At 68.5% G+C, this 115,343-nt stretch carries 91 protein-coding genes, 7 pseudogenes and 1 riboswitch (2 of these 99 only partly in view); of the genes and pseudogenes, 54 read left to right on the top strand and 44 right to left on the bottom strand.

From position 1 onward, the window contains the following. The 3 genes from M2437_RS02460 to M2437_RS02450 all read left to right on the top strand — a co-directional run. Positions 1 to 589: the end of a type I secretion system permease/ATPase gene (locus tag M2437_RS02460; protein WP_253389268.1), read on the top strand. Its footprint begins 1,175 nt before the window's first position; 589 of the gene's 1,764 nt are visible here — the last part of the coding sequence; its start codon lies off the left edge, out of view; the stop codon is at positions 587 to 589. Between the two features lie 9 nt (positions 590 to 598). Then, the gene (locus tag M2437_RS02455; RefSeq protein WP_253389267.1) at positions 599 to 1,975 is read left to right on the top strand and encodes an HlyD family type I secretion periplasmic adaptor subunit; all 1,377 of its coding nucleotides are present in this window, start codon (positions 599 to 601) and stop codon (positions 1,973 to 1,975) included. A 78-nt stretch (positions 1,976 to 2,053) separates the two neighbouring features. Beyond that, on the top strand, positions 2,054 to 6,274 hold the full coding sequence (locus M2437_RS02450; RefSeq protein ID WP_253389683.1) for a hypothetical protein: 4,221 nt from the start codon (positions 2,054 to 2,056) through the stop codon (positions 6,272 to 6,274). 138 nt (positions 6,275 to 6,412) lie between these two features. On the opposite strand, the gene M2437_RS02445 is transcribed toward M2437_RS02450, so the two are convergent. The 6 genes from M2437_RS02445 to M2437_RS02420 form a co-directional block, all read right to left on the bottom strand. Continuing rightward, a complete protein-coding gene (locus M2437_RS02445; protein WP_253389266.1) occupies positions 6,413 to 8,371 on the bottom strand; it encodes a glycosyltransferase family 2 protein in 1,959 nt (652 codons plus the stop codon). Continuing rightward, positions 8,368 to 9,543, bottom strand: coding sequence for a hypothetical protein (locus tag M2437_RS02440; RefSeq protein WP_253389265.1), 1,176 nt, complete (start codon positions 9,541 to 9,543; stop codon positions 8,368 to 8,370). The genes M2437_RS02445 and M2437_RS02440 overlap by 4 nt, the downstream gene beginning before the upstream one ends. 35 nt (positions 9,544 to 9,578) lie before the next feature. Continuing rightward, positions 9,579 to 11,333, bottom strand: coding sequence for an HlyD family secretion protein (locus M2437_RS02435; protein WP_253389264.1), 1,755 nt, complete (start codon positions 11,331 to 11,333; stop codon positions 9,579 to 9,581). A gap of 1,152 nt (positions 11,334 to 12,485) precedes the next feature. Next, complete coding sequence (locus tag M2437_RS02430; protein WP_238509093.1) at positions 12,486 to 13,286, bottom strand: ABC transporter ATP-binding protein; 801 nt, start codon at positions 13,284 to 13,286, stop codon at positions 12,486 to 12,488. Continuing rightward, positions 13,280 to 14,278 carry an ABC transporter permease gene (locus M2437_RS02425; RefSeq protein ID WP_253389263.1) on the bottom strand — a complete coding sequence of 333 codons (999 nt, stop codon included), beginning with the start codon at positions 14,276 to 14,278 and terminating at the stop codon, positions 13,280 to 13,282. The genes M2437_RS02430 and M2437_RS02425 overlap by 7 nt, the downstream gene beginning before the upstream one ends. Positions 14,279 to 14,287: 9 nt before the next feature. After that, on the bottom strand, positions 14,288 to 15,373 hold the full coding sequence (locus M2437_RS02420) for an ABC transporter substrate-binding protein (RefSeq protein ID WP_182569842.1): 1,086 nt from the start codon (positions 15,371 to 15,373) through the stop codon (positions 14,288 to 14,290). 538 nt (positions 15,374 to 15,911) lie between these two features. Between M2437_RS02420 and M2437_RS02415 the strand changes: the two are divergent. From M2437_RS02415 to M2437_RS02355, 13 genes and pseudogenes are all read left to right on the top strand, one after another. Further along, a pseudogene (locus M2437_RS02415) lies at positions 15,912 to 17,058 on the top strand (acyl-CoA dehydrogenase family protein). 18 nt (positions 17,059 to 17,076) lie between these two features. Beyond that, on the top strand, positions 17,077 to 18,174 hold the full coding sequence (locus M2437_RS02410; RefSeq protein ID WP_253389261.1) for an LLM class flavin-dependent oxidoreductase: 1,098 nt from the start codon (positions 17,077 to 17,079) through the stop codon (positions 18,172 to 18,174). After that, positions 18,174 to 19,115 carry an ABC transporter substrate-binding protein gene (locus M2437_RS02405; RefSeq protein ID WP_253389260.1) on the top strand — a complete coding sequence of 314 codons (942 nt, stop codon included), beginning with the start codon at positions 18,174 to 18,176 and terminating at the stop codon, positions 19,113 to 19,115. Before M2437_RS02410 ends, M2437_RS02405 begins: the two co-directional genes overlap by 1 nt. 26 nt (positions 19,116 to 19,141) lie before the next feature. Next, the gene (locus M2437_RS02400; protein ID WP_253389259.1) at positions 19,142 to 19,684 is read left to right on the top strand and encodes a cupin domain-containing protein; all 543 of its coding nucleotides are present in this window, start codon (positions 19,142 to 19,144) and stop codon (positions 19,682 to 19,684) included. Positions 19,685 to 19,795: 111 nt separating this feature from the next. Beyond that, positions 19,796 to 20,221 carry a PLP-dependent transferase gene (locus tag M2437_RS02395; protein ID WP_253389258.1) on the top strand — a complete coding sequence of 142 codons (426 nt, stop codon included), beginning with the start codon at positions 19,796 to 19,798 and terminating at the stop codon, positions 20,219 to 20,221. Between the two features lie 191 nt (positions 20,222 to 20,412). Further along, on the top strand, positions 20,413 to 20,616 hold the full coding sequence (locus M2437_RS02390; protein ID WP_003600621.1) for a hypothetical protein: 204 nt from the start codon (positions 20,413 to 20,415) through the stop codon (positions 20,614 to 20,616). An 85-nt stretch (positions 20,617 to 20,701) separates the two neighbouring features. Further along, positions 20,702 to 21,547, top strand: coding sequence for a serine O-acetyltransferase (cysE, locus tag M2437_RS02385; protein ID WP_003600623.1), 846 nt, complete (start codon positions 20,702 to 20,704; stop codon positions 21,545 to 21,547). 420 nt (positions 21,548 to 21,967) lie between these two features. Further along, positions 21,968 to 23,359: a family 2B encapsulin nanocompartment shell protein gene (locus M2437_RS02380; RefSeq protein ID WP_277570197.1), complete on the top strand. Its 1,392-nt coding sequence runs from the start codon at positions 21,968 to 21,970 to the stop codon at positions 23,357 to 23,359. Then, entirely contained in the window at positions 23,346 to 25,370 is a 2,025-nt protein-coding gene (locus tag M2437_RS02375; RefSeq protein ID WP_253389257.1) for a family 2A encapsulin nanocompartment cargo protein cysteine desulfurase, read from the top strand. The genes M2437_RS02380 and M2437_RS02375 overlap by 14 nt, the downstream gene beginning before the upstream one ends. Positions 25,371 to 25,906: 536 nt before the next feature. Then, positions 25,907 to 26,884: an NAD(P)/FAD-dependent oxidoreductase gene (locus tag M2437_RS02370; RefSeq protein ID WP_253389256.1), complete on the top strand. Its 978-nt coding sequence runs from the start codon at positions 25,907 to 25,909 to the stop codon at positions 26,882 to 26,884. A 218-nt stretch (positions 26,885 to 27,102) separates the two neighbouring features. Continuing rightward, a complete protein-coding gene (locus M2437_RS02365; RefSeq protein WP_003600628.1) occupies positions 27,103 to 27,972 on the top strand; it encodes an outer membrane protein in 870 nt (289 codons plus the stop codon). Positions 27,973 to 28,361: 389 nt separating this feature from the next. Continuing rightward, complete coding sequence (locus M2437_RS02360) at positions 28,362 to 28,613, top strand: cysteine rich repeat-containing protein (RefSeq protein ID WP_003600629.1); 252 nt, start codon at positions 28,362 to 28,364, stop codon at positions 28,611 to 28,613. A gap of 11 nt (positions 28,614 to 28,624) precedes the next feature. Next, positions 28,625 to 29,038, top strand: coding sequence for a DUF1236 domain-containing protein (locus M2437_RS02355; protein WP_253389255.1), 414 nt, complete (start codon positions 28,625 to 28,627; stop codon positions 29,036 to 29,038). Between the two features lie 269 nt (positions 29,039 to 29,307). On the opposite strand, the gene M2437_RS02350 is transcribed toward M2437_RS02355, so the two are convergent. Beyond that, complete coding sequence (locus M2437_RS02350) at positions 29,308 to 29,529, bottom strand: hypothetical protein (RefSeq protein WP_056117737.1); 222 nt, start codon at positions 29,527 to 29,529, stop codon at positions 29,308 to 29,310. Between the two features lie 850 nt (positions 29,530 to 30,379). Between M2437_RS02350 and M2437_RS02345 the strand changes: the two genes are divergently transcribed. Further along, positions 30,380 to 30,589: a cold-shock protein gene (locus M2437_RS02345; RefSeq protein ID WP_012252841.1), complete on the top strand. Its 210-nt coding sequence runs from the start codon at positions 30,380 to 30,382 to the stop codon at positions 30,587 to 30,589. Positions 30,590 to 30,796: 207 nt separating this feature from the next. Continuing rightward, positions 30,797 to 31,042 (top strand): hypothetical protein, encoded by a 246-nt coding sequence (locus M2437_RS02340; protein ID WP_012252842.1) that lies wholly within the window; start codon positions 30,797 to 30,799, stop codon positions 31,040 to 31,042. Positions 31,043 to 31,197: 155 nt separating this feature from the next. Here the strand turns inward: M2437_RS02340 and M2437_RS02335 are convergent, their stop codons facing one another. Further along, positions 31,198 to 31,530, bottom strand: a complete 333-nt coding sequence (locus M2437_RS02335) for a hypothetical protein (protein ID WP_253389254.1) — start codon at positions 31,528 to 31,530, stop codon at positions 31,198 to 31,200. Between the two features lie 354 nt (positions 31,531 to 31,884). Between M2437_RS02335 and M2437_RS02330 the strand changes: the two genes are divergently transcribed. Then, entirely contained in the window at positions 31,885 to 33,843 is a 1,959-nt protein-coding gene (locus tag M2437_RS02330) for an alpha/beta hydrolase domain-containing protein (protein ID WP_253389253.1), read from the top strand. 177 nt (positions 33,844 to 34,020) lie between these two features. On the opposite strand, the gene M2437_RS02325 is transcribed toward M2437_RS02330, so the two are convergent. The 3 genes from M2437_RS02325 to M2437_RS02315 all read right to left on the bottom strand — a co-directional run bounded on the left by M2437_RS02325 (position 34,021) and on the right by M2437_RS02315 (position 39,102). Then, a complete protein-coding gene (locus M2437_RS02325) occupies positions 34,021 to 34,752 on the bottom strand; it encodes a DUF4198 domain-containing protein (RefSeq protein WP_253389252.1) in 732 nt (243 codons plus the stop codon). A gap of 410 nt (positions 34,753 to 35,162) precedes the next feature. Then, entirely contained in the window at positions 35,163 to 38,159 is a 2,997-nt protein-coding gene (locus tag M2437_RS02320; protein WP_253389251.1) for a PAS domain-containing protein, read from the bottom strand. Positions 38,160 to 38,469: 310 nt separating this feature from the next. After that, on the bottom strand, positions 38,470 to 39,102 hold the full coding sequence (locus tag M2437_RS02315; protein ID WP_253389250.1) for a DUF1269 domain-containing protein: 633 nt from the start codon (positions 39,100 to 39,102) through the stop codon (positions 38,470 to 38,472). A gap of 504 nt (positions 39,103 to 39,606) precedes the next feature. Between M2437_RS02315 and M2437_RS02310 the strand changes: the two genes are divergently transcribed. The 9 genes from M2437_RS02310 (at position 39,607) to urtA (ending at position 49,742) form a co-directional block, all read left to right on the top strand. Next, a complete protein-coding gene (locus tag M2437_RS02310) occupies positions 39,607 to 41,574 on the top strand; it encodes an oleate hydratase (RefSeq protein WP_253389249.1) in 1,968 nt (655 codons plus the stop codon). A gap of 299 nt (positions 41,575 to 41,873) precedes the next feature. Continuing rightward, positions 41,874 to 42,917: a DUF2778 domain-containing protein gene (locus M2437_RS02305; RefSeq protein WP_253389248.1), complete on the top strand. Its 1,044-nt coding sequence runs from the start codon at positions 41,874 to 41,876 to the stop codon at positions 42,915 to 42,917. Between the two features lie 282 nt (positions 42,918 to 43,199). Continuing rightward, the gene (gene ureE / locus M2437_RS02300; RefSeq protein WP_253389247.1) at positions 43,200 to 43,664 is read left to right on the top strand and encodes an urease accessory protein UreE; all 465 of its coding nucleotides are present in this window, start codon (positions 43,200 to 43,202) and stop codon (positions 43,662 to 43,664) included. A gap of 4 nt (positions 43,665 to 43,668) precedes the next feature. After that, positions 43,669 to 44,349: an urease accessory protein UreF gene (locus tag M2437_RS02295; protein ID WP_253389246.1), complete on the top strand. Its 681-nt coding sequence runs from the start codon at positions 43,669 to 43,671 to the stop codon at positions 44,347 to 44,349. Positions 44,350 to 44,362: 13 nt separating this feature from the next. Then, positions 44,363 to 45,058: an urease subunit beta gene (locus tag M2437_RS02290; protein WP_253389245.1), complete on the top strand. Its 696-nt coding sequence runs from the start codon at positions 44,363 to 44,365 to the stop codon at positions 45,056 to 45,058. Positions 45,059 to 45,073: 15 nt separating this feature from the next. Further along, positions 45,074 to 46,786 carry an urease subunit alpha gene (gene ureC, locus M2437_RS02285; protein WP_253389244.1) on the top strand — a complete coding sequence of 571 codons (1,713 nt, stop codon included), beginning with the start codon at positions 45,074 to 45,076 and terminating at the stop codon, positions 46,784 to 46,786. Then, positions 46,783 to 47,427: an urease accessory protein UreG gene (ureG, locus tag M2437_RS02280; protein WP_015821830.1), complete on the top strand. Its 645-nt coding sequence runs from the start codon at positions 46,783 to 46,785 to the stop codon at positions 47,425 to 47,427. Before ureC ends, ureG begins: the two co-directional genes overlap by 4 nt. Further along, the gene (locus M2437_RS02275; RefSeq protein ID WP_253389243.1) at positions 47,427 to 48,311 is read left to right on the top strand and encodes an urease accessory protein UreD; all 885 of its coding nucleotides are present in this window, start codon (positions 47,427 to 47,429) and stop codon (positions 48,309 to 48,311) included. Before ureG ends, M2437_RS02275 begins: the two co-directional genes overlap by 1 nt. 189 nt (positions 48,312 to 48,500) lie before the next feature. Beyond that, the gene (urtA, locus tag M2437_RS02270; protein ID WP_003604328.1) at positions 48,501 to 49,742 is read left to right on the top strand and encodes an urea ABC transporter substrate-binding protein; all 1,242 of its coding nucleotides are present in this window, start codon (positions 48,501 to 48,503) and stop codon (positions 49,740 to 49,742) included. A 15-nt stretch (positions 49,743 to 49,757) separates the two neighbouring features. Here the strand turns inward: urtA and M2437_RS02265 are convergent, their stop codons facing one another. After that, a complete protein-coding gene (locus M2437_RS02265) occupies positions 49,758 to 50,954 on the bottom strand; it encodes an acetyltransferase domain-containing protein (protein WP_253389242.1) in 1,197 nt (398 codons plus the stop codon). Next, a complete protein-coding gene (locus M2437_RS02260; RefSeq protein WP_301293237.1) occupies positions 50,954 to 53,098 on the bottom strand; it encodes a TonB-dependent siderophore receptor in 2,145 nt (714 codons plus the stop codon). The genes M2437_RS02265 and M2437_RS02260 overlap by 1 nt, the downstream gene beginning before the upstream one ends. A 163-nt stretch (positions 53,099 to 53,261) precedes the next feature. Beyond that, positions 53,262 to 53,470, bottom strand: a riboswitch (cobalamin riboswitch). 434 nt (positions 53,471 to 53,904) lie between these two features. On the opposite strand from M2437_RS02260, the pseudogene M2437_RS02255 reads away from it, so the two are divergent. Next, positions 53,905 to 55,096, top strand: a pseudogene (locus tag M2437_RS02255) (DUF2778 domain-containing protein). Between the two features lie 123 nt (positions 55,097 to 55,219). Here M2437_RS02255 and M2437_RS02250 read toward each other — a convergent pair. Continuing rightward, positions 55,220 to 55,588, bottom strand: a complete 369-nt coding sequence (locus M2437_RS02250) for a YybH family protein (RefSeq protein ID WP_003602632.1) — start codon at positions 55,586 to 55,588, stop codon at positions 55,220 to 55,222. Between the two features lie 32 nt (positions 55,589 to 55,620). Further along, complete coding sequence (locus M2437_RS02245; RefSeq protein ID WP_003602635.1) at positions 55,621 to 56,064, bottom strand: OsmC family protein; 444 nt, start codon at positions 56,062 to 56,064, stop codon at positions 55,621 to 55,623. Between the two features lie 266 nt (positions 56,065 to 56,330). Here M2437_RS02245 and M2437_RS02240 point away from each other — a divergent pair, with 266 nt between their 5' ends. Beyond that, positions 56,331 to 56,780 carry a PAS domain-containing protein gene (locus M2437_RS02240; protein WP_015821836.1) on the top strand — a complete coding sequence of 150 codons (450 nt, stop codon included), beginning with the start codon at positions 56,331 to 56,333 and terminating at the stop codon, positions 56,778 to 56,780. Between the two features lie 100 nt (positions 56,781 to 56,880). Next, positions 56,881 to 58,132 (top strand): annotated as a pseudogene (frc, locus tag M2437_RS02235) (formyl-CoA transferase). Positions 58,133 to 58,458: 326 nt separating this feature from the next. On the opposite strand, the gene M2437_RS02230 reads toward frc (M2437_RS02235), so the two are convergent. The 6 genes from M2437_RS02230 to oxlT (M2437_RS02205) form a co-directional block, all read right to left on the bottom strand. Further along, positions 58,459 to 59,178 carry an alpha/beta hydrolase gene (locus tag M2437_RS02230; protein ID WP_253389239.1) on the bottom strand — a complete coding sequence of 240 codons (720 nt, stop codon included), beginning with the start codon at positions 59,176 to 59,178 and terminating at the stop codon, positions 58,459 to 58,461. A gap of 266 nt (positions 59,179 to 59,444) precedes the next feature. Further along, complete coding sequence (oxc, locus tag M2437_RS02225; RefSeq protein ID WP_003602643.1) at positions 59,445 to 61,196, bottom strand: oxalyl-CoA decarboxylase; 1,752 nt, start codon at positions 61,194 to 61,196, stop codon at positions 59,445 to 59,447. 470 nt (positions 61,197 to 61,666) lie between these two features. Beyond that, the gene (locus M2437_RS02220; RefSeq protein WP_499006433.1) at positions 61,667 to 61,951 is read right to left on the bottom strand and encodes a hypothetical protein; all 285 of its coding nucleotides are present in this window, start codon (positions 61,949 to 61,951) and stop codon (positions 61,667 to 61,669) included. Then, the gene (locus M2437_RS02215) at positions 61,948 to 64,014 is read right to left on the bottom strand and encodes a galactose oxidase early set domain-containing protein (protein WP_499006431.1); all 2,067 of its coding nucleotides are present in this window, start codon (positions 64,012 to 64,014) and stop codon (positions 61,948 to 61,950) included. Before M2437_RS02215 ends, M2437_RS02220 begins: the two co-directional genes overlap by 4 nt. Positions 64,015 to 64,312: 298 nt before the next feature. Continuing rightward, a complete protein-coding gene (gene oxlT / locus M2437_RS02210; protein WP_253389237.1) occupies positions 64,313 to 65,638 on the bottom strand; it encodes an oxalate/formate MFS antiporter in 1,326 nt (441 codons plus the stop codon). Positions 65,639 to 65,902: 264 nt separating this feature from the next. Next, positions 65,903 to 67,213: an oxalate/formate MFS antiporter gene (oxlT, locus tag M2437_RS02205; RefSeq protein ID WP_041357529.1), complete on the bottom strand. Its 1,311-nt coding sequence runs from the start codon at positions 67,211 to 67,213 to the stop codon at positions 65,903 to 65,905. 540 nt (positions 67,214 to 67,753) lie between these two features. On the opposite strand from oxlT (M2437_RS02205), the gene M2437_RS02200 reads away from it, so the two are divergent. From M2437_RS02200 to M2437_RS02185, 4 genes and pseudogenes are all read left to right on the top strand, one after another. Continuing rightward, a complete protein-coding gene (locus M2437_RS02200) occupies positions 67,754 to 68,194 on the top strand; it encodes a CBS domain-containing protein (protein ID WP_012252865.1) in 441 nt (146 codons plus the stop codon). Between the two features lie 166 nt (positions 68,195 to 68,360). Then, positions 68,361 to 68,642 (top strand): hypothetical protein, encoded by a 282-nt coding sequence (locus M2437_RS02195; protein WP_012752276.1) that lies wholly within the window; start codon positions 68,361 to 68,363, stop codon positions 68,640 to 68,642. Between the two features lie 22 nt (positions 68,643 to 68,664). Continuing rightward, positions 68,665 to 70,522: pseudogene (locus tag M2437_RS02190) on the top strand (DEAD/DEAH box helicase family protein). Positions 70,523 to 70,741: 219 nt separating this feature from the next. After that, on the top strand, positions 70,742 to 70,909 hold the full coding sequence (locus M2437_RS02185) for a hypothetical protein (RefSeq protein WP_253389235.1): 168 nt from the start codon (positions 70,742 to 70,744) through the stop codon (positions 70,907 to 70,909). Between the two features lie 348 nt (positions 70,910 to 71,257). Here the strand turns inward: M2437_RS02185 and frc (M2437_RS02180) are convergent, their stop codons facing one another. Then, positions 71,258 to 72,547: a formyl-CoA transferase gene (frc, locus tag M2437_RS02180; RefSeq protein WP_003606199.1), complete on the bottom strand. Its 1,290-nt coding sequence runs from the start codon at positions 72,545 to 72,547 to the stop codon at positions 71,258 to 71,260. Positions 72,548 to 72,967: 420 nt separating this feature from the next. Between frc (M2437_RS02180) and M2437_RS02175 the strand changes: the two genes are divergently transcribed. Then, complete coding sequence (locus tag M2437_RS02175; RefSeq protein ID WP_012752280.1) at positions 72,968 to 73,651, top strand: GntR family transcriptional regulator; 684 nt, start codon at positions 72,968 to 72,970, stop codon at positions 73,649 to 73,651. 129 nt (positions 73,652 to 73,780) lie between these two features. Here the strand turns inward: M2437_RS02175 and M2437_RS02170 are convergent, their stop codons facing one another. Then, positions 73,781 to 74,881 (bottom strand): CobW family GTP-binding protein, encoded by a 1,101-nt coding sequence (locus M2437_RS02170; protein ID WP_253389233.1) that lies wholly within the window; start codon positions 74,879 to 74,881, stop codon positions 73,781 to 73,783. A 130-nt stretch (positions 74,882 to 75,011) separates the two neighbouring features. Beyond that, positions 75,012 to 76,503: pseudogene (locus M2437_RS02165) on the bottom strand (D-alanyl-D-alanine carboxypeptidase family protein). Between the two features lie 271 nt (positions 76,504 to 76,774). Between M2437_RS02165 and queE the strand changes: the two are divergent. The 3 genes and pseudogenes from queE to M2437_RS02150 all read left to right on the top strand — a co-directional run bounded on the left by queE (position 76,775) and on the right by M2437_RS02150 (position 78,390). Beyond that, positions 76,775 to 77,413 (top strand): 7-carboxy-7-deazaguanine synthase, encoded by a 639-nt coding sequence (gene queE / locus M2437_RS02160; RefSeq protein ID WP_012752282.1) that lies wholly within the window; start codon positions 76,775 to 76,777, stop codon positions 77,411 to 77,413. Between the two features lie 163 nt (positions 77,414 to 77,576). After that, positions 77,577 to 78,013, top strand: a pseudogene (locus tag M2437_RS02155) (ABC transporter ATP-binding protein). A gap of 92 nt (positions 78,014 to 78,105) precedes the next feature. Beyond that, positions 78,106 to 78,390: a hypothetical protein gene (locus M2437_RS02150; protein ID WP_012252872.1), complete on the top strand. Its 285-nt coding sequence runs from the start codon at positions 78,106 to 78,108 to the stop codon at positions 78,388 to 78,390. A gap of 93 nt (positions 78,391 to 78,483) precedes the next feature. Here the strand turns inward: M2437_RS02150 and M2437_RS02145 are convergent, their stop codons facing one another. Further along, positions 78,484 to 79,473 carry an FAD-dependent monooxygenase gene (locus M2437_RS02145; protein WP_499006426.1) on the bottom strand — a complete coding sequence of 330 codons (990 nt, stop codon included), beginning with the start codon at positions 79,471 to 79,473 and terminating at the stop codon, positions 78,484 to 78,486. Positions 79,474 to 80,558: 1,085 nt separating this feature from the next. Between M2437_RS02145 and queD the strand changes: the two genes are divergently transcribed. The 4 genes from queD (at position 80,559) to M2437_RS02125 (ending at position 83,328) form a co-directional block, all read left to right on the top strand. Next, complete coding sequence (gene queD / locus M2437_RS02140) at positions 80,559 to 80,915, top strand: 6-carboxytetrahydropterin synthase QueD (RefSeq protein ID WP_003604191.1); 357 nt, start codon at positions 80,559 to 80,561, stop codon at positions 80,913 to 80,915. Positions 80,916 to 80,917: 2 nt separating this feature from the next. Further along, positions 80,918 to 81,649: a 7-cyano-7-deazaguanine synthase QueC gene (queC, locus tag M2437_RS02135; RefSeq protein ID WP_012252874.1), complete on the top strand. Its 732-nt coding sequence runs from the start codon at positions 80,918 to 80,920 to the stop codon at positions 81,647 to 81,649. Between the two features lie 10 nt (positions 81,650 to 81,659). After that, entirely contained in the window at positions 81,660 to 82,397 is a 738-nt protein-coding gene (locus M2437_RS02130; RefSeq protein ID WP_253389229.1) for a PIG-L deacetylase family protein, read from the top strand. Positions 82,398 to 82,476: 79 nt separating this feature from the next. Then, positions 82,477 to 83,328, top strand: coding sequence for a glycosyltransferase family 2 protein (locus tag M2437_RS02125; protein WP_253389228.1), 852 nt, complete (start codon positions 82,477 to 82,479; stop codon positions 83,326 to 83,328). 255 nt (positions 83,329 to 83,583) lie between these two features. On the opposite strand, the gene M2437_RS02120 is transcribed toward M2437_RS02125, so the two are convergent. Continuing rightward, on the bottom strand, positions 83,584 to 83,733 hold the full coding sequence (locus M2437_RS02120) for a hypothetical protein (protein ID WP_253389227.1): 150 nt from the start codon (positions 83,731 to 83,733) through the stop codon (positions 83,584 to 83,586). Between M2437_RS02120 and M2437_RS02115 the strand changes: the two genes are divergently transcribed. From M2437_RS02115 to M2437_RS02105, 3 genes are all read left to right on the top strand, one after another. Next, a complete protein-coding gene (locus M2437_RS02115; protein WP_003604187.1) occupies positions 83,723 to 83,905 on the top strand; it encodes a hypothetical protein in 183 nt (60 codons plus the stop codon). The two genes, M2437_RS02120 and M2437_RS02115, sit on opposite strands and share 11 nt — an antisense overlap. Continuing rightward, entirely contained in the window at positions 83,906 to 84,133 is a 228-nt protein-coding gene (locus M2437_RS02110) for a hypothetical protein (RefSeq protein ID WP_003604186.1), read from the top strand. A gap of 62 nt (positions 84,134 to 84,195) precedes the next feature. After that, positions 84,196 to 84,489, top strand: a complete 294-nt coding sequence (locus M2437_RS02105) for a hypothetical protein (protein ID WP_003604185.1) — start codon at positions 84,196 to 84,198, stop codon at positions 84,487 to 84,489. 149 nt (positions 84,490 to 84,638) lie between these two features. On the opposite strand, the gene M2437_RS02100 is transcribed toward M2437_RS02105, so the two are convergent. The 8 genes and pseudogenes from M2437_RS02100 to M2437_RS02065 all read right to left on the bottom strand — a co-directional run bounded on the left by M2437_RS02100 (position 84,639) and on the right by M2437_RS02065 (position 92,569). Then, a complete protein-coding gene (locus tag M2437_RS02100; protein ID WP_253389226.1) occupies positions 84,639 to 85,688 on the bottom strand; it encodes a glycosyltransferase family 28 protein in 1,050 nt (349 codons plus the stop codon). Positions 85,689 to 85,748: 60 nt separating this feature from the next. Continuing rightward, a pseudogene (locus tag M2437_RS02095) lies at positions 85,749 to 86,839 on the bottom strand (glycosyltransferase family 2 protein). A gap of 4 nt (positions 86,840 to 86,843) precedes the next feature. Continuing rightward, positions 86,844 to 87,938 (bottom strand): glycosyltransferase family 4 protein, encoded by a 1,095-nt coding sequence (locus tag M2437_RS02090; RefSeq protein ID WP_253389224.1) that lies wholly within the window; start codon positions 87,936 to 87,938, stop codon positions 86,844 to 86,846. A gap of 514 nt (positions 87,939 to 88,452) precedes the next feature. Beyond that, complete coding sequence (locus M2437_RS02085) at positions 88,453 to 88,776, bottom strand: HPr family phosphocarrier protein (protein ID WP_003606019.1); 324 nt, start codon at positions 88,774 to 88,776, stop codon at positions 88,453 to 88,455. A 149-nt stretch (positions 88,777 to 88,925) separates the two neighbouring features. Beyond that, a complete protein-coding gene (locus tag M2437_RS02080; RefSeq protein WP_003606016.1) occupies positions 88,926 to 89,327 on the bottom strand; it encodes a PTS sugar transporter subunit IIA in 402 nt (133 codons plus the stop codon). A gap of 125 nt (positions 89,328 to 89,452) precedes the next feature. After that, positions 89,453 to 89,980 (bottom strand): HPr kinase/phosphorylase, encoded by a 528-nt coding sequence (locus M2437_RS02075; RefSeq protein ID WP_253389223.1) that lies wholly within the window; start codon positions 89,978 to 89,980, stop codon positions 89,453 to 89,455. Further along, a complete protein-coding gene (locus M2437_RS02070; RefSeq protein ID WP_012252882.1) occupies positions 89,977 to 91,827 on the bottom strand; it encodes a sensor histidine kinase in 1,851 nt (616 codons plus the stop codon). Before M2437_RS02070 ends, M2437_RS02075 begins: the two co-directional genes overlap by 4 nt. 28 nt (positions 91,828 to 91,855) lie before the next feature. After that, a complete protein-coding gene (locus tag M2437_RS02065; protein ID WP_003606011.1) occupies positions 91,856 to 92,569 on the bottom strand; it encodes a response regulator transcription factor in 714 nt (237 codons plus the stop codon). Between the two features lie 398 nt (positions 92,570 to 92,967). On the opposite strand from M2437_RS02065, the gene M2437_RS02060 reads away from it, so the two are divergent. The 4 genes from M2437_RS02060 to M2437_RS02045 all read left to right on the top strand — a co-directional run bounded on the left by M2437_RS02060 (position 92,968) and on the right by M2437_RS02045 (position 100,597). After that, positions 92,968 to 93,783 (top strand): HugZ family pyridoxamine 5'-phosphate oxidase, encoded by an 816-nt coding sequence (locus M2437_RS02060; protein WP_076640573.1) that lies wholly within the window; start codon positions 92,968 to 92,970, stop codon positions 93,781 to 93,783. Positions 93,784 to 93,943: 160 nt separating this feature from the next. Then, positions 93,944 to 95,749: a translation elongation factor 4 gene (gene lepA / locus M2437_RS02055; protein ID WP_012752292.1), complete on the top strand. Its 1,806-nt coding sequence runs from the start codon at positions 93,944 to 93,946 to the stop codon at positions 95,747 to 95,749. A gap of 332 nt (positions 95,750 to 96,081) precedes the next feature. Then, positions 96,082 to 97,335 (top strand): efflux RND transporter periplasmic adaptor subunit, encoded by a 1,254-nt coding sequence (locus M2437_RS02050; protein WP_015821866.1) that lies wholly within the window; start codon positions 96,082 to 96,084, stop codon positions 97,333 to 97,335. Positions 97,336 to 97,426: 91 nt separating this feature from the next. After that, a complete protein-coding gene (locus M2437_RS02045) occupies positions 97,427 to 100,597 on the top strand; it encodes an efflux RND transporter permease subunit (RefSeq protein WP_253389222.1) in 3,171 nt (1,056 codons plus the stop codon). A gap of 135 nt (positions 100,598 to 100,732) precedes the next feature. On the opposite strand, the gene M2437_RS02040 is transcribed toward M2437_RS02045, so the two are convergent. From M2437_RS02040 to M2437_RS02020, 5 genes are all read right to left on the bottom strand, one after another. Further along, on the bottom strand, positions 100,733 to 100,870 hold the full coding sequence (locus M2437_RS02040) for a LacI family transcriptional regulator (protein WP_301292956.1): 138 nt from the start codon (positions 100,868 to 100,870) through the stop codon (positions 100,733 to 100,735). A 184-nt stretch (positions 100,871 to 101,054) separates the two neighbouring features. Further along, a complete protein-coding gene (locus M2437_RS02035) occupies positions 101,055 to 102,140 on the bottom strand; it encodes a hypothetical protein (RefSeq protein WP_253389221.1) in 1,086 nt (361 codons plus the stop codon). Between the two features lie 48 nt (positions 102,141 to 102,188). After that, on the bottom strand, positions 102,189 to 105,242 hold the full coding sequence (locus tag M2437_RS02030; RefSeq protein WP_253389220.1) for a penicillin-binding protein 1A: 3,054 nt from the start codon (positions 105,240 to 105,242) through the stop codon (positions 102,189 to 102,191). 217 nt (positions 105,243 to 105,459) lie between these two features. Beyond that, the gene (locus tag M2437_RS02025; protein ID WP_253389219.1) at positions 105,460 to 106,659 is read right to left on the bottom strand and encodes a flagellin N-terminal helical domain-containing protein; all 1,200 of its coding nucleotides are present in this window, start codon (positions 106,657 to 106,659) and stop codon (positions 105,460 to 105,462) included. Positions 106,660 to 106,842: 183 nt separating this feature from the next. After that, the gene (locus M2437_RS02020; protein WP_003600419.1) at positions 106,843 to 108,042 is read right to left on the bottom strand and encodes a flagellin N-terminal helical domain-containing protein; all 1,200 of its coding nucleotides are present in this window, start codon (positions 108,040 to 108,042) and stop codon (positions 106,843 to 106,845) included. Between the two features lie 203 nt (positions 108,043 to 108,245). Here M2437_RS02020 and M2437_RS02015 point away from each other — a divergent pair, with 203 nt between their 5' ends. Further along, on the top strand, positions 108,246 to 108,662 hold the full coding sequence (locus M2437_RS02015; RefSeq protein WP_003600422.1) for a flagellar biosynthesis repressor FlbT: 417 nt from the start codon (positions 108,246 to 108,248) through the stop codon (positions 108,660 to 108,662). Positions 108,663 to 108,760: 98 nt separating this feature from the next. Here M2437_RS02015 and M2437_RS02010 read toward each other — a convergent pair whose 3' ends face one another. After that, positions 108,761 to 108,976 carry a DUF3606 domain-containing protein gene (locus tag M2437_RS02010; protein ID WP_003600423.1) on the bottom strand — a complete coding sequence of 72 codons (216 nt, stop codon included), beginning with the start codon at positions 108,974 to 108,976 and terminating at the stop codon, positions 108,761 to 108,763. Between the two features lie 94 nt (positions 108,977 to 109,070). Then, positions 109,071 to 110,234: an acyltransferase family protein gene (locus M2437_RS02005; RefSeq protein WP_003600424.1), complete on the bottom strand. Its 1,164-nt coding sequence runs from the start codon at positions 110,232 to 110,234 to the stop codon at positions 109,071 to 109,073. A gap of 303 nt (positions 110,235 to 110,537) precedes the next feature. Between M2437_RS02005 and M2437_RS02000 the strand changes: the two genes are divergently transcribed. Continuing rightward, positions 110,538 to 111,923 (top strand): HD-GYP domain-containing protein, encoded by a 1,386-nt coding sequence (locus M2437_RS02000; protein ID WP_003600425.1) that lies wholly within the window; start codon positions 110,538 to 110,540, stop codon positions 111,921 to 111,923. 101 nt (positions 111,924 to 112,024) lie between these two features. Here the strand turns inward: M2437_RS02000 and M2437_RS01995 are convergent, their stop codons facing one another. Further along, on the bottom strand, positions 112,025 to 112,402 hold the full coding sequence (locus tag M2437_RS01995) for a restriction endonuclease (protein ID WP_003600426.1): 378 nt from the start codon (positions 112,400 to 112,402) through the stop codon (positions 112,025 to 112,027). 177 nt (positions 112,403 to 112,579) lie between these two features. Between M2437_RS01995 and M2437_RS01990 the strand changes: the two genes are divergently transcribed. After that, the gene (locus M2437_RS01990; RefSeq protein ID WP_003600427.1) at positions 112,580 to 113,008 is read left to right on the top strand and encodes a protein tyrosine phosphatase family protein; all 429 of its coding nucleotides are present in this window, start codon (positions 112,580 to 112,582) and stop codon (positions 113,006 to 113,008) included. Positions 113,009 to 113,126: 118 nt separating this feature from the next. On the opposite strand, the gene map is transcribed toward M2437_RS01990, so the two are convergent. After that, positions 113,127 to 113,879 carry a type I methionyl aminopeptidase gene (map, locus tag M2437_RS01985; protein ID WP_012752296.1) on the bottom strand — a complete coding sequence of 251 codons (753 nt, stop codon included), beginning with the start codon at positions 113,877 to 113,879 and terminating at the stop codon, positions 113,127 to 113,129. Positions 113,880 to 114,486: 607 nt separating this feature from the next. Between map and M2437_RS01980 the strand changes: the two genes are divergently transcribed. Continuing rightward, on the top strand, positions 114,487 to 115,146 hold the full coding sequence (locus M2437_RS01980) for an HdeD family acid-resistance protein (RefSeq protein WP_003600429.1): 660 nt from the start codon (positions 114,487 to 114,489) through the stop codon (positions 115,144 to 115,146). Positions 115,147 to 115,180: 34 nt separating this feature from the next. Here the strand turns inward: M2437_RS01980 and M2437_RS01975 are convergent, their stop codons facing one another. After that, on the bottom strand, positions 115,181 to 115,343 hold the end of the coding sequence (locus tag M2437_RS01975; RefSeq protein ID WP_015950169.1) for a transporter. 755 nt of this gene lie beyond the right edge of the window; the window shows 163 of its 918 coding nt (coding positions 756-918); its start codon lies off the right edge, out of view; it ends in the stop codon at positions 115,181 to 115,183.

The following is a 115,343-nucleotide window of genomic DNA, read 5'->3' as shown; positions in this document are numbered from 1 at the left end:
AGCCGACCTCCGGCACTGGGACCCGCAGGCGCTCGGCCGGCATCTGGGATACCTGCCGCAGGACGTTGAATTGTTCGACGGCACGGTGGCGCAGAACATCGCGCGCTTCGACACCCAGGACGACGCCGCCATCGTTGCGGTGGCGCAACGCGCGGGCTGCCACGACCTGATCCAGGCTCTGCCGGACGGCTACAACACCCGGATCGGATCGGGCGGGCACGGCCTCTCGGGCGGCCAGCGTCAGCGCATCGCCCTGGCGCGGGCGATGTACGGGGACCCGAGCTTGGTCGTCCTCGACGAGCCGAATGCCAGCCTCGACCAAGCCGGCGAGGCCGCGCTGATGCGGGCGGTGGCCGACCTTCGAGAGCGGGGGACGACGGTTGTGATCGTCACCCACAAGGTGAGCCTGCTGGCGGGAGCCGATCAGATCCTGATGCTGGAGGGCGGAACGCTCCGCGCTTCGGGCCCGGCCGATCAGATCCTCACCCAGGTTTCCGGGCCGCGCCCGGTTCCGGCGCTGGTCGCGACCGGCGGTCGCGCGATGCCCGAGAACGAGAGGCTGTCCGAAATCCAACGTAGCGCGGGCTGAGCCATGACAATGCCTCCTGCCCCGATCCCGATCACGTCGTCCGCCGCTTCCTCGTCGCCGCTGGGCCGCGGCGGAACGGGCACCGAGGACAGCGCCGTCCCGCTGATCGCGTGGCAGCGCTACGCGATCGCCGGCTATGCGCTCATCGCCGCGGCCTTCGGCGTAGCCGGGGCCTGGGCGGCCACCGTCCGCCTGGATCGCGCCGTCATCAGCACCGGCGTCATCGTCGCGGAAACCAGCCGCAAGGTCGTCCAGCACTTCGAGGGCGGCATGGTCCAAGCGGTGTTGGTGAAGGACGGGCAGACGGTTCGCTCCGGCGACGTCCTCCTGCGGATCGATCCCGTACAGTCCCAGGCGAGTGCGGACCTGTTCCGAAACCAGCTCGACGCCGCTCTCGTCCTGGAGGCGCGGCTGCGGGCGGAGCAGGCGCAGTCTGACGACCTGCAGCTGCCCGCCGACATCGCCGCGCGGCGCAACGAGCCCGCCCTCGCACGCATGATCGGCGATCAGGCGGGTCAGTTGGCCGAACGGAGGACGACGCTGAAGGGCCAGCTCGCCCTCATCGAGGCCAAAGTCACCCAGCTGAGGACGGAGATCTCCGGCCTTGCCGTCGAGAAGTCCTCGGTCGAGCAGCAGGTCGGCTTCATCCGACAGGAACTGGAGGGCCTGCGCAGCCTGCACGAGCGGAATCTGATCCCGCTGTCGCGCCTCCTCGTGATGGAGCGGGAGCGCACGCGACTGGAGGGTGTGATCGGGCGCTCCGTCGCGGAGAGAGCAAAAGCCGAGAACGCCATCAGCGAGGCCGGGCTGCAGGTCACCCAGTTGAAGCAGAAGCTTCAGGAGGCGGTCACCGGCCAGCTTCTCGAGACGCGGCAGAGGATCGGCGAACTTCGGGAAAAGCTCGTCGTCGCGCAGGACGTGTTCCGGCGGCACGAGATCCGCGCCTCCCACGACGGCGTCATCCAGGGTCTCAAGGTTTTCGCGATCGGGCAGGTCGTCCGCTCGGGCGAGCCGCTGATGGAGATCGTCCCGACGGCGGACAGGCTCGTGGTCAACGTGCAATTCTCGCCCAACGACCTCGAAGCCGTCCATGCCGGCATGCGGGCGGAGATCAAGTTTCCGACCTTTCAGGCCCGCCGGACGCCCGCCGTCTTCGGAACGCTCACGGTGGTGTCGCGGGACCGTCTGGTCGACGAGGGGTCGAAGCAGGCCTATTTCGCCGGCACCGTGGAGATCGACGAACACCAGCTTCCCGCCGAGGTCCGACATCGCCTTCTCGCGGGCTTGCCAGCCGAGGTGGTGGTCTCGGCCGGGGAGCGCACGGCCCTGGAATATCTGTTCGCACCCTTCTTCGACGCGATGGGACGCGCCTTCCATGAACGCTAGCGCCGCGCCCGGTCGCTCCGCCATGGGGTGCGGCGCTCTCCGCCAAGGGTCGCCACGAGCCGACACGGTGAGATGACGATGAGCACGGTCATTCCCTTCTTCCGTCCGGCATCGGCGCGGCAAGGCAACTGGTCGCAGCAGGAGCTGGCCGAGTTCTATCGCGTCGAGGCGGCTCTCCTCCGTGCCGGGTTCAGCATCGCGAGCGAGCACGGCCTCAGCGACGAGGGTGAGCCGTGGTTCGTCTTCTGCCAACCGGACGGCGACGCGATCATTCACTTCGCCAAAATCGACGGCAATTATCTCATCGCCTCGGACGCTCTGGATCGGCCCGTGCGCGGCACGGATTTCCGGACCCTGATCGACCAGATCGCCCGACTGCATCCGCACCTGCTCCCGATCCCGGCGACAGGGACGGGGACGACGCTCGTGGTTCATCCGGCCGCGCTGCTCGCGGCGCTGGTGGCGGCGGCAGCCTTGAGCCTGTCGTCAGAGGATGCCCATGCCGGTCCGCTCGTGGCGGGGGGCGAAGGCGTATCTCCGCCGCCGACCTCCCAGGGAGGCGAGCCCGCGCAGGGCCATCCGCAGCCGAAGGCCAATGGCGGGTCCGGTGATCGGGACACTGATCGCAAGCAGCTTGAGGCCATCATCCTCTCCGCGATGATCTTCGCAGCCGAGGCCATGGCGATCGATCACCGCGCCGTGAGCGCGGAGCTGGATCTCGACTTCGCGGACGGGGCGGGCAACGCCTCGATCTTAACCGCGCAGGGTGAAGCTGCGTCGGCGTCGGGCACCACGTTCGGCCCCGGCCGCGGGAGCGTGTCGGCTCAGCCCGCCGTTCTGACGGCGCAGGGCAGCGGCGCGAATCCCGATGCTCGTCCTCACCCCGCTTCCGACACGATTGCAGCGGCGAGCCGGGTCGATCCGGCTCCTGTGGCGCGGACCGAATCTCCGGCTGAAGCGCCGAAGTCACCAGCCTCGCAGAACCAGCCGCTGGCGCCGAAATTTGGCAGCGATGTCGCGCTGGCCAACACATCGGCCGAGGCGTCCGCCGCCAAATCCAGCGGCCAACAGGCATCGACGTCCGGTCGCAGCGAGAGTGCAGCGCCCGCATCGGACGAGCCGGGGTCGGCCTCAAGTGATCAGCACGCCGGTTCGGCCTCGGCCTCGATCACCGAGCCCGGCTCCCGCGCCCGTTCTGCACCTGCCGCATCGTCTGACTCGGCCGACGCCGGCAGCGGACCTGCCCGACCGGCCTGGGTCAACGCCGTGACCCAGACTGCAACGAACCGGGCACCGTCCCCCGAAGCCTCGCGTGATGCCGACGATCGGGGCGACGGCCGACCCGCAGAGGCTGCGCTCGGGAACAGTCCGAAGGTCGAACCGGCGGGGCATGCCAACGGTCACGTCGAGGGCATGGGCCGGGATCGAGAATCCCCGGCCAAGGCCGCCGAGACCCATCCGACCGGGGAGCAGGCCGCCCCCGGTCACAGCCAGCCCGAGGGCGCCGGTCGAGGCGCTCCGGCCGAGACGGCGACCGGGAATAGCCCGCAGGCCGAGCGTGGCGCCGAGAGTGACAGGCAAGCCACCAGCGTTGCGCCGGCCCAGAGCCCGCAGGTTGAACCCGCGACCGGGACCACGCCGCAGGCCGGGCAGGCCCGCCCCGATCAAAGTCCCATCGACAGCACCGGCCAGGACCGCGGCGCGCCGGCGATGGCGGCCGTCGGACACAGCCCGAACGCCGAGCCGGTTGGACCCGGTCAGGGCCAAGCCAGCGCCCAAAGCCAGGATCAGGGCGCGCCGGCTGCGGCCTCTCATGAAATGCGGGCCGAGCCAACGAGCCCCACGAACGGCCCGGTGAACACCGTCGGTCCGGACCGCGCTTCATCGCCTGAGGGGGCGAGCGGGAACAACCCGCAGACCGCGCCGGCCGGCGGGGGCAATGGCCAAGCCGGCGGCGTCGCTCGGCAGGAACCCGCGTCGGCTCAGGCCGAAGCTGCGAATAGCCCATCAGTCGAGGCGAGTAGCCGTGGCAACACCGGCGCCGTTGCTCAGGAGCGGGGCCCGCAGGCTGAGCCTGCGACGGGAAGTAATCCGCCGAGCGCGCAGACCGGCCGCGGCCAGGACCAATCCAGCGTTGTCGCTCGGCAAGACGCCGGGCCGGCTCAGGCCGAAGCTGCGAATAGCCCGCCGGTCGAGTCGAGTAGCCGTGGCAATGCCGGTGCCGTTGCTCAGGAGCGGGGCCCGCAGGCTGAGCCTGCGACGGGAAGTAATCCGCTAAGCGCGCAGACAGGCCGCGGCCAGGACCAATCAAGCGGCGTCGCTCGGGAAGACGCCGCGCCGGCTCAGGCTGAAGCTGCGAATAGCCCACCGGTCGAGGCGAGTAGCCGTGGTAGCGGCAACGCCGGTGCCGCTGCTCAGGAGCGGAGTCCGCAGGCTGAGCCTGCGACGGGAAGTACTCCGCCGAGCGCGCAGACCGATCGCGGCCATGACCAATCCAGCGCTGTCGCTCGGGAAGAAACCGTGCCGGCGCAGGCCGAGACGAGGAACAGCCCCCCGGTCGAGCAGACCGGCCGTGACAACGGCAACGCGAGCGCCGTTGCTCAGGACCGGGGCTCGCAGGCTGAGCCTGCGGTGGCACAGAACCCGCCGATCGGGCGGACCGGCCCGAATGAAGGCCATGCCGGCGTCTCTGGTCCGGGAAGCGCACGGGCCGAGGCCGTGACCGGCGATCCTCTCGCGGGCCAACAGGGTGGTCGCGCCAGCGGCCAGGAGAATGCCAACGATCAAGGTTCGCCGCGGCCGACCGAGGCGGCGTCGGGAAACGATCCGCAGATCGAGCCGACGGGCAGCAACAACGGCCAGGGTCAGGGTCATGGCAGCAACTCGAAGGCCGAGGTTGTCGCCCTCCATGAGCCGAGCTCAGACGCGCCGACCGCCGGCCACGGTCGGGCCCCGAGCGATGCCAGCGAGCGGGGATCGGCCGCACAGGCCGAGGCCGTTCTTCCCGCGACTGAGCAACAGGCCGATCGCGGCCAGAGTCAAAACTCGGTTCCGGCCGAGCGGAACGACCAGCAAGCGCCCGAAGCGCATGGTCCCGGCGCGACCGACACGGCTTCAAGTCACGGTAAGCCAGAAACTGCCGGCGAAACGCGATCCGACGCGGCACCGGCCCCGAAGGCTCATGCGCTGCTCGACCCCGATTCCGCTTCCCACGGATCGAAAACGCTCAGCGCGACCGAGTTACCGGGCGGCGCGCACGAGCCGACCGACGCAGCGGCTCCCGGGCCTGCAGCCAAGGCCGATCGGGCGCCCGCGGCGGATGGACCTGGTCAGGATCTGACATCGTCGTCCGCCGAACCCGCACGGGGTCATTCGATCGAGCATGGCTCCGATCAGGCCGCGAACGCGGCAGCCTCGGAACAGACGAACGGGGACGTGTTCGGCACGAAGGAGCACGGATCCACGCCGAGCGACGTCGCCGTGACGTTGCCATCGAACGTCCCTACCGGCGGCGCCGGGCCCCAGGCGAGGCCTGCGCAGGAAGAGTCGGCGCCGCACGGGCAAAGTGCCGATGCGGAGCTTGCCGTTCCCGCGTCGGCTGCCCACGATCCCGTCTTGCAGGATCGGGGAAGCGATCGGGCGGAGGCGGAAAACCCCCTCGGACACGGCGCTTCACCCGCGTCGGACGCTCAGATTGCGTCGCCGAAGGGTGAGCACGCCCAAGCCGATCCTGACGGGCCGCATGACGGCGCGGGACCCGTCGTCGTTCGCGCGATCCCAGTGGCGGACCCGCAGGCGACGGTTCACGGCGTGGACGAGAATGACCTGTCCGGCCCGTCCGGAGGTCCTGACCTGACGTCGCCGTCTGCACCGGTTTCGCAGGAGGCGATCGCACCGGCCCATTTCGATCAAGGACAGGTCGATGACGGCCTTTCGGTCAGCAGCCGCACCGACCGAGAGGCGCCCGGACAGGCGGCCCCTCCGGTCAAGGCCAACGAGCCGACCCAGCCGCCTGTACAGGTCGAAGCCGATCTGGCGGGCGGGCCTTTGCCAAACAGCCAATCCGGCTCCGCGGCGTCCCAGGGGGCGTCCGGCCAAGCGAAGCCGGGCCGGCCAAGCCCTCCGCCCGCGGTGATCGACGCGGACGGCAATCTCGTGTTCCACACGGACGCCCCTCAGGATCCGGCGCCATCGGCCCCTCCGCAGGGGCCGGACGAGGCGACGACCCATCACACGGTCGGCCTGATCGGGGTCACGGATCAGACGCATCCGGTGCACGACATGTATCACCACACCTAGAGCCGTATCCGGCCGGATCGCCTCAGGCCGGCGTCTCCGGATGCTTGTCGTGACGCGGGTTCTTGCGGACGCACCGGCCGACACTGGGTCGGAACGCGTCCGAGAGTATCCGCCGATGCGCTTCGCCCGCGACGCCGCTCAGCCGAGGCCCAGGCTCCGGCGGAGCAGGCCACCGACGGCCGGTGTGAACCGAGCGGCACGGGCGATGGTGTCGCGCGGGGTGGAGTAGAGGGCCACGACCAGAGCCCGGTACTGCTCCGGGGTCGGATCGAGTGAAAGCCCGGCGGAGTCCGCAACCGCGTCGATCGCACCGATGCCCGGAAGGTGCAGGATGAGCGGCGCACCCAGCGCGGAGACGGGCTCCCACGCCTCGGCAAGGGTCGCCCGGCCGGGCGAAAGGGTCGCGATGCGGCAGGCGTGGCTGGTCCCGCCGGCTTCGATCCGGGCGTCGGCGTCGTAGCGGAATGCGAGATCGACGCGCGGGTATTCGAAACAGACGAGGAAGCAGATGAAGGTCAGCACCATCGCCACTCCGGCCCAGACGAGGTTGAAGTAGTCGATATCCGAGATCTCGGCCGGAGCGGTCGGGGCGATGAAGGCCCAGACGATGCTGAAGGCCGAAAGCAGGGAGAGGCCGCCGAAGGCCGAAGCCATGCGCCAGCGGACGCGCATCTGGGAGCGATCACCACCCTTTTCCGTGACTTTGAACGGCCGGCCGAAGGGTCGGACGGCCGCTTGGATGAGCGTCATGGTGACGGCGAGCGCACTGATCGCGTGGGTCACCTCCATGAAGATCGGCAGCGTGCGCGAACGCGAAACCCAGCCGCTATAGGCCCATAGAGCGAAGAGCGGGGGCGCACCGTATCGCAGGAAGGACAGCACGTCGGCCTCGAAGGCCGGCAGCCCGGCGATCCAGTAGACCGCCGGGGCCAGCAGCATCAGCACGATGTAGGGTTTGCAGGCCCAGTTCAGCACGCCATGAAGGAAGTGGATCCGCTGGACCAGGGTATAGCCCGGCCCGCGAAGCGGCCCGTCGGCGAGCAACGCGATCTGAATCGTTCCGAGGCACCAGCGGGTACGCTGCGTGATGTATTCCGGGAGGCCCTCAGCCGAGAGGCCCATGCTCAGCCGCTCGTTCAGCCAGTGGGTCTCGTAGCCGCGGCGTGACATGCCGAGCGACAGATTGAGATCCTCGCAGATCGCGGCATCCGGGAAGCCACCGATCTCGCCGAGCCGGTCGCGGCGCACGATGAAGGAGGTGCCGACACAGAAGGCCGCGTTCCAGGCGTCCTTTGCCGGCTGGAACACGTCGAAGAAGATGCGCTGGTCATCGACCCAGCTGTCGGAGGCGGCGAGATTGTGCTGGATCGGATCGGCATTGAAGAAGAATTGCGGCGACTGCACCACGCCCGTCTTCGGATCATCGAACAGGCCGACCATGCGCTTGAGGATGTTCGGCTGCGGCGCGAAATCCGCATCCAGCACGAGAATCAGGGGGGCGTCGGTCCGCTCAGCGGTGTGACGCAGGGCGTTGTTGAGGTTGCCGGCCTTGGCCCCCTTGTTGTCCGGGCGCGTGATGTAGCGGGCGCCGACCTCCTCGCAGTAGTCGCGCAGCCAGTCGCGGCGGGTGTCGTCGCAGACCCAGACGGTCTTGGGTTCGTAATCGATGGCGAGCGATGGCAGGATCGACTTCTCCACAACCTCGCGCGGCTCGTTGTAGGTGCAGATGAAGATGTCGACGGCCGGCCATTCGCCACTCGCCTCGCGGCGCGCTTGGGCCGCGTCGGCCTCCCTTGACCGATCCTTGAAGCGCAGCAGGATGATCACCGAGAGCAGGGTATAGACCACCGCCACCATCTCGGCGGCAAAGAACAGGTAGGACCAGAAGGCACCGGCCTCGGGGGTCAGCGGCGGCAGCGTGTCGCTCCAGCGCCAGCGCGCGTAAGTGGCGATGAGCGCAGCCGTCAGCGCTCCGAACAGAAGGCGATCGAAGGCGCGCTCCGGCCGCAACAGGCCCGCGAGAGCGAAAAGTCCGAGCGCGATGCCGAACGAGAGCGCGAGCACGGAGGCCGCGTCGCCGGGCGAGGGAAACATCATTGGACGCGGCCTCCTGTGAAGGGATTGTGGCCCAAAGCCGCCAGCGCGGCCCAAGCCGTCGCGCCAAGATGCGGACGGCGGAAGTAGAAGAAGTCGTCCTGCGTGCTCGCCGGCCCGATTCGCAGACCGGTGGTCAGCCGTGCCTCGCGGCTTGCATAGAGCGAGCCCGAGGGGGCGCGCTGACCGGCAAGGGTCTGCAGGAGTTCCCCCGCCGTGGCCTCGTTCTGGACGGAGCGATAGGCGAGCGCCGCCTGTGCGGTTCCCTCGACCCAAAGGCCGTCGCGGTCGTCGTTGAAATCGAACCCGCCGGGCACGCCCAACCGTGTGGTCGCGCAGGACAGGGCGCGCCGCCAAGCCTCCGGTGGATCGACGACCCCGAGCAGCGGCCAGAGCTGCGTGTCGAGGGCCACGGCCTCGACACCGCGCATATGGCCATCGGTATCGGTTCCCATCCGGAAGCAGCCGGCCCGCTCGTCGAAGGCGGCGTCGAGGAATGTCCGCGCCGAGGCAGCCATGGCCCGGTCGTCGGGCTTGCCGAGCCGCATCCCGAGGGCAACGATGTCGAGGTTGTGCTCGGTGGAGGCCCAGCGCAGCGACGCTTGGTCGGGATCGTAGCCGTCGAGCCCTCCGGTGAAGCCGGGCCCGTTGTGGCGGGCCGTCCGCGCTCGGATCCAGGCCGCGAGACGGGTAGCCCCTTTCTCGAAACGCGGGTCCTGCGTCGCGTCGCGCAGATTGAGCAGTGCCAGCCCGACCCACGCGACGTTGCCGGTCGCCGTGCCGTCCTGATAGCGGTCCTCGGACCAGCGCTTGTTCGCGGCGTCCCACCAGCCCGGGAGGAGGACGGGACGCGCGCGCACCGGGCCGGCGCGATAGGCATTGCGGATGCGGCCATCCTCGAAGGTGCGGTCGCTCTCGATCGCCACGAGGAAGGCCTCGCCGATCTGACGGGCGCGCCGCAGGTCGCCGCAGGCCGTGAGCGCCGTGGCCGCCAGGGCGTTGTCGTAGGAGAAGGCGGTGCTGCGCAGCGGCGGCGGAACCTCCTTCTCGTCCGGCCCGGGCTCGTAGCTCGCGAGGAACACGGGGTCCCCATCGGGCGCCGTCCTCTCGACGGCGCCGGACAGGGCGCGGCACAGCTCCCGGCCGAGATCATCCGCCCAGGCAGGGGCCGACATTCCCAACGTGAGAGCGAGCGCGGCGGCGACCGCCCTCAGCTGCGTGCCTCCTGTGCGATGGAACCTGTCCGTTTCGGAGCCTCGCTTTGGAAAGAATTCGGCCGTGCCGGCGGGAGCGGCGGCATCGAAATGCGGCGCGCAGGGGCGATCTCGGCCGGCTGCTGCCCCGTGCTCGAGGGCTGGGTCGGGATCGGGGCCATGCGATCGGCCACAGGTTTCTCCCCGGCCTCCGTGGACGCGATGGTCGGCGCGTCTCTCTGGATAGCGGGCGCGATCGCCTCCGATTGCGTCTCGGAACGGCCCTCACCAACGGCTGAGCTCGCGCGAGGCGTTCCGGGTTCCGGCCGCACGGGGACGTCGTGGCCGGCCCGTGCCGGGCCCGCGACATCCGCCCCCGTGGAGACGACGTGTTTCAGGACGTCGCTTGCGGAGGAGACCATGGCCCGGGCGTGATCGGACACGGTTTGCACGACATCGGGTGCGGCGGCCGCGACCATCGTCACGAGCCCGCTCGCGCCGTCACCGAGATCGCGCCAGACGACGGAGTTCGACGGCACCCAGCCCGATTCCCGCGTGACCGTCACCCAGCGCCCGACGCCACAAGCCGACTCCACCAGGGTTTCGGACGCCGCACCGCTAGCCGGGAGCAGCTCGGGCCTGACCAGGACGTAGAGCTCGCGCCGCTCCGTCTGCGGGAACGGCACCGCGTAGGTCGCGTCGACAGTGTCGCTGGTCTTGGGCAGAATCTCGGTCACGATGCCTCGGCGAGGCCCGACGGATCCGCCCGAAATCGTGACCGCGCTTCCCACCTGCAGGTTCTGGCCCTGGCGGTAGGAGAAGATGGCGACGACGAAGCTGCGCTCGCAATCCACGACGGAGGCGAGGCTGTCGCCGGCTCCGACGTGCCGTCCGGTCGTGGCGTTGACGTTGTAGACGACGCCCTTGGCCGAAGCCTTGATTTCGGAGGTTGTCAACCTGTCGAGGCGCTGGTCCTCCCGCTTCAGCAGCGCCTGCTGATCGACCATCGCGGCCTTCAGCTCCTTCTCCTCGATTGCAAGGCGCTGCGTGTCGTAGGTGATGGAGAGCTGCTTCTCCGACAGGTCGGCGAGGCTGCGCAGTTCGTCGCCCAGGAACAGCCCACGAGCCAGTCCCTCGAGCTGAACCGTCTTCTGATTGAGCTTGGCCTCCGCCGCCTTCTTCTCCTGGATCGCGGCGTTGAAGGCTTGCGTCGTCGACTTCACCATATCGGGGCTCGCCACGTCGCGCGCGACCATGCCGACCTGACGCTCCATCAGCACCCGCTTCTCCTCGCCCGACGCGTTGGCCGAGGCGATTTTGGCTTTGAGCTCCTCGACCTGTGAGCGGAGGACCTGCATCATCTGTGCGGATTGATCCCGGATCGCCCGATCGATGGCCGCAAGATAGGCCTCGTTCGAGGTTCTCTTGTTCTCGGCGGCAAGCGCGCGCTCCCGCAGTTCGGAGACCCGCCCGGCTAGCTGGATCGCCGTGGCGCGATCCAGGCGGTCATTGGTGATCTGGGCCACCAGCGAACCGCGTTCGACCTTGTCCCCCGCGGTGACCGGGATCGCCCCGATATCGCCCGCGATCGGGGCCGTCAGCAGGGTGACCGGGGCGTTGACCACCGCGCGATCGGATTGGTCCGCCACGAGGGGCGGAAGCACCGAGGTGCCGATCAAGATCGCCAGAACCGAGGCAAGACCGACGCTCGACACGCGGACGAGCCGGCCATGGCGGTGCTCCGGCGCGGACGTGAGGGTAGGCTGGGACACGAGGCCAACTCCAGGCGCGTGGAATGGGTCGCTCTGCGGACGGCAACCATTCGGGTCATCGGCCGTGCGACGCCCTCTGAATTGCTGCGGCGCCGAAAGGGTTGCGAAAATTTTTCGTTAAATTCGAATTAAAAGCGACCATGTAAGAATATAGTCGGCGCTGGGCAGCGCCTGAGAGCGTACGCATAAGTCCAATTTACGGTTGCGGTGCACGCGATTCGCCGAATTGTGGCGCAAATGCAGTCATCTTTGTTCAAAATATTGTCATTCGAAGCGCGGGGTGCGTCGATTGTTTGCAGGCTGTCGCCGCTTCCGCGCGCTGCACCCTTGCCCCTCTGCCTGCATGGGTGTGCTTACGTGCATGCCGCCGCAATGCGTGGCGATACCTGCGGCGCCCAGTTCAGGTCCGCCGGCCAAGCTCCGAGCTACGAGTGCCTCACAACACTCCCGGTCTCCGACCGTTCTCGCTCTGGCGATGACAGCGCAGCGGGAGTTTCGTGAGAGGCACTAAGCCGAGTACGCCCCAAGTCGGCTCGCCCATCGTCCGTTGTCATTCGCACTGCACTCGGATCGGCATCAACTCGCGTGAACACCCGTAGCTTGCCCAGTCAAACGTTAGACGTCTCGGTCATGCCGGCCGCCGAATGTCATGCAAGGCAACGGCATGCAGTGTCGGGCGGCACCAAACTTCACGCGGGCGATTGGACCGTGACCACTGTACTAAGAGTAACCACGCAACCCTGAACGCTCCCGCCCTCATATATTCGAGACGCGGAATTCGTATCCTCTGTCCTCAGGCTTGAATACCTCAGCACAGACAAAAATCGCGGTGATCTTACACTCGCTGCGCTCGGCCTGTTCGGTGTGTCGTTCGCGATTCACGTTGTCGGCGGCAATGGATAGGAACCTCGAGCTTAACTCCCATCCCGACACTCCCCACGAACGCTTTCAGCGCGTCATCGAGGTCTGGATTTTGCTTTGATCCGCAACGGTAATGCCTGCTTCGCGCCAGCAGCAGACCTTTGGCACGCATATCACAACGGTCCGACATTGTTCGCTCAACCAACCGACGCCACCGGCTTCGGTTGGCGCAGTGGTTACGGATGAGCCGGTCGAACGGAGGATGAAAGCACGACCCCGAGCGGCCGCCGATCAGATCGATTGACCGAGGATGCCGAGGATTTTTCGGCGCAGACGCACCAATTCAGGATCGTCGCGGTGGCGCGGATAGGGACGCTCGACGAGGATGTCTGCGCGGATTGCGGCCGGGCGGTCGGAGAGCACGATGACACGCTCGGCCAGCACCAGCGCCTCCTCCACGTCGTGGGTGACGAGGAGCGCGGTGAAGCGCGTCTCCTGCCACAGCCGCAGGATCTCGGCCTGCAGGCTGAGGCGGGTCAGAGCGTCGAGCTTGCCGAGCGGTTCGTCGAGGAGGAGAAGGCGCGGCGCATTCACCAGGGCGCGGGCCAGCGCCGCGCGCTGGGCCATGCCGCCGGAGAGCTGGTGCGGGAAGACCTCGCTGAAGCCGTCGAGCCCGACCAGGCGCAGGGCCGCCTCGACCCGGGCCGCGCGCTCGCGCCTGGCGACACCGCGGGCCTCCAGCCCCAGCATCACGTTCCCCTGCACCGTGCGCCAGGGATAGAGCGTCGGGTCCTGGAACACGAGCAGGCGCGAGGGATCGGGGCCCGTGACCCCAGCCCCGTCGATCGAGATGCGGCCGGCGCCGGGCGGCTCCAGCCCGGCGACGAGACGCAGTAGGGTGGACTTGCCGCAGCCGGAGGGACCGAGCAGCGCCACGAAGCCGCCCGGCGCCACGTCGAGGGAGATGCGGTCGAGCACCGGAAGCGCGGCGCCGCGGATGTCGAAAGCGTGCGACACGGCCTCGACGGTGAGCCGCGATCCGACGGCCGCAAGGGGCGCCGGGGTGGAGCGTTCGAGCGGTCCGGCTACCATTGCACCAGCCCCTTCTGCCAGGAGAGCACCCGGTCGCGCAGGCGGAACAGCAGGGTGATAAGGCCGGAGCACATCAGCGCCATCACGATCAGCGCGGCGTACATGTTGGCGTAGGCGGCCCAGCCCTGAGCCCATTGCAGGTACCAGCCGAGGCCGGACTTCACGCCGAGCATCTCGGCGACCACCAGCACGGCGAAGGCGCCGCCGAGCCCCATGAACAGCCCGACGAAGACGTGCGGCAGCGCCGCCGGCACCGCGACCCGCAGCACGAGGAAGGCAGGCGAGGCCCCCAGCGTGCGCGCCACGTCGAAATAGGCCTTGTTGACCCCGGCGACCCCCGACCATGTCAGCACCGTGACCGGGAAACCGGTGGCGAGTGCGATTAGGAAGGTGCTGGCCGACCAGGATGAGGGAAACACGAAGAAGGCCATCGGCAGCCACGCGGTCGCCGGCAGCGGCCCGACGAAGCGCAAAATCGGATGCGCCCAGTAGCCTACGGCCTTCGACCAGCCGATCGCGACGCCGAGCACGAAGCCGAGACCGGCGCCGATCAGGTAGCCTCCGGCGAGCAGCTTTAGCGAGGCCAGGATGCTGCCGCCGAGCCTCGGCCAATCTTCCAGGAAGACTTCGAGGATCGCCTGCGGCGGCGGGAAGAAGGGCATCGGCAGGAGCGCGAACTTCGCCGTGATGAGCTCCCAGGCGGTGAGGGCCAGCGCCAGAAGGGTCAGCCAGGGCGTCCAATGCGCCAGGGAGGCTCCGGCCCGGCCGAGATGCGCCGACCGGGCGACCAGCGGCGGCAGGACGAGGCCGAAACCGAGGGCGCCGGCCGCGAAGGCGGCGGTGGTGGGGAAGTCGCCGTCCTCCGGCAGGGCGTAGGTCGCCCCCGCGAGCGCGAGCCATGCCGCGCCGAGGGCGAGCGCTCGCAGCGGCAGCCCCGGGGAGCGCCCATGGGCATCGGGCAAGGCGCCGGCGAATCCGGTGAGGCTGGTCATGAGCGCCCCTCAGCTCAACACGTCGGCATAGACGCGCTCGGCGAACTTAGCCGTGTCGGTGGTGCGCTTGAGGACGTTCACCTGTTTGAGCTCGTCGCCGTAGAGCACGAGCTGGCGTTTCAGGTCGGTGCCGACCGGGCGGTCGCCGTGGTGCTGGCTGCGCAGCATCGCGGCGAGATCCTCGACCGAACCCTTGCCGCCGTAGCCCGAGAAGATGCGTGCGGCGTCCTCCGGGTTCTCGTGGACGCGGTGACCGGCCTCCAGCACGGCGCGGGTGAGCGCGGCGGCGGCAGCGCGGTCGTTGCGGATCAGGCTGCCGCGCACGGCGACCACGCAGCAGGTGCGGTCGGCATACGCCCCCGAGAGGTTGGTCGCGACTTCCGTGAATTTCGGGTCCTTCAGCCAGATCCACGTGCGCGGATCGGAATCGGCCAGCGCCTGCGCCTCGCCCTTCTCGACCGCCAGGTTGAGAAGATCGGCCGGGTATTGCCGCCACTCGACACCGGTCTCCGGATCGATGCCGGCCTGCGCGAGCAGCAGGGCGAAGAAGTTCTTGGCCGGGCTCGCGTGATCGCTGATCGCGATCGTTTTGCCCTTCAGCGCCGCGACGTCGGTGATGCCGGCGGATTTCGCGCCGAGCAGCCGGAGGCAGCCGCCGTGCAGGCCGGCGGTGATCTTCACGTCGAAGCCCTGTTCCAGCGGCTTGAGCCAACGCAACGCCATGCCGATGCCGGCATCCGCCTTGCCCGTGGCGATGGCCTCCAACAGAGCCTCGGTCGAGCCGCCGAAATTCACGAACTCCACGTCGAGACCGTGGGCGGCGAAGATGCCGCGCTCCTTGGCCAGCGGCGCCGCGGCGGTGCAGATCGCGGTGGCGTTCCAGGCGAGCTTGATCGGCTTCAGGGGACCGGCGGGCCCCTCTGCGGCGGCGGGGCGGCAGATCGGGCCGGGATCGAACGGCACGGTCGGACCGGGGCCCCAAGCCCGCACGCCGCCCACCCCGAACCCAAGCGGGAGAGCCGCTGCGGCAGCGCCTGCGCGCAACAGGAACCGGCGCGACGGCAGGAGGCCGGGGCGCGAGGGCTCGTCGGTCATGGTCGTCTCCGCAGGGTCGCAAGGCGGGACGCACCGGAGAATCGCCCGGTCAACCGGGACGATGCGGCGCGTCGATATCGGGAACAGCTTCTCGGAAGGGGCTGGTTTATTCAGTTTTCAATTGCTTGGCAGTGAAGTCAATCGAAGCATCTTTCCAAAATACGTCATGTCCGGCGATAGACTTTCGCAGCTTTGACGTCCGCGAGAAGATTTTTCGCCCAGCGATCCGGGTTTAGGGTGATCAGCGCTGGATCATCGGGAAGCGGCGACAGGACGGTCCGTTCGCGGGCGAGCCCCTGCGGACACCGCCTCCGAAGCAGAGGTCCTACGCGTCGTCGACAGAGCAGAGCGCGATCTTCCGGTATTCGGAAGCGCGCGGGCAGAACCTCCTTCCAGAGGTCCCATTTTTGGAAACACGTTTCGTTGACCGCCCGCGCCTCCGCGCCGAGCATAGCGAGACCTTGCGAAAAGCCTCCCGCCAATCGCCACGGCACTCGGCTCAGCCTCTCCCCCCTCGCTCTTTCCTCATGCCCTATCGATGACCATGGCCGCCGCGTCTCTCGATACCGTCCGGCGTCTGGCCGAGAACTTTGCCGCGGAAGCCGGTGAGCGCGATCGCGCCGGCGCTTTTCCGCACGGGCCGATCGCATCCCTGCGCGAAGCAGGTCTGATCGGGCTCACCGTGCCGGAACGGCTCGATGGCGGCGGGGCCGGGCTGGCGCGGGCGGCACAGGTCGTCGGTACGCTCGGGGCCGGCGATCCGGCGGTCGCCTTGGTGCTGGCGATGACGCTGCTCCAGCACGGGCTGATCCACCGCGCCGGCACGCCCTGGCCGCGGGCGCTCTCGGACACGGTCGGGCGCGACGCGGTGACGAAGGGCGCCCTCATCAATGCGCTCAGGGTCGAGCCCGATCTCGGCACACCCGCCCGCGGTGGCCTGCCCGGCACGCTCGCCCGGCGCGACGGCGACGACTGGCGGGTATCGGGCCGAAAGATCTACTCCACCGGCGCGCCGGGCCTCGCCTGCGGCGTCGTCTTCGTGCGCACCGACGAGCCGGAGCCGCGGGTCGGCAACCTGCTGGTGCCGATGTCGTCCCCCGGGCATCCGCATCGAGGAGACCTGGGACCATCTCGGCCTGCGTGCCTCGGGCAGCCACGACGTGGTGTTCGAGGACGTGCGGGTGCCGGGCGGCCACGCGGTCGATCTGCGCCGCCCGGAGGAATGGCGCCGGCCCGATCCGCTGCAGCAGGCCTGGAGCTGCACCCTGCTCGCCGCCCTCTACGACGGGGTCGCGCAGGCGGCTCAGGCGTGGTTCCGGCACTTCCTGCACGAGCGCGTGCCCGGCAGCCTCGGGGCGCCGCTCGCCAGCCTGCCGCGCTTCCACGAGGCCTTGGGCGAGAACGAGCGGCTCCTCTCCGTCAACGCCCGGCTCGTGGCGAGCCTCGCCGCCGAGACCGATGCGGGCGCGCTGCCGGCCCCGCAGGAGGCGGGCTTCGTCAAGCTGACCGTGACCGAGAACGCGATCCAGGCGGTGCAGCGGGTGGCCGAGTTCTGCGGCAACGCCGCCCTCTCGCGAAAAGAGCCGCTGGAGCGGCACCTGCGCGACGTCCTGTGCGCGCGCATCCACTGGCCGCAGGGCGACGCGGTGCGGATTGCCGCCGGCCGCACCGCGCTCGGTGTCTGACAGTCGAGGAAGATCCGGATGAGCCTGCTGCCGCCCGAGACGACCGAGTTCATCGGCTTCGTCGCCCCGCACGAGGTCTCCGAGACGCGCGCGGCGCGCGGGCCAGCGATCGAGCCCGACTATCTGCGGCTCCTGGCCAAGGCGCACGAGCGGGGCGGGTTCGATCGGGTGCTGGTGGCAGCCTATTCCACCTCCCCCGATCCCCTGCTGATCGCCGCGGAGATCGCGGCCGCGACGCGGCGCATCGGGCTGATGATCGCCCATCGCACCGGCTTCACCGCGCCCACGATCGCGGCGCGCCAGTTCGCGACGCTCGACCAGCTCACCGGCGGACGCGTGGCGATCCACGCGATCAGCGGCGGCGACGACCGCGATCTCGCCCGCGACGGCGACCACCTCACCAAGGACGAGCGCTACGCCCGTACCGCCGAATTCCTCGACATCCTGCGTCTCTCTTGGACGTCGGACGCGCCCTTCGATTACGCGGGCCGCCATTACCGGATCGAGGCCGGATTCTCCGAGGTGAAGCCGGTCGGGGCGATCCCCGTCTATTTCGGCGGCGCCTCGCCGGCGGCTCTGGCGGTGGCCGGCCGCCACGCCGATACCTACGCCCTGTGGGGCGAGACCTACGCCCAGGTGCGCGAGCTGATCGGCAGGGTGCGGGCGGCGGCCGCCCCGCATGGACGCTCCCCGCGGTTCAGCCTCTCGCTGCGGCCGATCCTGGCGGAGACCGAGGAGCGGGCCTGGGCGCGGGCGGAGGCCATCCTTGCCGAGACCCGGCGGCTGCGGACCGCCCGCGGCCTCGCGTCTGCAGCGCCCCCGCAGAACGAGGGCTCGCGCCGGCTGCTTGCCGCGGCGGCCGAAGGCCAGCGCCTCGACAAGCGCCTCTACACCGCGATCGCCGCCGAGACCGGCGCCTCCGGCAACTCCACGGCGCTCGTCGGGGCGCCCGAGCAGGTCGCCGACGCGCTCCTCGACTATCACGACCTCGGCGTGCGCACCTTCCTGATCCGTGGCTTCGACCCGCTGGAGGACGCGATCCAGTACGGGCGCGAATTGCTACCGGCCTTCAAGGATCTGCTCGCCCGGCGCCGCGGCACGGCGGAGGCCGCATGATGGCCCGCTGGCTCGTCCTGATCGCCCTGGCGCTCGCCAGCCTCGCGCCCGCCCGCGCGGAGGAGGTCTTGCGCGTCGGCGACCAGCGCGGCAACGCCCGTGCCCTGATGGAGGCCACGGGCGTGCTCGACGGCCTCCCCTACCGGCTGGAATGGAGCGAGTTTCCGGCGGCCGCCCTGCTGCTGGAAGCGTTGAATGCCGGCGTCATCGACGCGGGCGGCGTGGGCGATGGCCCCTTTACCTTCGCGGCCGCCGCGGGGGTTCCGGTCAAGGCCTTTCTGGCCTTCCGCAACCGGCAGGACGGGCTCGCCATCCTCGTGCGGCCCGATTCCGCCATCCGCAGCGTGGCGGACCTCCAGGGCAAGCGGATCGCCACCAATCGCGGTTCGATCGGCCATCAGGTCGTCCTCGCCGCCCTCGAAGAAGCGGGGCTGCCCGCCGACAGCGTGCAGTTTCGCTTCCTGCCGCCGGCCGACGCCAAGTTGGCGCTGACCTCCGGCGCGGTCGATGCGTGGTCGACCTGGGAGCCCTACACTTCCGCGGCCGAACTCGCCGGCCTCGTGCGGGTGCTCCGCGATGGCAACGGCATCACCCCGGGCCTGAGCTACGCGGTGGCGAGCGACGCCGCGCTGAAATCCAAGCGCGCCCTGCTCGCCGACTACGCCGCCCGCCTCGCCAGGGCCCGAGCCCGGGCGCTGACCGATCCGGCGCCCTACGCTGCCGCATGGTCGCGGCTGATCGGCCTGCCCGAGGCGGTGCCGCTGCGCTGGTTCGGGCGCGCGCGCTATCGCACCGTGCCGATCGATGACACCGTGATCGCCGACGAGCAGCGCATCATCGACCTCTACGTGCGGGCCGGACTGATCCCGGCGGCGCGGGCCCCGCGCGCCGAGGCGATCCTCGATACCGGGTTTTCGGACGCGCTTGCCGCCGTGCGATGATCGCGGCGACGAAGGATTTTGTGAACATGCACGACCTCGGCGACGGCCACACCCATGACCATGAGCCTCACGACCATGAGCCTCACAATCATGACCACGACGAAGGCGCCGCCGCGCGCTGGAAGCACGACGGCGTGCGGGTGATCCCCGGCGACCGGCTCGATCCCAACACGGCGCAGACGCCCGGCATGTTCCGGCAGGCGGCGGTCAACGCCGCACGGGTCGGCGCCCAGAAAATCTGGGCCGGCACCGTGGCGATCGAGCCCGACGCCAAGACCGGCGTGCACCACCACGGCGCGCTGGAGAGCGTGATCTACATCGTCTCCGGCCAGGCCCGGATGCGCTGGGGCGAGCGCCTCGAATACGTGGCGGAAGCCGGGCCCGGCGACTTCATCTTCGTGCCGCCCTACGTGCCGCACCAGGAGATCAACGCCTCGACCGACGAGCCCCTGCACTGCGTGCTGGTGCGCTCCGACAACGAGGCGGTGGTGGTCAACCTGCCCGATGTCGAGGCGGCCGAGCGGCCCGAGACGGTCTACTGGGTCGATCCGATCCACAAGCACCCGTGAGGCAATCGGCCGAGCGTTCGGCCGGCCGTTGGCGCGAGCGGATGCGAAAACCTGTTTGCGCTCGAGGCCCTCGGCACCATCGACATCCGGGTCACCGGTCCCACCGCCGGCGTGCCGGAGCGGCGTCCTCGCCGCACTGAAGGGCGGTGCGGCCGCACGCGCCCCCGCCTCGGATCAGGCGGCCTCCGCGCTGAAGCGTCCAAGCTGTTCGACGGCGTCGCCAAACTCGGCGATGCCCGCAGCCGCGCGATCCAACCGGCTTCGACCAGCCACTCGCACCTGACGCCGGATGAGCCGCGCGCCGCCGACGTCACCGATGGCTCTGTGCGCCTCGCCGTCGGGCTGGCGAACATCGACGAGATCCGGACCGACCTCGATCGAGCGCTCGCTGCCGGTCGCAATGACGGTGTGTGGCGAAACCCAAGGCTCAACTGGAAGCGGAATCAGTTCGCAGGCGACGGCGGACCGCCGTCCCGTTCCGGGGGCGCGCGGCGAGAAGTGCGGAACAAGGCTTGCCAAACGGCGTTCTGTCGATAATTATCGAATTGAAACAATGACTTACCGAAAATAATGCTCTTGATCCGCCCTCCCGCGCAGCAAATCTTCTCCCGTATCCCGGCGCGGTTGGCAGGCTCTTCCTTCCCCTCCCGCGGCGCGCGATTTGAGAAGCGGCGTGCGGGCCGGTGGATCGGAAGCCGTGACGGGATTCCCGCTTCAAGGACACCATCATGCTGAGTGCGACGATGCTTCCCGGCGATCAGGTCGTGTTCGATCGGCTCGACCTCGCCGAAGCCCTCGGGATCTGGCGCCATGCGCGGGGCCGGGTGATCGGCATCCACGGTCAAGCCGGCCGCGCCACGATCGATGTCCAGTTCGACGGCCACGAGACCCTGCAGAGCTACCTGCCGGACCTGTTCCGGCGCATCCCGTGAAGCGATCGGACGACCCGACGATGCGTGCGCGCGATCACCGCTGCGGCCTCCGCCCGCTCCCCCCGTCCAATCCGGAGACCCGGTCGTGACCGCAGCCCTGGCGATCGTCCCGCCCCTGCGGGCGACGAGCCGCAGCATGGCGGAGGGGGATGTCTGGGCGGCGATGCGGAGCGAAGCCGAGGCGGCGCTGATCGAGGAGCCGCTCTATGCGGGCCTTATCCAGGCGACGGTGCTCGACCAGCGCAGCCTGTCGGAGGCTCTGGCCTACCGCCTCGCCCACCGGCTCGGCGACGGCGACCTGTCGCGGCTCACCATGCGCGATCTCTGCTTCTCCGCATTCGAGGCCGACCCGCATGCGGGGCTGCACGCCGTGCGCGATCTCATCGCCATCCGCGAGCGCGACCCGACCTGCCGGCGCTATCTCGATCCGTTCCTGTTCTACAAGGGTTTCGCCGCGCTCGAAGGCTACCGGGTGGCGCACTGGCTCTGGCATCAGGGCCGGGCGACGCTCGCCCTGCACGTGCAGAGCCGCATCTCCGAGGTGTTCGGCTGCGACATTCACCCGGCGGCGCGGATCGGCTCGGGGGTTTTCATCGATCACGCCACCGGCGTCGTCATCGGCGAGACCACGGTCGTGGCCGATGACGTCTCGATCCTCCAGTCGGTGACGCTCGGCGGCAACGGCAAGGAGAGTGGCGACCGGCATCCGAAGATCGCCCGCGGCGTGCTCCTCAGCGTCGGCGCCAAGGTGCTCGGCAACATCCGGGTCGGGGAAGGCGCCAAGGTCGCCGCCGCCGCGGTGGTGCTGCACGAGGTGCCCGCCCACACCACCGTCGCGGGCGTGCCGGCACGGGTCGTCTCCCGCCTGCGGAGCGACGAGGAGCCCGCCCAGACCATGGATCAGTCCTTCGGTTTCGGCGACGGGATCTGAGCCGGCTGCCAGAAAAATCTTTCCGCGACGAGTTGCTTCAAGACATTCTCCAAGAGAACATCTTGTAGAACATTTTTCCATTAAAAGGCAGATTTATAAAACGTTCAACTAATTAAGGCAGCTTCAGAAGATCCATCTCCTGCGGCGTCCACAAAAATTGGAAAATCATTCCGTTGACCGCCGGTTGCCGCCGCGCCTAGTACATCAATTGTCCCGGCCGAACGTCTCAATAGGCCCGGCTCGGGCAAGTTGCAATCAATAGAGCGATGGTGTTGGCAAGTTCAGTGCGGCGCCGGCGGGGCCTTTGTGCCTGCGCCGTGCCGGCGGCTGCCTGTCATCCGCACCCGATGTGCTGCCGGCGCCGGGCCCCCGCGTCCGCACCGGCCGAATTTCCGAAACACCGTAAGGAGACGACGACAGATGAGTGGACCGGGTCTGAGCGTGAGCGCATCCGCCGCGCGCAATCTAGCGACCGCGACCGTCACCTCGGTCCAAAACGTCGCCAACACCCCCCGCTTCCTCCTGCGCCTGCTGCCCTTCGTCGACGTCGCGGGCGGCGTCTACCGGGTCAACCGCCGCGCCGTGGTGCTGGCCAAGCCCGGCCGCATCGATCTCAGCCTTGAGGACAAGGGCCGCACGGTCCGTCCCGGCTCGCTGCGCGCCGTTCCGCTGTTCAGCCGCCTCGGCGATGCCGAACTGGCCACGCTCGCGGACAAGTTCACGCAGAGCCGGCACAAGGCCGGCGAGGTCATCGCCGAGGAGGGCTCGTCCGGCCGCAGCCTCGTGATCGTGGCCGACGGCACCGTCGAGCTGACCCTGTCGGGCCCCTACAAGGGCCGGCTGCGCCAGGGGCTTGCCACGCGCGGCGATTATTTCGGCGACGACGCCCTCGTCGGCGAGGCCGGCCCGGCGCCGGCGGTGAAGGCGCTCTCGGCGGTGACGCTGCTCACCCTCGACCGCGCCGCGATCGAGGACGAGGCCATCCGCTCGCGCATCGACCAGTACCAGGAGGAGCGTGACCGCCTGAAAGGGCACACCAACTCCTACGGCGAGCAGGGTATCGAACTCCTGGCGGTCCATGCCGGCGAGCCGCGCCTGCCGACCACCTTCGTCGATTACGAGATCGATCCGCGCGAGTATCACCTCTCCACGATCCAGACGATCCTCAACACCCACACCCGCGTCACCGATCTCTATTCCAACGAGATCGATCAGCTGCGCGAGCAGATCCGCCTCACGGTCGATGCCGTGAAGGAACGCGAGGAGTGGGAGCTGCTCAACAACTCGCAGTTCGGCCTGCTCGGCGAAGTCGCCGGCCGCCAGCGCATCCCGACCCGCTCAGGGCCGCCGACCCCGGACGATCTGGACGAGCTGCTGACCCTGGTCTGGAAGAAGCCCGCCTTCTTCGTGGCCCATCCGCGTGCCATCGCTGCCTTCGGCCGCGAGGCCACCCGCCGCGGCGTGCCGCCGGTCGTCGTCCACCTGTTCGGCGCGCCCTTCATCACCTGGCGCGGCGTGCCGCTGGTGCCGAGCGACAAGCTGCCGATCGACACCGATCCGGTGACGGGCGCCCAGACCACCTCGATCCTGCTGCTGCGTGTCGGCGAGGGCGAGCAGGGCGTGGTCGGCCTGCAGAAGTCGGGCGTGACCGGCGAGATCGAGCCCGGCCTGTCGGTGCGGTACATGGGCACCAACGACCACTCCATCGCCTCGCACCTCGTGACCCGCTACTTCTCGGCCGCCGTGTTGGTCGAGGACGCGATCGCCCGCCTCGATAACGTGCTGCTGGGAAACTACCATGACTACGCCTAACGCCCCCGCTCTCGGTCTTCCAACCGGCAACGCGGGCGATCTGGCGCATGCCGATCTCGTCGGGCGCCTCGCCCGCGAGATCACTGGCCAGGGACAGGCGGGAAGTGCACCGTTCCAGCCCCATCTGCCGCAGACGCCTCAAGTCCCCCAGGGGCTTGAGAGCCTTCCCACCGGTTCCGGGCAGCCCGCGCTGCCCGGCGCCAATCTGGGCACGCCCTCTCTGCCCTCGGGCGCGCTGCCGTCGGGCTTCCAGCCCGACCTGTCGGCGCAGGCCGCGCGCTCGTTCGGCGCACTGCCGGTCGGCCTGCCGGGCCTGACCGGTCCGTCCCACGCCAACCCGGTCGGCGCGACGCCCGCGCCGGCGAGCGCAAACCTGTTCGACGTGGCGGCGATCCCCTCGGTGCATCCGTTCACGAACCCGAACCGGCTGCCCGAATTCTTCGTGCCGAGCCTGCCCGACGTCGCCGCGGCGATCCCCGGTGGCCCCGACCTGCACCGGCAGATCGCAGCCGACCATCCCCGCGCTAACGGCTTCGCCCACGCCCTGGCACCCCATCTCGTGCCGCGCGATCCCCGCAAGCCCGGCGGCGGCGCCGCGCAGGAGCATTTCTCGCGCACCGGCCAGCTCCCGCATCCGAGCGTGCCCGCCCCCGACAACACGGGCGATTACTACTTCCTGAGCCCGGCCCCGCCGCCAGCGAGAGGCAAGAAGGCGGCCGCCCAGCCGCGGGTCGAGCCCTCGCGCCACGAGGGTCCCGCCCCGCGGGTGACCTCGCACGGATCGGTTCCAGCCGGCGCGCCGTTCGATGTCGAGCACGTTCGCAAGGACTTCCCGGCGCTGCACCAGAGCGTGAACGGGCACCGCCTCGTCTGGCTCGACAACGCGGCCACCACCCACAAGCCGCAGAGCGTGATCGACGCCACGAGCGAATTCTACGGCCGCCACAACTCGAACATCCACCGGGCCGCGCACACGCTCGCCGCCCGCTCCACGGACCTGTTCGAGGGCGGTCGCGAGAAGACGCGCCGCTTCCTCAACGCGCCGAGCAAGGACGACATCGTCTTTCTGCGCGGCACCACGGAAGCGATCAACCTCGTCGCCAACTCCTACGGCCGGGCCAATATCGGCCCGGGCGACGAGATCATCGTCTCGACCATCGAGCACCACGCCAACATCGTGCCCTGGCAACTCCTGGCACAGGCGACCGGCGCGACGATCCGGGTGATCCCGGTCAACGACCGCGGCGAGATCATCTTCGAGCAATATGCGGCTTTGCTCTCGGGCCGCACCAAGATCGTCTCGGTGACGCATGTCGCCAACGCGCTCGGCACCGTGAACCCGATCCGGGAGATCATCGCTCTGGCGCATGCCTACGGCGTGCCGGTGCTGGTCGATGCCGCGCAATCGACGCCGCACATCCCCATCGACGTGCAGGCGCTCGACGCCGATTTCCTGGTCTTCTCCGGCCACAAAGTGTTCGGGCCGACCGGCATCGGCGCCCTGTACGGGAAGCGGCACCTCTTGGAGGCGATGCCGCCGTGGCAGGGCGGCGGCCACATGATCGAGGACGTCACCTTCGCCAAGACCGTCTACAAGGGCGCACCGGAAAAGTTCGAGGCGGGCACGCCCGACATCGCCGGCGCGGTGGGTCTCGGTGCGGCGCTCGATTACCTGGAGAGCGTCGGCCTGCCGGCGATCGCAGCCTACGAGCACGACCTGCTCGAATACGCGCAGGAAGGCTTGGCTGATGTGAAGGGCCTGCGCCTGATCGGTACCGCGCTCAACAAGGCGAGCGTCATGTCCTTCACGGTCGATGGCCTCACCAACGAGGCCGTCGCCCACTACCTCGATTCCCTCGGGATCGCGGTGCGCTCGGGCCACCACTGCGCCCTGCCGGCGCTGCGCCGCTTCGGCGTCGATCAGTCGGTGCGCGCCTCGCTGGCCTTCTACAACACGCGGGAGGACGTCGACCTCTTCCTGCGCGGGCTGCACACCTTACCGCGGCACTGACCTACGCGCCCAAGGACATGCCGGCCCGCTGCAGCGGGCCGGACACCGTTCCGGGACGGGGCCGCTGGCTCCTCGACCGGCTCGGACCATTCGATGCCGTGTCGATCCCGATACCCGTCGTTCACGGGCGGTGGCCCCTCGATCGAACGACATTCGGGCACCCGACAACTCCATCGAATGATCCGAAGCTCTCGATCGAGACTATCCCAATTTCTTGGGCCGTCCGGGGCGGGTAAAGCTGGGCATGTCGCATCCGCCCATGCAAGGCATTCCCATGTCCGCCCTCGACGCCGCCCTCCCGTCCGACGCTCCTCAACCGGGCGGCAAGCCCCTGCGCATCGCCCGCTGGACGGCGCAGGCTCTGGTAGCCGCACCAAGGCCCCGATCCGTCCGCGGGCCTGACGGAGCCCGCTCGGCCGGCTTGGCCGCTCCAACAGGGTTACGCCTGCCGACGATCCGAAGCTTCGGCCGGTGGCGGAACCGATGAAGGCCGAAGGTGGTCTCGGCAAGGGTGGCCCTCATAAACGGATGAGCGAATGGCTCGGCTTCTGTCCGCTGATCTCTCAGAGCCGATCGACTGCCTGATTGTCGGCGGCGGCCCGGCCGGGCTGACAGCCGCACTCTACTTGGCCCGCTTCGAGCGCCGCTTCCTCGTGGTGGATGCGGGCGATTCCCGCGCGTCTTGGATACCCACCAGCCACAACATCCCGGTCTTCGCCGACGGCATCTCCGGACAGGAGATCCTCCGCCGTCAACGCGAGCACCTCGCTCGGTATGGATCCGAGGTCACACATGGCAGCGTCACGGCCCTGCGCAGGGTCGAGGGAGGCTTCGCGGCCAGCGTCGAGGAGGCGGGCGGCATCTCACGCGAAGTGCGGGCGCGCCGGGTGCTTCTCGCCACGGGCGCGGACGACGTGGAGCCCGACCTGCCGGACCTTCCTGATGCCGTCAGACGCGGCCTCGTGCGCTACTGCCCGATCTGCGATGGCTACGAAGCGAGAGGCAAGCGCATCGCGGTGATCGGCCATGGCGACAGGGGCCTGGGAGAGGCGGTGTTTGTGGCCCGCACCTACTCGCGCGACGTGACGCTTCTGACGCTGGGGCAAGGCATGCACCTCGACGCGGGCGAGCGCGAGCGCGTCGAGAAGCACGGCATCAAGGTCGTCCACGAGCCGGTGACAGGCCTCGATGTCGAGGATGCCCGGATCACTCGGCTATGCACGGCGAGCGGTGATGAACACCGGTTCGAAGTGCTCTACTCGGCTCTCGGATTGAAGCTTCGCTCCGAGCTCGCATTGGAACTGGGAGCCGAGCACGATGAAACGGGAGCTCTCCTGGTCGACGAGCACAACCGCACCACGGTACCGGGTCTCTACGCCGCCGGCGGAGTCGTGCGCGGTCTCGACCAAGTCGTGGTTGCGATGGGACATGGCGCGATGGCGGCCACTGACATTCACAACCGCTGCGAGCTGCCGACCGAGGAAGAAGTCGATGGAGCCGACAGCTCCGCCTGATCTCGACAGCGGGCGCGTCGCCCTCAGAGCATCGCGGCCGGCGCTGGCCAATGGCTCGTCGTTTGGGCCGAACCGAACCAAAGCGCCGACAGGGCGGTGACGCGAGGGATCGTCACGATCACGGCGATGTCATCGATGGGCTGTGGCTAATATATCATATGACCTGAGCTGGGCCGCTGCTAACAGGGCGCACGTTTAACAAACCCCTGGTTCAAACCTTGCGCAATTCCCTGATCCTTGCCGGCCTCACGGGCATTCTCCTGTCGGGCACGGCGCTCGCCGCCGACCTCCCGCGCCGCGCGGCTCCGCCGCCGGTGTTCCAGCCGGTGCCGGTGTTCACCTGGACGGGCTTCTACGCCGGTTTCAACGCCGGTTACGGCTTCGGCACCCAGGACGACCGCGTCCCGACCGTGATCGGCGTCGGCCCGGCCTCCCTGCTCGTGCCCCCGGGCACCACCGCCGTGGTCGCCTTCAGCAACCGCGAGTCCAACGAAGGCTTCGTCGGCGGCGGTCAGATCGGCTACAACTACCAGTTCACCCCGGGCTCCGGTGTCGTGATCGGTGTCGAGGCCGACGCCCAGTACGCCGATTTCGGCCGTGACCGGAACCGCTTCCTCTCGACCAGCCCGCTGGCCGCCCAGCAGGTGTTCAATCCGGGTGGTCTGTCCGGCCTCGACTTCTTCGGCACCGTCCGCGGTCGCCTCGGCTACGCCTTCGACCGCACCCTCGTGTACGGCACCGGCGGCTTCGCCTACGGCTCCGGCGGCGGTCGTGAGTTCGGCACCGGCGTGTCGAGCAACGACTTCCAGACCGGCTGGGCCGCCGGTGGTGGTATCGAGTACGCTCTCCCGACCGACTCGTTCCTGAACTTCTTCAAGTCGTCGGCCGTGACGCTGAAGGTCGAAGGTCTGTACGTGAACCTCGACCGCGGCACCGGCGGCCGTGGCGCCTTCGCGACCGACAACCAGGGCCGCACGGTCTCCATCGGCAGCCCGGGCACCGTGCTCGTCAGCGGTGGCCAGCAGGTCCGCGACACCGAGTTCGCCGTCGTCCGCGCCGGCCTGAACTACAAGTTCGGCTCGTACTAGGACCCGGATCTCCGGCGGTCCCTCACCGGACCGCCGGATGGTCTGACGCTTCTTCGTGAACAGAGAAACAGGCGCTCCTTGGGAGCGCCTTTTTTCGTTTGAGCGCTCGGACCCTGACCGGGAGGCAGAGTTGCACGTGCGCATGATCTGGGGCGGACGGCGCCGTGTCCTGCAGGGATGGGACAGGCTGCCGATGACGCGGTTGGCGCGAGGCTGACGGCCTTGGGTCAGCCTGAGAGGGAGCCGCGTCGCGTACGGGCGCTTCGTCGGGTGGAGACGGAAGGCCCCGCCAGCCCTTGAGCAGATTGGACCGCGGAGCACGCTTTCGAGGAACGATCCCATCCTCTCGATCATTCCTGCCCGCCCATATCGGGCTCAGGAAGCATTCGATGCCACGCCTCGCTACCCTCGGCCTGCTGCTTGCCGCACCGTTCGTCGTCGCCTCAGCCTCTGCCGCACCGGAGAGCAAGCGCGGTAACCCGGATCTCAAGAAGTACTGCACGGGCGACGCCTTGCAGTTTTGCGGAGGTATCGACTCCGATAGCCCCGAGATGGATGCCTGCTTCAAGAAGCATCGCGCCGAGCTGTCCGAGAATTGCCGCCGCGCGATCACCGCCTATGAAGCGTCGGGCGGCAAGTGAGCTATCCGTCGATGCACGCCAAACTCGCTACGATCCTCATCACGGTCGGGATTGGTATGGCCGCCTCCGCTCACGCGCAGGGGCTTCAGCGCGGCGCGCAGGAGGGGGCCGCGCGTGGGGAGGAGATGGCCGGTCCCCTGGGAGCCGTGGTCGGCGGCGCGATCGGAGCGGCCGTCGGGACGGCCAATGGCATTCTTGGCATCGACCGCCGGGAGCGATTTCGCATCTACGCTCGGGCCGAACGTCGTCCCTCCTTCGTCTCCCGTCTGCCGGTTCGCGTCGGCACCATCCTGCCCGACGAAGGTCCGGTCTACTACGACGTTCCGCGCGAGTTTGAGCTCAAGGGCTACAACTACACCATCGTGAACGATCACTCCGTGCTCGTCGAACCGGGCACGCGTCGTATCGTCGAGGTAATCGACTGAGGAGTGATCGACTGAAAAGGTCGCAGCCTGGATCGGCATGCAGCGCCGCGGGCTTGGCTCTTTCCCTTCTACGGGCTCAACGCGGCATGCCGCCGGCTCGAAAGTGATCGGGCCGTCGGACCCGTCATTGATTGTTAACCATGATGCCCCCATCTGAGGGACATGCCGATCGCGACCCTGTCGCTTGATCGGTCGCGGCCACGATGCCGGGATGGGGGTGACGCCGGATGTACGCGCACCTTCGTTCCAGCTTCCGTGGCCGTTCCTTTTCAGCGCCGGTCCGGATGACTTTGAGGCGCGTTCACAGCCTGCTCATCGAAGCGAAACGGAGCCGGTTCCGTACTGTCCACCAGCAGGCGGATCATCTCTGACCGGCTCTCCAGCATGATGGCAGGAGGTTCGCCGACCAGAGACCGCCAGCGGGCTACGAAATCCGCTTGAGGCAGATCGGCGAGAACGTCCAAGGTCGGCAACCTTGTCTCATCCGGCATACCGGCTCTCCTGTCTGGTGCGCCTATACGGCGTTGCTCGCGATTCCGTTTCGCCCCCCATGCCGAGAGGGTTAACAGCCCCTTTCGAGAAAGGGGCATCCGACCGGGCAGCAACAGGCGCCGGGTCTGAGGACGGCCCGGCTTGCTCCGTCGATCGATCATCCCCGGCAGGCCGAGGAGAAAGCCTCTCGTGAGGAGAGGCGGGCGACCTGCAGCACGGCCTCAGATTGGAAGTTCGGAAGCCTTGCACGTTCTCGTTCCCGGCCGAACCTGTGGCACCTGCGCGGAGTGCTGCCGAGTTCTTGAAGTCAAGGCGCTTGCCAAGCCTGCCGGAACCTTATGCGCGCATCAGACAGGCGTGGCATGCGGCATCTATCGGGATCGTCCAGCCGCCTGCGCCACCTGGCACTGCCTCTGGCGCAAGATCGGGGCTCTCCCGGATGAGCTGCAGCCCGACCGTTCAGGGGTGATGTTTTCGCTGGAAACGGCTCCCACGGCGGAAGACCCATTCCTGCGCGCCCGCATTGTCTGCCGGGCCGTGCATGGGCCTGACGCCTTCGAGCGGTGGGAGGCTGCCGAGGCGATCGACATGTTCGTTCGAGAGGGCTCGCTTCCGGTATGGACGGCCTTCGACTCCGTGACGTCTCTGGTGTACCCAGAGCCTGCCCATGCGGATCGGCTGCGGGACGCCATCAGGCATCCGCACCTGGCGATAAGCCAAGTCTGCGGGCAAGAGGCTGCGACCTGGAGGCTGAGGCTCGGCTACGGCGAGACGCCTCAAGAAGCCAACGGTTTGGAACAAAAGCCGCTCGGCGCGTTAAAGCCTCTGTTCGCCACAGGAGGAGCACACATGGCAACCGGTACGGTAAAGTGGTTCAACGAGACGAAGGGCTATGGCTTCATCCAGCCCGACAACGGCGGCAAGGACGTGTTCGTGCACATCTCGGCGGTCGAGCGCGCCGGCCTGCGCGATCTCGCTGAAGGGCAGAAGGTGACCTACGAGGTCGAGATCGACCGGAAGAGCGGCAAAGAGTCGGCCGGACAGCTCCAGGTTGCCTGATCGTCGGGCGCCTTAGGGTCGCCAATAAGGAAAGCGGTGGGCTGGCTTAGCGTCAGCCTACCGGCCTGGAGGGCGTTTGCCTTCTTCGATTTCCGGGCGCCCATGCGCTCGTGAAAGGGCTGTCCCTGCGACCAACTGCCCAGCTTGGGATCACCCGCCGATGAAGCGCGGTTGCCACCTCGCCTTCATACGGACCGGAGCCCCTGCTTGTTCAATCCTTTCATGACGTCCCTTCTGCTCGCGTTCGAGGCGCAGCGGGTCATCGAACTCCGTCTGGTACGGCTTGCCTGGGGCGGTCAGGAAGGGTGGGCCGAGATGAACTCGATGGTGTTCGAGAAGATCGCGGCGGCCACTGAAGCGACCACGACGTTGCTGACCGGCGGATCACACGAGGACGTGGTTGCCCGCTACCGTGAACACGTGGCTGCGAACACGGAGCGGCTGAGGGCGTAGCGCAGCCCCGACGAACCGGGAGATGCGCCGTCCAGGCCAGACCGGAAGTCCAGCTCTCCCCTGCGTGGCGGTGCTGTCACCGACGTCGTCGTGAACTGGCTCGCCGTTTATGGCGGGCCTCTCAAGTACGATGCTCGCTGGTGAAGCCCGTTCGCCTACCGGCCTTCGAGGCGGCAAGAGGGGGCTGTTTCGACGGGGCACGAGGCGGGCGGCTCTCGGTAGATCCGCACTCCGGGCGGCTCATCGCCGTTTTCCAGCGCATTGCGACGCTCTTCCTCGGCGTAGTCCCAGCTCCACTCGTCGGAGTGCTCCCCATCCAAGACGACGCCGGCCCGGCAGCCCCAGCCATGCTTGCGGGCGATCTGGGCCTGCTCGTAGGTGACGGTGAAATAGCCGTACTCGTGAAGCTCTCGGTCACGGCAGAGGATCTTACCGTCAGCCGTCACGATATCGCCCGGCTTCGCACCTTCCGGCAGTGTCGATGTCATATTTGGTTCCTACGCGTCGTGCCTCAGCACGATCATACCGATCCAACGGGTGCGTGGAACAGGTCACCGAGCAGATTCCTGCAAAATAACGACAATCAGAATGGGCACCGATGCGCTGCCTCGTGGTCGAGCCCGTGGCATTGGTTGCTGCACCGGCCACCGATGGAATGCCTCGGTGCGCTCGAAGTCCTCACTCGGCCATCGAACGCGCCGCTCGAACTGAAGAGCGTACAAAGCAGCGCGCAGAGCCAACACAGAGAGAAAACGAGGCGCAGCCCGGCATCCCTCTCGACGTCTTTCCCCTGACATGCTTGCTGAGAACACCGGCCAGCACGAGCCGGACAGGGAGCAAACATGCGCAACGGTTGGGTTGTGGTCGGCGCACTTGGCTGCGCCCTCGGCGCTGCGCCGGCTCATGCGGGCATCACCGGCATCGAGATCGCCAGCGTCGAGCCTTTTGCCGATGGCGCGGAGTTCGGATCAGCCGGAAGCTACGAGCGTGTCGTCGGCACGGCCCGTGGCGAGTTGGACCCGGCCGATCCTGCGAATGCCGGCATCGTCGACATCGCCCTGGCGCCCCGCAACGCCCGCGGCATGGTCGAGTACAAGACCGACCTGTTCATCCTGCGGCCCAAGGATCCGGCCCGAGGCAGCGGAACGCTCTTGTTCGAGGTGCTGAACCGGGGCCGCAAGTTCCTCTTCAACTGGGTCCTCGACGCACCGGCTCAGGCGGCGCAGGCGGTCAACGATCCCAAGACCGCCACCGATGCCGGGACCGGGCTCGTGCTACGCCGGGGCTACACCATCGTCTGGTCGGGCTGGGAGGCGGACGCACTGCGCCAGCAGGGCGGTATGGCGATCGACGTGCCGGTGGCCACGCGCGGCGGCAAGCCGATCGTCGAGGTCGTGCGCGATGAACTCGTCAGCGCGACCCGAGGCCCGCCGGAGGCTCCGTTCTACCTTTCCTTCAAGACAGCCAGCCCGGACAAGGCCGAGGCGCGCCTCACCGTTCGGCGCCGAGAGGCCGACCCGCCGCGGCCAGTACCGCCGGACGCCTGGCACTACGCGACGCCGCGTCAGATCGAGCTTCTGCCGAAGGGCACCAAGCCGCTGCCCGGCTCGCTCTACGAATTCACGTACCAAGCCACCGAGCCGAAGGTGCTCGGGATCGGTTTCGCCGCCACGCGGGACGTGGTGGCCTATCTCCGCAGCGAGGGCGGCGCGGCCAATCCGGCGGGTGGCGCGATCCGGCACGCCCTCGCGCTCGGCATCTCGCAGAGCGGGCGCTATCTGCGCGACTTCATCCAACAGGGCTTCAACCGGGACGAAACCGGCAAGCGGGTGTTCGACGGCGTCCTGTCTCACATCGCGGGCGTGGGCGGGGTGTTCCTCAACGCCCGCTTCGGTCAGCCCTCACGCACCAACACGCAGCACGAAGACCACCTCTACCCGGAGAACACCTTCCCGTTCTCGGCCACCACCCAGCACGATCCCGTCACTGGTCGGACGGGCAAGCTGCTGCGGGATGACGGATTCGACCCTCTGTTGATCGAGGCCAATACCGGCACCGAGTATTGGCAGAAGGGTGCCTCTCTCCTCACGACCGATCCGGTTGGCCGCACGGATGTGCCGCTGCCCGACACGGCGCGCGCCTACCTGGTCTCGAGCGGCTTCCACTATGGGCGTGCCGGCCTGGGCTCGACCAAGGGCCCCTGCACGAACCCACGCAGCAGCCTGAACCCGGCCCCGGCGGTCCGGGCGCTGCTGGTCGCGCTCGAGGAGTGGGTGAAGGACGGTAAGGCACCCCCGGAGAGCCGTGTGCCGCGCCTCTCCGATCAAACCCTCGTCGAGGCGGCTGACATCGGCTTCCCGTTCATGGTCGGTGTTCCCGTTCCGACAGCACCGAATGCGATCGCGCGCTTCAGCACCTACGTGGATCCGCACCCGGAAAGCGGCCCGCAATATCGCCCGCTGGTCCCGCGCGTCGATGCCGACGGCAACGAGGTGGCCGGCATTCGCCTGCCGGCGGTTGCGGCCCCGCGTGCCACCTTCACCGGCTGGAACCTGTATGCCGATCCGTTCCCCGCCGGTGCGCTGTGCGATCGCGAGGGTAGCCAGATCCCGTTCGCGCGCACCCGTGCCGAACGGGACACGGCCGGCGACCCCCGCTTGTCCCTTGAGGAGCGATATCAGGACGCGGGTGCCTACGTTGCGGCCGTGACGAAATCCGTCGATGCACTCGTGTCGGATCGCCTGCTGCTGCAGGAGGACGGCGATCGCATGATCGCGGCGGCGCGACAGGAAACGCCGTAGCGGACGACCTTTCGCGGATGCCGGCGCCATTCGCCGGCCTCCGCGCCCGACCTCACCCCGATCGAACGGGCTTTCGCCAAGCTTCAAGGCGCTACGGCGCCAGAGGGCACCCAAGCAGGACCATGAACCGGTGACGCCGGCCATCGAGGCCGGCGCCACCGGATGCCGTTCCTGCGCTCAGTTGGTTTTCGGATCGGTCACGGTGAAGGCGAGCGTCGCGCCGTAGCTGTCCGCGTCGGCCAACGCCGGCGTCTGCGAAGGGGTCACGCGGTGCGCGACACCGAGCACCTGCGGGCCGGCACTGCGCAGCGAGACGACCGCGACGCCGTCCGCGTCGGTCGTGGCGCGGGCCTGATCCGCCTCGCTCTTGAAGTTCACGCCGTCGGTGGCGACCACGCTGGCGCCGTCGAGCGGGCGGCCCTCGAACAGCACCCGCACCCGGATCTTGCCCGAAGCCGCGGCGGGCTCCTCCAGCGGAACGATCTCCAGCGGTTGGCCGACGATCTTGTCCCACGGGGCCGTCGGACCGGACACGGCCTTGGCGAACTTCACCGACCAGAGGCTCTTGTCGGCCTGCGGCAGCATTCGCTTGCTGGCGTTGCGGTAGCTGCCGTCGGGCAGGCGCACCCAGTAGCCGTTGTCGTAGGACGCCGCGACCAGCGCATCGCCGTCATGGGCGGCCTTGAGCACAGGTGCCGCACCGGTCTGCAGCTTGGCGTTCAGGGTCACCGCGCCGGACGGCTCGTGGGCGGTCAGGCTCATCAGCTTGGCCGCGCTCGGCAGTTCCGGCTCGTGGGGATGCCCGTAGAGGATCTGCACCCCGCCGCCGACCGGATTGATCCAGAGGTCGTGGGCGGAAGCCGGTGCGGCAAGGGCGAGGAACGCGGCGAGGAGGGCGGTGTGTCTCATCGTGGAGATGCTTCCCGTTACGGAATTTCGGGCGATGCCGGCCGGCCGCGGCAGACCGATGAAGATCGCGGCCGCCACAGCCGGTGGCGAGACCGTAGCCTGCGGGTTCGGCGTCGGCCCCGAGACGGTCGTCGCCGACGTCATAGAACCGCACAGCGCGATGACCCGGATCTCCAACGATTCCGCGGCCGCCGGATGGATGGCGTCGCCTGCAAGAGGTGTTCACCCCGAACGGCACCGGCCGATGCGCGCCGGTGCGTCAGGAGTGGCGACGTCGTGTGCGCCGGGGCTCAGCGCCTCGGATCGACACGGGATCGCAGCGGCCCAGTATGCACAAGCTAGGCCATTTTACACCCATGCACGGCCCGCGCAGATCCCGGCGTCTTGCCGTGAAGCGGGCACCTAGTCCCTCAGGCGGCGACCTCGGCGCGCGGCTCCTGCATCGATGCGAGGGGGGCTTCCAGGCGGCAGACGAGGCCGGTCGGCGCGTAGGTGAGCTTGACCTCTCCGCCGACCTCGGCGGCGAAGCTGCGCTCGATCAGGCGCGAGCCGAAGCCGCGGCGCGAGGGCTGGCTCAGGATGGGCGGGCCGCCCTGCTCGGACCATGTCAGGCAGAAGCGGGGAGCCTCGTCCTCGTGCACCACGTGCCAGCGCAGTTCGACGCATCCCGTCTCGTTGGCGAGGGCGCCGTACTTGGTCGCGTTGGTGGCAAGCTCGTGCAGGGCCAGCGCAAGCGAGAGCGCCGCCTTGGCGCCGAGCAGCACGCTCGGTCCGCTCGCGCGGATGCGCGCCATGGCAGCGCCGCGATGGACCGCCAGAGCCCCCTCCACGACTTCCGCGATCGGCGCCTCGGTCCAGCTCGACCGGGTCAGGATGTCGTGCGCGCGGCCGAGCGAGATCAGGCGCGCGGCGAAAGCCTCGCGGGCCGCATCGAGATCCGGGGCGTTGCGGAGGGTCTGGCTGGCGATCGCCTGAACGAGGGTGAGCGTGTTCTTGACCCGATGCTGCAACTCGCCGGTGAGCAGGCGCTGGTGCTCCTCGGCCCGCTTGCGCTCGCTGATGTCGAGCATCGCCCCGATCATCCGCACCGCCGCCCCGTGCCCGTCACGGATGACGTAGCCCCGGTCGAGGATGTCGGCATAAGTGCCGTTCGCGCGCAGGAAGCGGTACTCGTCGCTCCAGGCGGTGCCGGTCCCGTCGATGACCGCGTGGATGGACGTGTCGATCCGCGCCCGGTCGTCGGGATGGATATGGGTGATCCACCAATCGCCGGTCGGATCGACCGCCTCCGGTGGATAGCCGTAAGCGACCGTGAGCGCTTCGTTCCAGAGGACTTGGTTGGTCGCGAGGTTCCAGTCCCAGATCGCGTCGTTGGTGGCGCGCGCCGCGAGGCGGTAACGCTCCTCGGTTTCGCGCAGGGTCTGCTCGGCCCGCCGGCTCTGCGTGACGTCGCGCACGGTGCCGATGAAGCGCACGGTGCGGCCGCCGGCGACGAAGGCCTGTCCCTTGGCGGCGACCCAGCGCTCGATGCCATCCTCCAGCCCGATGGTCCGGTAGGCGATGTCGTAGGTGCCGCTGCCGGCCGGATCGAGCGCGGCCTCGACCGCCCGATCGACCCAGGCCCGGTCATCCGGATGCAGGCCGGCCAGGAACACGTCGTAGGCGACCGGCGCCTCCGGTCCCAGGCCGAACAGCGCGCGGGTGCGCGCGTCCCATTCCAGCGTGTCCGTGACGAGGTCGTAGTCGAAGATGCCGGTTCCGGTCGCCTCGACGGCGAGGTGCAACTGCTCCCGCGCCCGGCGCAGATCCTCGTCCGCCTGCCGACGGTCGTGGATGTCGCTGTTGCTGCCGAGCCAGCCGACCACCGCGCCGCTCGCGTCCCGGCGCGGCTCCGCACGGATCAGGAACCAGCGGTAGGTTCCGTCGCGCGCCCGCAGGCGTGCCTCGGTGTCGTAGACGGTCTCGTGGGTGCGGGCCGCCTCCCAGACCTTGAGCAGGCCGTCCACGTCGTCCGGGTGGATCGCCTCACCCCAGCCGAGGGGTAGCGCCTGCTCGGGGGTCTGGCCGGTATAGGCGTACCAGCGGTCGTTGAGGTAGCTGAGGCTGCCGTCCGGATTCCCGAACCAGATGATGGCCGGGGACAGTTCGGTGAGCGCCGCGAAGCGCTCCTCGGCCACCTTGCGCTCGTGGATGTCGAGGGTGGTGCCGATCCAGCTCCTGAGATGCCCGGCCTCGTCGCGCACGGGCCGCGCCCGCGACAGGAACCAGCGGTACTGCCCGTCGGCGCGGCGAAGGGGGAACTCGACCTCGTAGCCCCCCCGGCTTCGCGCCGCGGCAAGCCACGCATCGCGAACGCGCTCGCGGTGATCGGGATGGATCACACCCATCCAGCTCGCCTCGCCGGTCTCGCCGGGGGGCAGCCCCGTATAGTCGTACCAATAGGTGTTACAGTAAGTGACGCGGCCGGCCTCGTCGCCGAACCAGACGACCTGCGGGCTGACCTCGACGAGAGAGCGGTAGCGCAACTCGCTCGCCTGCAAAGCCGCCTCCGAGGCGCGCTGCCCAGTGCGGTCGCGCAGGATCTTGAGGAAGCCGATGAGCCCGCCGTCCTCGGCCGTCAGAGGCATCATCTCGCCCGAGGCCCAGAAACGGGTCCCGTCCTTGCGCATGTGCCAGCGCTCGTCCGGGGCGCTGCCGGCCTCCGCGGCCAGGCGCTTCTCGACCGCGGGCCGGTCGCCCGCCCGATCCTCCGGCGTGAAGAACGGATCGACCGTCCGGCCCAGCATTTCGGCCTCGGTCCAGCCGAGGATACGCTCGGCGCCGGTGTTCCAGCGCGTGACGCGGCCTTGGGGGTCCATGGCCACGATCGCGTAGTCAGTAGCGCTGTCGAGGATGCGCTCGTGCAGCAGGCGCTGCTCCGCCTGCTCACGCAGCGAGCGGCGCAGTTCCATCTGCGTCATGGCCTGGCGGGCGAGCCGCATCAGGCCGAGGCGCTGCCGCTCCGAGAGTTCGCGCGGGCGGGTATCGAGGACGCAGACAGTCCCGATCGGCTGCCCCTCGTCGGTCCTCAGCAGGGCGCCGGCGTAGAAGCGCAGGCCGGGATCGCCGCTGACGAGCGGGTTGCCTTCGAAGCGCGGGTCGCGCGCGGTGTCGGGCACGTAGAGGAAGTCGTCGTGCAGGATCGCCTGCCGACAGAAGGAGGTTTCGAGCGGCGTCTCGCGCACACCGAGGCCGACCTCCGCCTTGAAGAACTGCCGCCCGTCGCCGACGAGATTGACCACCGCGATCGGCGCCTCGCACAGCTCGGCGGCGGCCTCGGCGATCTCGTCGAAATCCTGCTCGCGCGGGGTGTCGAGCAACCGATAGCGGTCCAAGGCACGAAGGCGCGCAGCCTCTTGCTCGCTCATCGGGGCGGGATTCATCGTTCGGACAGGCTGGGGCTCGACGCAGTGTTCCACCATGGAGGTCCGGCGGAGGCGAAAGTGAGGCCGGGCCTCGTTTCGACGGGAAGGCAGTGCCTCACCGGGCGGCGGCATGAGTCACCGCCGTCACGCCCATCCCGGTCGGGCCGCTGCCGACGGCCGGATGCGACGGCTTATGCGCCTTCGCGACAGGGCCCGCCGACTACCCGCCCGCGACGGGCCGGCTGCCTCCATCGGCCAGCAGGATCGGCGGCGCGGTTGCCGACGGCCACGGCCGGCTGCGCGAGCGCCGCGATCAAGCGCCGTCGGCGGGGCCGGAGCCCCCGGGAGGCGGCGCGCCGCCTCCACCCGAGGCCGGAGCACCCGTGCTGCCCGCGGACGGTTCGGCCGACGCGCCGTCACTTCCGGGCATCGACACGTCAGGCTGCGACAGGGCGGCCTGCAGGCGGCTCTCCTGCTCCGGCGAGAGCGAGGAGCGGATGACGCGCCCTCGGAACTGCGACATCTCCGCGAGCACCTTCTCCGGCTGTGCCTTGCGCACGAGGATGAACAGCGCCGAGGTGTTCGGCTGCACCGCCTCGGCGACGGAGCGGATGAAGTCATCGTTGATGCCGTAATCCGCAAGCTTGCCCGACAGGGCGCCCGCGCCCAGTCCGAGGGCGGCCCCCGTCGCGAGGCCGAGCAGCGGGTTGAGGAAGACGAGGCCGACCAGCGAGCCCCACATCGCGCCCCAGATACCGCCGGAGGCGGCCCCGGCGCCGACCAGATCGACGCTCTGCTTGAGTCGCAGCTTGCCGTCAAGGCTCCGGATGGCGACGACCGCATCCTCGAGATCGATCAGATATTCCGTCTGCAGGCGGGCCAATTCGTTCAGAGCGCGATCCGCCTCCTGCGGATCCTCGAAGCCGATCACCACGAGTTCTGCCATCAATCCTCCTCGATGAACACGTGCTGGCGGGGATTCCCGAGGGCAGCGAACCCGGACCGTCCCATCGCCTGAACAGTCCCGCAGCGCATCGATGCCGCGGCAGCGGACGACGTGATCCAGACTTGTTGAATGAGAGGAAGCTTTGCAGCTCTTCTCTCTGCACAGCCTTTCGCTGGGATACTTGCTGCGCCATCCCCTCGGGAAACCATCGCTCACCGCGAATTCAGCGCTAACACAGGGGATGCACGGCCCGATTGCGACACATCAATGCCGACGCATCGGACTCATGGCCAAACAGGCCGGCTTTCGGGCTCAAAAAACCGCTTTTGCAGCAGGCCCTACGCTGGCGATCACGAGCCGATCACCCGCCTGACTGTCTCTCACGAAACGCCCGCTGCGCCGCCGTGCCCGGAGGGGGACGATCGGTGATCGCGCGTTTCGTGAGGCCCTCTTAGTCCGTCACGCCGGCCCTCTGACGCCGGCCGTCCTCTCGGGAGACGCGCAATGGCCGGAGCCATTCCAGGCAAAGAAGGTCACGATTTCGTCGTCGAAACCGATGCATCGGCTGCCTATTGGCACAATCGCCCTGCCAATACGCTCCCGCCCCCCGACATGATGGGCGCCTACATGCGCAACCGCCCGGTGCTGGGGCCGCGGGTGGAGGGGCGCAAGGCCTGGATCATCGGCGGCGGCATCGCCGGGCTGGCGGCCGCATTCTACATGATCCGCGACGGCGGCATGAACGGCCAGGACATCACGATCCTCGACGCGCTGGACGTCGAAGGCGGCTCGCTCGACGGCGCTGGCAACCCGGAGGACGGGTACATCATCCGCGGCGGCCGTGAGATGAACTGGAACTACGACAACCTCTGGGACATGTTCCAGGATGTTCAGGCGCTCGAACTCCCGGAAGGCTACAGCGTCCTCGACGAGTACCGGCTCGTCAACGATCACGATCCCAATTACTCCAAAGCCCGCCTCATGCATGAGCAGGGGCAGATCCGCGATTTCTCGAATTTCGGCCTCACGAAATCCCAGCAATGGGAACTGATCCGCCTCCTGCTCAAGCGCAAGGAGGATCTCGACGACATCACGATCGAGCAATATTTCAGCCCGGAATTCCTGGAGACCAATTTCTGGTTCTTCTGGCGATCGATGTTCGCCTTCGAGAACTGGCAGAGCCTGCTCGAGATGAAGCTTTACATGCACCGCTTCCTCGACGCGATCGACGGTCTGGCGGATATGTCGGCGCTCGTCTTTCCGAAATACAACCAATACGACAGTTTCGTCCGGCCGCTGGTCAACCACCTCATGGCGCGCGGTGTGACCGTGCGGTTCGGCGTGCGGGCGTATGATCTGGCCATGAGCGTCGATGGCGATGCCCGCACCGTCACGGGTATCCACGTCAAAACGAAGGGCAAGGAGGACGTCATTCCCGTCGAGAACCGGGACGTGGTCTTTGCTCTGACGGGCTCGATGACCGAGGGCACGGCCTATGGCGACATAGATCAGGCGCCGATCCTCGAACGCGGTCGGCACGATCCGGGCCAGGACAGCGACTGGGCGTTGTGGAAGAATTTGGCTGAGAAATCACCGGTCTTCGGCAATCCCGCGAAGTTCTACGGCGACATCGACAAGTCGATGTGGGAATCGGTGACGCTGACCTGCAAACCCTCGCCCCTGGTCGAGCGGCTGAAGGAGCTGGCGGTCAACGATCCCTATTCGGGCAAGACGGTGACAGGTGGCATCATCACCTTCACGGATTCGAACTGGGTGCTGAGCGTGACCTGCAACCGTCAGCCGCACTTCCCGGAACAGCCAAAGGACGTGCTGGTGCTCTGGGCCTACGCGCTCCTGATGGACAAGGACGGGAACCACGTCCGGAAGCCGATGCCCGCCTGTACCGGCCGGGAGATCTTGAGCGAACTTTGCTATCATCTCGGCATCGCCGACCAATGCGAAGCCGTCGCTGCCAACACCAAGGTGCGGTTGGCGCTGATGCCCTACATCACGGCGATGTTCATGCCCCGCGCGGCAGGCGACCGGCCGCATGTCGTGCCGAAGGGCTGCACGAATCTGGGCCTGATGGGCCAGTTCGTCGAAACCTCGAACGACATCATCTTCACGATGGACAGCTCGATCCGCACCGCGCGCGTGGCCGTCTATACGCTGCTCGGCCTGCACAAGCAGGTGCCGGATATCAGCCCTGTACAGTACGATATCCGAAACCTTCTCAAAGCGGCGCGCGCCCTGAACAACAATCTCCCATTCCCCGGCGAACGTCTGCTGCATCGATTATTGGGCAAGACCTATTACGCCCATATCCTGCCGCCCCTGCCGGCCTTGGAGGGCCCGAGCCGCGAAGCGGCCCAGTTGGACCTGCGACATCTGCTGGGGAGGCGCCGTCACGCCTTGAGCGCGATCGGCGAATCTTTCGAACACATTCGAGGCTATCTCAAATCACAGAAATAAGTGCAGCGCTCGGGTTCTCAGTTTGGCGCCAAATTGACCTCGGGATCGGTCCCGCGCTGCCGGACCCTCCCGTCCCTCGGCATCATCCCTCCGCCTTTCCCGCGATCATCCGGCCCAAAGTCCGCTTCGGTTTTACCCCCGCCCGACCATGATCTCGCCCCAGAATCGCCGAGCGCGACGGCGCACTTGGTTAACGAGACATTGACCGGCCGAGGGATGCGCGTCGCAGAGCGCGTGCGTCGGCGGGGCGGTTCAGGACCGGGGCGGAGGCCGCTCCCGGACGGGAATTCGGGCGGCGCATGGCACATCCTCTCCTCTCGTGGGCTCTCCCCTCGGCCGCCTATCTGAGCGCGGCCCTGATCCTGGCCTCCTCCGCGCCGTTTGGACGGATCGATCTGCCACCGCTTCAAACGGTGGCGGTCCCCGTTGCGGCCGACCCGGTGCCGGATGCCCCCGAAGAGACGGTCGCCGCGATCGCGGAGAAAGCGCCGGAGGCCGCACCGGACGCCGCGGCGCCGCCGGCCGAAGCTTTGACCGAATCCTTGGCCGAGTGGATGCCCCAGGCGTTGCCCGCCCCCACCGAGGTGCGCTTCGGGACGGCCTCCCTGTTCTGGCTTCCGAACGAGGCACCGACGGCGGCCCTCGCGCAGGTCGTGCCCCTGCCCGTGCGCCGCCCGGCCGAGCTGACGCGCCTCGGGGCGGCGGACGCCCTGCGCCGGGCCGAGCGGATGGTCGCGCGCCGGTCCACGGTCGCGGTGGCGCCGGCCCAGGTCGAGGACACTCGCACCTTCTTCGAGAAGCTGCTCGGCGTCGAGAAACCCGCCACGCCGGCCCCCGCCCTCGCCTACGCGGCCCTGGAGAACGGCGCCGCCGAGTCCGCCGCCCGCCGGGCTCTGACCACGCCCCTGCCCGCCGCGCCGCCCGTCGGCGAAGGCGGCATCGCGGTCTATGACATCAGCGCCCAGAGCGTGGTTCTACCGAGCGGCGAACGGCTGGAAGCGCATTCCGGCCTCGGCGAGAGCATGGATGATCCGCGCTACGTCCATCTCAAGATGCGCGGTGCCACCCCGCCGGGCACCTACGACCTGACCGAGCGCGAGGCGCCGTTCCACGGCGTGCGAGCCCTGCGCCTCACGCCCGTCGGCGGCAGCGAGGCGATCCACGGCCGCGTCGGACTGCTCACCCACACCTACCTGCTCGGGCCCAACGGCGCCTCGAACGGCTGCATCTCGTTCAAGAATTACGACCGGTTCCTGCAGGCCTATCTGCGCGGCGAGATCCGCCGCGTCGTGGTCGTTCCGGGTCGCGGCCGGGACGCGAACCCTCTGGTTGCATCGCGCTAGAGCCACCGACCTGATTGTATCAGGCCGGCGACTCTCGGTCCTTGTGCTGACGCGCATTCTTGCGACGAACCGTGACCACTTCGTCGGAATGCGCGCTGAGCGCGCGCCACACCGCCCGCTGCTTTCTTTGCGAGAAAATTTAATTCTCAATACGCTCGATTCTGGCGCGATCCTCGCTTAGGATCTTGGGAGTTGGTGGGAACCGCCCTGCGGTTTCGGCACCCCGAGGACAGCTCCGCCCCCGCACCGGGCGGGGCGGCGTGTGTATCGGAGTCGTGGCGTATGCGTGTGATCCAACGCGTTCTGGGCAGCCGGTCGGAGGCTGGTCTCGCGGAGCGCCTGCATCACCTCGAACATCACGGCGCGGTGGACATCCTGCGGGTGCCGAGCGCCGACGTGGCCCGGCGGCGCCTGCGGGCGACGACGGTGGCCGGCGAAGAAATCGCGCTCGCCCTGCCACGGGATCAGGCGCTGTTCGACGGCGCGGTGCTCGTCCTTGAAGATGGTCACGCGCTTGTCGCCCGCGTGGGCACCGAAAGCTGGCTGCGGCTCGTGCCGCGTTCCACCGCCGACGCGCTTGAACTCGGCTACCATGCCGGCAACCTTCACTGGCGGGTCCGCTTCGACGGCGCGGCGATCCTCGTCGCGCTGGAAGGGCCGGCCGAGGATTACCTCGTACGCCTCGGCGCCCTGGTCGAGGAAGGCCGCGTCGCCCATTCCATCGGCGCGGCGGCCGAGGAGGCCTGAGGCCTTGCTCGCCGCCCTCACCGCGCTCCAGCAGGCCGACACGGCCTTCCCGAGCGGCAGCTTCGCCTTCTCCAACGGCCTCGAAGGCTTGGTCGCCGAGAACCCGGCCTTCGATGAGGCGGCGCTCGCCCGCACCGTCGCGGCGGCCCTGCGCTTCCGCTGGGCCGAGACCGACCGGGTCGCGCTGATCCTGGCCCACCGCACCGGCGGCGCCATCGAACGCCTCGCGGCCATCGACGCGGCGGTCGAGGCGGCCTCACTGGCCGAGCCGATGCGGGTCGGCAGCCGCCGCAACGGCGCCTCACTGCTGGCCTCGCACGCCCGCCTCGGCACGCCGGGCGCCGCCGACCTGCGCGCTTCCGTGCGGGCGGGCCGGCTGCTCGGTCATCTTCCCACGGTCCAGGGCGCATTGTGGCCGGCGCTCGGCCTCGACGAGCGCAATGCTGCATCCGTCTCCGGCTATCTCTTCGCCAGCGGGCTCACCTCGGCCGCGGTGCGGCTCGGCGCCATCGGGGCGATCGAGGCGCAGCGGGTGTTGGGGGGCGCGCTGCCGCTGATCGCCGAACTGCTGGAGCAGCCCGTGCCGGAACCGGGGGGCGCCGTCGAACTCACCGGCTTCACCCCACTGATCGAGATCGCCGCCATGCGCCAAGCCCAGGCCGAACTCCGCCTGTTCGCGAATTGAAGGAGCCGCGCCGATGCTGCTGACGCCGACCGAACTCGAACGGCTCACGATCTTCACCGCCGCCGAACTCGCCCGCAAGCGGCGGGCGCGGGGGCTCAAGCTGAACTACCCGGAGGCGGTGGCGATCATCACCGACGAGATCCTGGAGGGGGCCCGCGACGGGCGCTCGGTCGCCGACCTGATCGGCTGGGGCTCGACCATCCTGACCACCGGCGACGTGATGCCGGGCGTCGCCTCGATGATGCCGATCCTGCAGGTCGAGTGCGTCTTTCCCGACGGCACCAAGCTCGTCACCGTGCACGAGCCGATCCGGCCCGCGGAAGGGGCGGAGCCCGACACGCTGGAGCCCGGCGCGATTCTGCCGGCGGAGGGCGAGATCGAGCTTGGTGCCGGGCGCCCGCGGGTCACGATCGAGGTCGTCAATACCGGCGACCGGCCGGTGCAGATCGGCTCGCACTACCACTTCTTCGAGGTCAACCGGGCGCTCGATTTCGACCGCGCCAAGGCGCTGGGCTTTCGCCTCGACATCCCGGCGGGCACGGCGGTCCGGTTCGAGCCGGGCCAGCGCAAGAGCGTGACGCTGGTGGGGTTCGGCGGCGAGCGCGAGCTCACCGGCCTCAACAACCTGACACAGGGCAAACTCGACACCGACGCGGCCCGCGCCGACGCGCTGGGGCGCGCCAAGGCCCGTGGCTTCAAGGGCGCCTGAGGGAGACGCGGAAACATGGTCACGATCCCAAGGCGCGATTACGCCGCCCTCTACGGCCCCACCACCGGCGACGGCGTGCGGCTCGCCGACACCTCGCTTATCGCAGTGGTCGAGCACGACCACGCAGTCTACGGCGACGAGTGCCTGCATGGCGGCGGCAAGACTCTTCGGGATGGCATCGGGCTCGCGCCCGGCGTCACGGCGGCGCAGGGCGCGCTCGACTTCCTCCTGTGCAATGTCCTCGTCATCGATCCCGTCCTCGGCATCGTGAAGGGCGATCTCGGCATCAAGGACGGGCGCATCGTCGGCCTCGGCAAGGCCGGCAATCCGGCGATCATGGACGGCGTCGATCCGCGCCTGATCGTATCGGCCGGCACCACGGTGCGCGACTGCGAGGGGCTGATCGCGACGCCCGGCGCCATCGACGTTCACGTGCATTTCGATTCCGCCGGCCTGCCCGATCACGCCATCGCCTCAGGGATCACGACGCTGCTCGGCGGCTCGCTCGGGCCGATCACCGTCGGCATCGATTCCGGCGGGCCGTTCAACACGGGAAAAATGCTCCAGGCGGCCGAAGCCTGGCCCGTCAATTTCGGTTTTTTGGGAAGGGGCAACACCCACAAGCCGGCGGCCTTGAAGGAACAGCTTGAGACCGGCGTGCTCGGCCTCAAGATCCACGAGGATTGGGGGGCGATGCCGGCGGCGATCGATGCCTGCCTCGGCTTTGCCGACGAATACGACTTCCAAGTCCAGCTCCACACCGACACGCTCAACGAGTCGGGCTTCGTGGAGGACACGCTGGCGGCGATCGGCGGCCGCACCATCCACATGTACCACACGGAGGGCGCGGGCGGCGGGCACGCACCCGACATCATCCGCGTGGCAGGGCTGCCCCACTGCCTGCCCTCCTCGACGAACCCGACCAATCCCTACACGGTCAACACGTTCGACGAGCACCTCGACATGACGATGGTGTGCCACCACCTCAACCCGGCTCTGCCGGAGGACGTGGCCTTCGCCGAGAGCCGCATCCGCGCGCAGACCATCGCGGCCGAGGACGTGCTGCACGATATCGGCGCGATCTCGATGCTCGGCTCCGACAGCCAGGGCATGGGCCGCATCCACGAGGTGATCTGCCGGACATGGCAGCTCGCCTCCAAGATGAAGGACCAGCGCGGCGCCCTGCCGGAGGAGCGGCCGGGCTTCGGCGACAATGCCCGGATCAAGCGCTACATCGCCAAGTACACCATCAACGCCGCGCGCACCTTCGGCATCCAGGAGCACATCGGCTCGCTGGAGCCCGGCAAGATGGCCGACATCGTGATCTGGCGCCCGGCCTTCTTCGGCATCAAGCCGGAACTCGTGATCAAGGGCGGCTTCATCGCCTGGGGCGCCATGGGCGATTCCGCGGCCTCCCTGATGACCTGCGAGCCGATGCTGATGCGCCCGCAATGGGGCGCGTTCGGGCTCGCCAAGCAGGGCCTGTCGGCCTGCTTCGTCCACCCGCTCGCCATCGAAGGGGGACTGCGCGAGAGCCTTGGCCTGCGAAAGAACCTGCTGCCGGCCCGCGGCACCCGCACGCTGACCAAAGCCGACATGCTCTGGAACGACGCCTGCCCGGAGATCCGGGTCGATCCGCAGACCTTCGAGGTCTTCGTGGACGGGGAACTCGCCACTTGCGAGCCCGCAACCGTCCTCCCGCTCGCCCAACGCTACATGCTGCGATGACCGCTTCCCCCTCCCCTGCCCTCCCTGAATCCGTCACCGCCGCCCGCATCGGCATCGGCGGCCCCGTCGGTTCGGGAAAGACCGCGCTGATCGAGCGGCTGATCCCGGCGCTTCAGGCCCGCGGTGTCGATCTCGCGGTCGTCACCAACGACCTCGTCACCAAGGAGGATGCCGAGCGCCTGCGCCGCTCCGGGCTGATCGATCCGGCCCGGGTCGAGGCGGTGGAGGCCGGCGCCTGCCCGCACACGGTGATCCGCGAGGACCCGACCCTCAACATCGCGGCAGGCGACGATCTGGAGGCGAAGTTTCCGGGACTCCAGCTCCTGATCTTTGAGTCGGGGGGCGACAACCTCGCCTCGACCTTCTCCCTCGATCTGGTCGATTGGTGGATCTTCGTGATCGACGTGGCGGGTGGCGACGACATCCCGCGAAAGCGCGGCCCCGGCGTGCTGCGCTGCGACCTCCTCGTCATCAACAAGACCGATCTCGCACCCCATGTCGGCGTCGATCTGCCCGGCATGCTGGCGGAGGCCGCCCGAGTCCGGGGCGCGAAGCCCGTGGCCGCCACCAATGCCCGCTCCGGCGAGGGCGTCGAGGCGGTCGCCGACGCGATCTGCCGCGCCGTGCTGTTCGCGCCCTGATGGCCCTGTCGCTGGACGGCCTTCCCGAAAAACCCGCCCCGGCCGAGGCACCCTCCCCTCCGGTCGGGCGCCGGGTGCAGGCGTCCCTCGTCTTCGCCCGCGGCGGGGGCACCACCGTGCTGTCGCGGCAGGTCGCGCCCTACCCGTTCCACATCACCCGCGCCTTCCGGATGCATCCGGAGAGCCCCGACCTCGCAACCCTCTACCTGCAATCGGCCTCGGGCGGCCTCTACGCCGCCGACCACCTCACCCTGGCGATCGCCGCGCGGGCCGGCGCACGGGCGCATGTCACGACCCAGGCCGGCACGGTCGTGCATCGCGGCGGCCCCGAACCCTCGCGCCAGGAGACGCGGCTCACCATCGCCGCGGATGCCTTCCTCGCACTCAATCCCGATCCGCTGATCCTGTTTCCGGGCGCCCATCTCGCCGTTTCCACCGAGATCACCGCCGAGCCCGGCGCCCGCGCCATCGTCACCGAGAGCGTCGCCTGTCACGACCCCGCGGGCGAAGGCCGTCCGTTCGGCCGGCTCGATCTCGGCCTGACGATCCGTGACCCCGAGGGCCGTGCGCTGGTGCGGGAGCGCAGCCGCATCGACGGGAGGGCGTTTACGGCGCCGGATTCGCCGATGGGGCCTCACCGCGCCTACGGCACGATGGTCGTGCTCGGCGCGCCCGACGACGCGCGCCTGGCCGGTCTCCATCTGAGGCAGGCGGCCGACGCGGCGGGCTGCCTGACCGGCGTGAGCCCGCTGCCCAACGGCGCGGGACTCGGCCTGCGCCTGCTCGCCCCGGACGGCGGTGCGCTGTCGGCGGGCATGGATGCGATCTTCCGGATCGTGTTCGAGACCTTGAGCGGGTGCGCGCCCGGCCGGCGCCGAAAGTAGAGATTACCCCGAAACGACCAGCCGGACGGCACATCGCGAGAAATATGGGCAGGCCGCCCAGCAATTCCCCTTGATACAAATCGGTTTCCTGAGACGAAATACGCACGGGGGCATCGGCCTCGTCTGGCGGCCACAGGGCCGTCATTCGGACCGATTGGCCGAATGACGTTCGAAGGAATTCGAAGAGACATGCGCTCGCGTGACCGAAACGACGCCCACTTCCATCTCCGCCGCCGACTTCTGCTCGGCCTTGCCGCCTCTCCGCTGCTAAGTGCCCTGCCCGGACGTGCCCTTGCGCAGACCGGCGCGGGCGCGCTCGCCGTCACCGACAAGGAGGTGACCATCGGCATCCTGCACTCGATCAGCGGCACCATGGCGATGTCCGAGACCGGGGCGACGCAAGGGGAAAGGCTCGCCATCGAACAGATCAATGCGAGCGGCGGCATCCTCGGCCGCACGGTGAAGGTGATCCAGGAGGACGGTGCCTCCGACTGGCCGACCTTTGCCGAGAAGGCGCGCAAGCTCGTCGTCAACGACCATTGCGCGGCGGTGTTCGGCTGCGTGACCTCGGCCTCGCGCAAGGCCGTGCTGCCGGTCTTCGAGCAGTATAACGGCCTCCTGTACTACCCGACCTATTACGAGGGCCTGGAGCAGTCCAAGAACGTGATCTACACCGGCCAGGAGGCGACCCAGCAGACGCTCGTCGCCCTCGACTGGGTGACGAAGGAGAAGGGCGCCAAATCCTTCTTCATGGTCGGCTCGGACTATATTTGGCCCCGCACCACCAACAAGATTGCGACCAAGCACATCACCAACGTGACCAAGGGCACGATCGTCGGCGAGGAATACTTCCCGCTCGGGCACACGCAGTTCAACTCGGTCATCAACAAGATCAAGCTCAAGAAGCCGGACGTCATCTTCGCCACCGTCGTCGGCGGCTCGAACGTCGCCTTCTACAAGCAGCTCAAGGCGGCCGGCATCGACCTCAAGAAGCAGACGCTGGTGACGGTGTCCGTGACCGAGGACGACGTCGACGGCATCGGCGGCGAGAACATCGCCGACGCCTATAGCTGCATGAAGTACTTCCAGTCGGTCAAGACCCCGGCCAACGAGGCCTTCGTCGCCGCCTTCAAGAAGCGCTGGGGCGACAAGACCGTCATCGGCGACATCACCCAGGCCGCCTATCTCAGCCCCTTCCTGTGGAAGGCGGCGGTGGAGAAGGCCGGTTCCTTCGAGGTCGATAAGGTGATCGCCGTTTCACCGGGCCTCGAGATCAAGGACGCACCGGAAGGCGCCGTGAAGATCCACGAGAACCATCACCTGTGGGCCAAGACCCGGGTCGCCCGCGCCCGGCCGGACGGGCAGTTCGACGTAGTCTACGAGAGCCCGGAGCTGATCGAGCCGAACCCGTTCCCGAAGGGGTATCAGTAGGCGGCTCGGGCGGGGTCAGAGGTAGCTCAGACCCCGCCACCGGCTGCGCCGCTTCAGCCGCACCATCCAGAGGCAGGCCGGGTAGAGGGCCAGCGCGAACAGTGCCGCGATCAGCCAGATCTGAAACGGGGCGCCGACTTCGATCCGGCCGGAGGGACCCGCAAGGCCGAACGCGGCCAGGCCGTCATAGGTCAGGTGCAGGGCCCATAAGTGCAGCAGGTAGAAGAACAGCGGCACCCCGCCAAAGACGGTGAGCCAGCCTAGACGCCGTTCCGGCAGGCGCTCGAACAGCGCGAGCAGCAGCAGGCCGGGGCCGAGGGTCGCGAGCAGGAAGTCGGCCGAGGGCGGATACTTGGTGAGATTGACGAAGGACAGGGCGTCCGCGCCCCAATCCTTGCCCGCCTGCCACGGATGCGGATCACCGTAGCCGTTGAGGCCGCGCAGGATCGCGAAGGCGACGAGGCTCGCGAGCCCAAGGGCGACGAGGCGTCGGCGGCGCGTGCCCGGATCGACGCCCGTGCCGTAGAGCGGCCCCAGTGCGTAGCCCGCGGCGATCACACCGATCCAGGGCAGCACCGGGTAGGAGGTGCGCGCCGCGCCCCAGGGCAGCGGGATCAGGCCGCGCTGATGCAGCACCGCCCACAGGGCGTAGCCCGGCTGATCGGGCGCGAGCACGATCCCGTCGAGCGCGTTGTGCCCGAGCATGATCGCCAGGCCTACGCCGATCAGCGCCGGACGCGGCAGCCAGAGCAGCGCGGCGAGCGCCATCATGCTGAGACCGATCGCCCAGATCACCTGCAGGTAGAGGATCGGCGGCAGCAGGGCACGGGTCCAGGCGAGGTTCACCAGGGTCACTTCGAGGGCGACCAGGAAGAGTCCGCGCTTGATGAGGAAGGCGGAGGTCGCGGCGCGGCTGCCGTGCTTCTGCCCGTAGAGGCTCGCCGAGAGCCCGGTCAGCAGCAGGAAGACCGGGGCGCAAAAATGCGAGGCGGCCCGCGTCAGGAACAGGCCGGGCGGGGTTGCCGCGAGGTTCACCGGGTCGCTCACCTGGGCGTGCAGGTAGAAGAACTCCCGCGCGTGATCGACCAGCATCAGCAGCATCACGAGCCCGCGCAGGGCATCGATGGCGCCGATGCGGGTGCGTGGCGTGGCCCCCACGGCGATGGGAGCCGGTGCGGACTCAGCCGTGGCCGCCCCTTGGCGAGCCCTCATCAAAACCGCACCGTCATCGTTCCGGTGAAGCGCCGGGGGGCGCCGGGATAGACCCGGAAGCGGTTGAGGGAGCTCTCGTAATACTCGGTGTCGAACACGTTCTCGATGTTCAGCCCGAAGCGGAAGTTCTCGTAGCGGTAATAGGCGAGCGCATCGACCGCGATATAGGCCGGCAGGGAGAAGCTGTTGACCGCATCCGCCGCCCGCTCGCCGACGCCGCGCACGCCGCCGCCGAGCCCGAGCCCCTTCCACGGGCCGGCCTGCACCTCGTAAACGGCGAGCAGGCTGCCGGAATGGCGCGGCACGTTGATGAGCGGCGTGCCGGCCGGCAAGGTCGGATCTTCGGTGACCACGGCCTCCGCGTAGACGTAGCCCGCCAGCAGCTTGATCTCCGGCGTGATCTGGCCGGCGGCGGTCAGCTCGAAGCCCTGGCTGCGCACCCCGCCGACCGCCACGGAGAAGCCACTGCCGTTGGCCTCCGGCGTCAGCACGTTCTCCCGGTCGATCCGGAAGGCGGTGCCGGTCAGCGCCAGCGCGCCGCCATAGAGGTCGAGCTTGGCCCCGACCTCGTAGCCGATGCCGGTTTCCGGCGCGAACGGCCCGGAGGCGGAGGCGGCGGCAGCATCGGGACCGATATTGGGACGGAAACTCGTGCCGACATTGGCGTAGAGGGAGAGTTCGGGCAGCGGCTGGTAGACGAGGCCGGCGCGGGGCGTCGCGGCAAAGTAGGTCTGATCGACCTGGGACCGCGGGATGCGTTCGCGGAACGACTGTTCGAAGAAGTCGAAGCGCACGCCGAGCAGCGCCTTCCATTCGGGCGTGAGGACGATCTGGTCCTGCGCATAGAGGGCGGTGTTGGTGATCCGTTCGAGGTTGTTGCGGAAGCGGTCGATCGGCGGCAGCGGCTGGCCGTAGCGCGGATCGTAGATGTCGATGGCGAAGGTCGAACCCGGTCGGATCGTCGAGCGGTTGTAGACCGTCCGGCTGTCGGTGCTTTCGCGCTCGAAGCCGAGCAGCATGGTGTGGCCGATCCCGGCGGTGTCGAAGCGCCCGACCACCTCCGCCTGGCCAATCGCCACGTCCCAGCGGTAGTCGCGGATGTTGCGATCGCGCGAGACGGTGCGGTTGTCGGCGGCGATGGCGCGAATCTCGGCGGATTCGCCCTCCAGCGTGCCGGTGTTGAAGTGGGTGGCGAGCCGCATCTGCCAATCGGCGTTGAAGCGGTGATCGACGCGGACCTGCATCGTGTTGTTGGTCTGATAGGTGCTCTGGCCCGGCTCGCCGAGGAAGCGCGAGATCGGCAAGAGCCCGAGCCGCCCGTTGAGGGCGATGACGCCGCGGTCGAACACAATGCGGTTGCGCAGGAACTCGGTCTCGACGGTGATGCGCGTGTCCGGCGTGATCTGCCAGCTCAGGACGGGCGCCACGAGCAGCCGGTCGCTGTCGACGAAATCGCGAAAGCTGCCCTGGCGGCCGGCGGCGAGGTTGAAGCGGTAGGCGAGCGTGCCCTCCTCGTTGAGCGCGCCGCCGGAATCGACCGTGCCGCGGAACTGCCCGAACGAGTCCCATAACCCGCCCATCTCGACGAAGCGCTCGACGGTCGGCTGCTTGGTGATGATGTTGACGAGTCCGCCCGGATCGCTGCGCCCGAACAGCCCGCCGCCGGGGCCTTTGAGCACCTCGACGCGCTCGACGTTCTGGGCGTCGGGCGGGGGCGGCGTGCCGCGGTTGAGCGGAAAGCCGTTCTTGTAGATCTCGGAGGTGGTGACGCCGCGGATGGCGTAGCTGAACACCGAGAGGCCGCCGAAATTGTTCTGCTGCGCTACGCCCGGCGTGTAGTTGAAGACGCGATCGACGCGGGTGGCGGCGAGATCCGTGATGACCTCGCGCGGGGCGACCGTGACGATCTGGGGCACGTCGCGCTGGGGCGTGTCGGTCTTCGTGCTGCTCACCGCGCGGTCGGCGCGGTAGCCCGGCGTCGGCCCGATCAGGCCGATCGTGCCGGCGGCGCTGGTCCGGCCGTCCGCTGCGCCATTGCCAACGCCGCGGCCTTCGCCCTCGACCGCCAGTTCCTCCAGGGTGACCGATTCCTGCGCCCGCGCCTCCGGGCCGTGCAGGCCGGCGCAGAGCAGCGCGGCGAGCATCCAAGGCGGGCGCCGGGCCGGGACGTCGATGGCGTTCAGGATCGTCCGAACTGTCACAAGGCGCGCTCTGGCTGTTCGGGTGCGGGCCCAAGCGGGTGCCCCGCCGGGAGCGCAGGGGAACGCTCTCGCCGATCAGGCACGCCGCCGGAGCACCCCGCCCGGGGGACATCGTCGCGCCAAGGCAGGTCTCCTGGCTCACGGGTCAGCGCCCCCGTCTCGGCCTTCCCGGTGCAGGGCACCAGTGACCTTCGACGACGGTGGCTCGCCGCTCACAGTTGCGGGGGCAGCTTCGGCCTCGCCCGGACGGGCTTACCGAATTCCCTCTTAGCCCTCGGACATGCGTCCGGGGGAACCTTGGCCGCAGCAACTTCGCTGCGATGCGGCGCAGGGTCAACAGACCAACCAATGAAATGTAACAACATCACACAACCTGTGGCCCGTAGAGCACAAAGGTTCGGCGAGAAGCCCCATGGCGGCTGCGTTTCCCGCGTCGGCCTGAAGGCGGGCACACGAGACGATGGCGATCGTCCGGTCGACCCCGTCATCGAGCGCGCACTGCGCCGCAGCGGTTGGTAGAGGCCGCCGCCTCGTGGCGCGGCGGAGCCGCTGAGAATCCGCATCGAACGTTTTTCGAAGGACGTGACCGAGCTTTAGGCAAGATTAACCAAGATCCCGTTGAATGACGAAGGCTTAAGGTTGATCCTTCCCTAATCGGCGAAGCCATCTCGTTTTGTCATTCTGGCACAGATAGCCGGAGATGACGGCGGGAGGCCGTGTGGGATCCGCGTTGTCGAGTACCGCCCGCAATGGACATCGCCGAGCTCGTCCAGAGTCGCTCCGCCCGGCCCGTCATCCGCCGTCGGCGCCGCCCGCCTGTCGCGGCGCTCGCGCTGACCGCCCTCGGGGGTCTCGCGGTCGCCGGGATACTGCAACCGCAGGATCGCGCCGCGCCCGCCCCCGTGGAAACCGCGCAGGTTTCGGGCGAGGCCGAAGGGACGGAGACCGTGCAGGCCGCGCCCGGCGCGCTGGCTTGGATGCTCGAGCCCACCCCCGTGCTCGACACCGCGTCCGGCGGCTTCGTCCCGCGGACCGCGCAAGTGTCCGCCTTCCGGGCGCCGCCCGTGGCGGAGCCTTCCAAGCCGCAGCCTGCCCCATCGGAGCCGGTCACGACCCTGGCCGCCCTCCCCGCGGGTCAGGCTGCCGACGCCGCGCCCGCCGTCACGCCGCGCCCGGCCGCGCCGACGGCCCGCCTCGCCCTCACGGTGCCGCTGCCAGTGCGGCGGCCCGACGAATTCCGCTACGAGCCGCGCACGCAGACCGCCCGGGCGGCAACACCTCGGATCGCCACCGCATCCACGGCGCGCGCCTCCCGCCGAGCCGACCCGCAGCGTGTTCAGCGCCGCGGTCACGGACAACCGCAACTTCCTCGAGAAGATGTTCGATCTGCCGGGTTCGACGCCCACGCCGTCCTCGGACAAGGCGATGGCCTATGCCGGACTCGACAGCGGGGCGGTCGATTCGGCCGCGCGGCGGCGCGTCGTGCCGGGCCCGGTTTCCGAGCCGGGGGTCGCCGTCTACGACATCAGCGCCGCCACCGTGACGCTGCCGAGCGGCGAGGTGCTGGAAGCCCATTCCGGCCTCGGCGTCGCCCAGGACAACCCGGACCACGTTCATATCCGGATGCGCGGCGCCACCCCGCCCGGGGTCTACGACCTGCGCGAGCGCGAAGCGCTGTTTCATGGGGTGCGGGCGATCCGCCTCAACCCGGTCGGCGGCTCGGCCGCCATCCACGGACGCGACGGCATCCTCGCCCATACCTACATGCTGGGCCCGAGCGGTGCCTCGAACGGCTGCGTCGTGTTCCGGAACTACACCCGCTTCCTCCAGGCCTATCTGAGTGGCGAGGTCCGGCGTCTGGTCGTGGTGCCCGGCACGGCCCCCGGCGTCTTCGCCAGCCGGCGCAACGCCACGCCGCGCCGCTCGGCCTCCGCCGATTAACGGGTTTCCAAAGAGATCATTCCTTTGGCGAGACATCGGGGCAGCGCCCCGATGTCCCTTCACCAGGGCTCTGCCCTGGACCCGCGAATGGACTTGTCCTTTCGAAACCCGCTTTGGAGCCCGTCAGGATTTGGCGACGGGCTTGAGCTTGAGCTGGTCGATGGCCCAGCGCCACGTCCCGTCCGATTGCCGGCGGGCCGACTCAACCGAGAGCGCGCCGTTCGGCAGCCGCGCGAAGGTCAGCGCGAGGTCGCCGTTGCGGATCGCCGGCAGGGTCTCGGGTTCGGGGAAGTCCGACTTGCGTGCGAGCAGATCGGTGTAGAAGCGGCGGATCTCGTCGTGGCCGGTCGCCACGATATCGCCCGCGGCCACCACCGCCTGCGGCTCGTACAGGGCGACCAGCCCTTCGGCATCGCCGGCATTGGCCCGTTCGTTGAAGAGCCGGGCTAGATCCTCCGGCTCGCGTGCCACGTCCCGCTGCGTCTCGCTCATCGCTCGTTCCTCCCTGTCTGTTTCAGGCCTATCTATTTCAGGCGGTTGCCCTGGCCGTCCCGCACCGCGACCGCCACCGGAACGCCGGCCTTGACGCTCTCGGACACGGTGCAGAACTGTTCGAACTGAGCGAGCACGCGGTCGAGCCGGTCCATCGACTCGGCGGGCGCGCCGAGCGCGATATCGACCTCGATCCCGACGAGGCGCAGGCGGCCTTCCGCATTGCGGGCCACGCGCCCGATCGCCTCGGCGCTCACGCCCCCGCCCTCCTGCCGGTACTTGCCGAGCGCGAAGGCGAGGCTCGCGCACAGACAATTGCTCACGGCCGCGATCAGCACCTGCTCCGGCGACGGACCGGTGCCGCCACCGATCGGCTCGGGCTCGTCGGTCAACAGCGGCACGAAGCTCTCGCCGAAATCGATTCGGAAGGCATAGGCCTCGATCTGCCGGATCCGAATGCTGTGCTTGTCCGACATCGTGGCCTCCTCGCCTCCCTATCAACCCACCTTTGCGCGATCTCGTTCGAGCCACGCACTGTGCCTTGACCTGCCATTCGTATCTGGTATACCAGATGCCAATGACGAGCCACCGGAAAGAGCGATCTCGATCCGGAAGGCCCGAGACCCGGGAAGCCAAGGAGGCAACGCCTGCCATGACCGAACGCGGCATCCTCGACAGACATCGCATCTCTCCGCTCACAGCGCGGCCTCAGGGCTAGCAACCGGCGGAAGGGGGGCAACCGATGGCCCAATCGCAGACCTTCGACACGTCCGGCCTTGTCGCGGCGATCGGTGACGCGGTGGTGATCTCCGACGCGGACGGACGGATCGTCGTCTGGAATCCGGCCGCGGAGCGGATCTTCGGCTTCTCGGAAGCCGAGGCGCTCGGGCAGAGCCTCGACCTCATCACCCCGGAGCGTCACCGCCGACGCCACTGGGACGGCTACGCCAAGACGATGCGTACGGGTGAGACCCGCTACGGCACGTCGCTGCTCAAGGTTCCGGCCCTGCACAAGGATGGCCGGGCCCTGTCGATCGCCTTCACCGTCGCGCTGCTGCACGGCGCGGCGGGCGAGGTCACCGGCATCGCCGCGGTCATCCGCGACGAGACCGAGCGCTTTCAGGAAGAGCGCTCCCTGCGCCGCCGCGTGGCGGAGTTGGAAGAGGCTTTGGGCACCCTTGTCTGCGCCTGAAGGCGGGGCGCCTGAGCCATTCAGCAATATTACCGGCCTTAATATTTTTCGATTTTCCAACAACGACCCACAACGAAGTCGAAATAGGGAGAAGACCGAGATGACCCAGCCGCTCGACGGGATCAGAATCATCGATTTCACCCACGTCCAGGCGGGCCCCGCCTGCACCCAGCTCCTCGCGTGGTTCGGGGCGGACGTGATCAAGGTCGAGCGTCCGGGCTCGGGCGACGTGACGCGCAACCAGCTTCGCCACGTCGAGGACGCGGATGCGCTCTACTTCACGATGCTCAACTCCAACAAGCGTTCGCTGACGCTGGACACCAAGAACCCGCAGGGCAAGGAAGTCTTGGAAAAGCTGATCCAAGAATCCGACGTGATGGTCGAGAATTTCGGCCCCGGCGCGCTTGATCGCATGGGCTTCACCTGGGCCCGCATCCAGGAGCTCAACCCGGGCATGATCCTCGCCTCGGTGAAGGGCTTCTCCGACGGGCACCACTACGAAGATCTGAAGGTCTACGAGAACGTGGCCCAGTGCGCGGGCGGTGCCGCCTCGACCACCGGCTTCTGGGACGGCCCGCCCACCGTGTCGGCCGCCGCGCTCGGTGACTCGAACACCGGAATGCATCTCGCCATCGGCATCCTCACGGCGCTGCACCAGAAGACCAAGACCGGCAAGGGCCAGAAGGTCGCCGTGTCGATGCAGGATTCGGTGATCAACCTCTGCCGCGTGAAGCTGCGCGACCAGCAGCGCCTCGATGCCATCGGCTACCTCGAGGAATACCCGCAATACCCGCACGGCGAGTTCACGGACGTGGTGCCGCGCGGCGGCAACGCGGGCGGCGGCGGCCAGCCGGGCTGGGTGCTCAAGTGCAAGGGCTGGCAGACGGACCCGAACGCCTACATCTACTTCACGATCCAGGGCCACGCCTGGGCCCCGATCTGCAAGGCGCTCGGCCGTGAGGAGTGGATCGACGATCCGGCCTACAACACGCCCCGCGCCCGCCAGGACAAAATCTTCGAGATCTTCGCCATCATCGAGGATTGGCTGGCCGACAAGACCAAGTTCGAGGCCGTCGATATCCTGCGCAAGTTCGACATCCCGTGCTCGCCGGTGCTGTCGATGAAGGAAATCGCCGCCGATCCGTCGCTGCGCGCCAGCGGCACCATCGTCGAGGTGCCGCATCCCAAAGCTCGGCTCGTATCTGACCGTCGGTTCCCCGATCAAGTTCTCGGACCTGAAGGTCGACATCAAGGCTTCGCCGCTTCTGGGCGAGCACACCGACGAGGTCCTCGCAGGCCTCGGCTACTCGCCCGAGCAGATCGCCGCGATGCACGAGTCGCGCGCGGTCTAAAGGGAAGCGGCAGCGCGGATCTCCGCGCTGCCCGTACAGGATGGCCAATCTCTTTCGGCCATGATCCTCCCGGGACGGGGCATCGCCCCGGGAGCGCATGACCGGGCATGACGCCCGGGTTTCTTCCTCCTCCGATGACTTTCCCGGGCCGACTCCGTCGGTCCGGTTTTTCGTTGTCCGGGTCCTTGATACAGTATTCGTTTGATCAAATCTGATCACAGCGAAAGCCGAGCGTTCCCCTCTCCCCGCACGCGGGGAGAGGGGAAATCCGCCATCCCGTCGAGAACAACCAGATCTTGCGGTGAAGGCGCGTTCGCCCGCGCCGCCTAACCGAAGAAATCGCCCAGGAAGAAGTCCACGGCCTGGCTCACCACCTCCGGATCGTAGGCGTGCGGGCCGTCATACTCGACGTTGGTGAGGTCGTAGCCCGCCGCCCGAAGCAGCCGGGCGTGGTTGCGGGCGCTCCGGTCGATCGGGATCTGCTCGTCGCGGGTGCCGTGCGACAGGAAGATCTTGGGCGCACCCGCCTGCACCTGCACCGACATGAACCCGGCGGACGACACGATCAGGTGGCTGACCCGATCACCGTTGGTGAGCCCGAGGGACAGCGCGTAGCTGCCGCCGTCCGAATGGCCCGCGAAAGCGAGATGGCCTGGGTCAAGTAGGAAGCGGTCGGCGACCTCGGCGAGCGCCCTGTCGAGCCGCTCCCGGTCCGGCCCGTTGCCGGCGATCACGAGATCCCAGGTCGGGTGCAGCGATTGCGGCGCGAGCAGCAGGAAGCCGCGCTTGTCCGCATGGGCCTCCAGCATCGGCAGGATCTTTTCGGCGCTGCCGCCGCCACCGTGGAACAGGACGACGAGCGGCGTCGGCAGGCGTGGATCGATGTGCTCGGGCACGCGGAGCATCGCGTCGCGGGTCTCGAACAGGCCGAGCGCATGGCGGCCCGGCGGCAGCGGCGGCTTGCCTGGTAGCCGCGGCAGGAAGGCGAGCCGGCCGGCCAGCCGGGGATCGAGAGCAACCGTCGGATCGAAGGCGGAGGAGGACATGGGGCGTCTCGCGGGTGGAGCCCGACGCCGCCCCTCATGCTGAGGTGCCCGCGACGGCGGGCCTCGAAGCAACCCGGAACGCTGACCCTCCCCGGTGTCTGGAAAGGCCGTCTCGGGTCTTTCGCCGCGCGTGCTTCGAGGCGTTCGCTTCGCTCCGCACCTCAGCATGAGGGACGGAAGGGCTTGCCGGACAAAAAAGGACCGCGGCGCCCAGTTCGGGCACCGCGGTCCGGCTCAGTCGAAGCGGTGGGAGGGCAGTGCCCGCCTCACTTCTTCTTCAAGGTGCTCTGCGGGTTGAGGCTGCCGATATTGCCGCTCTCGCTGCCGGCGGCCGGGTCGATCTCCGCATTGATCAGAGTCGGCTTGCCGGAATTCATCGCCTCATCCACGGCCCGCTTCAGCTCGTCCGGCGTAGTGACGTTCACGCCGACGCCGCCGAAAGCCTCCATCATCTTGTCGTAGCGGGAGTTCTTGACGAAGACGGTGGTGCCCGGATCGCGGCCGGTCGGATCGGTGTCGGTGCCGCGATAGATGCCGTTGTTGTTGAAGATGACGATGCAGACCGGCAGCTCGTAGCGGCAGATGGTCTCCACCTCCATGCCGGAGAAGCCGAAGGCCGAGTCGCCCTCGACCGCCAGCACCGGCTTGCCGGTCTCGACGGCAGCCGCGACGGCAAAGCCCATGCCGATGCCCATCACGCCCCAGGTGCCGACGTCCAAGCGCTTGCGCGGCTGGTACATGTCGATGATGCCGCGCGCCAGATCGAGGGTGTTGGCACCCTCGTTGACGAGGATCGCGTCGGGCCGCTCCTTGATGACGGTCCGGAGCGCACCGAGCGCCGAGTGGAAGCACATCGGCGAGGAGTTCTTCATCAGCTTCGGGGCCATCTTGGCGATGTTGGCCTCGCGCTTGCCCCGCAGCGTCTCCAGCCAGTTGGAGGGCGCGCCCTTCCAGTCCTTACGAATGCCGTCGAGCAGCGCCTCGACGCAGGAGCCGATATCGCCCACCACCGGCGCGACGATCTCGACGTTCGAGTCCATCTCGCGCGGCTCGATGTCGATCTGGATGAAGCGCTTCGAGCCGGGCTCGCCCCAGGTCTTGCCCTTGCCGTGGGAGAGGAGCCAGTTGAGGCGAGCGCCCACCAGCAGCACCACGTCGGAATCCTTGAGCGCGGTGGAGCGGGCCGCGCCGGCCGAGAGCGGGTGGGTGTCGGGCAGGAGGCCCTTGGCCATGCTCATCGGCACGTAGGGGATGCCGCTTTCCTCGACGAGCGCACGCACCGCCTCGTCGGCCTGGGCGTAGGCGGCGCCCTTGCCGAGGATGATGAGCGGACGCTCGGCCGACTTCAGCACGTCGAGCGCCCGGGCGATGGCGGCCGGGGCCGGGAGCTGGGCCGGGGCCGCATCGATCACCTTGACCAGCGAGCGCGCGCCCAGATCGGCGTCGATGACTTGCGAAAAGAGCTTGGCGGGCAGATCGAGATAGACGCCGCCGGGCCGGCCGGAGACGGCAGCGCGGATCGCGCGGGCCACGCCGATGCCGATATCGGCGGCGTGCAGCACGCGGAAGGCGGCCTTGCACAGCGGCTTGGCGATGGCGAGCTGGTCCATCTCCTCGTAGTCGCCCTGCTGCAGATCGACGATCTCGCGCTCGGAGGAGCCGGAGATCAGGATCATCGGGAAGCAGTTGGTGGTGGCGTTGGCCAGCGCGGTCAGGCCGTTGAGGAAGCCCGGCGCCGAGACGGTGAGGCAGATGCCCGGCTTCTTGGTGAGGAAGCCGGCGATCGCGGCGGCATTGCCCGCGTTCTGCTCGTGACGGAAGGAGATGACCCGCAGACCCTCGGCCTGGGCCAGACGGCCGAGATCGGTGATCGGGATGCCGGGCACGTTGTAGATCGTCTCGATGCCGTTGAGCTTGAGCGCGTCGATGACGAGGTGGAAGCCATCCGTCAGCTCCGGCTCCTCGTGGGGCATCGCGCCCGCGGTGATCGCGTCGATGTTCTGGGCCTGGACGGTCATGCGGCGTTCTCCCTTGTGGTGCGGATGCTTTTGTCCGGCGCGGGGCCCGATGGCGTCGGGCCGGGCTCGTTTCGCGCCTGCTGCTGCGCCGCGCGCAGCGTGCGGACCGGTCTCGGGCGGCCGGCCTTGTTGCGACACAGCTGGCATACCAAATACCAACAGGCCGGTCAAACGAAACGCATGGCGTTGCATCCGCACGCGGGAAGCGTCGGGGGAGCGGTCGAAAAAGGGGTCGCAGGATCCAGGGTTTCGGGGCTGCGCGTCGGGAGACGGACCTCCCGGCGTCCGCCGGCCGTGGTCCCCGAACGGAGGGCGGCGGGCTTGTCGTCAGCGGCTTCTGATCACACTCGGCACGGTCCTGAAGCGTGCCCAGCCTCGTCGTAAGCAGCCGGCCAGAGCGGCTGCGGGCCGAGACACCGGCCCGCGTGACACCGCGAAAGCTTTGAAGGCATGGTCCGCGAAGGGCGAAGCTACTCCCGATAGACATTGCCGTCCGGGCCGACCGTGATGAGGCTTCCCCCCCGCGCGACCGCCAGGCTGATGGCCTTCGTCGGATTGTGCTGCCAGTTCGGGATGACGTCGTCGGCGGACTTGGTCCAAATCTCGTTGGTGAACTTGTTGGTGACGGCGATGCGGCCATCTCCGGCTGTCGCGAGGTCGCCGACGCTCTCCCCGACCTGCGTCCATTTTCCGCTTCTCTCGATCCGGTGGACGTTGCCGTCCATCCCGATCGCCCAGTAGGCAAGGCGGCTCATCGGTACGACCCGGAGAGCGCGGCGCCGGGCATGTAGCTCCAGGCCTCCACGTCGTCGTCGGCGTTCTTGACGTAGATGTTGTCCTCGATGTTCGTGATGGCGACCGTCCCGTCCTCCGAGGCCGAGATCGTCCGGCCGCCATGACCGACCTGCTTCCACGCATTGCCGTTGTAGCGCAGGATGCTTCCATCGGTGGCCAGCCCGTAGATGCTGTCGGCCGTCACGACGGCCACGTCCGCCATCGGCTTCGGAGCGGCGATCGGCGCGGCGGTTTGGCCGCCCGTCAGCCGCCAGAGCGTCCCAGCCTGGGCGTTCACGACGACGGTCGTGCCGTCGCGGCCGCGCGAGACGCGCTTCGAAAGCTCGCCGATCTGCGCCTTGATCGGCCCCTTCCCGGTGGGCCCCGCGACGGGCGCGGCCATCCCGCCGATCGAGACGATGATGCCGTTCGAGGGAACGCCGGCCGCGTCGAGAAGGAAGGCCATGTAGTAGCCCGGAGGAGCGATGTTGGGGCTGCCGGGCATCACCACCGACACCGTCCGGCCGGTCTGGGAGAAGGCTGCCGGGATGTAGCGCTGGCTGCTGTCGAAGCTGTGCGTCGCCGTCCCGAGGGCGACGAGAGCGACCCTGGAAATGGTGTCGTCGCCCGCGAGCGAGACCGTCAGCCGCGCGCCATAGTCGAAGGTCTTAGTATTGACGCTGGCGACACGCGGACGCGGCGCGAGCACCTGCCGGCCGTTGTCCGTCCTGAACAGGTAGGGCGGATAGTAGATCTCGGCGTTGAAGTTCGTGACCGGTCCGGGAACGCCCCCGCCGGTCACCAGAACGGTGGCGTTGGGCAGGAGCACCGCCGCCGAGTGGTAGCCGCGATAGGTGGCCGCGCTCGCGCCCGTCTTCCAGCGGCCGGTGCGGGGATCCCAGAGCTCGGCCGGATAGACGGCGTCGGCGCCCGCATTGTCGGCGAAACGGGTGCCGCCGGTGACGGCGACCGTGCCGTCGGGGAGGATTGTCGAGTTCGCCCATTGCCGCGGGTTGGCCATCGGCGCCACCTCGGTGAGGACGGGTGCCGGGCCGCGGATGTCGATCACCGTGGCGGCCGCGCTCGAGGGCGTGGCATGCTCGTTCGAGGCCCCGTTGCCGCCCACCTGCAGGATCCGCCCGACATCGAACATCGCCGCCGTCGAGGTCGGGCCGGTATTCGGTCGCCGGAAAGCATTGAAGCCGGTCTTGAAGTTGCCGAGCGTCCTGGTGGCGCCGCGGCCATTCGGATCGAGCGACCACATCTTGTCGGCCGAGATCCCGAAGACCCGGCCGTTCGGCGCAACCCACATCCGCGGATACCACCAACGATTGAAGTCGGGACCGAACGCGTCGCGACTGGTCGCACCGGGCAGCGTGCTCCAGCCCGTGCCGGGCGTGTAGATTTCCGGCGTCATCGAGACGTCGCCCTGGGCGATCGCGGTGGCAGGCCCTCGAAAAGCGTTCACGACGTAGGGGGCGCCGCCGCCCGTGATGAGGATGCGGCCATCCGTCAGGGTCAGCATCGAGGCGTACCAGCGCTGATACGCGAGCTGCGAGGCGGCGGCCGTCGGCGTCGCGGTCTTCGGGTCGAACAGGGTGCTGGCCCGCGACGAGTAATTGTTGCTCACGGCACTGCCGCCGGAGATCAGCATCGCGCCCGTCTTAAGGAAGGCGGCCGCGCTGCAGAAGCTGTCGATGAACTGTGCGTTCGGCAGGGTGTAGTGCGCGGCGGGATCGTCGAGGCCCCGGGCCGGGTCCCACAGGTCGAAGGTGCGCCCGTCATGCACGTCCCCGCCGAGGGCCGTGCCGTATGTCATGACGGTGCCGGAGGGCATCAGCGTCGCGTGGATGCCGACCAGCGGCCAGCCCCTCACCGGCGACCACATCCCCACCACGGATGCGTTGGGCCCGACCCGGAGGTTGTCCACGAGCGGGTCCGGTTCGTTGCCGATGGCGACCTGCGCGAACGACGAACCGGGCACCGCCATCAAGACCAGGGCCGTCACAAGCCGGCCGACACGGTGAAAAGTGAAGTCTGACACCCTGCGAATCTCCCGATGACGATGGGAGACTTCCTTCTCACAGCGACAAGAAATGAAACATAGGTTTAGATCGCAACTCAGTAATCTGCCGCGCTGGTTGCGCCGATTTGTTCACACCAACCAGCGGCTTTGTTTCTTCCCGCACGAGGGTCAGTCCCGGCCTCGGTTCCGGCGGACGGCCTGACGTGATTTCGTCGGCCGTCGGGGCGGGGCGGGAAATTCAATGGCTGGGAATTCAGCTGGGGCGGCCGCCGCCTCGACGCGAGCCGTCGAGGCGGCGGACCATCGTTCGAGGCCCTCAGGCCAACTTCACCGCGCGAGCCTCCGCCGCATCGGCGATCTCGGCCTCCACCGCGAGGTAGCGCCGCCGCATCGGCTTCAGCACGAAGACCGCCAGCGCCGCGGCCAGGATGTTCAGCCCGATGATGAGGCCGAACACCGCCGACCAGCCGTAGGAGGCCGACAGCACGCTGGCCAAGGGGACGAGGAAGGCCGCCGTCCCCTTGGCCGTATAGAGGAGGCCGGCATTGCTGGCGGCGTATTTTGAGCCGAACGTGTCGCCGCAAGTGGCCGGGAACAGCGAGTAGATCTCCCCGAACACGCCGAAATACATCGCCGTGCACAGAACGAAGACGAGCGGATTACGTCCGTAGCCGAGGAGCAGAATGCAGGCCGTCGCGGCGATCACGAAGGCGATGAACATCGTGTTCTCGCGGCCGATGTTGTCGGACACCCAGCCGAAGAAGGGCCGGCCGAACCCGTCGAAGATGCGGTCGAGCGAGATCGCCAGGGTGAGCGCGGCCATCTGTAGGCCGAACAGGTTCATCGTCACGCCGGCGACCTTGAAGTCGTGGGCGATCGGCGCGATCTGCGCCGCCGCCATCAGGCCGCCGGAGGCGACCATCACGAACATCGCGTACATCGTCCAGAACACGGGGGTGCGCACCGCTTCCTTCGGGCTGCGGTCGATCTTGGTCTGGGGCAGGCGCAGGTTCTTGCGCCGGATCGGCACGGCAACCGACGGTTTGCGCAGCAGGAAGGACAGCAGGACAACGACCAATCCCTGGCCGAGCCCGAAGACGAGGAAGGCCTTCTGGTAGCCGCTCGCGGCAATCATGTGGGCGATCGGCACCACGGTGGCCGCCGCTCCCGCGCCGAAGCCCGCCGCCGTCGCGCCCGCCGCCAGGCCGCGGCGATCCGGGAACCACTTCAGGGCGTTGCCGACACAGGTGCCGTAGACCGAACCGGCGCCGATCCCGCCGATCACTGCCGCGGCGTAGAGCAGGGAAAGCGAGTCGGCGTAGGCGTTCAAGGTCCAGGACAAGGCGATCATGACGCCGCCAAAGCCCACCACGATGCTCGGCCCGTAGCGATCGACGAACCACGTCTCGATCGGAACCAGCCAGGTTTCGGTGGCGACGAAAATCGTGAAGGCGAACTGGATCGCCGTGCGCCCCCATTGGTGCTGCGCGTCGATCGGATCGACGAAGAGCGTCCAGCCGTACTGAAGGTTGGCGATCATGGCCATGCAGAGCACGCCGAAGGCGAGTTGCCACCACTTGGCGGAAGGCGCATCCGGAGGCGCCTGGAGCGGCACGTGTTGCTCGGCCGGTTGGTGTACCATCCGGTTCTCTCCCTGAACGTTTCTCGTGCTCCCCTGGCGCCGCATCATGCACAATGATGCTAGGCATACAATATACCAGAGCAGCAAAGTCCAAGCGTGGCGGTGCGGCAACCCGGCACACCGGGGCGACCGCGTCGGCGGGAGCACGTCAAAAAATGCACGACGTCGGGACCGGAAAACGCGTCGGCGCGCACCGGGCGTCTGAGCCCGGTGCGCGCCGACATTGTTCGAAAGGCCAGGCGGCGGCCCGGCCCGTGCGCGGCCTCAGTGAGCGGAGACCGTCTTCGGCTTGGCCTCCAAGTTGGCCTCCAAGACGGTCGACTCCTGCCGCGTGTAGGCCTGCCGCATCGGCTTGAGGACGAAGATCGCCATCAGCGCCGCCAGGATGTTGAGCGCGGCGGCCGCCAGGAACACCGCGTGCCAGCTCCCCGTCATGGTCGTGAGGATGCTGGTATAGGGCACGATCAGCGCCGCCGTGCCCTTGGCCGTGTAGAGCAGGCCGGCATTGGTGGCGGCGTATTTCGAGCCGAAGGTGTCGCCGCAGGTCGCCGGGAACAGCGAGTAGATCTCGCCCCAGGCGAAGAACACCAGACCGGTCAGGATCACGAACAGGATCGGGTCCTGGCCGAACTGGCTCAGCAGGTAGATGCCCACGCCCTCGATGCCGAAGGAAAGAAACATCGTGTTCTCACGGCCGATATGGTCGGAGATCCAGCCGAAGAGTGGGCGCGTCACGCCGTTGAGCACCCGGTCGATCGTGGCAGCGAAGGTCAGTGCCGGCAGGGTGATCCCCAGCAGGCTCACCGGCACGTCGGCGATATGGAAGTCCTTGGCGATGGGGCCGAGTTGGGCGGTGGCCATCAGGCCGCCGGCCGCCATCATCACGAACATCGCGTACATCACCCAGAAGATCGGGGTGCGCACCATCTCGCCGGGCGTGAAGTCACGCCGGCTCTGGCTGACGCGGGCGATCTCGGGCACCTGCCCTTTCTTCGGCGCGACGAGGAACAGGGCGATCAGCATCACGATCAGGCCCTGGCCGATCCCGAACCAGAAGAAGGCGGCCTCGTAGCCGTAATGGTGGATCACCGCCTGGATCGGCACGACGGTGAGCGCCGAGCCCGCGCCGAAGCCCATGGCGGTGAGGCCGGCGGCCAGACCGCGCCGGTCGGGGAACCACTTCAGCGAGTTGCCGACGCAGGTACCGTAGACCGCGCCCGCACCGGTGCCGCCAACAGCCGCCCCGACATAGAGCAGCCAAAGCGTGTCGGCGTAGGCATTGATCACCCAGGCCAGCCCGCACAACAGGCCGCCGACGAGCGTCACGGCCCGCGGGCCGTACTTGTCGACGAACCAGCCCTCGATCGGCACCAGCCAGGTCTCGGTGAGAACGAACAGGGTGAAGGCGACTTGGATCGCGGCGCGGTCCCAGCCGTGCCGTTCCTGCATCGGGTTGACGAAGAACGTCCAGCCGTACTGCATGTTGGCGATCATGCACATGCAGACGATGCCGAACACCAATTGCAGCCATCGGCTCGTCGGTGGTGGAACGTATGTTGTCGTAGGTTGGGTCATGGACGTATCTCCAGTTTACGCTCGATTTTTCCGAGCTTTTTGGTCGCTCAATTTCTCGATTATTTTTTGAATATGACTTTAAATATTTGCTGACGCGGAATGACTGCATGAGCAGACCATCGCGTTCGTCCGGTGAATTCTTGGAGTCGCATCCAACTCGATCACATCGGATCGGCGGATCAGGACCCTGGTTTCAACGCGCCGAGTTTCGACGAACCGGCTGCCACCTCGTCAGAATGCGCTGACGAAGCCGAAAGGCACCGCCGCGGATGAGCTCTGCCGGTTCCCGGGGACACCCTGCGAGGACAAGCGCGAGGCTTTCGTGCAGCCCTGGATCAGGGGGCAGGACCTGCCTCGGATCATGCCGCACCGGCCGAACGGAGGACGTCTAAGCGGATCGATCTTGGCGGCTCAATCTTGCCAATCCCGCCCGGACGGCGGCACCATAATTCAAAACGCAGGATTGACAATAGGTATGCTGTATACCAGCCTGCAGTCCAAGGCGGCCCCGTCCGAGAGGCATGCCGATGGAGGAGCGCCGTGTTTGGAACGATGCGCCGTGAGCCGGATGCCGGTGGCGTCCGCACCATCCACCGGGACCGATCCGTGGCCGAGGCGGCGCAACTCCTCGCCGAGCCGGGAACGGGCGCGCTCGTCGTCGTCGAGGGCGATGCCGACGCCACGGTGACGGGTCTGCTGACCCAGCGCGACATCTTCCGCGCGGTGGCGACCGAGGGCCCCGAGATCTACAACCGCAGCGTCTGGCTCATCACCGATCACGACTTTCCCGCGGTCGATGTCGGCGCCTCGGCGCAGGAGCGGCTGAAGACCTTCTGCGAGCGGAAGGTCGATCACATCGCCCTGATGGAATCCTGCCGCATTAGCGCGATCCTGAGTATCTGGGACTGCGCCGGCCAAGGAGTCGGCCAGGATATGAGCCAAGCAAGGGCGACGAACCCGCCGGCATTGCCGCATACGTGAAGGCGCACGGCTCACAGTGAGCGCAAATGGAGCGCCGGACACGACGCATCTCGTTACGGATTCATGCCTGCCGGGAGCAGGCACCGTTCACCGAGCGTTGTGCGAGAACGATCCGGAACAGGTCGGAAGACGAGTCCGAGAAAAGGCGTCCGCCATGGAAAACCCGATGAAACATCTGACCGTCATCGAATGCCCGATCGTCTTCCCGGGCGAGAACGAATTCGGTGCGTCGAGCATCGACATGTTGCCCCGTCTTGGCATCGCCGGCGGGCTGGAGAGCCGCCACATCCGCGTTCTGGACGAGCGCATCATCGCGGTGTGCATCTGGCGCAGCTCGTTCTGCGCCAAGCTGTTCTTCGACACCGCGTGGCACGAGCGGGCGGCGAGCCTGTGGGGCGAGGCCTACCAGATCCGGTTCGAGGCGATCGAGAACGCCTCCGCCGCCTGATCGAAACCGGGAGGGGCGAGCGATGACCGACGCCGCGCCGCCCCTCTCTGACAGGTTTCCGGCCGAGGCCGCCGGCACCGTCCGCGCGGACGAGCCAGCCTTCCACGCCTGGAATCCCGGCCTCGAACCCGGCCTGCCGCGGGCGATGCGCCCGCTCGCGACGGTGTTCCGGCCCGAGAACGTCCGCCTGCCCTTTTCCGAAATCCTCGAACTGTCCGATGTCAGCGGCCTGCCCGCGACGCAGCTCGCCCCCTTCAGGCCGGAGCGCCTCGCGGTCCACGAGGTGCTGATTCGGGTCATGGCCGACATCTCGGTCCCCGTCGGCGAAGTTTATGCAGATCTCGGACTGAACTTCCGGCGCATCGTCGGCACGCTGCTGCGCGAGGGCGTGATGCACCGCCTCGACGCGGTCGCGGCGACCCTGGACGCGGTCCGCGCCGAGGCCGATGCGGCGCTGGAATGCGAGTTGTCGGCCCTGTTCGACGAGGCGCCCGCGCCGCCGCCCGAACCGGTCTCCGGCTGGGCCGGATGGCTCCGCCGCCTCGGCCCGCGCGAGCCGCCCTCCCCTTCCCCTTCTCCAGCCGGCGACGGGCAGGCTCGCATCCTTGCCCGCCTCGACAAACGATGCGCGTCCGCGAGCGAGCCCGAGAGCATGGAGAGCGCCGCCCGCGAGGCCCTGCGCACGGTGTTCGGCCACGTCATCGCCCGCCAGGGCATGCTGATCCGCGACCGCACGCTGCTGCGGCGGCTCGCCGGCATCCTCGTCACCAACCGCTGCGGCAGCGACCGGATCGGCGCACTGATCGCGCCCTGGATCGAGGCGGTCGCCGCGGCGCAGGGCTACCATCGGCCCGCGCCGCAAGCGCAGCCGGTGGTGATGACCGTCAAGGGCGCCTCGGCCTCGGGCAAGAGCACGATCCGGCCCTATCAGCGCGACCTCGCCGGCCGGATCGGCGCGCAATGGCAGGACTTCGCCGTCATCACGCCCGACGTCTGGCGCAAGTTCCTGCTGGACTATGACAGCTTGGGCGAAGCGCGCCGCTATGCCGGGCCGCTGACCGGGCACGAGGTCGAGATCATCGATGCCAAGCTCGACCGCTACATCACCCGCAAGGCAGCCGGCGGCCGCCTCTCGCACCTGCTGATCGACCGCTTCCGCTTCGACAGCTTCTCGACGGAGGCCGGCAGCGACGGTGCGGGCCAGCTCCTCACCCGGTTCGGCCAGCGCGTCTATCTACAATTCATGATCACGCCGCCCGAGGAAACCGTGGAGCGGGCCTGGAAGCGGGGCGAGGAGTTCGGGCGCTACAAGGCGGTCGAGGATCTGCTCGCGCACAACGTCGAGGCCTTCACCGGCATGCCGCGGCTGTTCTTCACCTGGGCGCTGCGCCGGGACCGGCCGGTCACCTACGAGTTTCTCGACAACAGCGTGCCCAAGGGCGCGCGCCCGCTCACCATCGCCTTCGGCACGAACGACGCGATGACGATCCTCGATGCCAAAGCTCTGCTGGCGATCGAGCGCTACCGGCGGATCGATATCCGCGCCCGCGCGGCGGCTGATGTCTATCGCGGCGTTGCCGACGCACCGGAGGCCGAGGCGCGCTTTCTTCGGGAGGCCTTGCGGCAGGTCTCGGTGGTGCGCTTCGCCGACCGGGCATCGGGGCGGGTCTTCGCGCGCTTCGAGAGCGGTCGTCTCGTCGGCCTTGACCCGGCGGGTCTCGCCGCCGCATGCCGCGACGCCGGGACCGCGCGGGCGCTCGCAGCGACGGGCCTGACGGAGCAGACTGAGAGCGTCGCGCCGCTCGACGAGGTTCTCTGCCCGGACGCAAACCTCGACCCTCGGCGCATGGGGTCCGGAGGCCGGCCGGGCGAACTCCTGAACCGCAGCCATGCTGCGGTGCGACATAGAATTGCTTCTGTCACACCGTCGTCGGCCGCAGGGATTGCAGCCGGATTCGCGCATCGTCAGATCACGGCGCGCCATTCACATGCACGTGACGCATGCGCGTATCTGGTATTTTGTACTTCATATCCCAAAACGCGCGGCTTATCTCGATTTCGTTCGCACCGCACCATAGTCCGCACCGACGGAGACTATCATGCTCGCCACTTGGCTCGCCGCGCTCGTTTTCCTCGTCGCCGTGCAGGCTTTGCTCGTCGTGAAGCTGGCCGACCGGCTCACCGTCTCGAGCGCCGCGCAGGATGCCCCGACGAGCCGCGGCACCCCGGCGCTGGAGACCGCCGACCGCTACGCCCGCGCCGCCTGAACCGCGACTTCGCCTGCAGCAAATCCCGCGGCAGCCAGCCATTCGGGCCCGGCCGGTTTGGGCGAGCGAGACTCCGCAGCGCATCTCGGCCGCGAACGGCGTCGCATCGAGAAAAGCCTGCATCTCGGCATCGGAGTAGTGACCGAACGCGTCCACGAGATCCGCCAGAGCGCGGTCCGCGGCGTGATCTGAGACGTTTTCGGCCATCACCGTATCCTCCGGTCGCCGGCCCGAACGGTGCGCAACGCCGCCGTATCGGGTCTCGCCTGTCTGCCTTGGTATCTGGCATACCAGAAAGAGGAAATCAAGTTCCGACTCCGCTGGCTTTAGGCAGGATAGTGCCGCAACCTATTCCGCGGCGATGCGGTGTACGCCGCCCACCGCACCCGAACCGAGGATGTCGCTGATTTCCGTATCGGTGCAGCCCAGCACCTCGCGCAGGATCTCGTCGGTATGCTCGCCGAGCAGCGGCGCGCGGGTGATCTCGGTGGGGCTCGCCGACAGCTTGATCGGGTTGCCCACCGTCAGATAGGCCCCGCGGGTCGGGTGCTCGACCTCGACCACCGTGCCGTTCGCCCGCAGCATCGGATCCTCGGCGATCTCCCGCATCGACAGGATCGGTCCGCACGGGATCTCGTAGGCGTTGAGGATCTCCATCGCCTCGAGCTTGTCGTGCTTCATCGTCCACGCTTCGATGCGCGTGAAGATCTCGTTGAGATGCGGCAGGCGGGCTTTCGGCGTCGCGTAGGCCGGATCAGTCTTCCAGTCCGGCTCGCCGATGATGTCGCAGATCGGCCCCCAGACCGCGCCCTGCGTGATGAAGTAGATGTAAGCGTTGGGATCCTGCTCCCAGCCCTTGCACTTGAGGATGCGGCCGGGCTGCCCCCCGCCGGAATCGTTGCCGGCCCGCGGCACCGCCTCGCCGAAGGGGACGCCCTCGCCGTACTGGCTGTATTCCATCAGCGGGCCGTGGGCGAGGCGCTGCTGGTCCCGCAGCTTCACCCGGCAGAGGTTGAGCACCCCGTCCTGCATGGCACAATCAACGCGCTGGCCCTGCCCCGTCTGGGTGCGCTGGTAGAGGGCCGTGACGATGCCGAGCGCCAGATGCAGGCCGGTGCCGGAATCGCCGATCTGCGCCCCCGACACCATCGGCACGCCGTCGCGCCAGCCGGTGGTGGAGGCCGCGCCGCCGACGCATTGGGCGACGTTCTCGTAGACCTTGCAATCCTGGTAGCGGCCGGGCCCGAAGCCCTTCACCGAGGCCAGGATCAGGCCCGGATTGGCGGCCTGCAGTTTCTCCCAGGTCAGCCCCATGCGATCGAGCGCACCGGGGGCGAAGTTCTCGACCAGCACATCGCACTCGGCGATGAGCCGCCAGAGGATCGCGTTGCCCTTGGGGTTCTTGCCGTCGAGCGTGATCGAACGCTTGTTGTGGTTCAGCATCGTGAAATAGAGGCTGTCCACGCCGGGAAGGTCCTGAAGCTGCTGGCGCGTCGCGTCGCCCGCGCCCGGCCGCTCGACCTTGATGACGTCGGCCCCGAACCACGCGAGCAATTGCGTGCAGGTCGGCCCCGATTGAACATGGGTGAAATCGAGGATGCGAACGCCCTCGAGGGCCTTGCCCGGTGCCTTGCTCATCGCAGGTCTCCTCCCCAGGAGAGTGGCATGTTGCCGGGCGCTGATCGGCCGATGGTGTCGGCCTTGTGCGCCCGTAGGGTTCCGTGCCGGTCTGGTTCCGTGCCGGTCTTGGGCGTCCGGTACGGCTGGCATGCGCGACGTGAGCGCAGCTCAGGGCACCATCCGCGAGGCTGCCCTGCACCCGGCGAATGCCGCCGGCATCGACTCCCCGGTTTTCTTCTGGCATACCAGATGCCAGAGGTCAACATTTCGGGCCGGAGACCAAAGATCCGCATGTTCTCGTGCGGATTCCGCGGGGAGAGCCGGGACGCCGGAGTGCGGGCTGCCTTGTCTTCCGAAGGATGAGACGCCATGCTCTCGCGGCTCGATGCTTCCACTCCGGACCCGCAACCCCATCGGCATCAAGGTCGATCCGAAGTGATGGAAAATCTCTCGATCAAGCCGATCGTTCCGGCGACGAGCCTGCGGACGCTGGCCTACGAGGCGCTGAAATCCGCGATCACCAACATGGATATCTACGGCCAGACCGGGGATGTTCGGCTTGATGAGCGCGGCCTGTCGCAGACGCTCGGCGTGAGCCGCACGCCGATCCGCGAGGCGCTGACGGTGCTGGAGCAGGAAGGCTTCGTGCGCAACGAGCCCCGGCGCGGCGTGTTCGTCGTCAAGAAGACGAAGCGCGAGATCGTCGGCATGATCCAGGCCTGGGCGGCGCTGGAGAGCATGGCGGCGCGGCTCGCCTGCACCGCCGCCTCGGACGAGGATCTGGCCTGCCTGCGTCGCTCCTTCCCGGAGTTCTTCGACGGCCAGCCTTACGAGCATCTCGACGAGTACTCGGAAGCCAATATCCGCTTCCACCAGAAGATCATTGCGCTTGGCCACAGCGCGGTGATCACGGACCTGACCAGCAACCTGCTGATGCATGTGCGCGGCATCCGCAACACGGCGCTCCGCCAGGGCGACCGCGCCTCGAAGTCGATCGAGGAGCACGTGCAGATCATCGAGGCTTTGGAGGCTCGCGACGCGGATCGCGCCGAGCGCCTCGTGCGCGACCACGGCCTCGGCCTCGCAGACCACGTCCAGCGCTACGGCGACCACCTCGACTGATCGGCCCCGGACGATGCGGCGTCGACGGCCGTCTCCGCTCCCGGCTTGCTGCGTCTCAGGGCGTGCCACGAGGGCGCGGCGTGTCCTCGCGCGACGTGAACACGCCCGAGACGTCGCCGGGACGACGCCCTATCCCCCCGGGATCGCCAGCGGGTTGTCGGTGAGCGCCGCCCGGTCCGGTGTGTCCAGGGCGGGCTTGCCGAGAAAGGCGTCCCAGATCCGGCGGACGAAGGCCGGGTCGAGGTCGCGCACGATCAGCACGAGCCGCGAACGGCGATCCGCATCGGGCCAGGCCGGCAGCGTCACCGGCGTGTGGACGACGTGCTGCACCCCGTGCACCACGACCGGCCGCTCCGGATCGTCGGCGAGCGCCACGAGCCCCTTGAGGCGCAGCAGTTTCGGCCCGTGTGCCGAACGCAGAAGATCCAGGAACATCTCGAAGGTCGGGCGCGGTACCGGTTCGTCGCTGGTGAGGTGAAAAGCGCGGATCGCCGCGTCGTGCCGGTTCACGTCGTGATGATGGTGACCGTGGTCGTGGTGATGGCCGTGCGCGTGCTCTTCCGCGCCGAGCCAGGCGCGCACGTCCTCCCCCTTGCCGTCGAGGCCGAACAGGCCGCCGAGCAGGCGCTCGGCCGGCACGTCGGGCCCGTGGATCCGGGCCCCCGGATTGAGGGCGACGAGCCGTTGGGTCAGCGCCTCCGCCCCAGCGCCGGGCAGGTCGCCCTTGGTCACCACGAGATGGTCGGCGACCGCCGCCTGCCGCAGGGCCTCGCCGTGCGCGTCGAGGGTGTCGGCGCCGTTGACCGCATCGATCACGGTCACCACGCCCTGCAACTGGAAGCGGATCGCGAGATAGGGGTGGTAGATCAAGGCGTGGAGGATCGGCGCCGGGTCGGCGAGCCCCGTGGTCTCGATCACCACCCGGCGGAACGGATTGATGCGGCCGTTGTCGCGGCGGCGCAGAAGGTCTTCCAGCGTCGAGATCAGGTCGCCGCGCACGGTGCAGCACAGGCAGCCGGCGCCGAGCAGGATCATCCCCTCATCGACCGTCTCGATCAGCAGGTGGTCGAGCCCGATCTCGCCGAACTCGTTGACGATCACCACCGTGTCGGCGAGCGCCGGATCGCCGAGGAGGCGGTTCAGCAGCGTGGTCTTGCCCGCGCCGAGGAAGCCCGTGAGCACGGTGAGCGGGATCGGCGCAGGACGGCCGGGTTGTTCGGTCTGAGGCATCGTGGAACGGCTTTCGAAGTCTGAGCCGCTCGCGGTTCCCCCTCTCCCCGGCGGGGGCGAGGGGATCAGCCGTCACCGCAGCGTGCGTCTCGGCAACGATATGACGATGCCGGGGGCCTTCGAAAACCCCTTACGACTCGTCGTTCTTGGCCTTGGCGGGCTTCTTGTCCGCCTTCTTGGCGGCGGGCTTGGCCGCTTCGGGCTTCTTGGCGGCCGGCTTGTGCGCCGGCTTCGCCGCCGCCTTCGGAGCGGCCTCCACCGCCGTGTAGGCGCTGGTCGTGGCCGGCACGCTCTTATCCCGGCCGGCGGCGGTCTTCGTGGCGGGCTTGGGCGCGGTCACAGCGGCGGCGCGCGCCTTGGCGGCTTTCTCAGAGGCGGCCTGCTTGGCGGCCTCTCGGGCCGCGTCCTTGGTGGCCTTGGCTTCCGCGCGCTTGCGCTGGGCAGCCTCCAGCGCGGCCTGACGGGCCGCCTGCTTGGAAGCCTGCGCCTCCTGTTCCTCGCGGGCCAGCGTCATCGCGCCTTCCGTGGGGCTGCTGCCGATCCAGACCGGGATCGGCTGGAGCGGCGCCCGCGGCGGCAGGGTGCGTCCGCGGACATTGGCGCTGCTGAGCGCGGCGAAGGCGAGGTTGGTGGCGTCCGGGGTCGCCGAGCCGAGGAGCTGCGTCGTCGCGCTGCTGGCGCCGGGGCCGCTCGCGGTCAGCGCGCCGGGGCCTTCGTCCACCGGCATCGGCTTGCGCTTGTCGCAAATGTAGGGCCGCATGTCCGGCGGGGCGGCGACGTTGGAGGGCGGCAGCGATTCGAGCGTCGGCGCGGTCCAGCCCGCCGACTGGCCGAAGCCGTAATCGAACAGGTCGGCAGCCTTGATGTCGCGCTCGCGTGCGCTCGGCTGGCCCATCACCACGGTAATGATGCGCCGGCCGCCGCGGGTCGCGGTCGCCACCACGTTGAAGCCGCCCGAGCAGATGAAGCCGGTCTTCATGCCGTCGGCGCCGGGATAGCGCCCGAGCAGGCCGTTATGGTTGGCCATCACCGACTTGCCGAACTGGATCGCCGAGATCGAGAACAGGTTCTGCTGGTTGGGAAAGTCGCGGCATCAGCGCGCGGGCCAGGACCGCCATGTCGCGGGCGCTCGTCCATTGCCGCGGCTCGGGCAGGCCGTTGGGGTTGTACCAGCGGCTCTCGCGCATGCCGATCCGGTGCGCGGTCTCGTTCATCATGTCGGCGAAGCCCTCGACGGAGCCGCCGAGCCCCTCGCCGATCGCCCAGGACACGTCGTTGGCCGACTTGACCATGATGATCTTGAGGGCGTTGTCGAGGGTGATCTGCGTGCCCGGCTTGAAGCCCATCTTCGAGGGCGGCTCGGCGGCAGCGGCCGGCGACACCGTCAGCAGCGTGTCGAGGGAGACCTTGCCCTGGCGTACCATGTCGAGGGCGACATAGGTGGTCATCAGCTTGGTGATCGAGGCCGGATACCAGGGGTCGGTCGCGCCCTGGCTGTAGAGCACCTTGCCGGACTCGGCATCGACGACGAGGATCGGTGCCGTCACCGCCGAGGCCGCCCCCGCCATCAGGCCGAGGGCGGTGAGCGAGCCGATCAGCCGTCCCCAAACACGGTTCACCATCGGGCCAATCTCGAAAGGGTGGGAGGGCGCGGGACGCCGCGGAGCAGGAATTCCGTTGCCGGCTCCGGGCCTTCGTGAAGAAAGCGCCCGGACAGGGTCGGATCGAGGATACCCGTTCATCAACGTGCCCTCCGTGGCGAGAGCATGGCAGAGCCCGGCGTTTTGCCTAACGGTACACGGCCGATCAGGGTTGCGTTCCGCGAAATCGTGCCCCGCTTGGTCTTCCGCGCCTCCCGGAGGTATGGGCAAGACCTGACAGAAAAGCGCAACGATGTCCTACGCGGTCAAGGAACTCTTCCACACACTTCAGGGCGAGGGCGCCCAGGCCGGGCGCGCGGCGGTGTTCTGCCGGTTTTCCGGCTGCAATCTCTGGTCCGGCCGCGAGGAGGACCGGGCGGGCGCCGCCTGCCGCTTCTGCGACACCGATTTCGTCGGGATGGACGGAGAGGGCGGCGGGCGCTTCGCCTCCGCCGAGATCCTGGCGGACGCGATCGCCGCGACCTGGGCCGGGGGGACGGCCAACCGCTACGTCGTGTTCACCGGCGGCGAGCCGCTGCTGCAACTCGACGAGGCGTTGATCGCGGCCGTCCATGCCCGCGGCTTCGAGGTCGCGGTGGAGACCAACGGGACGCTTCCCGCACCGCCCGGCATCGACTGGATCTGCGTGAGCCCCAAGGCCGGCAACCCGCTGGTCCAGACCTCGGGCGACGAGCTGAAGCTCGTCTTCCCGCAGGCGGAGGCCGAGGCCGCGCCGGAGCGTTTTTCGGATTTGCCCTTTCGACATCATTTCCTGCAGCCGATGGACGGCCCGGACGCGGCCGCCCACACCGCGGCGGCGGTGGCCTATTGCCGGTCGAACGCCCGCTGGCGGCTCTCGCTCCAGACGCACAAGATCATCGGGATTCCGTGAGGGCATTGCCCTGAAGGGCAGCTTCCGGCTTCGGCTGACAGCGATGCTTGGGCAGGCGGGTGGGCAGGCGGAACAGGTGCGGCCGGCGGTTGCATCCGCCGCCGACCTCGACCACCTTCGCGCGCAACCGCGGCCGGCCGCCCTATGGCCAGAAGGATGCCCGATGACGCCTGATTCCACGACGCCGGACGCCGCGGCGCTCAGGCTCGATCACTCCTCCGTCGAGGAACTCAACCTCGCCCTGCGCCACTACCGGCGACTGATGATCCGCCTGCCCCCGATCCTCGTCCTCGGCTTCGCGGCAGCGATCGGCCTGTCATATCTCGGGACCGCGCTGTCGCCCCCCTACGGCGTGTACATCCTCGGGTGGGATCTCTTGACCTGGGGGCTGCTCGGGGTCCTCGCCGTTCTCTTCGCCGAATTCTGGTGGGAGGGGCGGCAGATCGGGCGGGCCCTCAACAGCCTCGAGATGCAGTCCGCGCCGATCGCCTCCTTGCTGGGCGGACAGGCGCTGATTGGGAGCGCGCCCGCGAACACGGCATGAAGCCGGGCCCCTTCAACGGTTCGCTCCGGCCGATCACGAAACGCCAGCCGGGCTGACGAGCGACGGACGATTTGAGTTGAGCAGACCGAACGGTCTGACCTGATCCAGCGTTTAGGGTCCCCAGGTCTGAGGATCCGAGGATTGATCGATGTGGAGCTGGCGGATCATGGATCGGGCGCCCCGCGACGGCCGCTGGATCATCGCCATCAACCGGCGCGAGCCGGACCGCCGCGCCGTCATTCGCTGGGATCCGCGCAGTTCCAGTGACAGCGAGCCCTGGCGGGTCGCTTCGTGCGACCATGGCTACGCGTCGGACGCGTTCACGGATTGGATGCCTTTTCCACCTTGGCCAGCTCAGGGCGAACACGCAGATGCGGGCCAGAGCGAGATTCAGGCGGCGCTCGGCGGTGAGACGGTGCCGACCGGGTTGTGAGGCCGCGAAGGCTCAGCACGACGCTGGTGCCCTCGCCGACTTCGGCGTCGATCCGGATCCCGCGGCTCTCAGCCCGCTCCGGCGCTGACAGCGTCAATGGCGGGGCGTTCCCGGTTCGGCTCCGGCGATGCCGCATTTGGCTCTTGATCCGAACGGGTGCGCCGGTCGGCCGATTCGCCCGAGAGGAGCGGCCGCGCGACCCGTCAGTTTGGTATATTGACCACGCAAATACAGGTATGTTCTCGCAGGTATCCGCTTCAACAGACGAGAGCGCCTCGCGAGCAGGAGCGTGAAGAAGGCGGGTGCGTTGTAGCGGATGTAGCGTGGAAGGTTCTCGAACCATTCCGCACTCAGGCGCGCATCCCGTTGCACCCGAGCGAGCGCGCGTTGGCGTCGACGGTCGAACGCGTCGAGGGCGCGGGGAAGGCTGTCGTGCTCGCTCAACGCCGAGGCGAGCGCGATCGCGTCGTCGATGGCCAGACGCGTTCCCGAACCGATCGTGAAATGTGTCGTATGCGCGGCGTCGCCGATCAGCACCAAGTTGTCCGCGCGCCACCTTCGGTTGACCAACCTGCGGAAGCTCGACCATGGCAGTGTGTTGCCCTGGCCATCGCGGCTGATTAGTTCGTGCCCGTCGAGATGCTTGGCAAATATGCTTTCCAGTAGCCGCAGCTCGGCATCCGCGCGCATCGTGCCAAGACCGAGCCCCTTCCACGTCTCCGGTGCGCATTCCACGATGAACGTACTCATTCCTTCCTTGAAGGAGTAGGCGTGAAACCAGACCCATCCGGCGCTGGTCGGAACGAATCCGAACGTGAAGGACGGGAAACGCTGTGTCGTTGCGAGCCAGAGGTATTTGTTGCGGCCGGCTTCGATCTGCGGCCGAAACTGATCCGCGCGGTGCCGACGCAACGGACTGGCGACACCGTCGGCCGCCACGATGAGGTCGGCATCGGCGACCTGACTCAGCTCGCTGATCTCGCTCTCGAACCGCACGTCGACGCCGAGCGCGAGCGCCCGCTCGATGAGGATCTGCAGGAGGCGACGACGGCAGAGGCCGTAGCCCCCGCCTCCGTGGTGCAAGCGGCGGTTGCCCCTCGACGTCGACCACTTGCCCGGACCAGGGAACCGCCTGGTCCGCGATCGCCTGCGCGCTGTCCGGATCGTTGGTCCGCAGGGTGGCAAGAAGATCCTCCCAGAAGACGACGCCCCAGCCATGCGTCGTTCCCGCTGGGTTTCGCTCGTGGACGACAATCTCATGGTTCGGGTTGCGCCGCTTCATCACGATCGCGAAATACAGTCCGGCAGGCCCCGCACCGACGCATGAGATCTTCATCAAGACTCTCCATCTCGCCTGATGCTTCCTGCATCATGACATGAGACGACTCGGCCAGACCGCATTCCGAAGGAGCGGCCACCGGTTCGTCGAAAGACTGCGCATCAAAGCAAAGACCGAGAGCCGCCAGCCTGATGCAATCAGGCCGGATACGGCTCCAGGCCTTGATTTTATGTGTAATCTTGCTGCCGCACTCGCGACGACAGGAGTTCTTTCTGCATGCAGCGCGAGCACCGGCGGTTTTTGAAGGATGCAGGAATGCTGACGAGCATCCTGCGCGACAGTTCAGTCGTGGCAGCGCGACGAAAGCCGGCGACGAGAGCTTGAGATGAACAACTAACGCGCGCAACGTCGATTATGGATGGTAGCCGTAACCCCAACGGGCCACGCTCGCCGCTTCGTGTGCCTGGATGGGCGTGACATCTCTCCCCGGCCAGCTTGGGCGTCGGAGCCGCCTCCGGCCCACCGTCGCACCTGCGTTCGTTGATTGATGCTCGCCCCTGGGCCGGGCCGCCAGCGCTGCGTGCGTCGGCGGGTGACGATCGTGCGTCCACGTCGCGATCGGGTCCGAACGCCCACTGCAGTCTCCCCTTGAACCCGAGCGCGATCTCGAACGAATCATCCGAGCGGTCCCAGGCGATGAGGTCGGTCTGGTTCGAGGGGCCGCGCCGGCACGATCACCACACGCGGGCTCGCGGCTGCAAAGACCGGATAGAGGGTGCATTTCGGCCGATGTGATGACATATCCACGATCTCGGTGCGCCCGCCGGCCGCCGTCGACCCGCTGCGCTGTCCGCGGCGGGACCGTTCCGGACCTCGTGAAGATCCCGCGATGAAGATCACCCAGGCCTTCACCTTCGAGGCGGCTCACCGCCTGCCGAACGTGCCGCAGACCCATCGCTGCCACCGCATGCATGGGCATTCCTACCGTGTGGAGCTGACGGTCTCCGGCGCGGTCGATCCGACGAGCGGCTGGGTGGTCGATTTCTACGACATCGAGAGCGCTTTCGCGCCGCTCCTGGAGCGGCTCGACCACCATTGCCTCAACGAGATCGAGGGGCTGGAGAATCCCACCGCCGAGCATATCGCGGCCTGGATCTGGCATCGCGCCAAGCCGGCGATTCCGGGGCTTTCCAGCGTGCGGATCTTCGAGACGCCCTATTCCTGGGCCGAGTACGAGGGCGACTGACCATGCCGGAGGACGCGGCCGTGGCGGGCGGTGAGACCGGTGCGCTGGTGCTGTTCTCCGGCGGCCAGGATTCGGCGACCTGCCTCGCCTGGGCGCTCGATCGCTTCCCGCATGTGGAGACGCTCGGCTTCGATTACGGCCAGCGCCACCGGGTCGAACTCGATCGGCGCGCGGCCCTGCGACAGGGCCTGACCGCCCTCGATCCGGCCTGGGGACGCCGGCTCGGGCCGGATCACACGCTGGCGCTCGCCGCACTCGGCGAAATCTCCGACACGGCGCTGACCCGCGACAGCGCGATCGCGTTCGCCCGCGACGGCCTCCCCAACACCTTCGTGCCCGGCCGCAACCTGGCCTTCCTCACCTTCGCCGCCGCGCTCGCCTACCGCCGGGGCCTGCGCCACATCGTCGGCGGCATGTGCGAAACCGACTATTCCGGCTATCCCGATTGCCGCGACGACACGATCAAGGCGCTGCAGGTCGCGCTCAACCTCGGGATGGAGCGCCGCTTCGTGCTGCACACGCCCCTGATGTGGATCGACAAGGCGCAGACCTGGGCGCTGGCTGAGACCCTGGGCGGGCGGGCGCTCGTGGATCTCGTCGTCGAGGAGAGCCATACCTGCTATCTCGGCGAGCGCGGGGCGCGCCACGAATGGGGCTATGGCTGCGGCACTTGCCCGGCCTGCGACCTGCGCGCCAAGGGATTTTCGCGTTATCTCGCCGCGCGAGCGGAATAGGAGGCTTCTCATGCGTGCCGACGCCTTCCTCGAGGCCGTGAAGGCCTTGCCCGTCGCCGATCTCGCGACCCTGGTGCCGGACGGGGGCGGCCTCGTCGTGGTCGCGCCCCACCCCGACGACGAGAGCCTTGGCTGCGGCGGGCTGATCGCGCAGGCCGTGCGCGAGGGCCGAACGGTCCGCGTCGTCATCGTCAGCAACGGCTGCGGCTCGCACCCGAACTCCAAGGCCTATCCGCACGACCGCCTGCGGGACCTGCGCGAGGCGGAGACCGTGGCGGCGATGGCCGAACTCGGGCTGAGCTCCGAGCATGTCCATTTCCTGCGCCTGCCCGATGGCGGTGTGCCGAGCGAGGGCGCAGACGCCGAGGCGGCGGCGGACCGGATCGCCGACATCGCCCGAGAGGCCGGAGCGAGCGCCCTGTTCGTGACCTGGCGGCACGATCCCCATTGCGACCACACCGCCTCGGCCGCCATCGCCGGTCTCGCCCAGGCCCGGCTTCCCGGTATCGCGGCCTATGCCTACCCGGTCTGGGGCTGGACCCTGCCGCCGGAGCGCGAGGTCGGGCCGGCCCCCGAAGGCTACCGCCTCGCGGTGGAGGACGAGCGTGCGGCCAAGCGCCGGGCGGTCGAGGCGCATGCCTCGCAGGTCTCCGGGCTGATCACGGATGATCCGTCCGGCTTCCAGTTGCAGACGGCGATGATCGACCGGCTCTGCGGCCCGCACGAGTGGTACATCGCGCTGCGCTGATCGCCTCTTCATCCGCGTTTCAGGTTGGGGCTGGCAAGGACGGGTACGACCGTAAAGCTTGGCCCGGACCGGAATCCCTGTGAGCACCATCAGCGTCGTCACGCTCAACAAGGGGCGTGACGCCCATCTCGCCCGACTGATCGAGGGGCTCGCCCGCGGGCCGGCTCCCACCGAATGCGTCGTGGTCCAGATGGGCCCGGCCCCCGAGCCGCTGCCGGCGACGCCGTTCCCGCTGCGGCCGATCGCTTTCCCGAGCGCCGGCCTCCCGCTCGCCGCCGCGCGCAATGCCGGCCGGACGGCGGCCTCCGGCGACATCCTCGTCTTCCTCGACGTCGATTGCATCCCCTCCGCCGGCCTCGTTCCGGCCCTGGCTGCGGCGGCGGCCGCGCATGACGGCCTCGTCTGCGGGCCGATCCGCTACCTGCCCGCGGGCGCGGTGCAGGACGGCTGGCATGAGGCCGATCTCCTGCAGGCCGGCCTCCTCCACCCGGCCCGGACGTTCCCGTCCAGCGGCGTGGCGGAGACGCAGAATCCCGGCCTGTTCTGGTCGCTCGCCTTCGCGGTGCGCGCCTCGACCTACGACCGGCTCGGTGGGTTCGACGAGGGCTATGACGGCTACGGCGCCGAGGACACTGATCTCGCCTTCCGCGCGGCCGAGATCGGCGTGCCGGTGCTGTTGGCGGGCGCCCCGCCGGCCTTCCACCAGCATCACCTCTCCTGCGACCCGCCGCTCCAGCACTTCGCCGATATCGTCCGCAACGCCCGCCGCTTCCGCGCCCGGCACGGGCTCTGGCCGATGGACGGCTGGCTCGACGCCTTCGCCCGGCTCGGCCTGATCGGCGAGAGCCGCGAGCCCGACATCACCCTCCTGCGCGGCCCGAGCCCGGAGGAGATCGCCGCCGCGCGCGTGCCGCCCGAGCGGCCGTTCTGAGCGGTTTTTTGGGGACGCGGATGCCGTCGATCCCCTTCACGACCTTACCTTGAGAGGCACAAGCGAAGCGGCGGCCTCGAAGATGCTTCGGGCGTCACGCGGGATTTTCGCCGCCGGACGGCGGATCGGCCTCCCATCATGGATGACGCGCCGTCACAGTTTTGGTCGCGCGGCCCCTGCCCGCCTCATGATCCTGCCAAGCAACATCCGTGGCGCAGCGTAGCATTGACAGCTCGTACGCACGTGTAGCGCCGATCATTCCGGCCCCATCTCTTGCGCTGTGGCGCGATGATCCGCCGCATCGCGTAAAAAGTTTTCGGCATCCGGCGCGAACTCTTCGAGATGCGGCTGGTTCTCCGGGGATCTCATCTCTCCTTTGAACCCAGGAGCCTCGATGACCGCCAAGCCCCCGCCCGTTCCGCCGGCCAACCGCTCCGACAAGGGGCCGGGAAGCGCCCCCGAGACCGCGACCACCCAGGGCCGAGCCTCGTCGCAGACGAAGGACCCGGACAAGATCGGCCAAGCGGGCAACTCGAAGATCAACACCACCCATCAGGGTCATCAGCAGGATCGCTGAATGAGCACCTCCAGCAAGCATCCCAACGCCGACCGTCACCATGGCGGGCCGGGCAGCAGCCATCAGGACCGGTCGAAGCCCGCCGCCGAGCCGGATCACGGGCCGACACCGGGCAGCCCGACGAACAGCTCCAAGTCCGGCGTGTCCGGGGGCGGTGGCGAGCGCGACGCGCACCACGCCCATAGCGGCCCGGGCCATGCCCCCGACCGCACCGACCGCTCCCATTAACGGCGGTGCGCCGCACCGACATCGAGCGGAACGATCCGCTCCGCATCAGGAGAAGAACCGCCATGGACGAGAGCCGCAAGCACGATTCCCTGCGCGACTTCAACGCGAATGCCGACCGTAACGGGCAGGATTTCGGGCAGGACAGTCCCCTCGACGTCGCCCGGCCCGCCGATCTCCAGCGCGCCCTCCAAGAGGATCCGGGCTGGCAAGCCCAGGTGGCGCGCACGGCCTCCGACTTCGATCGGCGTGATTCGGTCGCCGGTGGCAGCATCGAGTCGGTCGAGGCCACCGAGGCGGAGACGCCGCCGGAGAACCTGCGCCGCATCAGCGACCCGAGCTACACGCCCAAGCGCTGATCGGCTCGACCTCGGAAGATGGCGACGCGGCGGGTTTGGCGATTGCCCACCGCCGCGATCCTGTGTCTCGCGACCGTCGCGCCCGCGCCGGAGGTGGCTCGTGAAACGCGCCGACGGCGGCCCGGAGGGTCAATGGGCCTGAGCGCTCGTCAGCCCACACCCCGGCACAGGGTCTCGATCGCGGCGGCTGTCCGCGCCAGCGCGTCGGGCTCGGCGAGGCGCCGAACCACGTCCGGATCGAGGGCGAGCCCGCGGGCGACGAGGGGGGCCCAGGCCGCAGGGTCCGGCCAGCCACGCTGGACGACGGCCGCGCCGAGCCGCTCCAACGCCTCCGCCTTGGCCTCCTGCTCGTCATAGGCGCGCGGCTCCGGCAGGCACAGGAAGCGCTTGCCGAGACCCGCCACGGCGGTAACGAGCCCGTCGCCGGCGCCCCCAATCACGAGGGAGGCCGGGGCGAGATGCGGGCGTACATCCGTGACCCAGCCGTGGAGATGCAGGTTTTTCGGAACCGCGCCCGCGCCGATCACCGGCCCGAGGACGTGCCAAGCCCGGTCCGGGACGGCGTCGGCGGCCTGAACGAGCCTCTCCAGACGCCCGCCCTCGCCGCCACGCCCGAACACCACGACGATGCGTCCATCCTCCTCGGAGACCGCCCCGGCCGAAGCCCCCCCGAGGAAGCCGCCATAGACGGTCTTTTCACGCACCCAGGCCGGCACATCCCCGCCGTCGAGGGCTTCGGGAAAGGGGGCGAGCAGCCGCGAGGCGGCGCGGAACGCCTCCAGATGCGGCAGGTCGGTGCGGGTGCCGGACAGGCGCACCACGAGACTCGGCACTGAGAGGAGCCGGGCCAGCAGCGCCACCTCGGCCGAGACATCGACGACGATCAGCGCCGGGTCGTTCTCCGCCGCCCAGGCAGCGATCCGGCCCATCCGCGCGCGGATGCCCGGATGGTTCAGCGGCACGTAATGAAAGCATTCGGGCCGCTGCCCCGCGCCGTCCTGACCGTCGAAGCTCCGGTCGAGGCGGTCGTCGGGCAGGTCGAGGACGGGGCCCGGCGCGCCCGAGATGTCGAGGCCGGCAAAGCTGCCCATCAGCGTGCAGGGTCGCCCGAACGCGGCGAGCGCCCGCGCGAGCGCGATCGCCCGCTGCAGGTGCCCGGCGCCCTGATGGTGGACGTAGTAGCCGACCGGACGCGTCATGCGAGCTCCGAGAAACGTGCGGCACGAGGCGGCAAGACCGCCAGGACGACAGGCCAGCTCTCAAGCCGCCTGATCGCGCCCTAAGTCCGCGGCGAGGTTTTCGAGGGCTGCCAGCGCCTCGTCGAGGCCGCATTCCGGCGCGGGGCCGTCCCGCGCGTCCAAGCGGGCATGGGCCCGCTCGACGAAGGCGATGTCGTTGGGGCAGGCGGCCGGATCGATGGCAGCGAAATCGTCCGCGTCGAGTCCGAGCGCGCGCAGGGCGGCTGGCGCGGCGCCCTCGCGATAGGCCCGGCGCAAAGCGGCTCGGCGCAGGATGATCCGCTGCCAGTGGGCGGCCACCGGCAGCCGGTAGGCCTCGCCCTCGCGCACGACGCGGGCCCGGCGCAGCATCTCGGTCGCCATGCCGCCCTCGGCCCGTCCGGCGGTGCGAGCCGAGACGAGCACGGACACGGCGGGGCAGTGGCGCAGGCGCCCGCCCGCCCGCTGCACGGCGGCGACCAGGGCGTTGTCCTCGCCGCGGGGCAGAGCCGGCAGACCGCCGACGGCGCGGTAGAGTGAGGCCCGGAGCGCGAGACTTCCGCCGGTATGGTCGCCGTGGCGCGGCGCCGGGTCGTGAGGCGGCGGATCAAGGGCGTCTTCGAGCGCGCGCACAGCCGTCCAGTAGCGCTCGACCCGCGCGTGGAAGGCGGCGAGTGCGGGGTCGGCCCCATCTTCCTCGTCGATCACGAGCCGGCCGCCGACGATCTCGGCGTTCTCCAAGGCGTGCAGGTTCGCCGCGACCCAGAGCTGGGGGCGAGCCGCGCATCGGCATCGGTGGTGAGCAGCACGCCGTCCGACGCGCCCTCGCTCTCCAACCACTCGGCGCCCGCATCGAGGGCGCGGCGGCGGGCGGTGCCGACATGGGCTTCGGACGGGGCGAACGTCGCCTCGATTAGGCGCAGCGCCAGGGTATCGAGCGCGCCCGAGCCTTCGAGGGCACGCACCGCCTCGACCGTGCCGTCGGTGCAATTGTTGCTGACGATCACGACCTTCAGGGGGGCAGCTGCCGAAAACCCCTCCTGCGCGGCGAGTGCCCGCAGCAGGCGCGGCAGGCGCTCGGCTTCGTTGCGGGCCGGGATGCAGACGACGGCCGGGCTAGAGGGCGCGGGCATCGTGTCAGGCCGCCGGGCGTTCGAAGAGGGCGACGCGGGAGCTCTGGGCCGGGGCACCGGCCAGCACCTCGCGGTAGAGCTCCTCGTAGCCGTCGGTCATCACCTGGGCGTCGTAGAGCGTCTCGGCCCGGCGGCGGCAGGCGCGGCGGTCGAGGCCGACGGCACGCTGGATCGCACGGGCCAGGGCCGCCACGTCGTCGGCGGGGGCAAGCGCGCCGGAGAAGCGATCGACGATGTCGGGGATCGCGCCGCGGCCGAAGGCGGCGACCGGGGTGCCGCAGGCCAGCGCCTCGGCGACGACGAGGCCGAACGGCTCTTCCCAGCGCGGCGAGACGATGGCCGCCCGCGCGCCGCCGAGCTGGTGGGCCAGCTCCCGGTGGGAGAGATGGCCGACATAGGCCGCATCCGCTCCGAGACGCGGGGCGATCCACTCGTCCCAGTAGCGCGGGTTCGGCTGCGGGCCGGCAAAGCGCAGGGGGATCCCGGCGCGGCGCGCCGCGTCGATGGCCAGATGCGTGCCTTTCTCCGGAACGATCCGCCCGCTCCAGAACACGTAGCCCGCCGGGTCGGCCTTGTGGCTGAAGGCGAAGGTCGAGAGGTCGATGCCGTTGCCGATGACGCGGGCATCCGGCACCAGCGGCTGCCATTCCTGCGCCAGCGACGGCGAGACGGCGGCGAAGATCATGCCGGGCTTGGCCGCGCGTACGCCCTCGGCCAGCGACTCGAACGGCGGCGTATGCAGCGCCGTCGTCATCGGCACGGGGAGCGTGTGGCTCGCCCGCAGCGGCAGGTCGTGCAGGCTGTTGTTGTGCACGATGTCGAAACCGCCGCGCGCGACCGCTTCCATGATCCGCTCATAGGCCACGAGTTCGGCGCGCTCGATCCGCTCGCAGGCGACGGGATCGCCGAGGGCGTCGCCGGTCGGCGGGCAGACCGGGTTCGGCACCAGCGCCGGATCGGAGCCTTCCGAAGCGAAGAGCGTAACCCGGTGGCCCCTGGCGCGCAGTGCGCCGGCCAAGTGATGCGTGTGCATCTCGAGGCCGCCCAGATAGGGCTGTCCAATCGGGAACTTGAGATGGGCGATGACGGCGATCTTCAAGGGCATTGTCCGACGTCGGTGGCGTAAGGGACCCTGGGATGAGTCCAACGGCCAGGCTTCCGGCCGCACCATCGCCGTTCGTCTAGGAACGCCCGATGAACGAACCCTTCAGAAAATGGAGAGCTTGGGGAATAAAAGTGACGCAGGCCGCCAACCGGTCTCGGATGCGTGTGTGACGCCGCGAAGCGCCGCGACAGCCTCGTTCACGCAGCAACGTGCGCGTGAATTGTGCGCGGGAACGGTCTGACCCGCGGCACGATCGATGCCGCGACCTATCGTCGACATCACGGCCAGTGCCGCGATGGGACGCTCTACATGAACGTCAGCTCAAACCTTCCGCGCCATGCCTCAGCGCATCGGGACAGATTGATGGAGGACTTCACGACCGGCGACAGCGCGAGTTGCTGGTCTGGCACGAACCATACGAGGCGATGAGCAACGCCATCGCACGCGCGCATGACCGGCGCCGTCGCGCCCAAAATCGCCCTGCCGCGCGAGACGCAACGGCCGAGGACTACTCGTCCTCGCCGAATTTGTCGGCGAGCAGCGCTTCGATCGCGTCGAGGGCGGCGTCCGCGTCGCCGCCGACGGCGACCACGGCGATGGAGGTGCCCTTGGCGGCCCCCAGCGTCAGCAGGCCCATGATCGAGCGCCCACCGACGGTCTCGCCGCCGCGGGTCACCGTCACGGCGGCGGAGAAGCGCTCCACCGTCTGCACGAACTTGGCCGAGGCGCGGGCATGCAGGCCGCGGCGGTTGATGATCGGCAAGATCCGGACGAGGCCACCCTCGGGCACCTCCGGCTGCGGCTCGACCTCGCCGTCCACACTCTCTCCCATCGCCCCTGGTACTCCCTCCCCCGCCGCTTCGGTGCGAACCGGCGACGCGTCGGCGCGCCGTTCCGGATGCGGGACGACGTGGTTAAGCCGGGAGCGGGGCGAAGAAAAGGCCGTGCGGGAGTGAGACCGGGCTACTTGCCCGCAAGAAGCTACTTGCCCGCAAGAACCCGCGAGGCGACGTTGATGTACTTGCGGCCCGCCTCCTGCGCGTGGAGCACGGCATCGCCCAGGCTCTCGGCCTCGCGCACGCTGGCGAGCTTGATCAGCATCGGCAGATTGATCCCGGCGACCACCTCGACCTGGCCGCCGTTCATACATGACAAAGCGAGGTTCGACGGCGTGCCGCCGAACATGTCCGTGAGAACCACGACGCCCTGACCGGAGTTGACCCGACCGACGGCGGACATGATGTCGCCGCGGCGCAGCTCCATGTCGTCCTCCGGGCCGATCGTAATCGTCTCGACCTGCTTTTGAGGGCCGACGACATGCTCCAGGGCGGCCTTGAACTCGGTCGCTAACAGCCCGTGTGTGACGAGCACCATTCCAATCATCGAAGCGTGTTCCAACGCCCTGTGAGCGGAGACGCCATCTTGTGCAGCGCAAGGTGAAGCGCAAGCGGGTCGCGTCGTTTTGCGCGACACAACGGGCTCACCATGACACGGCCGCGGCAGCCGCGCTACACATCGCGGGCACCGCCGGGCACAAGAGCCGCCGGGTGCGTCCGCATTGCCACGCCGGCTCGAAGCGCCTCACGGATCAGGTATTCGTGGGGATGGCGCGGTTCAAGGGCGAGGCGGGGCAGCGCGACACCGAGGAGCATGGCGGTCGCGGCGTTTTCGGGAAGGCGCTCGGCCTCCGCCACGAGATCGACCACGAGGCGCAGCACCGCGGCCGGTGCGTGTGCCGCCAGACGGCGAAGGCCGAGACCGCGGATCTCGATTAGGCCGGCGAGCGCCGGGTGGGGCCGGGCGACGAGGCGGCCGTGATGCGCCTCCAGCCGGATGCGGTCGTCGCCGACGAGGCGGGCATGGCGACCTTCCAGGAAGAAGCGGTCGAGAAGCGCGAGGCAGAGCGCGGACTTGCCCGACCCGGACGGCCCCCGGATCAGCACGCCGGCCTCGTCGAGGAGCACGCAGCTCGCGTGAACCGTTTCCTGCACCATCTCCTGTGGCGGCTCGCTTTCCGGCGCAACCTCCCCGCTCATGCGGCGAGGTCGTCGTCGCGGTAGCGGTCGGCCCGGGGGGCTACGGGCAGGCGTACGATGAAGCGGGCGCCGCGCACCGTCGGGTGCCCCTCCTCGTCGGCCGGGCCGGGGCGGTTCTCGGCGCGGATCGAGCCGTGATGGGCCTGGATGATCTGCCGCGAGATCGAGAGGCCGAGCCCGGAATTCTGGCCGAAGCCCTGTTCCGGCCGGTCGGTGTAGAAGCGCTCGAAGATCCGCTCCAGGGCATGCTCGGGGATGCCGGGCCCCTCGTCTTCGACCACGAACTCGACCTCGTTCTTGAGGCGGCGCAGGGCCACCCGCACCTTGGCGCCGGGCGGGGAGAACGAGCGGGCGTTGTCGAGCAGGTTGTTGACGACCTGTCCGAGGCGGCTGTCGTGGCCGATGATGCGGAACGGGTCCTCGATCTCGCCGCTCGGCCGCTCGATGTCGAACTGGATCACCGCCGCCTTGGCGCGGCGCCGCTCGTTCGCCACCGAGGTCACGGTGGTCAGCAGCTTGCCGAGATCGACCCGGCGCGCCTCCGCGCGGGCGAGCTCCGCGTCGAGGCGGGAGGCGTCGGAGATGTCGGAGATCAGCCGGTCGAGGCGCTTCACGTCGTGCTGGATGATCTGCATCAGCCGGCCGCGCGATTCGTCGGTCTTGGCCAGCGGCAGGGTCTCGACCGCACTGCGGAGCGAAGTCAGCGGGTTCTTCAACTCGTGGCTGACATCGGCCGCGAAGCTCTCGATGGCATCGAGCCGCCGGTAGAGCGCCTGGGTCATGTCGCGCAACGCGCCCGAGAGATGGCCGATCTCGTCGGTGCGGCTGGTGAAATCCGGAATCTCCTGGCGCGACTTGATGCCCCGGCGCACCCGCTCGGCGGCGTCGGCCAAGCGCCGCACCGGCCCGGCGATGGCGCCCGCGAGCAGGATCGACAGCACCAGCATCACGGCGGCCGCGACGAGGAACACCTGGAGCAGGCCGAAGCGCTCGGATGCGATCACCCGGTCGATGTCGCCGCCTTGCGTCGAGACCATCAGCACGCCGCGCACGGAGCCCGCCCGCTGGATCGGCACCGCCACCGAGACGATGGTCTCGCCGCGCTCGTTGCGCCGGGAGATCGTGCCGCGCGAGCCCTTGAGCGCCGCCTGGACCTCGCGGAAGGCACGCCCGTCCTGCGGGCCCGCCTCCTCCTGGGCCGAGCGCTCGCTGACGACGAGGCCGAGGATGCGGGTGCCGACGAAGTCCCAGATCCGCTCCAGCACGTTGGGCTTGGGCGGCTTCACCACGGCCTCGCTCCGGCCGATGTCGCCGCGGGCGTAGAGCGTGCGGGTGTCGAACAGCAGGCTCCCCTCGCTGTCGTAGACCCGTGCGCGGTTGCCCGTCGGGGTCACGAGGCGGCGCAGCAGCGGCGCGACCTTCTCGGGGTTGAGCGAGAAGGCGAGCGAGGCGGGATCGTCGTCGAACTCGCGGCCCTCGCCGGCCTGCTGCTGCAGGAGCTTGTCCGGATCGACGCGGATCGTGTCGGTGTCGACGGAGGCTTGGGCAGCGATGGCGCCGGCGATGATGTCGCCCTGGATCAGCAGGCTCTGCACCCGCGCCTGGATCAGCCCCTGACGGAACTGGTTCAGGTAGAGGAAGCCGAACAGGAGGACGATCAACCCGACGAGGTTGAGCACCACGATTCGGCGCGTCAGGCTCGACGAGGCGCGCTGGCCGACCGCGTTCCAGAGGGCGCGCGGCCAGGTCAGCGGCGGGCGGGTGAGGGAGCCGACGAGCCGCGCGAGGACGCCGCGGCGGGCGTGGACCTCATCGGAATCGGGCTGGCGGGACAGGGGGGCGAGCATCGACGGACGGGACCGCGGGGGAATCGCCTCAACCCTCCTTGAACCGGTAGCCGACGCCGTAGAGCGTCTCGATCATGTCGAAGCTCTGGTCCGTCACCTTGAACTTCTTGCGCAGCCGCTTGATGTGGCTGTCGATGGTGCGGTCGTCGACGTAGACCTGATCGTCGTAGGCCGCGTCCATCAGGGCGTTGCGGCTCTTCACGACGCCGGGGCGCTGGGCCAGCGCCTGGAGGATCAGGAACTCGGTGACCGTGAGGGTCACCGGCTCGCCCTTCCAGGTGCAGGTATGGCGCTCGGGGTCCATCATCAGTTGGCCGCGCTCGAGCGAGCGGGCGGCGGCGTCGGCCTCGCGGGCGGCCGCCCCCGGCGTGGCGTCCTTCGGGGCGAAGCGGCGCAGCACCGCCTTCACCCGCTCGACCAGCAGGCGCTGCGAGAACGGCTTATGGATGAAGTCGTCCGCACCCATCTTGAGCCCGAACAGCTCGTCGATCTCCTCGTCCTTCGAGGTGAGAAAGATCACGGGAAGGTCCGATTTCTGCCGCAGGCGTCTGAGAAGCTCCATTCCGTCCATGCGCGGCATCTTGATGTCGAAGATGGCGAGATCGGGCGGGGAGTGACGCAGACCGTCCAGCGCCGAGGCGCCATCGGTGTAGGTCTGGATGCGGTAACCCTCGGTCTCCAGCGCGATCGAGACGGAGGTCAGGATGTTGCGGTCGTCGTCGACGAGGGCGATCGTGGGCATGCAGTTTCCCTGACTTGACGGCGCGCGCGCCGCCCCTGGCGCGTCCTTGGCGGGGCCCGCAACGGCGAGGCTCGGTACCCGCAAATCGGGGACCGCCAGCCGTGCGGAGGGTCTCGTCCTTTACGACCATCGTTCGAAAAAAGCGAGCGGCAGTCTAAGCTTGGCCGTGTCGGCAGGCTTGGACAAGGGGTCTGTACGAGCGTTTTCGCGTGGACGGCTTCGGCAATCGCCTCGCTCCTCAGCATGAGGAGCGTCGTGGACATCCGCGCCCGCCGGCCAAAACAGCTTTGGCGAACGGCAGAGCGGACAACGCGCCGCGCCCGTCCGTGCCGCGGACCCTTCTGCGCCGGCCGCGTGCCGCGCTATGCTCCGGCCCGAAACTGGGGAGGAATGCTTTCATGGCCAACGACGCGATGCCGCCCGCGGGGGAACGGCGCCGGCCGGCCGAACCGTTGCCCGCCTCGGAAGCCCCGTTCGACGCGATCGGGCTCGCCCGGCATCTTCTGCGCAGCGTGCGATCGGGTGCGCTCGCCACGATCGACGCGGCCGACGGCACCCCCTTCGCCTCCCTCGTCACCTTCGCCACCGACAGCGACGGCACGCCGGTGATGCTGCTCTCGCGTCTCTCGGCGCATACGCGCAACCTCGATCACGACCCGCGCGCCTCGCTGCTGTTCTCGGTGGGCGGCAAGGGCGATCCGCTGGCCCATCCGCGCCTGACGGTGACGGGCCGCGCCGCGCGCTGCGACGAGCCGCGGATCCGCGAGCGCTTCCTGGCCCGCCACCCGAAGGCGAAGCTCTACGCCGACTTCCCCGATTTCGGCTTCTTCACCCTCGCCCCCACGGCCGGCCACCTGAACGGCGGCTTTGCCAAGGCGGCGACCCTGACGCCGCAGGAACTGCTCCTCGACCTGGCCGGCGCCGAGGCCATCGTCGCGGGCGAGCGCGGCGCCGTCGAGCACATGAACGCGGATCACGCCGACGCGCTCGCCCTCTACGCCGCAGGCGCCGGCGAGCCCGGGAGCGGCTGGCGGCTCACCGGGCTCGACCCGGAGGGGCTCGACCTGATGGCCGGCGAGCGCACGGCGCGGGTTCCCTACCCCGAGCCGGTGCGCGACATGGGCGCCTTGCGCAAAAGCCTCGTGGCGATGGCGGCCGCAGCGCGGGCCGGCTCCGCGGCGGAGGCCGCACCCGCTCCCGACGGGCCGACCTGAACCCGTTCGACGGGCATGCGGCGCCAACAACGGTAAGCGCGCGGCGCACCCCCGCCTTGGCGTGCGTGCCCGCCGCTGCTATCTCCGCCCCGGACAATCCCGACAAACCTGCCGTGCGCCGCGTCAGCCCCGCGACGGGACCGCCGTGCCGGAGACCCCGATGACCACCCGCACCATCGACAACATCCGCAACTTCTCGATCGTCGCGCATATCGACCACGGCAAGTCGACGCTCGCCGACCGGCTGATTCAGACGACCGGCACCGTGGCGCTGCGCGACATGAGCGAGCAGATGCTCGACTCGATGGATATCGAGAAAGAGCGCGGCATCACCATCAAGGCCCAGACCGTGCGGCTGGAATACCGCGCGGAGGACGGCAAGGATTACATCCTCAACCTGATGGACACGCCCGGCCACGTCGATTTCGCCTACGAGGTGTCGCGCTCGCTCGCCGCCTGCGAGGGCTCGCTGCTGGTGGTCGATGCCTCCCAGGGCGTCGAGGCGCAGACGCTCGCCAACGTCTACCAGGCGCTCGACGCCAACCACGAGATCGTACCCGTCCTCAACAAGGTCGATCTGCCGGCCGCCGAACCGGACCGGGTCAAGGAGCAGATCGAAGAGGTGATCGGCCTCGACGCCTCCGAGGCCGTGCCGATCTCGGCCAAGACCGGCCTGAACATCGAGGCGGTGCTGGAAGCCATCGTCAAGCGCCTGCCGGCGCCGAAGGGCGACCGCGAGGCGCCGCTCAAAGCCCTGCTGGTCGATAGCTGGTACGACGTCTATCTCGGCGTCGTCGTGCTCGTGCGCATCATCGACGGTGTGCTCAAGAAGGGCATGACCATCCGCATGATGGGCGCGGACGCCGCCTACGGCGTCGATCGCATCGGCGTGTTCCGCCCGAAGATGGCCGATATCGGCGAACTCGGCCCCGGCGAGGTCGGCTTCTTCACCGGCTCGATCAAGGAGGTGGCCGACACCCGCGTCGGCGACACGATCACCGAGGACAAGCGCCAGACCACGCAGATGCTCGCGGGCTTCAAGGAGGTTCAGGCGGTCGTGTTCTGCGGCCTGTTCCCCGTGGACGCCGCCGATTTCGAGTCGCTCCGTGGCGCCATGGGCAAGCTGCGTCTGAACGACGCCAGCTTCTCCTACGAGATGGAAACCTCGGCCGCGCTCGGCTTCGGCTTCCGCTGCGGCTTCCTCGGGCTGCTCCACCTCGAGATCATCCAGGAGCGCCTGGAGCGCGAGTTCAACCTCGACCTGATCTCGACCGCGCCGTCGGTGGTCTACCGGCTGCTGATGCGCGACGGCGAGCTCAAGGAGCTGCACAACCCGGCCGACATGCCCGATCCGATGAAGATCGAGACCGTCGAGGAGCCGTGGATCCGCGCCACCATCCTCACGCCCGACGAGTATCTCGGCGGCGTGCTGAAGCTGTGCCAGGACCGGCGCGGCATCCAGATCGACCTGAACTACGTCGGCAAGCGCGCCATGGTGGTCTACGACCTGCCGCTCAACGAGGTCGTGTTCGATTTCTACGACCGCCTGAAGTCGATCTCGAAGGGCTACGCCTCGTTCGACTACCACGTCTCGGATTACCGCGAGGGCGACCTCGTGAAGATGTCGATCCTGGTGAACGCCGAGCCGGTCGATGCGCTCTCGATGCTCGTCCACCGCACCCGCGCCGAGTCGCGCGGCCGGGCGATGTGCGAGAAGCTGAAGGACCTGATCCCGCGCCACCTGTTCCAGATCCCGGTCCAGGCGGCGATCGGCGGCAAGATCATCGCCCGCGAGACGATCCGCGCGCTGTCGAAGGACGTGACCGCAAAGTGCTACGGCGGCGACATCTCGCGCAAGCGCAAGCTTCTGGACAAGCAGAAGGAAGGCAAGAAGCGCATGCGCCAGTTCGGCCGCGTGGAGATCCCGCAGGAAGCCTTCATCGCCGCGCTGAAGATGGACGACTGACGGGCTCGCCCTCTTTCCTCGCCGTCGCGAGGCGGGGCTGAAACGATTGGGCTCCTCTCTCCGGAGACGTCGCGCGATGGGTTCGCTTCACCGCCTCGCGGCCACGGCGAGGACGCCATACGAGCAACAATCGAAAAAAATCCCGCCAGCGCGTAAAAACACCGCCGTTGTTTCATTTGTAAGAAACCGATCCCGTCATACCCCGGTCAAGCCGCCACGGTAACGGCGTAATTCGGGAGCTTCGGTTGCGCGCAAGCGAAAGCCGAATCAACCGGCGCGCAGCGCGCCCGTCGTGACATCGAGGCGCTGGGTCGAAGCGGAACGGGACGACGATGGGCGGGGCGCACGACGACAACCTGACGCCGCATAGGATGCGGCTGCGCACGCAACTTCTCGTTGCCTGCGTGCTGGGGGCAGGCGCGGCGGCCGCCCTCTGGTACGGCCGCCCGAAGGAAGTCGATGCCGCCGTGCCGATGCCGGCTGCCGTGACGGCCACCGCACCGGGGCGCTTTGTGCTCACCGAGAGCCAGCTTGCCACCGTCACTACCGTGGCGGTCGAGCAGCGGCTGTTCTACGAGGACATCGCCACCGAGGGGAAGATCAGCGTCGACGAGTACCGCGCGACGCCCGTCTTCTCGCCCTATGCCGGCCGGGTCATCACCATCTTCGCCCGCTCCGGCGAGCGGGTCAGGCAGGGCGACAAGCTGTTCTCGCTCCAGGCCAACGAGATGGTCCAGGCGCAGAACGACTTCCTCGCGGCGCTGAACGTGCTCAACAAGACGCGCTCGCAGCTCTCCTACGCCACCAACACCGAGAAGCGCCTGCACGACCTCTACGATTCCCGCGTGACCACGCTGAAGGAATTGCAGACCGCGCAGAACGACCTCACGACGGCGCAGAACGACGCCAAGACGGCAGAGGTCGGCCTGGAGGCGGTGCGCAACCGCCTGCGCATCCTCGGGCTCGCCGACGACGACATGAAGGCGCTCCAGACCAAGGGCGCGATCAACCCCGAGACGACGATCAACGCGCCGCTCTCCGGCACCGTGATCCAGCGCAAGATCGGCCCGGGCCAGTACATCAACACCGGCGGCTCCGACCCCTCCTACCTCATCGGCGATCTCGGCCGGGTCTGGATCGTCGCGCAGTTGCGCGAGACCGACGCGGCCAAGGTCGATCTCGGCGAACGCATCCGCTTCCGGGTGCTCGCCTACCCGAACCAGACCTTCGAGAGCCGCATCAACTACATCGGCGCCTCGGTCGATCCCGCCACGCGCCGCATCGTCGTGCGCGCCGAGGTCGACAACCCGAAGGGGCTCTTGAAGCCCGAGATGTATGCCAGCGTCCACATCATCAACGAGCGCGAGACCGTCTCCCGCGCCGTCCCGCGCCAATCGGTGATCTTCGAGGGCGACAAGGCGCGGGTCTGGGTGCTCGGCGCCGGCAACGCCGTCGAGAGCCGCGCGGTCAAGACCGGCTTCCTCGACGGCAACGACATCGAGGTCACGGAAGGGCTCGCCCTCGGCGAGCGGGTGATCTCGAAGGGCGCCCTGTTCATCGACGGCATGACCGACCAGCCCGGCTGAGAGCCCGGCCCACCGCTTCCCGCGAAAACAAGCATTCCGAGCCGGGGCCGTCCCCGGCCGCGCCCGACGGCGCGAGGTTGGAACCGCCCCCATGAACGGCATCGTCGCGCTCGCGCTCCGGCAACGGCCCCTCGTCATCCTCGCCTTCGTGCTGTTCGTGGTCGGCGGCTTGGCCGCCTTCCAGAACCTCAACATCGAGGCCTATCCCGACCCGACCCCGCCGATGGTCGATGTCGTGACCCAGACCGACGGCCTCTCGGCCGAGGAGATCGAGCGCTACGTCACGATCCCGATCGAGCGGATCACCTCGGGCATGCCGAACCTCAAACAGGTGCGGACGATCTCGCTCTACGGCCTGTCCGACGTGAAGCTGCAGTTCGGCTTCGAGTTCGACTACCTCCAGGCCGAGCAGCAGGTCTTGAACCGCCTGCAGCAGCTCGATCCGCTGCCGGCCGGTGCCAAGCCCACCATTTCGCCGATCAGCCCGATCGGCGAGATCTTCCGCTACAAGCTCACGGCGCCGCCGGGCTACAGCGTGCTCGACCTGCGCACGCTCCAGGAATGGGTGCTGAAGAAGCGCTTCCGCGCGGTGCCCGGCGTGATCGACGCCATCGGCTGGGGCGGCAAGACCAAGACCATCGAGCTGTCGGTCGATCTCGACCGGCTGATGGCCTACGGCCTCTCCCTCGCCAACGTGGTCAAGACCCTCAACGACAGCAACCTCAATGTCGGCGGCAACCGCGTCGCCATCGGCGGCCAGTCGGCGGTGGTGCGCGCGGTCGGCCTGATCCGCGACATCGACGATATCAACGGCACGGTGCTGACTCAGGTCGGCGGCGCGCCGGTGCTGGTCAAGGACGTGGCCACCGTCACCATCGGCCACCAGCCGCGGCTCGGCATCGCCGGGATGAACGACGAGGACGACATCGTCCAGGGCATCGTCCTGATGCGCCGCGGTGAGAAGTCGACGCCCTCGATCGAAGCCGTAAAAGTGGAGGTCGCCAAGATCGAGGCCGCCGGCATCCTGCCGCCGGGCGTCAAGATCGAGCGCATCTACGACCGCGCCGACCTGATCGCGGTCACCACCCACACCGTGCTGCACAACATGGTGGTGGGCATCCTGCTGATCCTCGCGATCCAGTGGCTGTTCCTCGGCAACCTGCGCTCGGCGCTCATCGTCGTGGCGACGATCCCGTTCGCCCTGTTCTTCGCCGTCGTCATCCTCGTGGCGCGCAATGAATCCGCCAACCTGCTCTCGGTCGGCGCGCTCGATTTCGGCCTCATCGTCGACGGCACCGTCATCATGGTCGAGGCGATCTTCCGGCGCCTGTCGGGCCACGGCATACCCGGCTACCCGCCGCCGGGGCTCGACGCGAAATCGGGGCGCATCGCGCTCGCGGCCAGCGATGTCAGCCGCTCGATCTTCTTTGCCGCGGCGATCATCGTCACCGGCTTCCTGCCGCTCTTCACGCTCACTGGCGTCGAGGGCCACATCTTCGGGCCGATGGCGACGACCTACGCCTACGCCCTGCTCGGCGGCCTCATCGCCACCTTCACCGTCACGCCCGCGCTCGCCGCCTACCTTCTCCCCGCGCATATCGAGGAGAAGGAGACGATCCTCGTGCGCGCCCTCGACTGGATGTACCGCCCGGCGGTGCGCGCGGCGCTCGGCGCCCGGCTCGTCACGGTGGCCTGCGTCGCGCTGATCGCGGTCGGCGTCGGGCTGGCGGCGCGCAATCTCGGCTCGGAGTTCCTGCCGAAACTCGAAGAGGGCAATCTCTGGGTCCGCGCCACCATGCCGGCGACGATCTCGCTGCGGGAGAGCAACGGCTACGTCAACGAGATGCGCAAGATCATCGCCTCGCTGCCCGAGGTCGAGCGCGTGGTCTCGCAGCACGGGCGCCCGGACGACGGCACCGACGCGGCCGGCTTCTTCAACGCCGAGTTCTTCGCGCCGATGAAGCCGCTCGAACAGTGGCGCCCCGGCGTCGACAAGGAGAAGCTCACCGAGGAGATGCTGCACAAGCTCCAGGCGGCCTTCCCCGGCGTCGATTTCAACCTGTCGCAATACCTTCAGGACAACGTCGCCGAGGCGGTCTCCGGCATCAAGGGCGAGAACTCGTTCAAGATCTTCGGCAACGACCTGCAGAAGCTCACCGACAGCGCGAAAAGCGTGATGAAGGTGCTCTCCACGGTCCGCGGCGTCGAGGATCTGGCGGTGTTCCAGTCGCTCGGCCAGCCGACCATCGAGATCGACGTGGACCGGGTGCGCGCCGCCCGCTACGGCCTGACACCGGGCGACATCAACACCACGGTGCGCACCGCCATCGGCGGCGACTCGGCCGGCGACCTCTACGATCCCGGCTCCGAGCGGCACTACCCGATCATGGTGCGCCTCCAGCCCCAGTTCCGCCAGAGCATCGAGGCGATCGCCAACTTGCGCATCGCCGGCCAAAGCCCGGCCAACGGCGCGCCCGTGCAGTTCCCCTTGAGCGCGGTGGCGCGGGTCGAGCTCGTCTCCGGCCCCGCCTACATCTACCGCGAGGCGCAGGAGCGCTACCTGCCGGTGAAGTTCTCCGTGCGCGGGCGCGACCTCGGCAGCACCATCGAGGAGGCGCGCGCCCGCGTCGCCAACGAGGTGACGCTGCCGCCGGGCTATCGGCTGGAGTTGGTCGGCGAGTTCAACAACATGAAGGGCGCGATCGCCCGCCTCTCCGTGACCGTGCCGATCGCGGTCGGCATCATCGCGATCCTGCTATTCATGAACTTCTCGTCCGTGGTGGATTCGCTGCTCGCGCTCAGCGTGATCCCGATGGCGATGGCCGGCGGCATCCTGGCGCTCTCGCTCACCGGCACCTCGTTCAGCGTCTCGGCAGCGATCGGCTTCATCGCGCTGCTCGGCATCGCGGTGATGGACGGCATCATCGTGCTGTCCTTCTACAACGACCTCCTCGCCGCAGGCGTGCAGCGCGTGCCGGCGATGCTGCGCACCTGCTACACGCAGATGCGACCCGTGGTGATGACCTGCGTCGTGGCCGGCGTCGGCTTGCTTCCCGCAGCCTTCTCCACCGGCGTCGGCTCGCAGGTGCAGAAGCCGCTGGCGCTGGTGGTGGTGGGCGGCATGGCGCTGGCCCCCCTGCTGATCCTGCTCGTGCTGCCGGTGCTGATCCTCACCTTCTCGCGCCGCAAGCCTGCCGCGCATTCCGAGGCGTCGGACCGGGTCGCGGCTGCGCAGGCGCATTCGCCTGCAGAGGCGCATTGAGGGGCGTCAGCGCCCCTCGTGCGAAATCCGACGGATTGCTTCCCTATAAGCGGATTTCGCCTGTCGCTCGGGCGCCGCACGGGCTTGCTGAGACGGCTGACCGCTTTGACCGAGCGGTAAGCGGTCTCACCCCCGCTACGACGAGCCCCGCCGCACCGCCCGACCGCTCAGCGTCACCTTGCACACCGGCTGGCCCGGATGGGCGATCCGCTCGAACAGGGGGCGCATCGCCTGGGCACCGATTGCGGCCACCGGCTGCTCGATCACGGTCAAGCCGGGCTCGAAGCCCAACAAAAAGCGGCGCGCCTAGGGGGCGCGCCGGCTGAGGTAACTCGCGGTCTCAGGAACGAGTCGTTGTACTTTATCCAATATACCAGAGCGTGTCTGTGCTCATCCGGTGACAGATCCCCTCCTGCTCACACTTTTGTGAGAAACAGGTGACACCAGCAGATGCGCGTCACCGCTTCGCCAGGGCGTCCGCGAAGGCGACGATGCGGTTGCGGGCGTAGGTCGGCACGCCAGCGCTGATCGAGGTGCCGGTGTTGAACGAGGAATTGCCCATCAGCACCTGCACCGGCAGCAGGTTCTTCAGCACCGGCACGCGGGCATATTCCTGCTTGCGCTCCAGCACGTCGGCCTTGATGGCCAGCGCCATGTAGGTCGTCACCACGGTCCGGTTCGGATCGTCGGGGGCCGGCTGCATCACCGCCAGGAACTTGCCGAAGCGCAGGATCTGATTGACCCAGAAGATCGTCTGTTCGAGCCCACCCGCCACGGGCGTGTCGATCTTCGTCAGCGCTGCAAGACCCGCCGCCTCGGCCGGTGGCAGCACCCGCAGCTCGCTCTGGAACGAGACGAACTCCGCGACCTTCTTCGAGCTGCCGAGTTCGAGCTTGTTAGCGAGCTTCACGCCGAGCGGCAGCTTGCCCTCGAGATCGTAGCGCGACTCGATGCACACGCCGCCCGCCCCGCACCAGGGCCGGTCGGGGCGCTTGGCAAAGGCAGCGGCCGGGTCCTTGGTCGGCGTCACCTCCGCCGGTTCGAGCCGCTTGTGGCGGATCACCGGGTCCATCTTGGCCAGGAAGTCGAGATTGGCGAAGGCCGACAGGTCGATGGCGGAGGGCGGCTTGGCCACGACGAAGCGGCCTTCCGCGACATAGACCTTCAGGGTCTCGTGGCGCGGCTTGGCGACGCCGTTCACCGTCTGGGTGTAGTCGGGCTCGGTATAGCCGGGCCAGGGGCTCAGCGCCGCGGCCTCGGCGGCCCGTGCCTTCCGCCACGCGTCGAAAGCGATCAGCCCGCTCTCCGGATTGGTCGAAGCCGCCTCGCGGTGGTCGCTGAACAGCACGGTGCCGGGCTTGAGGCTCGCGGCGTCGCCGGGCGTCAGGGCCGGCACGTCCTTGACCCGGTCGGAGACCAGGGCAGCGGGTTTGGGAAGATCCTTGGGGAGATCCTTGGGAAGATCTTTCGCCACCTCCTGCGCCTGGGCCGGCACGGCCAGCGCGAGCGCGACGACAAGGGCGGCCGGAAACTGCCTGGACAAAGCGGACCTCGAAGGAGTCGATGAGGGAAGGCGTCGAAGGGCGCGGCTTCAGTAGCCCGGGTCGTCGCCGAACAGGTAATCGGGATCACGGCGGCGCTGGCGCGCGCGGGTGTCGCCTTCGTCGTCGAAGGGCGAGCCGAACGGCACCGGGTTGACCTGCCCATAGCGGTCGCGGCCGGGCCACGCCTGCGGCTCCTCCCGGCGGTCGCGGCGCAGGCCCCAAGGGTCGGCTGTCCGGCCGGAATCGGTCTCGGCGCTGCGCCGCTGCGCGAACGGGTCTTCGGTGGTCCGGCGCCCGCCCGGCAGGTTGCCGAAGAGGTCGCCGGCCACGTCCGCCCCGTCCTCGGCGTTGGCGTAATCGCCGTCCTCCGCATCGGGACGCATGGCGTAGAGCGTGTCGCGGGGCACGAGCGCGTATTGCGTGTCGGCGACCTGCCCCCCCTTGAGGCGGAAATGCTCGATGAAGCCGCCGCCCGCAACGCGCTGGCCGCTCCTCGGCTCGATCGGCAGGTCGGCGATCAGCGCCTTCGCTTCCGGAGAGGGGGGCGCCAGCGGCGTGCGGGCCACACCGTTGGCCCAGGCCGCCTGGAAGATGGCCCGCGCGATCGGCACCGAGACGTGGCCGCCGGTCTGGCCGCGGCCGAGCGTGCGGCGCACGCCGTCGGCGTTGTCGTAGCCGGCCCAGACCACCACGGTGATCTCGTTCGAGAAGCCAGCAAACCACGCGTCGTTCTCGTTCTCCGAGGTGCCGGTCTTTCCAGCGACATAAGCAGAGATGCCCGAGAGCGCCGCGGCGGTGCCGTGCTGGGTCACGCCCTGGAGCATGGTCTTGAGCTGGTAGAACGCGACCCGGTCGGCCGAGCCGATCCGCACCGGCGCCTTGTCGGGATGGCGGTAGAGCGGTTTGCCGTCACGCTCGACCGCTTCCAGGGCGTAGGCGCTCGGGCGCGCGCCCTCGTTGGCGATGGCCGCGTAGAAGCTCGCCAGATCGATCATCCGCACCGGCTGGGCGCCGAGCACGAAGGGATAGTAGCGCTCGCACTCGGCGTAGAGCTGGGCCTCCAGTGCGATGTCGCAGACCCGCTGCAGGCTGTCGGGCGCCTTGGCCGCGATGCCGCCCTGAAGCAGGCGGGCCGTGACGAGGTTCTTGGAGAATTCGAGCCCGCGCCGGATCGTCGTCGCGCCGGAGCCGCCGCCGTCGTAGTTCTTGGGCGACCAGGAATCGCCGACCCCACCGATCGGCGGCAGGGTCACGGCGGAATCCATCACCAGGGTGTTGGGCTGGAGCCCGGCGTTCAGCGCGGCGAGGTAGGTCAACGGCTTCAGGGTCGAGCCCGGCTGGCGCACGGCCTGCGTCACTCGGTTGAGCTGGCTCAGCGGATAGGAGAAGCCCCCGCTCATCGCCAGGATCTTGCCCGTGCGGTTCTCCAGCACGATGGCCGCGCCCTGGACGGTGGGGCGCACGCGCAGGTCGGCGCGGAGGCTGCCTTTGCCCTCGCGCAGGCGCACCCGGACGGCATCGTAGAGCTGGAGCTTTCCGCGCGCGGGGCCGGGCTCCAGGCTCGCGACCCGGCCGTCGGGCAGGCCGACCTTAGTGCCGTTCTTGCCCGTCTGGAGCACCACCGCGAGCGGCCAGCGCACGTCGTAGAGCGGCGGCCGGGTGGAGGCGAGCGCGCGCTGCCAAGCCGGCTGGACGGGGGGCTTGGCCGGCGCCTTCGCGGCCGCCTTGTCCGCCCCCTTGGCTGTCTTGGCACCCTTCTTCGCCTCGGGCGCGGGCGCCGGCTCGCCGGCGGGCTCCGGCGCGGGCGCGGCGGCCTCGATGCGCTTGATCGCCTCGGACAGGTTCAGTTCCGGCCCCTCGTAGCGGGCGCGGCCAGTGCCGCGCTCGTAGGCCGCCAGACCTTCCTGCAGCGCCGCTTCGAGCGCGCTTTGCAGGCCGGCATTCACCGTGGCCCGCACGGTGTAGCTCGCGTTGGTGAGCGTTTCGAGCCCGGCGAAGGTGCGCGTCTCGCGGGCCACGTGATCGACGAGGTAGAAGCCGGAATCCTGGCGCGCGGCATCCGGCGGCTTGATGCCGAGATCGGAGGTCAGCGCCGCATTCATCTGCGCTTCTGTGATCGTGCCCTCTTCCTTCATCCGGCTCAGCACGTAGGCGCGCCGCTCCCGGGCCCGCTCCGGGTACTTGTCGGGGCTGTAATAGTTCGGGCCCTTCGGTAGGCCAGCGAGCAGGGCGGCCTCCGGCAGCGTCAGCGCGCCGACCGACTTCCCGAACCACGAGCGCGCCGCCATCTCGATGCCGTAGGCGCCGCGGCCGAGATAGATCCCGTTGAGGTAGAGCCCGAGGATCTGCGGCTTGGTCTGGAGCCGCTCCAGCCGCGAGGCCACGATCATCTCGCGGATCTTGCGCTCGTAGGTGACGTCGTCGCCCACCGACAGGTTTTTCACCACCTGCTGCGTGATGGTCGAACCGCCGGCCGGGCGCCCCGGCGAGGCGAGGTTGCCGACGAAGGCGCGGATCACACCGCGCTCGTCGATGCCGTGGTGCTGGTAGAAGCGCTTGTCTTCGGCCGCGACGAAGGCCTTTTGCACGAGGTCGGGCACGCCCTCGATCGGCACGACGAGGCGGCGCCCATGCGTCTCGAAGGTCTCGGAATAGGGCTTGCCCGCCGCATCCAGGATCACGCTGGCGCTGGGAAGCTTGATGTCGCGCAGGGCCTCGGCCGAGGGCAGGTCCTTCACGGCGTTGTTGTAGAAGGCGATCACCGCCGCCGCCTCGAAAGGCGAATTGGGCGGGTTCTCGCCCTTGCAGAATTGCTTGTAGCTCGTGTTCAGCTCGGCGATGTCGAGCCCGTGCAGGATCTTGGGCGCGTTGTCGCCCGCCACCGCGCTCGGATCCTCCATGGCGGTGGAGATCAACTCGTCGAGATTGATATCCTCGATGTCGAAGGACTTGCGCATGTGGGCGCAGCCGTCGCGCAGGATCGCCACGACCTGGCCGCCATCCTTGGCCGGGTCGAACTGGGTCCGCACCGCGTCGGGCCGCGTCGTGACCTGGGACAGGGTCAGCGCGGTCGCGAACAGCTTGATCAGGATGGCGTTCATCGAGCGGTTGAGGTCCCCGGTCGGCACGCGACGAAGAGCGTACCAGGACCGATCAAGCGGCGCACAACGCGGCTGATTTATGGACAGGCTCGCCCGGACGCCACGGGGCGGGGCTGCGCCGCCGTCGGGTGTGGACGCCAGCCCCTCCAACGAAAAAGGGGCGACCGCTTCGCGCGATCGCCCCCGAAACCCACCCGCCTGCGACGACCGATGCCGATCAGCGCAGGAGCTGGAGGATGCCCTGCTGCGCCTGGTTGGCGAGCGACAGCGCCGAGATGCCCAGCGACTGTCGGGTCGAGAGCGCCTGGGAGTTCGCCGCCTCCTCGTTGAGGTCGGCGTTGGTCAGGTTCGACGCGCCGGTATCGAGGATGTTGACGAGCCGCTTGGTGAAGTCCTGCCGGTTCTGCACCACGGAGAGGTTCGAGCCGAAGGTCGAGCTCGCCGAGCGCAGGGTGTCGGAGCCTGCCGTCAGCTTGGTCAGCGTGCCCTTGATATCGGTGTCGAGCAGGAAGTTGCCCTGCCCGTTCGCCGTCGCACCCGAGTTGCCGGTGATCGAGGTCAGGCTCAGGCCGTCGGCCGTCAGATCCTTGCCCTGGACGTCGAGATTGGCGGTGTCGCGCTCGTTGAAGGTAATGTGCAGCTTGTTCGAGGGGTCACTGTTACTGATCAGATTCACGCCGTTGAAGCTCGAATCCTTGGCCAGCTGCGTAATCTGGATCAACAGGCTGTTGTACTGCTCAGCCAGCTTCGCACGCGTCTCCACGCCTGAGATGGTCAGGTTGGCGCTGTTGCTCGCGACCGTGTTGCCTGTGCCGTACTTGTCGGCCGTGGCGGTACCCGTGCCGGCGGCAAAGCCTAGAGCCGTCTGGCCGGTCGTGGTTGCGAACTCGACCGCCGAACTGGCGTTCAGCACGATCTTCTTGCCGGTCGTGTCCTTGGAGAACATCGTCGAGCCGGCCGCCGTGTTGAGCGCGGTGATGGCCGCATCGATCGTCGAGCTGGTCGCGATGGTCGCCGTCTTGGTCGCGCCGTTGACGAAGAAGTTGACGGAAGTCGACGTCGTGGTGCTGGCGGCAAAGTCGGTGGCTGCGGTGCCGGTCGTCGTGATCTGCGTCGACAGCGCCTGGTTGGCGGTGGACTTGGCCGAGTCGATCAGCTTCTGGATCGAGGTGATGCCCTGGTTGGCCGCCTGGATCGTCTGGATGCCGTTCGAAATCGAGTCGAGCAGCGAATTGAGATCGCCCGATCGACTGTTGAAAGATTGCGCGGTGAAGAAGTTCACCGGGTTATCGAGGGCCGACGAGACCTTCAATCCCGTTGCCAGCCGGTTCTGGGTGGTAGCCGTCAGAGCTGAGGTGTCCTGCAGCGAGAGCAGGTTCTGACGAGTGGCGGCGGAAAGCGTGACGCTTGAAGACATGGGTAACAACCCCGTTCAGATCGATACCGATCCGGCATTAGGGTTAATTCACCACGCCCAGGGTTTCTTTAGCGTTAACGATCTCTTCTCGGCCAAATAATTTTCGATTTTGGAATGAGGAGACGGTCGGAACAAGGTCCCGACCGTCTCTTTTGCTGGTGTGGTACGTCTCAGAGAACGTGATCAGCGCAGGAGCTGAAGGATGCTCTGCTGCGCCTGGTTGGCGAGCGACAGCGCCGAGATGCCCAGGGACTGACGGGTCGAGAGCGCCTGGGAGTTCGCCGCTTCCAGGTTGAGGTCGGCGTTGGTCAGGTTCGCCGCACCGGTATCGAGCACGTTGATCAGGTTCTTCGAGAAGCTCTGACGGTTCTGCACCACGGAGAGGTTCGAGCCGAAGGTCGAGCTCGCCGTACGCAGGGTATCGGAGCCTGAAGTCAGCTTGGTCAGCGTGCCCTTGATGTCCGTGTCGAGCAGGAAGTTGCCCTGGCCGTTCGCCGTCGCACCCGAGTTGCCGGTGATCGAGGTCAGCTTAAGACCGTCGGCCGTCAGATCCTTGCCCTGGACGTCGAGGTTCGAGGTGTCCTTCTCGTTGAAGGCGATGTGCAGCTTGTTCGAGGGGTCACCGTTGCTGATCAGATTCGTGCCGTTGAAGCTCGAATCCTTGGCCAGCTGCGTGATCTGGGTCAGCAGGCTGTTGTACTGCTCGGCAAGCTTGGCGCGCGTCTCCACGCCTGAGATGGTCAGGTTGGCGCTGTTGCCCGCGACCGTGTTGCCGGTGCCGTACTTGTCGGCCGTGGCGGTGCCCGTGCCGGCGTCAAAGCCCAGAGCCGTCTGACTGCCCGTCGTCGCGAATTCGACCGCCGAGCTGGCGTTCAGCACGATCTTCTTGCCGGTCGTGTCCTTGGAGAACATCGTCGAGCCGGCCGCCGTGTTGAGCGAAGTGATGGCCGCGTCGATCGTCGAGCTGGTGGCGATGGTCGCCGTCTTGCTTGTGCCGTTGACGAAGAAGCTGACGGTCGTCGCCGACGTGGTGCTGGCGGCAAAGTCGGTGGCTGCGGTGCCGGTCGTCGTGATCTGCGTCGACAGCGCCTGGTTGGCGGTGGATTTCGCCGAGTCGATCAGCTTCTGGATCGAGGTGATGCCCTGGTTGGCCGCCTGGATCGCCTGGACGCCGTTCGAGATGCCGTCGAGCAGGCCACCCAGATCGGTCGAGCGGTTCGACAGGTTCTGCGCGGTGAAGAAGTTGACGGGGCTATCGAGGGCGGAGGAAACCTTGAGGCCGGTGGCAAGGCGGTTCTGGGTGGTGGCCGTCAGGGCCGAGGTGTCCTGCAGCGAGAGCAGGTTCTGACGGGTGGCGGACGAAAGCGTGATGCCGGAGGACATGGGGGCGATCCTTGTGGGTCTTGATACCGCCTTTTTGGCGACACCCTGACACTCCACCCCGCGCCTTGCCGAGACCTTAATCCAACCGTCCGATTCCGCCGCTTTCGCCCGTCAAACGCAAGCATCGCGCAAAGCCTTGCCTTCGTGGTTAAGAGAACATCACGACCTTTGCTTCGTTTCGTCCCACCAAGGAACTGTCCACCATGGCCCTGCGCATCGAGCTCAAGCCCCAGGAGCGGCTAATCATCAACGGCGCGCTGATCCGCAACGGCGACCGCCGCTCGACCTTCGTGATCGAGAACCAGTGCAAATTCCTGCGCGAGAGCGAGATCATCACCGAGACCGAGGCCGACACCGCGGCCAAGCGGCTCTGCGTGACGCTCCAGTTCATTTATCTCGCCGACAACCCGCCGGAGGCCGAGGATCTGTTCGTGCGCCAAGCCACGGAAATCATGAAGGCGTCGCCGAGCATGGCGCCCTACATCCTCGCGATTCAGGACGAACTTTCGGCGCGCCAGTATCACCGCGCGATCAAGCGCGGGCGCGAATTGATCGCCTACGAGCGCCAGCTCCTCGACCATCTCGAGGCGAGCCGGGATGCGGATGCGCATCAGGGCTGAGCGGCCGAGGCGGGCGCGGGAGCCCGAAGCCTCGTCCTGAAACGAGCATCCAGGACGAGGCTTTCACTGGGCCGGGGATCGCCCCGCCCTTTGCGGTCTCACACGATGCCGCTCTTCTCGTAGGGCCAGGGCTTGCCGAGATGGGCGGCGACCCGGGCGGCATCGGAGCCCACCGCCTCGACCGCCGCCTGCACCTGCTCCGCCGGCACCTCGAACCGGCGCGCCCAGTAGGCGCGGTCCCGCGGGGCGTCGAGAACCACCTGGGCGGGATCGCCGCTCACCGCATGTCCGACGTCGGACCCTTCCTGCACCATGCCCCTGTCCTCCCGATCGCGCCCGCACGAAGAAGCGGCCCAAAGGGGGCAAACCGGCGAGCGGGGCAGGATGGTTCCGCCGACGGTCGTCCGCTCATGCCTCGCGCGGGGCCGCCGCCGGCCGCAGGCGTGCCGGCGCAGCCGGTGCCGGTGCGATGTGGAAGGCGGCCGGGCGCCGGAACAGGAAATCCAGGCGGGTGCCGCGTACCAGCCGCTCGAAGGCGAGCGGCACCGTCACCGCCGCCACAGTGACGACGAGGCTCGCGAGCCCGACATCGAGGGCGAGATCGGGCTGGGCTTCATTGAACCGGGCGATCAGGGTGCGGGTGAGCGCCATCGGCAGGAAGAAGCCGAGATAGATCACGATCGAACGCTCGCCGCAGGCGCGCAGCGCCGCGGTGACGGGGCCGCCCGCACGGGTCATCAGCCCGGCAAAGGCGACGATGGCGAGCGCGCCGACCGTGCCGAGCCCGAGGCTGACCACCGGCAGGCGCGCGAGCGTCGGCAACGCCTCGATTCCCGTCGGCGTGAACACGAACACGGCCTCCAGCACGGCCCAGAGGGCGAGACCCGCGAGCGCGAGGCCGGCCCGCTCGCGCACCCGATCGGCGAAGCGGAAGATCCACTCGGCGAAGAGGTAGCCGCCCAGGAAGTAGACGTAGCGCTCGCAGAACTCGTCCAAGAGCTCCGGCAGGCCGCTCGTCGGCAGGATCTGCAGCACAGCCGCCGCGACCAGCAGCACGGCCGGCGGCACCCGGCGGTGGAGCAGCTTCGTCACCACCGAGAACACCGCGAGCAGGTAGACGAACCACAGCGTCGAGTAGGGCACCACCAGCGCCTCCGCGAGGTGCAGGCCGAAGGCAGCGAGTTTCTCCGCGCTCCCGTCCGCTCCGCCGACGATCGAGCCGGCCTTGAACAGCGACTGGATCACCACCCACAGCCCGTAGAAATAGGCGAAGTGGACCACGCGCCGGTCCGCGAACAACCGCCAGTCGCGGTCGATCACCCGGCCGAGGAAGAGCCCCGAGAGCAGGAAGAAGTCGGGGATCCGGAACGGTTTGGCGAATTCGACGACCGTATGCAGGAAGCCCTCGCCGCCCAGGGCCTCGCCGGTGCCGAGCGTCGAGTGCATCATCACGACGAGAATGATGCAAAGGCCCTTGGCGACATCGACCCAGGCGAGCCGGGCGGCCTCTTCGGGAAGCGGGCGGAGGGGGCGGGTGGCCGCGGTGGACGCTATGGAGGGCGCTGCGGTCATGGCGGACGGACCTGGTGCGGGCGGGATCGAGCCGCAATGGTGGCGCCGAAGCGTTAAGCGCCCGCGATCACGGCCCGGCGATCTCGCCATGCGGTTAATACCGCAGCAACACGGCCGGACATTTCCCACAGGTTGCCACGCCCTCGGCTGAAACGCCGTATTCGCCCCCGGCAAACCTGCGGATGCAGTAACACGCAGAGTCCGTTCACCATCCGGCCGGGTCGCCGTCGCGGCGCAACGCTTTCATCAGGCTCTGCAAGCAGTGTTCGGGCCGAAGAGCAAGAGGACGGGTGGGGGGAAGTCATGCACATCGTGTCGGGCAGCGAGGGGGAGCAGACCGTCCAACTTTCGGAGATTCTCGGCGCCCTGAGCCACGCCCTCGATCTGACGGAGGGCCAACCCGTCGGGCATTGCGTGCGCGCGACCTGGATCGGCTTCCATATCGGCCGGCAGATGGGCCTGCCCGAGCTGCAGCTCTGGGAACTCTACCACACCGTGATGCTGAAGGATCTCGGCTGCTCCAGCAATGCCGCGCGCATCTGTGAACTCTACCTGTCGGACGATCTGAGCTTCAAACGCGACTTCAAGACGGTCAGCGACAGCCTGCCGAAGGTTCTGGGCTTCGTCTTCTCGCATACGGGCCTCAAGGCCGGCTTAGCCGACCGTTTCCGGGCGGTGCTCAACATCCTGCAGAACGGGGGTACGATCGTCGACGAACTGATCCAGACCCGGTGTCAGCGCGGCGCCGAGATCGCCCGGCAGTTACGCTTCCCGGCCAGCGTCTGCGAAGCCATCCACGCCCTCGACGAGCACTGGAACGGCGGCGGCCGGCCTGATCGGCTCTCCGGCCCCGCGATCCCGCTCTATGCCCGCGTGGCGCTGCTCGCCCAAGTGGTCGATGTCTTCCACGCCTCCGCCGGCCGCGCGGCGGCCCTGGCCGAGGTGCGAGCCCGCGCCGGCACGTGGTTCGATCCGCAGATCGTGGCTTGCTTCGAGGCGGCCGCGGCCGCCCCCGGCTTCTGGGAGACCCTGGCCTCCGACGGAGTCGAGGCGGCGGTGTTCGCGCTGGCGCCCCGCAGCCCGATCGTGGTGGACGAAGACTACCTCGATGACATCGCCCGCGCCTTCGCGCAGATCATCGATGCCAAGAGCCCGTTCACCTCGGGCCATTCGGAGCGCGTCGCGGTCTATGCCGACATGGTCGCGGCCGAACTCGGCTACACGCCGGAGCGCCGACGCTGGCTGAAGCGGGCCGCGCTGCTGCACGATGTCGGCAAGCTCGGGGTCTCGAACGCGATCCTCGACAAGAACGGCAAGCTGGACGAGGCCGAGTGGCAGGACATGCGCAACCACGCCTCGATGTCGGAGACGATCCTGACACGGGTGGCCGCCTTCCACGAGATCGCCCGGATCGGGGGCGGCCATCACGAGCGGCTCGACGGAAGGGGCTATCCCCGCGGGCTGAAGGGCGAGGCGATCGCGCCCGAGACACGGATCGTCTCGGTCGCCGACGTGTTCGACGCCCTGACCGCCGACCGGCCTTACCGGAAGGCCATGCCCGTGGAGAAGGCGCTGGCGATCATGCGCGGCGATGTCGGCACCGCCTTCGATCCGGACTGCTTCGCGGCGCTGGAACGCGCCATCGCCGGGCTCGACACGGAATTGGCGCAGGCGCACGAGGCGGCATAGGGCGACACGCACGGCTCATCCGAGATTACTCGCGAGATCACTCGGGCACCCCGCCGGAGCGTCGGAGCCCGCGATGCCCGCTCGGCCGACCGGGTCTCGCCCTACCGCCGCACGCCCCCGTCGCCGCGCCGGTCGCGGGTCTTGCGCGTGGGGGCGTGGAAATCGTCGGGCTTGCCGCGCACCCAGTCGAGGAAGCGGGCGATCTCGGGATCGGCGCGCAGCGCCTCGACCTCGGCGAGCCGCCGGGCGATCTCGGCCTCGCTGTAGCGGGCATGGATCGCCGAGTGGCAGATCTGATGGAGCCGAACGGTCGCGCCGTGGGCGCCGCCCTTCATCTTCGGCGTGAGGTGATGCAGGCTCTGGCGCGCATGGGCCGGAATCGGCCGCTCGCAGAGCGGGCAGACCGGCGTGGCCGCCGGCTTCGGTCCGTGCGTCTCGGGATCCGCGTCGCGCCAGCGACGGGCGCGCCGCCCCACCACCGCGTGTCTCCGTTCAATGGCCCGGTCGTGCCGGGCGCCAGGGAAACGGACGGGAAGCCGCACGGCTCTCCCGCCGGGGCCCGCGTCACGTGCGCCGCCTTGATCGCGCGCAGCGCCTTGTTGCGGCAAACGGTGCAGGCTACGCCCGGAGCTCAGACGGCGATACGGGTGGGCGGCATGAAGCGGACAACCATCGATTCCAAGCTCTCCGTGGCCGGCCAGCCGAGCCTCGGGGAGATCGAGGCGCTCGGGGCCGAGGGCGTGCATCTTCTCATCAACAACCGTCCCGATGGCGAGGAGCCGAGTCAGCCCGGCGCGTCGGCCGAGCGCGCGGCGGCGGAGGCGGCGGGCCTGCGCTACCTCGATCTGCCGGTGACCGGCCCCACCCTCACCCGCGAGGCGGTGGAGCGCTTCCACGCGGCGGTCGAGGCGGCGCCGGGCCCGGTCGTCGCCCATTGCCGCAGCGGAACGCGCTCGCTGACGCTCTGGGTGATCGGCGAAGTGCTCGCCGGACGCCTGGGCCGGGATGAGGTGGCAGCCTACGGCGCCCGCCACGGCTACGACCTCTCGGGCGCTGAGCGCTGGCTCGACGCGAATGCGGGCTGAGTGACGAGCCTCGTCCCGAAAGGTGGCTGCCGGCTTTCGGGACGATGCGGAATCAAAAACGGAGAGCGGCGTCCTCGACCTGACATCCAGGTCGACGCTCTGGCGACGCTCTCTTGCGCTACGCCCCCGGCATGGTGAGGATCAGCGGACCGTTGCGCGTGGCGACGGCGGTGTGCTCGTACTGGACTGTGAGGGCGCGCGGCCGGCTGTAGAGGGTCCAGGGATCGTCGCCGTCCTCGGCGAAATCCGCGCCCAGCGATAGGAACGGCTCGACGGTCAAGACCATGCCGTCGCGCATGATCCGGCGCTCGGACGGATCGGGCCAAGTCGCGATCTCGGTCGGCTCCTCGTGCAGCGACAGGCCCACGCCGTGGCTCGCGAGGTTGCGCACCAGCGTGTAGCCGTTCTTGTGCGCGAAGGTGCCCACCGCCCGGCCTATCCCCGAGAGCGGCTTGCCGGCGCCGACCTGACGCAGGCCCGCCCACATCGCCCGGCGTCCGTCCTTGCACAGCCGTTCGACCGCGCGCGTCACCGGCGGCACGGCGAAGGACGCGCCCGTATCGGCAAAGTAGCCGTCCCGCTCCGCCGAGACGTCGATATTGACCAAGTCCCCCGGCGCGATCCGGCGCTCGCCGGGGATGCCGTGGGCGATTTCCTCGTTGACGCTGATGCAGGTCGCGCCGGGAAAGGCATAGACCGCCTCCGGTGCCGAGCGCGCGCCAGCCGCCTCCAAGAAGGCCCGCCCGACGTCATCGAGCTCGCGCGTGGTCATGCCCGGTTCGATCGCCCGGCCCATCGCGGCCAGCGTATCGGCCACGATGCGACCGATCTGCTTCAGCCCCGCCAACTCGTCGTCGTTCGACACCGTCATGTCGCGTCCTTTCGCACCGTCGGGGTCCGGCATCCCCGTCCCGGCCTTCGCAGAGAAGCCTAAGCTTCCGCCGGACGGTTCTGCCATCTTCGGGCGATTCCGCGAAGCCATCGGTGTGGCTCGGACCGTCGCCATGCCTGCATGAGAGCGGGCGGTTCCCGCGGGGGCATTCAGGGGGGCACGCCGCGTCGCTCGAACCGAGACACGGCAGCCCCTTCGATTGCGCAAGGGATCACTGGAAACGCCATGAAAGGTTCCTGGCGCAGAATCCGAGACACCCGCAGATGTCGCTTCCCGCATCCAATCTTGATGCCGGGGCCCGCGAATTCAGGATCGACCAAGCGGCGGCTCGAGCGGCAAGATCGCCGCTATCGCCTCCACCGAAGCGGCTCGGATACGCACATCGGCCGCAAACGATCCGATGGCCCTGAGTACGGACACTTGCGAATTGGCTTCATGCTCCGTCCCTCTATCACGAAGCGGGGAACAGGCAGCTCTAAGTTGCGTTGCACAACCGATGGGACGCGTGTGCCCGGCCCGATCCGGCCGCTGCGCCGCCATCGCCGACCTTGCCCGACTGTGCCCAACCTTGCCGGAGGAGCGTGAGATGGCTGGAACGTCCGAGACATCCGGTGCAACCCATCCGCCCGGCTTGCCGCCGACCGGATCGGACCGCCTCGACGCGATGAGCGCCGTCCTGGCCCGTAACTGGTGGCTCGTGGCCCTGCGCGGGGCGCTGGCCATCCTGTTCGGAGCGATCGCCTTCGTGGCGCCGGGGGCCTTCGTGCTCTCGCTGGTGCTGTTCTTCGCGGCCTACATGCTGGTCGACGGCTTCTTCGGCATCGCCGCGGCGGTGCGAGCGGCACGGCAACACGAACGCTGGGGCTTCCTGCTGCTCGAGGGTCTGCTCGACATCGTGGTCGGCGTCGCGGCGTTTCTGGTGCCGGCCGCCGCCGTCTGGGCCTTCGTGCTTCTCGTGGCCGCTTGGGCACTGCTCTCGGGCGGGCTGATGATCGCGGCGGCCTTCCGCCTCCATCCGCATTACGGGCGCTGGTGGCTCGGCCTCGGCGGCGCCGTCTCGGTGCTGTTCGGGATCGCGCTCCTGATCAATCCCGGCATGTCGGCTTTGGTGCTGACGTGGTGGCTCGGCGCCTACGCGGTGGCCTTCGGCGTGATGCTGCTGATCCTCGGCTTCCGCCTGCGCTCCCATCACACGGCGCCGGCGCGGCCGCTCTCGGAAAGCGGCCACGCCAGAACCTCAAGCTGAATGGTGTCCGGCCCGCCTGAGGCGGGCCGGATCGTCACTGGCCGGCAATCGCCGGCCCCGCGGCGCTGTTGCGCCGAACGAGGACGCGGTTCGGAACCTGTTCCCCCTTATCCGGCCGCCAGAGCGGCACGAGGAAGCGCAGCCAGGCGCGCGTCTCCTCGCCGCCGAGGTTACGCTGGGCGATGTCGCGGGTGACG

This window comes from Methylorubrum pseudosasae, from assembly GCF_029504475.1.
GTDB lineage: Bacteria > Pseudomonadota > Alphaproteobacteria > Rhizobiales > Beijerinckiaceae > Methylobacterium > Methylobacterium extorquens.
The sequence above is the reverse complement of the archived record's forward strand: the minus strand, read 5'-3'. Positions and strand labels throughout refer to the sequence as shown.

What these genes read in the sequence shown, in the direction of transcription:
- M2437_RS02455 (WP_253389267.1), top strand. Translation starts at nt 599, where the DNA reads ATGCCTCCTGCCCCGATCCCGATCACGTCGTCCGCCGCTTCCTCGTCG.
- M2437_RS02450 (WP_253389683.1), top strand. Translation starts at nt 2,054, where the DNA reads ATGAGCACGGTCATTCCCTTCTTCCGTCCGGCATCGGCGCGGCAAGGC.
- M2437_RS02445 (WP_253389266.1), bottom strand. Translation starts at nt 8,371, where the DNA reads ATGATGTTTCCCTCGCCCGGCGACGCGGCCTCCGTGCTCGCGCTCTCG.
- M2437_RS02440 (WP_253389265.1), bottom strand. Translation starts at nt 9,543, where the DNA reads ATGTCGGCCCCTGCCTGGGCGGATGATCTCGGCCGGGAGCTGTGCCGC.
- M2437_RS02430 (WP_238509093.1), bottom strand. Translation starts at nt 13,286, where the DNA reads ATGGTAGCCGGACCGCTCGAACGCTCCACCCCGGCGCCCCTTGCGGCC.
- M2437_RS02425 (WP_253389263.1), bottom strand. Translation starts at nt 14,278, where the DNA reads ATGACCAGCCTCACCGGATTCGCCGGCGCCTTGCCCGATGCCCATGGG.
- M2437_RS02420 (WP_182569842.1), bottom strand. Translation starts at nt 15,373, where the DNA reads ATGACCGACGAGCCCTCGCGCCCCGGCCTCCTGCCGTCGCGCCGGTTC.
- M2437_RS02410 (WP_253389261.1), top strand. Translation starts at nt 17,077, where the DNA reads ATGAGCCTGCTGCCGCCCGAGACGACCGAGTTCATCGGCTTCGTCGCC.
- M2437_RS02405 (WP_253389260.1), top strand. Translation starts at nt 18,174, where the DNA reads ATGGCCCGCTGGCTCGTCCTGATCGCCCTGGCGCTCGCCAGCCTCGCG.
- M2437_RS02400 (WP_253389259.1), top strand. Translation starts at nt 19,142, where the DNA reads ATGCACGACCTCGGCGACGGCCACACCCATGACCATGAGCCTCACGAC.
- M2437_RS02390 (WP_003600621.1), top strand. Translation starts at nt 20,413, where the DNA reads ATGCTGAGTGCGACGATGCTTCCCGGCGATCAGGTCGTGTTCGATCGG.
- M2437_RS02380 (WP_277570197.1), top strand. Translation starts at nt 21,968, where the DNA reads ATGAGTGGACCGGGTCTGAGCGTGAGCGCATCCGCCGCGCGCAATCTA.
- M2437_RS02375 (WP_253389257.1), top strand. Translation starts at nt 23,346, where the DNA reads ATGACTACGCCTAACGCCCCCGCTCTCGGTCTTCCAACCGGCAACGCG.
- M2437_RS02370 (WP_253389256.1), top strand. Translation starts at nt 25,907, where the DNA reads ATGGCTCGGCTTCTGTCCGCTGATCTCTCAGAGCCGATCGACTGCCTG.
- M2437_RS02360 (WP_003600629.1), top strand. Translation starts at nt 28,362, where the DNA reads ATGCCACGCCTCGCTACCCTCGGCCTGCTGCTTGCCGCACCGTTCGTC.
- M2437_RS02355 (WP_253389255.1), top strand. Translation starts at nt 28,625, where the DNA reads ATGCACGCCAAACTCGCTACGATCCTCATCACGGTCGGGATTGGTATG.
- M2437_RS02350 (WP_056117737.1), bottom strand. Translation starts at nt 29,529, where the DNA reads ATGCCGGATGAGACAAGGTTGCCGACCTTGGACGTTCTCGCCGATCTG.
- M2437_RS02345 (WP_012252841.1), top strand. Translation starts at nt 30,380, where the DNA reads ATGGCAACCGGTACGGTAAAGTGGTTCAACGAGACGAAGGGCTATGGC.
- M2437_RS02335 (WP_253389254.1), bottom strand. Translation starts at nt 31,530, where the DNA reads ATGACATCGACACTGCCGGAAGGTGCGAAGCCGGGCGATATCGTGACG.
- M2437_RS02330 (WP_253389253.1), top strand. Translation starts at nt 31,885, where the DNA reads ATGCGCAACGGTTGGGTTGTGGTCGGCGCACTTGGCTGCGCCCTCGGC.
- M2437_RS02325 (WP_253389252.1), bottom strand. Translation starts at nt 34,752, where the DNA reads ATGAGACACACCGCCCTCCTCGCCGCGTTCCTCGCCCTTGCCGCACCG.
- M2437_RS02320 (WP_253389251.1), bottom strand. Translation starts at nt 38,159, where the DNA reads ATGAGCGAGCAAGAGGCTGCGCGCCTTCGTGCCTTGGACCGCTATCGG.
- M2437_RS02315 (WP_253389250.1), bottom strand. Translation starts at nt 39,102, where the DNA reads ATGGCAGAACTCGTGGTGATCGGCTTCGAGGATCCGCAGGAGGCGGAT.
- M2437_RS02310 (WP_253389249.1), top strand. Translation starts at nt 39,607, where the DNA reads ATGGCCGGAGCCATTCCAGGCAAAGAAGGTCACGATTTCGTCGTCGAA.
- M2437_RS02305 (WP_253389248.1), top strand. Translation starts at nt 41,874, where the DNA reads ATGGCACATCCTCTCCTCTCGTGGGCTCTCCCCTCGGCCGCCTATCTG.
- ureE (WP_253389247.1), top strand. Translation starts at nt 43,200, where the DNA reads ATGCGTGTGATCCAACGCGTTCTGGGCAGCCGGTCGGAGGCTGGTCTC.
- M2437_RS02290 (WP_253389245.1), top strand. Translation starts at nt 44,363, where the DNA reads ATGCTGCTGACGCCGACCGAACTCGAACGGCTCACGATCTTCACCGCC.
- ureC (WP_253389244.1), top strand. Translation starts at nt 45,074, where the DNA reads ATGGTCACGATCCCAAGGCGCGATTACGCCGCCCTCTACGGCCCCACC.
- ureG (WP_015821830.1), top strand. Translation starts at nt 46,783, where the DNA reads ATGACCGCTTCCCCCTCCCCTGCCCTCCCTGAATCCGTCACCGCCGCC.
- M2437_RS02275 (WP_253389243.1), top strand. Translation starts at nt 47,427, where the DNA reads ATGGCCCTGTCGCTGGACGGCCTTCCCGAAAAACCCGCCCCGGCCGAG.
- urtA (WP_003604328.1), top strand. Translation starts at nt 48,501, where the DNA reads ATGCGCTCGCGTGACCGAAACGACGCCCACTTCCATCTCCGCCGCCGA.
- M2437_RS02265 (WP_253389242.1), bottom strand. Translation starts at nt 50,954, where the DNA reads ATGAGGGCTCGCCAAGGGGCGGCCACGGCTGAGTCCGCACCGGCTCCC.
- M2437_RS02260 (WP_301293237.1), bottom strand. Translation starts at nt 53,098, where the DNA reads ATGCTCGCCGCGCTGCTCTGCGCCGGCCTGCACGGCCCGGAGGCGCGG.
- M2437_RS02250 (WP_003602632.1), bottom strand. Translation starts at nt 55,588, where the DNA reads ATGAGCGAGACGCAGCGGGACGTGGCACGCGAGCCGGAGGATCTAGCC.
- M2437_RS02245 (WP_003602635.1), bottom strand. Translation starts at nt 56,064, where the DNA reads ATGTCGGACAAGCACAGCATTCGGATCCGGCAGATCGAGGCCTATGCC.
- M2437_RS02240 (WP_015821836.1), top strand. Translation starts at nt 56,331, where the DNA reads ATGGCCCAATCGCAGACCTTCGACACGTCCGGCCTTGTCGCGGCGATC.
- M2437_RS02230 (WP_253389239.1), bottom strand. Translation starts at nt 59,178, where the DNA reads ATGTCCTCCTCCGCCTTCGATCCGACGGTTGCTCTCGATCCCCGGCTG.
- oxc (WP_003602643.1), bottom strand. Translation starts at nt 61,196, where the DNA reads ATGACCGTCCAGGCCCAGAACATCGACGCGATCACCGCGGGCGCGATG.
- M2437_RS02220 (WP_499006433.1), bottom strand. Translation starts at nt 61,951, where the DNA reads ATGAGCCGCCTTGCCTACTGGGCGATCGGGATGGACGGCAACGTCCAC.
- oxlT (WP_253389237.1), bottom strand. Translation starts at nt 65,638, where the DNA reads ATGGTACACCAACCGGCCGAGCAACACGTGCCGCTCCAGGCGCCTCCG.
- oxlT (WP_041357529.1), bottom strand. Translation starts at nt 67,213, where the DNA reads ATGACCCAACCTACGACAACATACGTTCCACCACCGACGAGCCGATGG.
- M2437_RS02195 (WP_012752276.1), top strand. Translation starts at nt 68,361, where the DNA reads ATGAAACATCTGACCGTCATCGAATGCCCGATCGTCTTCCCGGGCGAG.
- M2437_RS02185 (WP_253389235.1), top strand. Translation starts at nt 70,742, where the DNA reads ATGCTCGCCACTTGGCTCGCCGCGCTCGTTTTCCTCGTCGCCGTGCAG.
- frc (WP_003606199.1), bottom strand. Translation starts at nt 72,547, where the DNA reads ATGAGCAAGGCACCGGGCAAGGCCCTCGAGGGCGTTCGCATCCTCGAT.
- M2437_RS02175 (WP_012752280.1), top strand. Translation starts at nt 72,968, where the DNA reads ATGGAAAATCTCTCGATCAAGCCGATCGTTCCGGCGACGAGCCTGCGG.
- M2437_RS02170 (WP_253389233.1), bottom strand. Translation starts at nt 74,881, where the DNA reads ATGCCTCAGACCGAACAACCCGGCCGTCCTGCGCCGATCCCGCTCACC.
- queE (WP_012752282.1), top strand. Translation starts at nt 76,775, where the DNA reads ATGTCCTACGCGGTCAAGGAACTCTTCCACACACTTCAGGGCGAGGGC.
- M2437_RS02150 (WP_012252872.1), top strand. Translation starts at nt 78,106, where the DNA reads ATGTGGAGCTGGCGGATCATGGATCGGGCGCCCCGCGACGGCCGCTGG.
- queD (WP_003604191.1), top strand. Translation starts at nt 80,559, where the DNA reads ATGAAGATCACCCAGGCCTTCACCTTCGAGGCGGCTCACCGCCTGCCG.
- queC (WP_012252874.1), top strand. Translation starts at nt 80,918, where the DNA reads ATGCCGGAGGACGCGGCCGTGGCGGGCGGTGAGACCGGTGCGCTGGTG.
- M2437_RS02130 (WP_253389229.1), top strand. Translation starts at nt 81,660, where the DNA reads ATGCGTGCCGACGCCTTCCTCGAGGCCGTGAAGGCCTTGCCCGTCGCC.
- M2437_RS02115 (WP_003604187.1), top strand. Translation starts at nt 83,723, where the DNA reads ATGACCGCCAAGCCCCCGCCCGTTCCGCCGGCCAACCGCTCCGACAAG.
- M2437_RS02110 (WP_003604186.1), top strand. Translation starts at nt 83,906, where the DNA reads ATGAGCACCTCCAGCAAGCATCCCAACGCCGACCGTCACCATGGCGGG.
- M2437_RS02105 (WP_003604185.1), top strand. Translation starts at nt 84,196, where the DNA reads ATGGACGAGAGCCGCAAGCACGATTCCCTGCGCGACTTCAACGCGAAT.
- M2437_RS02100 (WP_253389226.1), bottom strand. Translation starts at nt 85,688, where the DNA reads ATGACGCGTCCGGTCGGCTACTACGTCCACCATCAGGGCGCCGGGCAC.
- M2437_RS02085 (WP_003606019.1), bottom strand. Translation starts at nt 88,776, where the DNA reads ATGGGAGAGAGTGTGGACGGCGAGGTCGAGCCGCAGCCGGAGGTGCCC.
- M2437_RS02080 (WP_003606016.1), bottom strand. Translation starts at nt 89,327, where the DNA reads ATGATTGGAATGGTGCTCGTCACACACGGGCTGTTAGCGACCGAGTTC.
- M2437_RS02075 (WP_253389223.1), bottom strand. Translation starts at nt 89,980, where the DNA reads ATGAGCGGGGAGGTTGCGCCGGAAAGCGAGCCGCCACAGGAGATGGTG.
- M2437_RS02070 (WP_012252882.1), bottom strand. Translation starts at nt 91,827, where the DNA reads ATGCTCGCCCCCCTGTCCCGCCAGCCCGATTCCGATGAGGTCCACGCC.
- M2437_RS02065 (WP_003606011.1), bottom strand. Translation starts at nt 92,569, where the DNA reads ATGCCCACGATCGCCCTCGTCGACGACGACCGCAACATCCTGACCTCC.
- M2437_RS02060 (WP_076640573.1), top strand. Translation starts at nt 92,968, where the DNA reads ATGGCCAACGACGCGATGCCGCCCGCGGGGGAACGGCGCCGGCCGGCC.
- lepA (WP_012752292.1), top strand. Translation starts at nt 93,944, where the DNA reads ATGACCACCCGCACCATCGACAACATCCGCAACTTCTCGATCGTCGCG.
- M2437_RS02050 (WP_015821866.1), top strand. Translation starts at nt 96,082, where the DNA reads ATGGGCGGGGCGCACGACGACAACCTGACGCCGCATAGGATGCGGCTG.
- M2437_RS02045 (WP_253389222.1), top strand. Translation starts at nt 97,427, where the DNA reads ATGAACGGCATCGTCGCGCTCGCGCTCCGGCAACGGCCCCTCGTCATC.
- M2437_RS02030 (WP_253389220.1), bottom strand. Translation starts at nt 105,242, where the DNA reads ATGAACGCCATCCTGATCAAGCTGTTCGCGACCGCGCTGACCCTGTCC.
- M2437_RS02025 (WP_253389219.1), bottom strand. Translation starts at nt 106,659, where the DNA reads ATGTCTTCAAGCGTCACGCTTTCCGCCGCCACTCGTCAGAACCTGCTC.
- M2437_RS02020 (WP_003600419.1), bottom strand. Translation starts at nt 108,042, where the DNA reads ATGTCCTCCGGCATCACGCTTTCGTCCGCCACCCGTCAGAACCTGCTC.
- M2437_RS02015 (WP_003600422.1), top strand. Translation starts at nt 108,246, where the DNA reads ATGGCCCTGCGCATCGAGCTCAAGCCCCAGGAGCGGCTAATCATCAAC.
- M2437_RS02010 (WP_003600423.1), bottom strand. Translation starts at nt 108,976, where the DNA reads ATGGTGCAGGAAGGGTCCGACGTCGGACATGCGGTGAGCGGCGATCCC.
- M2437_RS02005 (WP_003600424.1), bottom strand. Translation starts at nt 110,234, where the DNA reads ATGACCGCAGCGCCCTCCATAGCGTCCACCGCGGCCACCCGCCCCCTC.
- M2437_RS02000 (WP_003600425.1), top strand. Translation starts at nt 110,538, where the DNA reads ATGCACATCGTGTCGGGCAGCGAGGGGGAGCAGACCGTCCAACTTTCG.
- M2437_RS01990 (WP_003600427.1), top strand. Translation starts at nt 112,580, where the DNA reads ATGAAGCGGACAACCATCGATTCCAAGCTCTCCGTGGCCGGCCAGCCG.
- map (WP_012752296.1), bottom strand. Translation starts at nt 113,879, where the DNA reads ATGACGGTGTCGAACGACGACGAGTTGGCGGGGCTGAAGCAGATCGGT.
- M2437_RS01980 (WP_003600429.1), top strand. Translation starts at nt 114,487, where the DNA reads ATGGCTGGAACGTCCGAGACATCCGGTGCAACCCATCCGCCCGGCTTG.